The sequence below is a fragment of the Microbispora amethystogenes genome (genome assembly GCF_016863015.1).
In the GTDB taxonomy this organism is placed as follows: Bacteria; Actinomycetota; Actinomycetes; order Streptosporangiales; family Streptosporangiaceae; genus Microbispora; species Microbispora amethystogenes.
In genome coordinates, this window is the sequence record NZ_BOOB01000001.1 from 1 (window position 1) to 115,343 (window position 115,343).

The 115,343-nt window shown below is 70.8% G+C and carries 101 protein-coding genes, 1 tRNA gene and 2 pseudogenes (1 of these 104 running past the window's edge); 47 read left to right on the forward strand and 57 right to left on the reverse strand.

Annotated elements, in window-relative coordinates:
* Positions 1-258 precede the first annotated feature (258 nt).
* A complete protein-coding gene (locus Mam01_RS00005) occupies positions 259-1,179 on the forward strand; it encodes a Gfo/Idh/MocA family protein (protein ID WP_204283145.1) in 921 nt (306 codons plus the stop codon).
* A gap of 10 nt (positions 1,180-1,189) precedes the next feature.
* Positions 1,190-2,776, forward strand: coding sequence for an alkaline phosphatase D family protein (locus Mam01_RS00010; protein WP_204283147.1), 1,587 nt, complete (start codon positions 1,190-1,192; stop codon positions 2,774-2,776).
* Here Mam01_RS00010 and rocD read toward each other — a convergent pair.
* The 4 genes from rocD to Mam01_RS00030 all read right to left on the reverse strand — a co-directional run bounded on the left by rocD (position 2,745) and on the right by Mam01_RS00030 (position 6,558).
* Positions 2,745-3,950, reverse strand: coding sequence for an ornithine--oxo-acid transaminase (gene rocD / locus Mam01_RS00015; RefSeq protein ID WP_204283149.1), 1,206 nt, complete (start codon positions 3,948-3,950; stop codon positions 2,745-2,747). The two genes, Mam01_RS00010 and rocD, sit on opposite strands and share 32 nt — an antisense overlap.
* Positions 3,947-4,831: a dimethylargininase gene (ddaH, locus tag Mam01_RS00020; protein WP_239100901.1), complete on the reverse strand. Its 885-nt coding sequence runs from the start codon at positions 4,829-4,831 to the stop codon at positions 3,947-3,949. Before ddaH ends, rocD begins: the two co-directional genes overlap by 4 nt.
* A gap of 106 nt (positions 4,832-4,937) precedes the next feature.
* Positions 4,938-5,387: an Lrp/AsnC family transcriptional regulator gene (locus tag Mam01_RS00025; protein WP_204283151.1), complete on the reverse strand. Its 450-nt coding sequence runs from the start codon at positions 5,385-5,387 to the stop codon at positions 4,938-4,940.
* A gap of 133 nt (positions 5,388-5,520) precedes the next feature.
* Complete coding sequence (locus Mam01_RS00030; protein WP_204283152.1) at positions 5,521-6,558, reverse strand: DMT family transporter; 1,038 nt, start codon at positions 6,556-6,558, stop codon at positions 5,521-5,523.
* A gap of 116 nt (positions 6,559-6,674) precedes the next feature.
* Here Mam01_RS00030 and Mam01_RS00035 point away from each other — a divergent pair, with 116 nt between their 5' ends.
* Entirely contained in the window at positions 6,675-7,355 is a 681-nt protein-coding gene (locus tag Mam01_RS00035; RefSeq protein WP_204283154.1) for a TetR/AcrR family transcriptional regulator, read from the forward strand.
* Here the strand turns inward: Mam01_RS00035 and Mam01_RS00040 are convergent.
* Positions 7,309-8,001: a TetR/AcrR family transcriptional regulator gene (locus Mam01_RS00040; protein ID WP_204283155.1), complete on the reverse strand. Its 693-nt coding sequence runs from the start codon at positions 7,999-8,001 to the stop codon at positions 7,309-7,311. The two genes, Mam01_RS00035 and Mam01_RS00040, sit on opposite strands and share 47 nt — an antisense overlap.
* Positions 8,002-8,065: 64 nt before the next feature.
* Between Mam01_RS00040 and Mam01_RS00045 the strand changes: the two genes are divergently transcribed.
* The 3 genes from Mam01_RS00045 (at position 8,066) to Mam01_RS00055 (ending at position 10,537) form a co-directional block, all read left to right on the forward strand.
* Positions 8,066-8,809: an ABC transporter ATP-binding protein gene (locus tag Mam01_RS00045; RefSeq protein ID WP_204283156.1), complete on the forward strand. Its 744-nt coding sequence runs from the start codon at positions 8,066-8,068 to the stop codon at positions 8,807-8,809.
* Positions 8,806-9,534 (forward strand): ABC transporter permease, encoded by a 729-nt coding sequence (locus tag Mam01_RS00050; RefSeq protein WP_150939014.1) that lies wholly within the window; start codon positions 8,806-8,808, stop codon positions 9,532-9,534. The genes Mam01_RS00045 and Mam01_RS00050 overlap by 4 nt, the downstream gene beginning before the upstream one ends.
* A gap of 70 nt (positions 9,535-9,604) precedes the next feature.
* Positions 9,605-10,537 carry a LysR substrate-binding domain-containing protein gene (locus Mam01_RS00055; RefSeq protein WP_150939019.1) on the forward strand — a complete coding sequence of 311 codons (933 nt, stop codon included), beginning with the start codon at positions 9,605-9,607 and terminating at the stop codon, positions 10,535-10,537.
* A 31-nt stretch (positions 10,538-10,568) separates the two neighbouring features.
* Here Mam01_RS00055 and Mam01_RS00060 read toward each other — a convergent pair whose 3' ends face one another.
* Positions 10,569-11,468, reverse strand: coding sequence for a Sco1979 family transcriptional regulator (locus Mam01_RS00060; protein ID WP_204283158.1), 900 nt, complete (start codon positions 11,466-11,468; stop codon positions 10,569-10,571).
* Between the two features lie 260 nt (positions 11,469-11,728).
* Here Mam01_RS00060 and Mam01_RS00065 point away from each other — a divergent pair, with 260 nt between their 5' ends.
* The gene (locus tag Mam01_RS00065) at positions 11,729-12,223 is read left to right on the forward strand and encodes an ATP-binding protein (protein ID WP_191910415.1); all 495 of its coding nucleotides are present in this window, start codon (positions 11,729-11,731) and stop codon (positions 12,221-12,223) included.
* A gap of 28 nt (positions 12,224-12,251) precedes the next feature.
* Here Mam01_RS00065 and Mam01_RS37180 read toward each other — a convergent pair whose 3' ends face one another.
* A complete protein-coding gene (locus Mam01_RS37180) occupies positions 12,252-12,962 on the reverse strand; it encodes a DUF5941 domain-containing protein (protein ID WP_204283159.1) in 711 nt (236 codons plus the stop codon).
* A complete protein-coding gene (locus tag Mam01_RS37185; protein WP_150939024.1) occupies positions 12,959-14,554 on the reverse strand; it encodes a CDP-alcohol phosphatidyltransferase family protein in 1,596 nt (531 codons plus the stop codon). The genes Mam01_RS37180 and Mam01_RS37185 overlap by 4 nt, the downstream gene beginning before the upstream one ends.
* A gap of 275 nt (positions 14,555-14,829) precedes the next feature.
* Between Mam01_RS37185 and recO the strand changes: the two are divergent.
* Together recO and Mam01_RS00085 are read left to right on the forward strand one after the other, a co-directional pair.
* Positions 14,830-15,552: pseudogene (gene recO / locus Mam01_RS00080) on the forward strand (DNA repair protein RecO); the annotation flags it as partial.
* A gap of 172 nt (positions 15,553-15,724) precedes the next feature.
* Positions 15,725-16,519: an isoprenyl transferase gene (locus tag Mam01_RS00085; RefSeq protein WP_204283161.1), complete on the forward strand. Its 795-nt coding sequence runs from the start codon at positions 15,725-15,727 to the stop codon at positions 16,517-16,519.
* Between the two features lie 27 nt (positions 16,520-16,546).
* Here the strand turns inward: Mam01_RS00085 and Mam01_RS00090 are convergent, their stop codons facing one another.
* The 3 genes from Mam01_RS00090 to Mam01_RS00100 all read right to left on the reverse strand — a co-directional run bounded on the left by Mam01_RS00090 (position 16,547) and on the right by Mam01_RS00100 (position 18,195).
* Positions 16,547-17,101, reverse strand: coding sequence for a CGNR zinc finger domain-containing protein (locus tag Mam01_RS00090; RefSeq protein ID WP_239100902.1), 555 nt, complete (start codon positions 17,099-17,101; stop codon positions 16,547-16,549).
* 75 nt (positions 17,102-17,176) lie between these two features.
* Entirely contained in the window at positions 17,177-17,614 is a 438-nt protein-coding gene (locus Mam01_RS00095; protein ID WP_150939027.1) for a Fur family transcriptional regulator, read from the reverse strand.
* Between the two features lie 125 nt (positions 17,615-17,739).
* The gene (locus Mam01_RS00100; RefSeq protein ID WP_239100903.1) at positions 17,740-18,195 is read right to left on the reverse strand and encodes a DUF6703 family protein; all 456 of its coding nucleotides are present in this window, start codon (positions 18,193-18,195) and stop codon (positions 17,740-17,742) included.
* Between the two features lie 104 nt (positions 18,196-18,299).
* Between Mam01_RS00100 and Mam01_RS00105 the strand changes: the two genes are divergently transcribed.
* Complete coding sequence (locus Mam01_RS00105; RefSeq protein ID WP_204283162.1) at positions 18,300-18,647, forward strand: antibiotic biosynthesis monooxygenase family protein; 348 nt, start codon at positions 18,300-18,302, stop codon at positions 18,645-18,647.
* Between the two features lie 204 nt (positions 18,648-18,851).
* Positions 18,852-20,237 (forward strand): glycine--tRNA ligase, encoded by a 1,386-nt coding sequence (locus Mam01_RS00110; protein WP_204283163.1) that lies wholly within the window; start codon positions 18,852-18,854, stop codon positions 20,235-20,237.
* A gap of 81 nt (positions 20,238-20,318) precedes the next feature.
* Here Mam01_RS00110 and Mam01_RS00115 read toward each other — a convergent pair whose 3' ends face one another.
* Positions 20,319-21,779, reverse strand: coding sequence for an alpha/beta hydrolase (locus Mam01_RS00115; RefSeq protein WP_239100904.1), 1,461 nt, complete (start codon positions 21,777-21,779; stop codon positions 20,319-20,321).
* A gap of 391 nt (positions 21,780-22,170) precedes the next feature.
* On the opposite strand from Mam01_RS00115, the gene ppdK reads away from it, so the two are divergent.
* Positions 22,171-24,810 (forward strand): pyruvate, phosphate dikinase, encoded by a 2,640-nt coding sequence (gene ppdK / locus Mam01_RS00120; protein ID WP_204283167.1) that lies wholly within the window; start codon positions 22,171-22,173, stop codon positions 24,808-24,810.
* Positions 24,811-24,960: 150 nt separating this feature from the next.
* Positions 24,961-26,856, forward strand: coding sequence for a M14 family metallopeptidase (locus Mam01_RS00125; protein ID WP_239100905.1), 1,896 nt, complete (start codon positions 24,961-24,963; stop codon positions 26,854-26,856).
* On the opposite strand, the gene Mam01_RS00130 is transcribed toward Mam01_RS00125, so the two are convergent.
* A complete protein-coding gene (locus Mam01_RS00130) occupies positions 26,853-27,650 on the reverse strand; it encodes a hypothetical protein (protein WP_204283169.1) in 798 nt (265 codons plus the stop codon). The two genes, Mam01_RS00125 and Mam01_RS00130, sit on opposite strands and share 4 nt — an antisense overlap.
* 204 nt (positions 27,651-27,854) lie before the next feature.
* Here Mam01_RS00130 and Mam01_RS00135 point away from each other — a divergent pair, with 204 nt between their 5' ends.
* Positions 27,855-29,153: a deoxyguanosinetriphosphate triphosphohydrolase gene (locus Mam01_RS00135; RefSeq protein ID WP_204283171.1), complete on the forward strand. Its 1,299-nt coding sequence runs from the start codon at positions 27,855-27,857 to the stop codon at positions 29,151-29,153.
* Positions 29,154-29,176: 23 nt separating this feature from the next.
* Here Mam01_RS00135 and Mam01_RS00140 read toward each other — a convergent pair whose 3' ends face one another.
* Positions 29,177-30,013 carry a M23 family metallopeptidase gene (locus tag Mam01_RS00140; RefSeq protein WP_204283173.1) on the reverse strand — a complete coding sequence of 279 codons (837 nt, stop codon included), beginning with the start codon at positions 30,011-30,013 and terminating at the stop codon, positions 29,177-29,179.
* 147 nt (positions 30,014-30,160) lie between these two features.
* Here Mam01_RS00140 and dnaG point away from each other — a divergent pair, with 147 nt between their 5' ends.
* The 3 genes from dnaG (at position 30,161) to Mam01_RS00155 (ending at position 34,078) form a co-directional block, all read left to right on the forward strand.
* Positions 30,161-32,128 carry a DNA primase gene (gene dnaG / locus Mam01_RS00145; protein WP_239100906.1) on the forward strand — a complete coding sequence of 656 codons (1,968 nt, stop codon included), beginning with the start codon at positions 30,161-30,163 and terminating at the stop codon, positions 32,126-32,128.
* Between the two features lie 146 nt (positions 32,129-32,274).
* Positions 32,275-33,414, forward strand: a complete 1,140-nt coding sequence (gene rpoD, locus Mam01_RS00150; RefSeq protein ID WP_204283337.1) for an RNA polymerase sigma factor RpoD — start codon at positions 32,275-32,277, stop codon at positions 33,412-33,414.
* Positions 33,415-33,574: 160 nt separating this feature from the next.
* Positions 33,575-34,078, forward strand: a complete 504-nt coding sequence (locus Mam01_RS00155; RefSeq protein ID WP_239100907.1) for a hypothetical protein — start codon at positions 33,575-33,577, stop codon at positions 34,076-34,078.
* 195 nt (positions 34,079-34,273) lie between these two features.
* Here the strand turns inward: Mam01_RS00155 and Mam01_RS00160 are convergent, their stop codons facing one another.
* Positions 34,274-34,576, reverse strand: a complete 303-nt coding sequence (locus Mam01_RS00160; protein WP_150939040.1) for a YtxH domain-containing protein — start codon at positions 34,574-34,576, stop codon at positions 34,274-34,276.
* 266 nt (positions 34,577-34,842) lie between these two features.
* Here Mam01_RS00160 and Mam01_RS00165 point away from each other — a divergent pair.
* Positions 34,843-34,915, forward strand: a tRNA-Asn gene (locus tag Mam01_RS00165).
* A 58-nt stretch (positions 34,916-34,973) separates the two neighbouring features.
* Here the strand turns inward: Mam01_RS00165 and Mam01_RS00170 are convergent.
* Positions 34,974-35,429, reverse strand: coding sequence for a cupin domain-containing protein (locus tag Mam01_RS00170; RefSeq protein ID WP_204283177.1), 456 nt, complete (start codon positions 35,427-35,429; stop codon positions 34,974-34,976).
* Positions 35,426-35,839 carry a VOC family protein gene (locus Mam01_RS00175; RefSeq protein ID WP_204283179.1) on the reverse strand — a complete coding sequence of 138 codons (414 nt, stop codon included), beginning with the start codon at positions 35,837-35,839 and terminating at the stop codon, positions 35,426-35,428. Before Mam01_RS00175 ends, Mam01_RS00170 begins: the two co-directional genes overlap by 4 nt.
* 59 nt (positions 35,840-35,898) lie before the next feature.
* Between Mam01_RS00175 and Mam01_RS00180 the strand changes: the two genes are divergently transcribed.
* Positions 35,899-36,525 (forward strand): TetR/AcrR family transcriptional regulator, encoded by a 627-nt coding sequence (locus Mam01_RS00180; protein WP_204283181.1) that lies wholly within the window; start codon positions 35,899-35,901, stop codon positions 36,523-36,525.
* Positions 36,526-36,570: 45 nt separating this feature from the next.
* Here the strand turns inward: Mam01_RS00180 and Mam01_RS00185 are convergent, their stop codons facing one another.
* The 4 genes from Mam01_RS00185 to Mam01_RS00200 all read right to left on the reverse strand — a co-directional run bounded on the left by Mam01_RS00185 (position 36,571) and on the right by Mam01_RS00200 (position 41,017).
* Entirely contained in the window at positions 36,571-37,827 is a 1,257-nt protein-coding gene (locus Mam01_RS00185) for a vWA domain-containing protein (protein WP_204283183.1), read from the reverse strand.
* Positions 37,828-37,917: 90 nt separating this feature from the next.
* On the reverse strand, positions 37,918-38,214 hold the full coding sequence (locus Mam01_RS00190) for a hypothetical protein (protein WP_204283184.1): 297 nt from the start codon (positions 38,212-38,214) through the stop codon (positions 37,918-37,920).
* A 113-nt stretch (positions 38,215-38,327) separates the two neighbouring features.
* Positions 38,328-39,392 carry a hypothetical protein gene (locus Mam01_RS00195; protein ID WP_204283186.1) on the reverse strand — a complete coding sequence of 355 codons (1,065 nt, stop codon included), beginning with the start codon at positions 39,390-39,392 and terminating at the stop codon, positions 38,328-38,330.
* Between the two features lie 404 nt (positions 39,393-39,796).
* Complete coding sequence (locus Mam01_RS00200) at positions 39,797-41,017, reverse strand: NsdA family TPR-like regulatory protein (RefSeq protein ID WP_204283187.1); 1,221 nt, start codon at positions 41,015-41,017, stop codon at positions 39,797-39,799.
* A gap of 371 nt (positions 41,018-41,388) precedes the next feature.
* On the opposite strand from Mam01_RS00200, the gene Mam01_RS00205 reads away from it, so the two are divergent.
* The 4 genes from Mam01_RS00205 (at position 41,389) to Mam01_RS00220 (ending at position 42,944) form a co-directional block, all read left to right on the forward strand.
* The gene (locus Mam01_RS00205; RefSeq protein ID WP_239100908.1) at positions 41,389-41,589 is read left to right on the forward strand and encodes a hypothetical protein; all 201 of its coding nucleotides are present in this window, start codon (positions 41,389-41,391) and stop codon (positions 41,587-41,589) included.
* Positions 41,590-41,621: 32 nt separating this feature from the next.
* Positions 41,622-41,900 (forward strand): hypothetical protein, encoded by a 279-nt coding sequence (locus tag Mam01_RS00210; protein ID WP_204283191.1) that lies wholly within the window; start codon positions 41,622-41,624, stop codon positions 41,898-41,900.
* 238 nt (positions 41,901-42,138) lie between these two features.
* A complete protein-coding gene (locus Mam01_RS00215) occupies positions 42,139-42,474 on the forward strand; it encodes an ArsR/SmtB family transcription factor (protein WP_204283193.1) in 336 nt (111 codons plus the stop codon).
* Positions 42,471-42,944 (forward strand): SRPBCC family protein, encoded by a 474-nt coding sequence (locus Mam01_RS00220; RefSeq protein WP_204283195.1) that lies wholly within the window; start codon positions 42,471-42,473, stop codon positions 42,942-42,944. The genes Mam01_RS00215 and Mam01_RS00220 overlap by 4 nt, the downstream gene beginning before the upstream one ends.
* A gap of 17 nt (positions 42,945-42,961) precedes the next feature.
* On the opposite strand, the gene Mam01_RS00225 is transcribed toward Mam01_RS00220, so the two are convergent.
* A complete protein-coding gene (locus tag Mam01_RS00225; RefSeq protein WP_204283197.1) occupies positions 42,962-43,840 on the reverse strand; it encodes a LysR family transcriptional regulator in 879 nt (292 codons plus the stop codon).
* Positions 43,841-43,923: 83 nt separating this feature from the next.
* On the opposite strand from Mam01_RS00225, the gene Mam01_RS00230 reads away from it, so the two are divergent.
* The gene (locus Mam01_RS00230) at positions 43,924-44,649 is read left to right on the forward strand and encodes an SDR family oxidoreductase (protein ID WP_204283199.1); all 726 of its coding nucleotides are present in this window, start codon (positions 43,924-43,926) and stop codon (positions 44,647-44,649) included.
* A 355-nt stretch (positions 44,650-45,004) separates the two neighbouring features.
* Here Mam01_RS00230 and Mam01_RS00235 read toward each other — a convergent pair whose 3' ends face one another.
* The 5 genes from Mam01_RS00235 to Mam01_RS00255 form a co-directional block, all read right to left on the reverse strand.
* Positions 45,005-45,619 (reverse strand): dihydrofolate reductase family protein, encoded by a 615-nt coding sequence (locus Mam01_RS00235; RefSeq protein ID WP_204283201.1) that lies wholly within the window; start codon positions 45,617-45,619, stop codon positions 45,005-45,007.
* A gap of 290 nt (positions 45,620-45,909) precedes the next feature.
* Positions 45,910-46,326, reverse strand: a complete 417-nt coding sequence (locus tag Mam01_RS00240) for a hypothetical protein (protein WP_204283203.1) — start codon at positions 46,324-46,326, stop codon at positions 45,910-45,912.
* A 22-nt stretch (positions 46,327-46,348) separates the two neighbouring features.
* On the reverse strand, positions 46,349-51,493 hold the full coding sequence (locus Mam01_RS00245) for a LamG-like jellyroll fold domain-containing protein (RefSeq protein ID WP_204283205.1): 5,145 nt from the start codon (positions 51,491-51,493) through the stop codon (positions 46,349-46,351).
* Between the two features lie 437 nt (positions 51,494-51,930).
* Entirely contained in the window at positions 51,931-52,716 is a 786-nt protein-coding gene (locus Mam01_RS00250) for a transposase family protein (RefSeq protein ID WP_204283339.1), read from the reverse strand.
* A gap of 1 nt (position 52,717) precedes the next feature.
* Positions 52,718-53,806, reverse strand: coding sequence for an IS110 family RNA-guided transposase (locus Mam01_RS00255; RefSeq protein WP_204283340.1), 1,089 nt, complete (start codon positions 53,804-53,806; stop codon positions 52,718-52,720).
* 162 nt (positions 53,807-53,968) lie between these two features.
* Between Mam01_RS00255 and Mam01_RS00260 the strand changes: the two genes are divergently transcribed.
* The 4 genes from Mam01_RS00260 to Mam01_RS00275 all read left to right on the forward strand — a co-directional run bounded on the left by Mam01_RS00260 (position 53,969) and on the right by Mam01_RS00275 (position 62,032).
* A complete protein-coding gene (locus tag Mam01_RS00260; RefSeq protein WP_204283207.1) occupies positions 53,969-55,531 on the forward strand; it encodes an ISL3 family transposase in 1,563 nt (520 codons plus the stop codon).
* Positions 55,532-56,436: 905 nt separating this feature from the next.
* Entirely contained in the window at positions 56,437-59,694 is a 3,258-nt protein-coding gene (locus tag Mam01_RS00265; protein WP_204283208.1) for a type I restriction endonuclease subunit R, read from the forward strand.
* A gap of 18 nt (positions 59,695-59,712) precedes the next feature.
* Complete coding sequence (locus Mam01_RS00270) at positions 59,713-60,420, forward strand: M48 family metallopeptidase (protein WP_204283210.1); 708 nt, start codon at positions 59,713-59,715, stop codon at positions 60,418-60,420.
* A gap of 67 nt (positions 60,421-60,487) precedes the next feature.
* Positions 60,488-62,032 (forward strand): serine/threonine-protein kinase, encoded by a 1,545-nt coding sequence (locus Mam01_RS00275; protein ID WP_204283212.1) that lies wholly within the window; start codon positions 60,488-60,490, stop codon positions 62,030-62,032.
* Positions 62,033-62,046: 14 nt separating this feature from the next.
* On the opposite strand, the gene galK is transcribed toward Mam01_RS00275, so the two are convergent.
* The 10 genes from galK to Mam01_RS00325 form a co-directional block, all read right to left on the reverse strand.
* Positions 62,047-63,168 (reverse strand): galactokinase, encoded by a 1,122-nt coding sequence (gene galK / locus Mam01_RS00280; protein WP_204283214.1) that lies wholly within the window; start codon positions 63,166-63,168, stop codon positions 62,047-62,049.
* A 112-nt stretch (positions 63,169-63,280) separates the two neighbouring features.
* A complete protein-coding gene (locus Mam01_RS00285) occupies positions 63,281-64,942 on the reverse strand; it encodes a catalase (RefSeq protein ID WP_204283216.1) in 1,662 nt (553 codons plus the stop codon).
* Positions 64,943-65,080: 138 nt separating this feature from the next.
* Positions 65,081-65,494 (reverse strand): VOC family protein, encoded by a 414-nt coding sequence (locus Mam01_RS00290; protein WP_204283218.1) that lies wholly within the window; start codon positions 65,492-65,494, stop codon positions 65,081-65,083.
* Positions 65,491-66,408, reverse strand: a complete 918-nt coding sequence (locus Mam01_RS00295; protein WP_204283219.1) for a helix-turn-helix domain-containing protein — start codon at positions 66,406-66,408, stop codon at positions 65,491-65,493. Before Mam01_RS00295 ends, Mam01_RS00290 begins: the two co-directional genes overlap by 4 nt.
* Positions 66,409-66,625: 217 nt before the next feature.
* Positions 66,626-67,666: a zinc-dependent dehydrogenase gene (locus Mam01_RS00300; protein ID WP_204283221.1), complete on the reverse strand. Its 1,041-nt coding sequence runs from the start codon at positions 67,664-67,666 to the stop codon at positions 66,626-66,628.
* Positions 67,663-68,127 (reverse strand): PTS mannitol transporter subunit IIA, encoded by a 465-nt coding sequence (locus tag Mam01_RS00305; protein WP_204283223.1) that lies wholly within the window; start codon positions 68,125-68,127, stop codon positions 67,663-67,665. The genes Mam01_RS00300 and Mam01_RS00305 overlap by 4 nt, the downstream gene beginning before the upstream one ends.
* A complete protein-coding gene (locus tag Mam01_RS00310) occupies positions 68,120-68,428 on the reverse strand; it encodes a PTS sugar transporter subunit IIBC family protein (RefSeq protein WP_204283225.1) in 309 nt (102 codons plus the stop codon). The genes Mam01_RS00305 and Mam01_RS00310 overlap by 8 nt, the downstream gene beginning before the upstream one ends.
* A 3-nt stretch (positions 68,429-68,431) precedes the next feature.
* A complete protein-coding gene (gene mtlA, locus Mam01_RS00315; protein ID WP_204283227.1) occupies positions 68,432-69,580 on the reverse strand; it encodes a mannitol-specific PTS transporter subunit IIC in 1,149 nt (382 codons plus the stop codon).
* 179 nt (positions 69,581-69,759) lie between these two features.
* Positions 69,760-70,701 (reverse strand): 1-phosphofructokinase, encoded by a 942-nt coding sequence (pfkB, locus tag Mam01_RS00320; RefSeq protein ID WP_204283229.1) that lies wholly within the window; start codon positions 70,699-70,701, stop codon positions 69,760-69,762.
* Positions 70,698-71,459: a DeoR/GlpR family DNA-binding transcription regulator gene (locus tag Mam01_RS00325; protein WP_204283231.1), complete on the reverse strand. Its 762-nt coding sequence runs from the start codon at positions 71,457-71,459 to the stop codon at positions 70,698-70,700. The genes pfkB and Mam01_RS00325 overlap by 4 nt, the downstream gene beginning before the upstream one ends.
* A 213-nt stretch (positions 71,460-71,672) precedes the next feature.
* Between Mam01_RS00325 and sigJ the strand changes: the two genes are divergently transcribed.
* From sigJ to qcrB, 3 genes are read left to right on the forward strand one after another with little or no spacing between them, the layout of a single operon-like run.
* Positions 71,673-72,656 (forward strand): RNA polymerase sigma factor SigJ, encoded by a 984-nt coding sequence (gene sigJ, locus Mam01_RS00330; protein ID WP_204283233.1) that lies wholly within the window; start codon positions 71,673-71,675, stop codon positions 72,654-72,656.
* Positions 72,657-72,683: 27 nt separating this feature from the next.
* Positions 72,684-73,898 carry a cytochrome bc1 complex Rieske iron-sulfur subunit gene (qcrA, locus tag Mam01_RS00335; protein ID WP_204283234.1) on the forward strand — a complete coding sequence of 405 codons (1,215 nt, stop codon included), beginning with the start codon at positions 72,684-72,686 and terminating at the stop codon, positions 73,896-73,898.
* Positions 73,895-75,556, forward strand: a complete 1,662-nt coding sequence (gene qcrB / locus Mam01_RS00340; protein WP_204283236.1) for a cytochrome bc1 complex cytochrome b subunit — start codon at positions 73,895-73,897, stop codon at positions 75,554-75,556. Before qcrA ends, qcrB begins: the two co-directional genes overlap by 4 nt.
* A gap of 83 nt (positions 75,557-75,639) precedes the next feature.
* Here qcrB and Mam01_RS00345 read toward each other — a convergent pair whose 3' ends face one another.
* Positions 75,640-76,185, reverse strand: a complete 546-nt coding sequence (locus tag Mam01_RS00345; protein WP_204283237.1) for a hypothetical protein — start codon at positions 76,183-76,185, stop codon at positions 75,640-75,642.
* 458 nt (positions 76,186-76,643) lie between these two features.
* Here Mam01_RS00345 and Mam01_RS00350 point away from each other — a divergent pair, with 458 nt between their 5' ends.
* Positions 76,644-77,171 carry a sigma factor-like helix-turn-helix DNA-binding protein gene (locus Mam01_RS00350; protein ID WP_150939077.1) on the forward strand — a complete coding sequence of 176 codons (528 nt, stop codon included), beginning with the start codon at positions 76,644-76,646 and terminating at the stop codon, positions 77,169-77,171.
* A 122-nt stretch (positions 77,172-77,293) separates the two neighbouring features.
* Here the strand turns inward: Mam01_RS00350 and Mam01_RS00355 are convergent, their stop codons facing one another.
* Positions 77,294-77,689: a VOC family protein gene (locus Mam01_RS00355; RefSeq protein ID WP_191910417.1), complete on the reverse strand. Its 396-nt coding sequence runs from the start codon at positions 77,687-77,689 to the stop codon at positions 77,294-77,296.
* Between the two features lie 25 nt (positions 77,690-77,714).
* On the reverse strand, positions 77,715-78,659 hold the full coding sequence (locus Mam01_RS00360; RefSeq protein WP_204283238.1) for a sigma-70 family RNA polymerase sigma factor: 945 nt from the start codon (positions 78,657-78,659) through the stop codon (positions 77,715-77,717).
* A 610-nt stretch (positions 78,660-79,269) separates the two neighbouring features.
* Here Mam01_RS00360 and Mam01_RS00365 point away from each other — a divergent pair.
* The 10 genes from Mam01_RS00365 (at position 79,270) to Mam01_RS00410 (ending at position 90,048) form a co-directional block, all read left to right on the forward strand.
* Positions 79,270-80,367 carry a ParB/RepB/Spo0J family partition protein gene (locus tag Mam01_RS00365; protein ID WP_204283239.1) on the forward strand — a complete coding sequence of 366 codons (1,098 nt, stop codon included), beginning with the start codon at positions 79,270-79,272 and terminating at the stop codon, positions 80,365-80,367.
* Positions 80,368-80,449: 82 nt separating this feature from the next.
* Positions 80,450-80,938 (forward strand): PhzA/PhzB family protein, encoded by a 489-nt coding sequence (locus tag Mam01_RS00370; protein WP_204283240.1) that lies wholly within the window; start codon positions 80,450-80,452, stop codon positions 80,936-80,938.
* 121 nt (positions 80,939-81,059) lie between these two features.
* Entirely contained in the window at positions 81,060-82,232 is a 1,173-nt protein-coding gene (locus Mam01_RS00375; RefSeq protein WP_204283241.1) for a 3-deoxy-7-phosphoheptulonate synthase, read from the forward strand.
* A gap of 26 nt (positions 82,233-82,258) precedes the next feature.
* Entirely contained in the window at positions 82,259-82,882 is a 624-nt protein-coding gene (locus tag Mam01_RS00380; RefSeq protein WP_204283242.1) for an isochorismatase family protein, read from the forward strand.
* On the forward strand, positions 82,879-84,780 hold the full coding sequence (locus Mam01_RS00385) for an anthranilate synthase family protein (protein ID WP_239100909.1): 1,902 nt from the start codon (positions 82,879-82,881) through the stop codon (positions 84,778-84,780). Before Mam01_RS00380 ends, Mam01_RS00385 begins: the two co-directional genes overlap by 4 nt.
* Positions 84,777-85,646 (forward strand): PhzF family phenazine biosynthesis protein, encoded by an 870-nt coding sequence (locus Mam01_RS00390; protein ID WP_275408871.1) that lies wholly within the window; start codon positions 84,777-84,779, stop codon positions 85,644-85,646. The genes Mam01_RS00385 and Mam01_RS00390 overlap by 4 nt, the downstream gene beginning before the upstream one ends.
* Positions 85,647-85,752: 106 nt before the next feature.
* Entirely contained in the window at positions 85,753-86,388 is a 636-nt protein-coding gene (gene phzG / locus Mam01_RS00395) for a phenazine biosynthesis FMN-dependent oxidase PhzG (protein WP_204283243.1), read from the forward strand.
* Positions 86,389-86,429: 41 nt separating this feature from the next.
* On the forward strand, positions 86,430-88,100 hold the full coding sequence (locus Mam01_RS00400) for a flavin-containing monooxygenase (RefSeq protein WP_239100910.1): 1,671 nt from the start codon (positions 86,430-86,432) through the stop codon (positions 88,098-88,100).
* A gap of 205 nt (positions 88,101-88,305) precedes the next feature.
* Positions 88,306-88,632, forward strand: a complete 327-nt coding sequence (locus Mam01_RS00405; RefSeq protein WP_204283245.1) for an antibiotic biosynthesis monooxygenase family protein — start codon at positions 88,306-88,308, stop codon at positions 88,630-88,632.
* 198 nt (positions 88,633-88,830) lie between these two features.
* Positions 88,831-90,048 carry an FAD-dependent monooxygenase gene (locus Mam01_RS00410; RefSeq protein ID WP_204283247.1) on the forward strand — a complete coding sequence of 406 codons (1,218 nt, stop codon included), beginning with the start codon at positions 88,831-88,833 and terminating at the stop codon, positions 90,046-90,048.
* A 425-nt stretch (positions 90,049-90,473) separates the two neighbouring features.
* On the opposite strand, the gene Mam01_RS00415 is transcribed toward Mam01_RS00410, so the two are convergent.
* Positions 90,474-91,187, reverse strand: coding sequence for an FMN-dependent NADH-azoreductase (locus tag Mam01_RS00415; RefSeq protein ID WP_204283249.1), 714 nt, complete (start codon positions 91,185-91,187; stop codon positions 90,474-90,476).
* A 116-nt stretch (positions 91,188-91,303) separates the two neighbouring features.
* Positions 91,304-92,551 (reverse strand): hypothetical protein, encoded by a 1,248-nt coding sequence (locus tag Mam01_RS00420; protein ID WP_204283251.1) that lies wholly within the window; start codon positions 92,549-92,551, stop codon positions 91,304-91,306.
* A 261-nt stretch (positions 92,552-92,812) separates the two neighbouring features.
* Here Mam01_RS00420 and Mam01_RS00425 point away from each other — a divergent pair, with 261 nt between their 5' ends.
* Complete coding sequence (locus Mam01_RS00425; protein ID WP_204283253.1) at positions 92,813-93,700, forward strand: hypothetical protein; 888 nt, start codon at positions 92,813-92,815, stop codon at positions 93,698-93,700.
* 153 nt (positions 93,701-93,853) lie between these two features.
* On the opposite strand, the gene Mam01_RS00430 is transcribed toward Mam01_RS00425, so the two are convergent.
* Positions 93,854-94,363, reverse strand: a complete 510-nt coding sequence (locus tag Mam01_RS00430) for a hypothetical protein (protein WP_204283255.1) — start codon at positions 94,361-94,363, stop codon at positions 93,854-93,856.
* A gap of 620 nt (positions 94,364-94,983) precedes the next feature.
* On the opposite strand from Mam01_RS00430, the gene Mam01_RS00435 reads away from it, so the two are divergent.
* A complete protein-coding gene (locus Mam01_RS00435; RefSeq protein WP_204283257.1) occupies positions 94,984-95,724 on the forward strand; it encodes a trypsin-like serine protease in 741 nt (246 codons plus the stop codon).
* Positions 95,725-95,805: 81 nt separating this feature from the next.
* Here the strand turns inward: Mam01_RS00435 and Mam01_RS00440 are convergent, their stop codons facing one another.
* Both Mam01_RS00440 and Mam01_RS00445 read right to left on the reverse strand, forming a co-directional pair.
* The gene (locus tag Mam01_RS00440) at positions 95,806-96,654 is read right to left on the reverse strand and encodes a hypothetical protein (protein ID WP_204283258.1); all 849 of its coding nucleotides are present in this window, start codon (positions 96,652-96,654) and stop codon (positions 95,806-95,808) included.
* 23 nt (positions 96,655-96,677) lie between these two features.
* The gene (locus Mam01_RS00445) at positions 96,678-97,199 is read right to left on the reverse strand and encodes a SigE family RNA polymerase sigma factor (protein ID WP_204283260.1); all 522 of its coding nucleotides are present in this window, start codon (positions 97,197-97,199) and stop codon (positions 96,678-96,680) included.
* A 397-nt stretch (positions 97,200-97,596) separates the two neighbouring features.
* On the opposite strand from Mam01_RS00445, the gene xynC reads away from it, so the two are divergent.
* Positions 97,597-99,324 carry a glucuronoarabinoxylan endo-1,4-beta-xylanase XynC gene (gene xynC / locus Mam01_RS00450; RefSeq protein ID WP_275408872.1) on the forward strand — a complete coding sequence of 576 codons (1,728 nt, stop codon included), beginning with the start codon at positions 97,597-97,599 and terminating at the stop codon, positions 99,322-99,324.
* 63 nt (positions 99,325-99,387) lie between these two features.
* Here xynC and Mam01_RS00455 read toward each other — a convergent pair whose 3' ends face one another.
* From Mam01_RS00455 to Mam01_RS00510, 12 genes are all read right to left on the reverse strand, one after another.
* Entirely contained in the window at positions 99,388-101,355 is a 1,968-nt protein-coding gene (locus Mam01_RS00455) for a hypothetical protein (RefSeq protein WP_204283261.1), read from the reverse strand.
* Complete coding sequence (locus Mam01_RS00460; RefSeq protein ID WP_204283262.1) at positions 101,352-102,587, reverse strand: glycosyltransferase; 1,236 nt, start codon at positions 102,585-102,587, stop codon at positions 101,352-101,354. The genes Mam01_RS00455 and Mam01_RS00460 overlap by 4 nt, the downstream gene beginning before the upstream one ends.
* On the reverse strand, positions 102,580-103,608 hold the full coding sequence (locus tag Mam01_RS00465) for an ABC transporter substrate-binding protein (RefSeq protein WP_204283263.1): 1,029 nt from the start codon (positions 103,606-103,608) through the stop codon (positions 102,580-102,582). The genes Mam01_RS00460 and Mam01_RS00465 overlap by 8 nt, the downstream gene beginning before the upstream one ends.
* A 29-nt stretch (positions 103,609-103,637) precedes the next feature.
* A complete protein-coding gene (locus Mam01_RS00470; protein WP_204283264.1) occupies positions 103,638-104,399 on the reverse strand; it encodes an ABC transporter permease in 762 nt (253 codons plus the stop codon).
* Entirely contained in the window at positions 104,396-105,160 is a 765-nt protein-coding gene (locus Mam01_RS00475) for an ABC transporter permease (RefSeq protein WP_204283265.1), read from the reverse strand. The genes Mam01_RS00470 and Mam01_RS00475 overlap by 4 nt, the downstream gene beginning before the upstream one ends.
* A complete protein-coding gene (locus Mam01_RS00480; protein ID WP_204283266.1) occupies positions 105,153-105,938 on the reverse strand; it encodes an ABC transporter ATP-binding protein in 786 nt (261 codons plus the stop codon). Before Mam01_RS00480 ends, Mam01_RS00475 begins: the two co-directional genes overlap by 8 nt.
* Positions 105,935-107,002, reverse strand: a complete 1,068-nt coding sequence (locus Mam01_RS00485; RefSeq protein WP_204283268.1) for a Rieske 2Fe-2S domain-containing protein — start codon at positions 107,000-107,002, stop codon at positions 105,935-105,937. The genes Mam01_RS00480 and Mam01_RS00485 overlap by 4 nt, the downstream gene beginning before the upstream one ends.
* A gap of 19 nt (positions 107,003-107,021) precedes the next feature.
* A complete protein-coding gene (locus Mam01_RS00490; RefSeq protein WP_204283270.1) occupies positions 107,022-107,855 on the reverse strand; it encodes a TauD/TfdA family dioxygenase in 834 nt (277 codons plus the stop codon).
* Positions 107,848-108,963 (reverse strand): hypothetical protein, encoded by a 1,116-nt coding sequence (locus tag Mam01_RS00495; protein WP_204283272.1) that lies wholly within the window; start codon positions 108,961-108,963, stop codon positions 107,848-107,850. Before Mam01_RS00495 ends, Mam01_RS00490 begins: the two co-directional genes overlap by 8 nt.
* 39 nt (positions 108,964-109,002) lie before the next feature.
* On the reverse strand, positions 109,003-110,142 hold the full coding sequence (locus Mam01_RS00500; RefSeq protein WP_204283274.1) for an amidohydrolase family protein: 1,140 nt from the start codon (positions 110,140-110,142) through the stop codon (positions 109,003-109,005).
* A 33-nt stretch (positions 110,143-110,175) separates the two neighbouring features.
* Complete coding sequence (locus tag Mam01_RS00505; RefSeq protein WP_204283275.1) at positions 110,176-111,213, reverse strand: TauD/TfdA family dioxygenase; 1,038 nt, start codon at positions 111,211-111,213, stop codon at positions 110,176-110,178.
* 264 nt (positions 111,214-111,477) lie between these two features.
* Positions 111,478-114,219, reverse strand: a complete 2,742-nt coding sequence (locus Mam01_RS00510) for a helix-turn-helix transcriptional regulator (RefSeq protein ID WP_204283277.1) — start codon at positions 114,217-114,219, stop codon at positions 111,478-111,480.
* A gap of 334 nt (positions 114,220-114,553) precedes the next feature.
* Between Mam01_RS00510 and Mam01_RS37840 the strand changes: the two are divergent.
* Positions 114,554-114,994, forward strand: a pseudogene (locus tag Mam01_RS37840) (ABC transporter ATP-binding protein); the annotation flags it as partial.
* Between the two features lie 39 nt (positions 114,995-115,033).
* Positions 115,034-115,343: the beginning of an ABC transporter permease gene (locus Mam01_RS00515; protein ID WP_425563086.1), read on the forward strand. The gene runs 977 nt beyond the window's last position; 310 of the gene's 1,287 nt are visible here — the first part of the coding sequence; the start codon lies at positions 115,034-115,036; the stop codon falls past the right edge of the window.

The following is a 115,343-nucleotide window of genomic DNA, read 5'->3' on the forward strand; positions in this document are numbered from 1 at the left end:
GGTTTCAACGGTGGTGACGAACTGCTGATCTGGCGGAGTACGAGCACGGCGACGGCTTTCGGCTTCGCCCCCTACAAGAGCCTGGGCACCGGCTGGGGCATCTTCGGCAACAAGCTCCTCACCTCCGCCCCCACCGACTGACCATCACCCCGGGACGTCGCACCTGCGGACCCGTGGCCCCGGCCGGCCTCCGACCTCGCCCCGGCCGGGGCCCCATCCGGCGGAGAGCGGAGACGGCGCGCCGATAGTCTCCCCGGCATGAGAGTCGGGATCGTTGGCCTGGGAGACATCGCGCGGAAGGCCTACCTGCCGGTGCTGGCGGCCACACCGGGGATCGAGCCGCTGCTGTGCACCCGCGACCGGGCGGTCCTCGACCGGCTCGGCGACGCGTACCGGATCGGCGCGAGGTTCGCCGCGCTGGACGGGCTGATCGGGGCGGGGATCGACGCGGCGTTCGTGCACGCGGCGACCGAGGCGCACGTCCCCGTCGTGACGGCCCTGCTGGAGGCGGGCGTGCACGTCTACGTGGACAAGCCGCTCGCGTACGACGCCGAGGCGAGCGCCGGGCTCGTACGGCTGGCCCGCCAGCGGGGCAGGTCGCTGATGGTGGGGTTCAACCGCAGGTTCGCCCCCGGCTACGCCGCCCTCCGCGAGCTGCCGCGCGACGTGATCGTGATGCAGAAGAACCGCCGCGACCTGGCCGGCGACCCTCGTACGGTGATCTTCGACGACTTCGTCCACGTGGCCGACACGCTGCGCTTCCTCGCGCCGGGGGAGATCATCGACACCTCGGTCAGGACCCGCGTGCGGGACGGCCTGCTGGAACACGTGGTGCTGACCCTCGGCGGCGACGGCTTCACCGCGATCGGCGTGATGAGCCGCACCAGCGGCGCGGCCGAGGAGACCTGCGAGGTGATGGGCGGCGGCGCGAAACGGCGGGTCGTGAACCTCGGCGACGTGGTGGACCTCGACGGCGGCGAGACCCTCGCGCGGCGGGCGGACTGGGTCCCGGTGGCCCGGCAGCGGGGGATCGAGCAGGCCGCCGGAGAGTTCGTCGACGCGGTCCGCGGCGGACGGGTCCTCACGGCCGACGACGCCCAGGTCACGCACGAGTTGTGCGAGGAGATCGTACGGCGGACGAATGAGCACGAGTCGCGCTTTACCACCCTTTTGCAGTAGGAAGGTACTCGTGTCAGAACTTGTGCTGGGCCCGCTGCTGCGCCACGTGGACGGGTCCGCCGCGACCGTGTGGGTGGAGACCTCCGAGCCCTGCACGGTCCGCGTGCGGGCCGGAGACGCCTCCTCGGAGGAGTCCACCTTCACCGTGCACGGCCACCACTACGCCCTGGTGGACGTCGCCATCGACGGTCCGGTGGCCTACGAGGTGGACCTCGACGACCGCCGGGTGTGGCCCGGGAGCGACGGCATGCCGCCGAGCGTCATCCACCCCGTCACCGGCCTCAACCGGCTGATCTTCGGCTCCTGCCGGACGAGCGTGCCGCACGAGGAGCCGTACGTGCGCACCCACGGCCCGGACGTCCTGCGGGCGTACGGCCTGCGCCTGATGGAGTCGCCGGACGACCGGCCCGACCTCATCCTGCTCCTCGGCGACCAGGTGTACGCCGACGAGCTCACCCCGGACATGAAGGACTTCATCGCCGGGCGCAGGAGTGAGGGCCCGCAGGAGGTCGTCGACTTCGAGGAGTACGCCGAGCTGTACCGCCAGGCGTGGTCCGATCCGGCGGTCCGCTGGCTGCTGTCCACGGTCCCGACCTTAATGATCTTCGATGACCACGACGTCAGGGACGACTGGAACACCTCGTCGGCCTGGCGCGAGCAGATGGCGCAGGTGCCGTGGTGGCACCGGCGCATCGTCTCCGCCTTGGGGTCGTACTACGTCTACCAGCACCTGGGCAACATCCCGCCGGCCGAGCGGGAGGCCGATCCCGTGCTCGCCGCGCTGCGGGCGGGCGCCGGCGAGGAGACGCTCGACGAGTTCGCCCGGCGGGCCGACGAGGACCCCGACTCGGTCCGCTGGAGCTACCACCGGGACCTCGGCGACACCCGCCTCGTCATGCTGGACAGCCGCAGCGCCCGGACGCTCGAACCGGGACGCCGGCGGATGATCGACGCGGAGGAGTGGGGCTGGTTCGAGAAGCTCGCGACCGGCGACCTCGGCCACCTCGTCATCGGGTCCTCGCTGCCGGTCCTGCTGCCGTCCGGGATCCACCACGTGGAGGGCTGGAATGAGGCGGTCTGCGACGGCATCTGGGGCCGCCGGGCGGCGCGGTGGGGCGAACGGGTCCGGCAGTTCCTCGACCTGGAGCACTGGGGGGCCTTCCGCCGCTCGTTCGAGGACCTCGCGCGGGTGCTGGTCGAGGTCGCCTCGGGCGAGCGGGGACGGCCCCCTGCGACCGTCCTGCTGCTGTCGGGCGACGTCCACTACTCCTACATGGCCTCCGTACGGCGGAAGGGCGGGGGACGCATCCACCAGATCGTCTGCTCGCCGATCCGCAACCCGCTGAGCCGCTCGCTGCGCTTCGCCAACATCGTGGCGTCGTTCGGGCTGGCGGGCCTGCTCGGCGGGCTGCTGGCCCGGGCCGGCGGCCTGCCCCGGCCGTCGCTGCGCTGGCGCATCAGCAAGGGACCCTGGTTCCCCAACATGATGACCGCCGTCGACTTCGCGCCCGGGGAGGCCGTGGTCACGTGGTTCACCGACACCGGCGACCTCGACACGGTGACGGTCAGGCCCGAGCCTCCCGCAGCACCGCGCTGAGCTGGTCGGCCGCCCAGGCCAGCTCGTCCCGCGAGACGACGAGCGGCGGCGCGAGGCGGATCGTCGAGCCGTGGGTGTCCTTGGCGAGCACGCCGCGGCGCATGAGCGCCTCGCTGATCTCCCGTCCGGTGCCGAGCGACGGGTCGATGTCGACGCCCGCCCACAGCCCGCGCCCGCGTACGGCGGCCACCCCCGGGCCGAGGTCCGCGAGGCGCTCGTGCAGGAACGCGCCGAGGTCGCGCGCCCTGGCCTGGTACTCGCCGGTGCGCAGCAGTCCGACGACCGCGTCGCCGACGGCGCAGGCCAGCGGGTTGCCTCCGAACGTGGAGCCGTGCTGGCCCGGCCGGATCACGCCCAGCACGTCCTCGTTCCCGACGACCGCGCTCACCGGGACCACGCCGCCGCCGAGCGCCTTGCCGAGGACGTACAGGTCGGGCACGACGCCCTCGTGGTCGCAGGCGAACGTCTCGCCGGTGCGGCCGAGGCCCGACTGGATCTCGTCGGCGACGAACAGCACGTTCGCCTCGTCGCAGATCTCCCTGACGGCGGCCAGATAGCCGTCCGGCGGGACCAGCACGCCGGCCTCGCCCTGGATCGGCTCCAGCAGCACCGCCACCGTGTTCTCGTCGATCGCCTCCCTGACCGCCTCCGCCGAGCCGTACTTCACGATCCGGAAGCCGGGCGCGAACGGGCCGAAGCCGCCGCGGGCGTCGGGGTCGGTGGAGAAGCCCACGATGGTCGTGGTGCGGCCGTGGAAGTTGTCCTCCATCACGACGATGTTGGCCTGGTCGGGGGCGACGCCCTTGACCTCGTAGCCCCACTTGCGGGACACCTTGATCGCGGTCTCGACGGCCTCGGCGCCGGTGTTCATCGGCAGGACCATGTCCTTGCCGCACAGCTCGGCCAGGCCGGTGACGAAACCGGCGAACCGGTCGTGGAAGAACGCGCGGCTGGTCAGCGTCAGCCGGTCGAGCTGCTCGCGGGCGGCCGCGAGGACGACCGGGTTGCCGTGGCCGAAGTTCAGCGAGGAGTAGCCCGCCAGGCAGTCGAGATAGCGCCTGCCCTCGACGTCGACGACCCACGCGCCCTCCGCCGACCGGATCACCACGGGCAGCGGGTGGTAGTTGTGCGCGCTGTGGCTCTCGCCGAGCCTGATGTGGTCCTCGCTTCTCATCGAGTCTGCCCGTCCGTCCTGATCTCGCTCGTCCTGATCTTTCCCGTCCTGATTTCCAGTGTGCAGCACTTGGGGCCGCCGCCGGCCTTGCGCAGCTCGCTCAGGTCGACCGGGACGACCTCGAAGCCGCGGCGCTTGAGCTCCAGGACCAGCCCGGTCGCCTCGGCGTTGACGACGACGTTGTGGCCGTCGCTCACCGCGTTGAGGCCCAGCACCTCCGCGTCCGCGGACGTCGCGACCACGGCGTCGGGGAACAGCCGCCGCAGCACCCTCCTGCTGCCCTCGCTGAACGCCTCCGGATAGTACGCCACGTTGTGGCCGTCCAGCGGGAACAGGGCGGTGTCGAGGTGGTAGTACCTCGGGTCGACCAGGCGCAGCGTGACGACCGGGCGGCCGAGGAACTCCTGGGCCTCCATGTGCGCCGCCACGTCGGTGCGGAAGCCCGTCCCGGCCAGGATCATCTCGTCGAGCGTCAGGTAGTCGCCCTCACCCTCGTTGGTGAAGGACGCCTCCAGTGTCTCGTATCCCTTTTCGACGAACCATCGCAGGTAGGCGGGGCCCTCGGCGGCCCGCTCCGGGTGGGCGAACCTCGCGCCGTAGACCCGCCCGTCCACGACGAGGGCGCCGTTGGCGGCGAACACCATGTCGGGCAGGCCCTCCACCGGGTCGATCAGGCTGACGCGGTGGCCCAGGCTCTCGTACGCCTGCCGAAGGCCCTCCCACTGCCGCAGCGCCGTAGCCGTGTCGGCGCCCTCCTCGGGCCGCATCCAGGGGTTGATGGAATACGAGACCGTGAAGAACTCGGGCCGGCACATCAGGAAGTGCCTGACCGTGCCCGTACGGCCACTTTCCGTGGCCGCGGACTCTGGCGCGATTGTCATCGACGACTCCAAGCGGGAAACCGGTGAACGGGACTTCAGCGTAGGAATCGGCGGTCGGCAATCCAATCCGCCCACGTTGCGATCACCCGGGGATCGGTTGCGTCCTTCAGCCCGTTTGCGGCGATCCGTTAATCAGCCGGGAGAGCACGATGGAGCTCTTGGTCCGCACCACGAACGGCTCGGCCGCCAGGCGCTCGATGACCCGCTCGACGTGCCGCACGTCGGTCGCGCGGATGTGCAGCAGGGCGTCGGCCTCGCCGGTGACCGTGCAGGCCGAGACGACCTCCGGGTGCCGGGAGACGGCGAGCCCGATCTCGGTGGGGGACGTCTTGCCCCGGCAGTAGAGCTCGACGTACGCCTCGGTCGTCCAGCCCAGGGCCGACGGCTCGACCCGGGCGCTGAAACCGGTGATCGCGCCGGTGGCGACCAGCCGGTCGACCCGCCGCTTCACGGCCGGGGCCGACAACCCCACTTGAGCGCCTATTTCGGCGTATGTCGCCCGGGCATCCTCGACGAGGGCCCGGATGATGGCGCGATCGAGCTCGTCCAACCTCACGTGGACCTGTATACAGCCGCCGCCTCACACCTGAGGCGTCCTGGGCGCGGGCGCCCCCGCAGGGCCCGCGCCCCTCCTCGCCTTCCGCGGATCAGGCGGCGCCGCGCCTGTCCCTCTCCCGCGGCCCGTCCGCTCAGGCGAGCTGGACGAGCACCGAACCGGCGATGAGCAGGGCGAGGCCGGTCAGGCGCGGCGCGGTGAGCGGGCGCCGGGGCAACCGCAGCAGGCCGTGGTGGTCGATCACGGCGGAGGCGAGTTGCTGGCCGGTCACCGTGAGCGCGACGGTGGCCGCGGCGCCGATCGCGGGGATGAGCGTGAAGGTCGCGGTGACGTACACCGCGGCGCAGCCGCCGCCCAGCCACCCCCACCAGGGCATCGTGCGCAGCCCGCCGAGCCGCGGCCGGGGCGTGCGGCCGAGCGCGAGCAGTGCGACCAGGACGACGGCGATGGTGACCGTGGCCACCACGAAGCTGATCATCGCGGTGGCCAGCGGCTGGTGGATCTCCCCGCGCAGAATGGCGTTGACCGCCCCCTGCACGGGAAGGACGGCGCCGGCGACGACGCCGAGCAGGACCCAGCCGCTCCGGCCGCGGACGCCCGGCCGAGGGGCCGCCTCCGCTGTCGCCGCCGGGGCGCTGGCGCCGGTGCTCCGGCCACGCCCGGTGATGCCGCCGGTGACGATGCCGGAGGGCGCCCGCACCGGTGTATCGGCCGGTGCCCGGATCGGGCTCTGGCCGCGGATGACGACGGTGATGCCGGCCAGGACGGCGAGCGCGCCCAGCGCGATGCCGGCGTTGAGCGGCTTGGGCGCGATGCCGAGCAGGCCGAACAGGTCCAGTCCCAGCGACGCGAGCATCTGCCCGGTCACGAACAGCCCCGCCGCCGCCAGGGCGCCCAGGCGAGGGAAGAGCAGGATCCCGCTGGTGATGTAGAGCGGGCTGGCCAGGCCACCCAGCAGGTGCCAGAACGGGACGCCGGGCGCCAGGCGGACCGCGCCGATCGCGCCGACGGTGATCGCGAGCAGCGCCAGCACGGCCGCGGCCACGCTCAGTTGCAGCGTGGAGGCGCCGTAAGGGGTGCCTACGGCCTTATTGAGCTGGAGGTTCACCGACGCCTGCACCGCAAGCAGGCAGCCGGTCAGCAGGGCCGAGGCGAGGAGCAGGGGGTGCATCGCCATCCTCTCCGGTGAAAGCGCACACCAAATAAGTGGACATCATGTCCACATGAGTCTAGAAGAAAAACGGACGCGATGTCCACATAGCTTGGCCCCCGGTCTACGATGTCCTCATGACCGACGGGGTGAGTGCGTCCGGAGCGAACCGGACGAACGGCCGCGTACCCCCGCGAGACGCGGCGGATACCGGCCGCGAACCTCCCGTGCTCGCTCTCCAGCCGGCCCGGCCGGCTCCGGTGCGGGAACGGGCGGACGCCGCGCGCAACCGCGTGCGCGTGCTCACGGCGGCCGAGCGGCTCTTCGCCTCCGGGGACGCCCGGAACGTCACCATGGACGAGATCGCCAAGGAGGCGGGAGTGGGGCGGGCGACGCTGTACCGCCGCTACCCGGACATCGCGGCGATCGCCACGGCGCTGCTGGACGAGCACGAGCGGCGGTTGCAGGAGCACATCCTGAGCGGGCCGCCGCCTCTCGGCCCAGGGGCCTCACCGGCCGAGCGGCTCGCCGCTTTCTGTGTCGCCATGGTCGACCTGCTGGAGCGTCATCTGCACCTCGTCCTGGGGGCCGAGACCGGCAGCGCCAGGTTCGGCACCGGCGCGTACGGCTTCTGGCGCGCCCACGTCCGGATGCTGCTGACCGAGTCGGGGGCGCCGGATCCGGACGGCATGGCGGACGGCGTGCTGGCGCCGTTCGCGCCCGAGGTGTATCTCTTCCAGCGGCGCACCCTGGGTCTTTCGCAGAGCCGCGTCACCGAGGCGCTGGTGTGGTCCGCTCACCGGCTGGCGGGAGGCTGACGGCCCGGGGCTCGGGGCGCGCGCAGTAGTCGCCGATCCCGCGCTCCAGCAGGTCGAAGGCGCGCTCGGCGTGCGCGCGGAGGTCCGCGACGATGCCCGCGCCCTCCTCGCCGGCGATCCGCCGCACCGCGAAGTGCCGGGTGAGCGCCTTGACCACCGCGCAGATCTGGGCCGCCACCAGGGACGCGGTCATGTCGTCGGGATCCGCCTCGGTCTCGTCGGCGAGCACGGCGGCGAGCCGCTCCTCGCGGTGCCGGCTCATCATCTCCACCCGGGCCTGCAGCGCCGGGCTCTCCCGGATCCGCTGGACGAAGACGTCCGCGCCCTCGTTGATCCCGTAGCGCCAGTCGCCGGAGTCCAGGGCCGCGAGGAAGTCGCGCCGCACCGCCTCGACCGCCGTCTCGCCGGGGCGGCGCTCACGGACCACGCGCGCCAGCACGTCCATGCTCTCCTCGCCGCGGTCGAGGAACAGGTCCTCCTTCGTGCGGAAGTAGTTGAACACGGTGTTGACCGACACGTCGGCCGCCCGCGCGACCTCGGCCACCGTGACGTTGTCGAACCCCCGCACCAGGAACAGTCCCGTCGCGATGTCGGAGATCCGCTGCCGGGTCTCCCGCTTCTTCCGCTCCCGCAGGCCCTCTTCCATGCGTCGATTCTAAGGACGGCCACAAACTTTAAGTGACTCCAAATTTGGTGTTACTCTACCGACCATGATTCACGTCAGAGGGCTCACCAAGACGTTCGGGACGGTCGAGGCCGTCCGGGGGATCGACGTCGACGTCTCCGCGGGAGAGATCGTCGGCTTCCTCGGGCCGAACGGCGCGGGCAAGACCACCACGCTGCGCATGCTGACCACGCTGCTGCGCCCGACGTCCGGCGCCGCCACGGTCGCGGGCGCCGACCTGTTCGCCGACCCGGTGGCCGTACGCCGGCGCATCGGCTACGTCGCCCAGGGCGGCGCGTTCGGGCCGTTCACCCCGGTCGGGAACGAACTCGTGCTCCAGGCCCGCCTGTACGGCCTGAGCCGGGCCGAGGCCCGCGCCCGCGTGACCTCCCTGCTCACCGCCCTGGACCTCGCCGGGGCCGAGGAGCGGACGACGGTCACCCTGTCGGGCGGCCAGAAGCGCAGGCTCGACATCGCGATGGGCCTGCTCCACCGGCCCACGCTGCTCTTCCTCGACGAGCCCACCACCGGGCTCGACCCGCAGAGCCGCGCCAATCTGTGGGACCACATCCGGCGGCTACGCGAACGGGACGGCGTGACGGTCTTCCTCACCACCCACTACCTGGAGGAGGCCGACGCGCTCTGCGACCGGGTCCTGATCATCGACCACGGCCGGATCGTCGCGGAGGGCGACCCGGAGCGGCTGAAGGCCGAGCACGGCGCGCGCACGCTCGACGAGGTCTTCCTCGCGGTCACCGGCCGCGAGCTGCGCGAGGGAGCCGCCGCGTGACCGCCCTCGCCGTCCTGACCGGCCACTATCTGCGCGCCTCCTTCGGCAGCAAGGTCAGCCTCGCCTTCGGCGCCGTGCAGCCGTTCCTCTTCCTCGTGTTGTTCGGCCCGCTGTTCGCCCGCAGCGGCGTCGGGTCGTGGGCCGTCCTCGTGCCCGGCCTGCTGGTGCAGCTCGCGCTGACCAGCGCCGGGATGGCCGGCTTCGGCATCGTCTTCGACCAGCGGTTCGGCGTGCTCGAACGGCTCCGGGTCGCCCCGGTGAGCCCGGTCACGCTGCTGCTCGGCCGGGTGCTCAGAGACAGCCTGGTGCTGCTGGTGCAGGCGGCCACGATCATCGTGGCGGGCTACGCGCTCGGGCTGCGGGCGCCGCTCGCGGGGGTGCTCGCGGCCCTGCTCCTGATGACCGTGCTGTCGGTCGGCATGGCGTCGCTGTCGTACGCGGCGGCGCTCACGATGCGGCAGGAACTGTTCGCGCCCGTGATGTCCACCGTGGTGGTCCCGCTGATGCTGCTGTCGGGCGCGCTGCTGCCGATGTCGCTCGCTCCCGCATGGCTCGACGTGGTCTCGCGGCTCACGCCGTTCCGGTACGCGGTCGAGGGGCTGCGGGCGTTGTTCTCCGGTTCCTACGGCTCGTCGGCCGTTTTGTGGGGGACGGTCGTGTCCCTGGCCCTCGCGATCGGGGGCCTCGCCCTGGGCGCGAATCGTTTCCGGTGGGAAAAGGCCTGATCAGGGGCCGGAAAAGGCATTCGAAGTTGATACCGGATCGCGGGCGCCAGAGGGGCCGGAGACGGTCACAATGGGTGGCGTGGCGGACGCCAACTTCACCCTCGTCCAGCTGCGTTACTTCGTAACCGCGGCCGAGCTCGGCAGTATGACCGCGGCCAGCAGAGAGCTCATGGTCGCGCAGTCGGCGATCTCGGCCGCGATCGCGCAGGTCGAGCGGGAGCTCGGGGTCCAGCTGCTGATCCGCCACCACGCCCGCGGCCTGTCGCTGACCCGCGCGGGCGAGCGCTTCCTCGTCGAGGCGCGGGAGTTCCTCGCCCACGCGGCGGCCCTCGCCCAGTCGGCGCGCGGCCTCGCGGGCTCGCTCACCGGCGAGCTCGCGGTGGGCTGCCTGACCACCCTCGCGCCGTTCTACCTCTCGCGCCTGCTGCGTGATTTCGCGGGGCGTTACCCGGGGGTGCGGGTCAGCGTCGCCGAGGGCGAGCTGTCGGCGATGGAGGCGGCGCTGCTCGACGGCAGATGCGAGGTCGCCCTGGTGTACGCCATCGACCTCGCCCTCGATCTCGACATACGGCCGCTCACCCAGGCCCGGCCGTACGCGCTGCTTCCCCTGGGGCATCGGCTGGCGGAGGCGGAGGCGGTGTCGCTCGCGGACCTGGCCACCGAGCCGATGATCCTGCTCGACCTGCCGCGCAGCCGCGACTACTTCCGGGCGATCTATCCGACGGAGCCGCGCGTGCGCTTCCGGACGTCGAGCTACGAGACCGCCCGCTCGCTCGTGGCCGGCGGGCACGGCTACTCGATACTGAACCAGCGGGCCGACAGCGACCAGACCTACGACGGGGGGCGGGTGGCCTGCGTGCCGATCAGCGACGACGTCCCGGCGCTCGACGTCGTGCTCGCCTCGGTGCGCGGCGTGCGGCCCACCGCCCGGGCGGTCGCGTTCGCCGAGACGTGTCAGGCGTTCTTCTCCGGCCGGCGGCCCGGTCAGGCCTCCGGCGGGTGAGCCACGACCGTCCCGGGCGCCGTACGGCGGGTCACCGGTAGTCGGCCAGCAGTTCCTTCAGGAACGCGGTCGTCCGCTCGGCCGAGTACGCCTCCACGCAGATCGCGTTCAGCACCTGCGTGTACGCCTCGGTGTCCTCCGCCTTGTCCAGGTAGATGGCGCTGGTGAGCTGCTCCGTGTAGACGACGTCGGGCAGTTCGGGCGCGTCGAAGCGCAGGATCGTGAACGGCCCGCCCACGGTGAACTTCCCGCCGCGGTCGAACGGCACGACCTGCAACGTCACCTTCGACCGCCTGGTCACATCGAGCAGATGCTCCAGCTGGGCCCGCATCACCGCCGGCCCGCCGACCGGGCGGCGCAGCACCCCCTCGTCCACCACGGCCCACAGCGTCGCCGAGTCCGGCCCGGTCAGCCGTTTCTGCCGGCGCAGCCGCAGGTCCACGTGCCGGTCGATCTCGTCGGCGGGTCGTGCCGCGTTGGCCACCTGCACGGTGGCCCGTGCGTACTCGGGGGTCTGCAGCAGGCTGGGGACGAACTGAAGCTCGTAGCAGCGGATGATGCACGCCGCCTCTTCCAGCCCGACGTAGAACTCGAACCAGCCCGGCAGCACGTCGCTGTACTTGTGCCACCAGCCGGGCACGTTGGCCTGCCGGGCCAGGTCCAGCAGCACCGTCCGTTCGTCCGGGTCGGTGAGGCCGTACAACGTCAGCAGGTCGGCGACGTCCCGTTCCTTGAAGCCGACCCGGCCGAGCTCCAGCCGGCTGATCTTCGCGTGTGACGCGCGGATGGTGTGCACGGCCGTCTCCGGAGTGATGCCGCTCTCCCGGCGCAGCCGCCTGAGCTGAGCGCCGAGCACCAGCCGCAGGGCCGTCGGGCCGCTCCGGGCGAGCCCTAACGGTAACGAGGCGGCGTTGTCCGCCTGCGCGTTCACGTGGTCTCCATTGGCGACGCTCCGGGTGATTGCCTCGTGAACCGGGAGTCCGAGGGGGTGAAACAGGTCGGACGGAGGACTATTCGGTTGATCATCCTACCGGATGGGTTCAGAGGCGGGGTTTTCTGGGGACTTCCACGAAAAGTCGCGGGCATCCGACATTTGCACGTGCACGCGCGCTTGCAGCCGCAAGGCACAGGGCAAGATACACGACGGCAGGGAAATTCACTCATGTAATGGTGAGACCTGAGGGACCCGCGATGACAGCAGACCTGGCAGGCCCGGGGGCCGCGACCGCGCCTTCGTGGCTGACCGCGATGTTCGACGAGGACGACGTCGCCGGGCTGTCCCTGCCCGCGTCGGCGACGTGTGACATTCACGGGCGCACCACCTCGCCCGCCGTCGCCAGGGATTTCACCGCCCGGACCCTGTGCGGCTGGGATGCCGACGATTTGGTGCCTGACGCGCAGATCGTCGTGTCGGAACTGGTGACCAACGCGCTCCGCCATGCGCCCGCCGAGCCTGCCGGTGCCCCGCCGATCCGGCTGAGGCTGGTGAGGCACCGTTTTCATATCGGCTGTGGCGTGAGCGACGCCAGTGCGCGGGTGCCCGCGCTGTCTCCCTGGAGCGATCTATCGGAGTCCGGCCGCGGGCTGCACCTGGTCGACGCGCTGTGCGCGGCCTGGGGATGGATCCTCACCCGGGGCGGCGGGAAGGTGGTCTGGGCGCTGTTCGACGCGCGTTCCTCCTACTGACCACCCGCCGCCCGCCGCGCCGCGTGCTTCAGCCCTGGTCGGCGTCGCCGGTGGCCTGCTCGGCGGCGTCCTCGGGCGACTGCTCCAGGTCCTGGTCGGCCTGGGCCAGCGCGGACGCCTTGTCCAGCCGCACCCAGCTGGTGATGCTCTCGATCGCGAACAGCACGAGGAGGTATGCCGTGAGGACGGCGGCGACGGGGGTCAGCCACCCGGCCGCGGCGCCCACTCCGAGGATCAGCAGGCGGACCTCCCAGCCGAGCCCCGCCCGGTACAGCCACGCCGGCGGCCAGATGCCCTGCCGGGTGCGGTAGACGGTGTCGTACGTGTGGTAGCCGATCACGTAGATGAGCACGAACAGCAGCCACTTGGGCGTGCTCTCCGCCAGCCCGAGCAGGATGATCGTCAGGAACTCGGCCGCCCGCAGCAGCGGGGGAGTGAGCCAGTCGAAGCGGCCCAGGTGGTCGCGGCCGGCGGTCGGCAGCACCAGCACGAGCAGCACGGCCACCGGGAGGAGCAGGACCGGGCCGTCGGTGAGGAGCCCGGCGACGGCCGCCGCCACGATGGCGAGCAGCGCCACCACCGTCGCGGGCACCGGCGGCAGCAGCCGGCCCAGGGTGCCCTTCAGCGCGGTGGCGAGCGGGCCGTCGTCGCGGTAGGCGAGCAGGCGCGCGGTCTGGACGCGGCGGCGCTCCTCGTCCGGGTCGGGGAGCGGGATGATGGCCTGCGGCTGGGTGATCATGCGAGTGACCTCAGGAGACGTCCGGTGAGGGTGTAGGTGGCCGCGACGCCGCCCCAGATGATCAGCGTGAGGAACGTGACCCGGGGGTCGAAGAACGCGGCGGTGATCGCGATGGCGGCGAAGCGCTCGCCGATGGGGAACACGATCATCTTGCGGGCCCAGTGGACCGGGCGGAACTTGCCGGCCTTCGTCCAGAGCCGCAGCAGCCCGCGCACGCCGGTGCTCCGGCTCGCCCTGCGCTCCTCCAGCGCCTCCCGCAGCGGGCGGTCGTCGGCGACCGTGAGGTCGAGCGTGGGCAGCGGCACCGGCGCCCTGCGCCGGTTGGCCGCGCCGAACGAGAAGTCGAGCAGGTGCTTGACCGACTGGAGGGCCAGCGCGACCAGCGCCAGCGTCCAGACGCCCTCGCCGTCGCCGAACTGCCCGGACACCGTCGCGCCGACCGCCAGGCCGACGAAGACGGCGTACTCCTTGAACCGGTCGAACGTGGCGTCCAGCCACGCGCCGAGCACGCCGAACTTGCGGGCGTACCGCGCGACCTGGCCGTCGACGCAGTCGAAGACGAACGCGAAGTAGATGAGCACCCCGCCCGCGACGCCCCCCCAGCGGGTGCCGGTGGCGAACGCGCCGGCCGCCAGCAGGCCGAGGGCGATCGAGATCAGCGTCACCTGGTTGGGGGTGAGGCCCCGGCGGGCCGCCCAGCGGGCGATGAAGCGCGAGTAGGTGCTGACGAAGAACGTGGTGAAGAAGCCGTCGGCGCCCTTCACCGCGTTGTCGAGCCGGGCCCGGTCCTCGTCGTAGCCGGCCATCTCCGCCAGCGCCTCGTCGGCCTCGGCCTGGCTGCGGACGCGGCGGAAGAACAGGTCGCGGCGGCCCCGCCGGCCGACCGACACGCCGCGCCGGACCAGGCCGAGCACGAGAAGCTCGGTCACGTCGTCCTCGGGGCCGAACAGGTGGGCCATCTCCGCCAGGTCGCGGGCCGCCTCGGCGAGGGTCGCCAGGTGCCGCTGGTGCAGGTGGAGCGGTCCGAGCAGCGCCGCGTTCGGCCGGGTCACCGCGTGGTAGGCGGTGCCGACCGAGATGATCCGGCCACGGCCCGCGCGGGTGCGCACGGGCAGTCCCTCGAGGAACTCCGAGCCGATCTCGGGCACCGCCTCCTCGATCGGCACCTCTTCGACCGGCGCGTTCTCGTCCCGCTCCGGCCGGGCGATCAGCGCGAGGGCGGCCCGCTTGGCCTTGGTGATCTGGTAGATCAGCTCGTCGTGCACCAGCGAGTCGGCCGGCAGGATCAGCAGGTTGTCCCCGGCGGCCTCGGTGGCCTCCGCCACGTCGGCGAGCGCGCGCAGGTCGCCGGCGACGTCCCGGCTCTCCACCACCCGGCCGTACGGCCGGTGGTAGGCCGCCGCGTCGCCGGGCCGGGCGATCGTCGTCGGCTCGGGGTCCAGCGCGGCGGCCTGCGCGAGCAGCCGGTCGTACGCGGTGGGCGCCCCGGGAAGCGAGGTCAGCGTGACGGCCGCGGGCAGGGCGGGCCGGCCGCCGGGCGGCGGGAAAGCGATCGGGCCGGGCGGTGCGCCCAGCAGGACCACGCGGGTCATGGCAACCTTTCACGCAACGGGGGAGTCAGGCCCTCGGGGCTTGACCGGCGCGGGGAAGTCCGCCGGAGGCCAAAGCTTAGTGACCTTTCCGCTCGGACGTGGCACCCCAGGTTTACCGTACGGCCGCTGTATGTACAGCTTCGCCCGGTTTTGCCATCCGGCATCGTCGCCGGATCATTACCGAATTTTCACCATTCATGCGCTGGAGTGGGAGGAAAGCCCTCGTACGGGGCCCGAGGGGGCGCCGGCCGCCGGGCGGACCCTACGATGACGGAGTGAGCCTCTACCGCGACGAGGGCGTCGTGCTGCGCACCCAGAAGCTGGGCGAGGCCGACCGCATCATCACCCTCCTCACCCGGCGCACCGGCAAGGTCCGGGGAGTGGCCAAGGGCGTACGCAGGACCAAGTCGCGGTTCGGCGCCCGGCTGGAGCCGTTCTCACACGTGGACCTGCAGCTGCACGGCGGCAGGTCGCTCGACGTGATCACCCAGGTCGAGACCCTGCACCCGTACGGCGGGGCGATCGTCGCCGACTACCCGAGATACACGGCGGGCACGGCGATGCTGGAGACGGCCGACCGGCTGACCGTCGGGGAGAAGGAGCCGGCGCTGCGCCAGTTCCTGCTGCTGGTCGGTGGCCTGCGCACGCTCGCCGAGGGCGGCCACGAGGCCCGCCTGGTGCTCGACGCCTTCTTCCTGCGCTCACTGGCGGTGGCGGGCTACGCCCCCGCGCTGGCGGAGTGCGCGCGGTGCGGCGCCGAGGCGGCCCGCGCGTTCGCGATCGTGGCGGGTGGGGTGGTCTGCGGCGCGTGCCGCCCGCCCGGCGCGGCCGTCCCGGCGGCCGAGACGATCGCCCTGATGATCGCGCTGCTGCGGGGCGACTGGGCCGCCGCGGACGCCTCCGAACCGCGGCACCGCACCGAGTGCAGCGGCCTGGTGGCGGCCTACCTGCAGTGGCATCTGGAGCACGGCATCCGCTCGCTGCGCCACGTCGAGCGGGAGTGGCCCGGCGCCCCGGAGGCCCGGGCGCCGGGGGCGTTTCCCTGGAGCGGTCGTTCCCACGACGCCGGGCCGGGGGCGGCCGGTGGCCGTCCCGGGGATGCCGAACCTGCACCGGATCCGCACGTCTTCCGCACCTGAGGACCGGTCCGGACGCAATACGCTCGGGTGCATGGTTCGTCCTCCCACTCCGCATCCGTCCGGGGCCACCCCGCCCGACATTCCGCGCGACCTGCTGCCGCGTCACGTGGCGATCGTCATGGACGGCAACGGCCGCTGGGCCAAGGCCCGCGGGCTGCCGAGGACCGAAGGGCACAAGATGGGCGAGGCGTCGCTGTTCGACGTCATCGAGGGCGCCATCGAGATCGGCATCCCCTACCTGTCCGCGTACGCCTTCTCGACCGAGAACTGGAAGCGCTCACCCGACGAGGTGCGCTTCCTCATGGGCTTCAACCGCGACGTCATCCGGCGCAGGCGCGACGAGCTCGACGCGATGGGCGTGCGGGTCCGCTGGGCCGGGCGTCCCGGCCGGCTCTGGCGAAGCGTGATCAAGGAGCTGGAGGACGCCGAGCGCAGGACGGTCGGCAACAGCACGCTGACCCTGCAGTTCTGCGTGAACTACGGCGGCCGCGCGGAGATCGTGGACGCGGCCGTGCGGCTCGCCCGCGACATCGCCGACGGCCGGGTCAAGCCCGGCAAGGTCTCGGAGAAGGTCTTCGCGCGCTACCTCGACGAGCCGGAGATCCCGGACGTCGACCTGTTCCTGCGGTCCTCGGGCGAGCAGCGCACCTCCAACTTCCTGCTCTGGCAGTCCGCGTACGCCGAGATGGTGTTCCTCAACCAACTGTGGCCCGACTTCGACCGCCGCGACCTGTGGCAGGCGTGCGAGATCTACGCCAAGCGCGACCGCAGGTACGGCGGCGCGCTCCCGAACGAGGTCGCCCCCGCCGCCCACGCGCCGCGGTAGTCGGCTCGCCCGGGGCCGTACGGGGGGTCAGGAGGCGTCGCGGCGGCGGGCGCGGGCCCGGTAGGCGGCCACGTGCATGCGGTTGCCGCAGGTGCGGCTGTCGCAGTAGACCCGGGAACGGTTCCGCGACTCGTCCACGAAGACGTGTGAGCAGTCGGGCGCGGCGCAGGTGCGCAGACGCTCCCGTTCGTTCTCCACGAGCACGTGGGCGAGCGCGACGCCGCAGTCGGCGGCCAGGTGCTCGGCGACCGACGCGTCGGGCGCGAAGTAGTGGACGTGGAGCGGATGGCCGTCGTGCTCGGTGAGGCTCGGCGTGATGCGGGTGCGGCCCAGCAGCGTGTTGAGCACCCTGACCGCCGTCGTCTGGTCGGGCGCGGTGAACACGGCGTGGAACGCCTCGCGCAGGGCGCGCACCTCGGCGAGGTCCCGCCGGGTCAGCGTCCGCACCCCGCTGACCTCCCGCCTGCCGACGAACTCCGCCAGGTCGGCGAGCTCGGCCAGCCCGTCGCGCTCGCCGGCGCCGGTGTTGACGAGGTCCACCACCGTCGCCAGCGAGTACACCATGTCATGGCTGAACGGCACGCCATCTCCTTTTGTCGCGGCGGGCTTGGCGCGGCGCAGGAAGCGTACTCCCCACGAGGCGCGCGCGGGGCGGGGTCAGCCCTTTCCGGCGGCCTTTCCCGCCGCGCCGGAGGGCGTCGCCGACGGGGTCTCACCGCGTGACGCGGCGCACGAGGAGCAGGTGCCGAAGACCTCGACGGTGTGGGTGACGTCGATGAAGCCGTGCTCGGCCCCGACGACCTCGGCCCACCGCTCCACGTCCGGCCCGGCCACCTCGACCGTGCGCCCGCACACCCGGCACACGAGGTGGTGGTGGTGCGTGTCGCTCTGGCAGGCCCGGTAGACCGACTCGCCCTCGTCGGTGCGCAGCACGTCGACGCGGCCCGCGTCCGACAGCGACTGGAGCGCCCGGTAGACGGTCGTGAGGCCGATCTTCGAGCCGTCCGCGCGCATCTCGGCGAACACGTCCTGCGCGCTGCGGAACCCGCCGCTCTGGCGGAGGATCTCGTGAACGGCGTCGCGGCTCTTGGTCATGAGGGACTCCCGGGTACGGCGGCGCGCTACGCACTTGCGCCCTACGAAGTACAGGTTAGGTCGTGTCCGGCGGGTCGAGCGGTCCCGTCCAACCGGCGGGTGCGGAGACCTCCGGACGGCCCGCGTCAGAAGAGCCCGAAGCGGGTCGCGACGAGGAGAACCAGGAACGTCCCGACCGCAATGCGGAGCAACCGGCCGAGCGGCCGCAGCGACGGCCACGACAGGTAGGCCAGCCAGGCGATGAACGCCAGCACCGGGAGCACGGCCACGCCGCCGCGCCAGTCCGGCACGACCAGCCCGGCGATGAGCAGCGCCACCAGGACCACCGGGGCCAGCCAGCGGGGCATCTGGAACAGGAAGACCAGCAGCGGGGCGCTCTTCGTCTCGACCGTCCGGCGCGCCCCGGTGGCGCCCGGCGTGAAGAAGTGCTCGCCGGTGGGCAGCGGACGCACCGGGCGCGGCGACCGCCCCTGCGCTCCTCCCGCCCGTGCTCCCCGCGCCTGCGTCTCCCCGGCGGGTTTGCTGCGCGCCAGGGGATGCGCGGGGACCTGGCGGCGCGGCGGTTCCGTTTCGCTTCCCACGCTTGAGAGCCTAATGCCGTCCCCGCCTCCTGCGCCCCGCCCCCCGTGCCCCTTCGCCCGCCCCTCGCGGCGGCCGTTCCGGAGAGGGTGGCATGCTGGGCGGCATGCTCGCCGTGATCCGCTACTCGGTGCCGGGCGCCCGCACCGAGGAGTTCGCCACCCAGGCCCGCGCCATCCTGGACCTGCTGGCCGCCCAGCCGGGCTACCTGCGCGGACGGCTCGGCAGGGCGGTGGACGAGCCCGCCCTGTGGGCGCTGGTCAGCGAGTGGGAGGGGGCGGGCCACTACCGGCGCGCCCTGTCGGCGGCACGGATGGAGATGTATCCGCTGATGACCCTCATGATCAACGAGCCGGGGGCATTCGAGGAGGTCTACACGCCTCCGGGCGCCGGCGTGAACGCGGGGACCACGGGCAGCGGCACCATGGGCAGGGGCACCACGGGCAAGGCGTGAGCGCGGGGGCGCCGGATTCCCCTAAGCTTGGGCACAGATCCGGGCAGGTGGCCAGACATCACCGCCGCCGCAGGCAGGCGATCGGCCCGGCCCGCCCGCTTCGGGCACGGCCGGCGCACCGCTGACCTCGTTCGACCTCGAACTGGCCTCGATCTGAACCGACCCGATCTCAACGCCGACACCCAGCCGGATGGAGTTCCACTGATGGCACGTCGCACCGACGTCTTGGAAACGATCGTCAGCCTCGCCAAGCGCCGCGGGCTCGTCTTCCCGTCGAGCGAGATCTACGGAGGCCTGCGGGCGTCCTGGGACTACGGACCCCTGGGTGTCGAGCTCAAGAACAACGTCAAGCGCGAGTGGTGGAAGGCCATGGTGCAGGGCCGCGACGACGTCGTCGGCCTCGACTCCTGCGTCATCCTCGCCCGCGAGGTCTGGCAGGCCAGCGGTCACGTCGAGACGTTCACCGACCCGCTCACCGAGTGCCAGTCGTGCCACAAGCGGTACCGCGCCGACCATCTGCTCGAGGCGTACGAGGCCAAGCACGGTGGCGAGCCCGCGGGCGGCCTGGCCGACGTCACCTGCCCCAACTGCGGCAACAAGGGTGCCTTCACCCAGCCCCGGCAGTTCAGCGGACTGCTGAAGACGTTCCTCGGCCCGGTCGAGGACGAGTCGGGCCTGGCGTACCTGCGTCCGGAGACCGCCCAGGGCATCTTCATCAACTACCTGAACGTGCAGCAGTCGGCCCGCAGGAAGATCCCGTTCGGCATCGGCCAGGTCGGCAAGTCGTTCCGCAACGAGATCACCCCCGGCAACTTCATCTTCCGCACCCGCGAGTTCGAGCAGATGGAGATGGAGTTCTTCGTCAAGCCCGGCACCGACGAGGAGTGGCACCAGTACTGGATCGACGAGCGCCTGCGCTGGTACGTCGACCTCGGCATCAACAAGGACAACCTGCGGCTCTACGAGCACCCGAAGGAGAAGCTGTCCCACTACTCCAAGCGGACGGTGGACATCGAGTATCGCTTCAACTTCGCCGGCGGTGAGTGGGGTGAGCTGGAGGGCATCGCCAACCGCACCGACTTCGACCTCACCGCGCACGGGAAGGCGTCGGGCACCGACCTGTCGTTCTTCGAGCAGGAGTCGGGCGAGCGCTATGTGCCGTACGTCATCGAGCCGGCTGCCGGTGTGGACCGCGCGACGCTGACCTTCCTCCTCGACGCCTACACGGTCGACGAGGCGCCCAACGCCAAGGGCGTGATGGAGGAGCGGACCGTGATGCGCCTCGACCACCGCCTGGCCCCGGTCAAGGTCGCCGTGCTGCCGCTCTCGCGCAACGCCGACCTGTCGCCGAAGGCCCGCGACCTGGCCGCGCAGCTGCGCCGCCGGTGGAACGTGGACTTCGACGACGCGGGCGCGATCGGCCGCCGCTACCGCCGTCAGGACGAGATCGGCACGCCGTTCGCGATCACGGTCGACTTCGACACCCTGGAGGACCAGGCCGTGACGATCCGCGAGCGCGACACGATGGCCCAGCAGCGGGTCGCGCTCGACCAGGTCGAGCCCTACCTGCGTCAGCACCTGAACGACTGATCGGCGCGCCGGAGGCCCCGCCCGGGACATCTCCCGGGCGGGGCCTTCCTGTGTGAACGGCCGAGAGGGTTACGCGGGGGATCAGGCGCAGCGCGTGTCCTTCGGGGGCACCCGCCCCTCCAGCAGGTAGGCGTTGACGCGGTCGTCGATGCAGTGGCTCTGGCCGTACGCGCCGTGGCCCTCGCCGGACAGGGTCAGCAGCACCCCGGTGCGGAGCTGTCCGGCGAGCCGCGGCGCCCACTGGTACGGCGTGGCGGGGTCGTTGGTCACGCCGACCACCAGGATGGGCGCCGAGCCGCTCGCGTCGACCCGTCTGGCGCCGTCGTCTCCCGGCACCGGCCACACGCTGCAGGACCCGGCGCTGGCCGCGGTCGGCGCGAAGACCGGCGTCCGCGCCCTGAGCCTCCGGGCCAGCTTCTCGGCCTCCTCCACCGACGGCCGGTCGGTGGTGTCGGCGCACAGGATCGCGGGCAGCGAGAACTGCAGGGTCGAGTAGCCGCCGTCGGGCCGCCGCCCGGCGTACTGGTCGGCCAGCGTGAGCAGGCCGCTGTAGTCGCCCTTCCTGCCCTCGTTCAGCGCCTCGGTGAGCAGCGGCCAGGTGAGCTTGCTGTAGAGGGCCTGCGTGATGCCGGCCCTGGCGACGTTCTCGGTGACCTCGCGGCCGCCCTGCTTCTGCGGCCTGCGGTTCAGGGAGTCGAGCAGCTTCAGCACGCCGGCCTTCACGGCGGCGGGGTCGGCGCCGAGCGGGCAGCTCGTCCGCGTCTTGGCGCAGTCGGCCACGTAGTCGTCGTAGGCCTTCTGGAAACCCAGCGACTGGGTCTTGGCCATGTCGAGCAGGGTCACCGAGGGGTCGACGGCCGAGTCGAGCACCATCCGGCCCACCTTCCCGGGGAACTGGGTGGCGTAGACCGCGCCGAGGTGGGTGCCGTAGGAGAACCCGAGGTAGTTGAGACGGGAGTCGCCGAGCGCCGCCCGCAACGCCTCCATGTCGCGCGCCGCGTTGACCGTGCCGACGTACGGCAGGATCCAGCCCGCTTCGCGCTTGCACCCCTGGGTGAACTCGGCGACGAGGCTCTTCTCCATCCGGGTGTCGTCGCTGGGCTCGTGGGCGAGGTAGTAGTCCATCTGCGGGCCGCTGAGGCACCGGATGCCGCTGCTGCGCTCGACCCCGCGCGGGTCGAAGCTGACGAGGTCGTAACGGCCGCCCAGGGCGGAGAACGCGTGCGCCGCCTGCATGAGCGTCGTGACGCCCGAGCCGCCGGGGCCGCCGAAGTTGAAGACGAGTGAGCCGATCCGCCGGCCGGGCTCGGTGGCGCGCAGCCGGACCAGGGCGAGGCCGATCTTCCTGCCGTCCGGCGCGGCGTAGTCGAGCGGCACCCGCAGCGTCGCGCACTCGAAGCCGGACGACGACGCGGTCTCCGCGCACGGCTTCCAGCCCAGGCCCGGCGTGCCCGAGACGGTCTGATCCGGGGTGACCCGCGCGCCCTCGCAACCGCTGGCCGCCGCCAGCGCGGCCAGCCCGGTGACCAGCCCCGCCGTCACCAGCCTCCGCGCCGGCACCATTCGCGACCCCGCTCGCGACACCGCTCGCGACACAGGAAACCCTCCCCTTCGGCTGTGGTCGGAGGGTGGCTCGTTTATATCGCACGTGGACGGCTCCGTACGGCCGACTCACCGGTACGCGGCCTTACCGGCCGGATGGTCTAAACCATTTCCGCGGTTTCGAACGCTCGTCACAGTCGCCAGGGTGGCGAATTGGTATGAACCACTTCTGAGGTCTCGTAAAAATCAATTGGAATAGACCTCTGCGGCATCGTCTAACTGGGTAAACAGCGGATGAGGCAGAGGGTGACGCTTGAAGGTGATTTTCCCCGGTACAGTCCGGTCGCAGGCCGCGGTGCGGTTTTTGTGGAAGTCCAGAAGGGAGCGTCGGATGCCGAAGTATGTTTACGGCTTCACCGAGGGCAACAAGGACCTCAAGGATCTGCTCGGTGGCAAGGGCGCCAATCTGGCGGAAATGACCAACATCGGCCTGCCCGTGCCTCCCGGCTTCACGATCACCACCGAGGCGTGCCGCCACTACCTGCGGCACGGCGACATGCCCGGCGGGCTGGAGGAGGAGGCCGGCGAGCACCTCGCCGCCCTGGAGGCGCGCATGGGCAAGCGTCTCGGCCAGGCGGACGACCCGCTGCTCGTCAGCGTCAGGTCGGGAGCGAAGTTCTCGATGCCCGGCATGATGGAGACGGTCCTCAACATCGGCCTGAACGACGACTCGGTCCTCGGGCTGGCCAAGCAGTCGGGCAACGACCGCTTCGCCTGGGACTCCTACCGCCGGCTGATCCAGATGTTCGGCAGGACCGTGCTGGGCGTCGACGGCGAGTTGTTCGAGGACGCGCTGGACGACCTCAAGGGCGACCGGGACGACACCGACCTGGGGACCGCCGAACTGCAACGGCTGGTCGAGACCTTCAAGGGCATCGTCCGCGCCCAGGCCGGCCGGGACTTCCCCGCCGACCCCCGCGAGCAGATGGACCTCGCCGTACGCGCGGTGTTCGAATCGTGGAACGCGCCCCGCGCGATCCTCTACCGCCGTCAGGAGCGCATTCCCGCCGGCCTCGGCACGGCCGTCAACGTCGTCGCCATGGTGTTCGGCAACATGGGTCCCGACTCGGGCACCGGGGTCGCCTTCACCCGCGACCCGGGTTCGGGGCGCCGGGGGGTCTACGGCGACTACCTGCGCGACGCCCAGGGCGAGGACGTCGTCGCCGGCATCCGCAACACCGTTCCCCTGCAGGAGCTGGAGACGATCAACCCGGAGGCGTACCAGGAGCTTCTCGGCATCATGGCGACGCTGGAGCGGCACTACCGCGACCTGTGCGACATCGAGTTCACGATCGAGCGCGGCAGGCTGTGGATGCTGCAGACCCGGGTCGGCAAGCGCACGGCCGAGGCGGCGTTCCGCATCGCCACCCAGCTCGTCGACGAGGGCCTGATCGACATGGACGAGGCGGTCACCCGGGTCACCGGAGACCAGCTCGCCCATCTGATGTTCCCCCGGTTCTCCGCCACGGGAAGCAGCCACCGGCTGACCACCGGCATGAACGCCTCGCCCGGCGCCGCCGCGGGCCGGGCCGTCTTCAGCTCCGAGCGGGCCGTCGAGCTGGCCGGGCGGGGCGAGGCGGTCATCCTCGTGCGGCGCGAGACCAACCCCGACGACCTGGCCGGGATGATCGCGGCGCACGGCGTGCTCACCTCCCGGGGCGGCAAGACCTCGCACGCCGCCGTGGTCGCCCGCGGCATGGGCACGACCTGCGTGTGCGGGGCCGAGGAGCTGGAGGTCGATCCGCACGCCCGCCGTTTCACCGCGCCCGGGGGAGTCGTCGTGAACGAGGGCGACCTGATCTCGATCGACGGGAGCACCGGCGCCGTCTACCTGGGCGAGGTGCCGGTGACCGCCTCGCCGGTGGCGCGCTACTTCGAGGGCGGGCCGGTCGAGGACGAACTGGTCCGGGCCGTCGACCGCGTCATGACCCACGCCGACGCCGTACGCCGCCTGGAGGTGCGGGCCAACGCCGACACCCCCGAGGACGCCGCCCGCGCCCGCCGCTTCGGCGCGCTCGGCGTCGGGCTCTGCCGTACGGAGCACATGTTCCTGGGGGAGCGGCGGCGGCTCGTGGAGGACCTGATCCTCGCGCCGGGCGGCGGCAAGGAGCGGCAGGTCGCGCTGGACGCGCTCGAACCGCTCCAGACGGCCGACTTCGCCGGCATCTTCGAGGCCATGCGCGGCCTTCCGGTGACGATCCGGCTGATCGACCCGCCGCTGCACGAGTTCCTGCCCGACCTCACCGACCTCGCCGTACGGGTCGCCGTGGCGGGCGAGCGGGCCGGTGAGCGCGACCGCAGGCTGCTGGAGGCGGTCCGGCGCCTGCACGAGCAGAACCCGATGCTGGGCCTGCGCGGCGTCCGGCTCGGCCTGGCGATCCCCGGCCTGTTCGCCATGCAGGTGCGGGCCATCGCGGCCGCGGCCCGGCAGGTCGAGGGCGCGCGGGCCGAGATCATGATCCCGCTGGTCGGCGCCGTGCAGGAGCTGGAGATCGTACGGGAGGAGGCGGCACGAATCCTCGCCGAGGCGGGTGTGGAGGCGGCGATCGGCACGATGATCGAGGTGCCCCGGGCGGCGCTGACGGCCGGGCAGATCGCCGGGGCCGCCGAGTTCTTCTCGTTCGGCACCAACGACCTCACCCAGATGACCTGGGGGTTCTCCCGCGACGACGTGGAGAGCGCCTTCTTCGGCAGATACCTCGACCTCGGCGTCTTCGGCGTCTCGCCGTTCGAGTCGATCGACCGGGACGGCGTCGGCCGGCTGATGCGGATCGCGGCCGAGGAGGGCAGGCGGGCCCGGCCCGGCCTGAAGCTCGGCATCTGCGGCGAGCACGGCGGGGACCCCGACTCGGTGCACTTCTGTCACGAGATCGGGCTCGACTACGTCTCCTGCTCGCCGTTCCGTGTCCCGGTGGCCCGGCTGGAGGCGGGCCGCGCCGCGCTGGCCCGCCCGGGCTCCGACAGCCGGTGACTTGAAATTCCACAGAACATCCAGACTGGTTGTGGAACATCCAGTTCATGATGCGGGTGGTTCACCGGGCCGCGTGACACGGCCCGGTGAACGTTGATCCCGGCTGCCTGACTGATCACTCTACGTACCTACCGCAAGGGAGGGCGTGGAGTGAGAAGACGTCTGTACCCGCCGGCGCTGGGGATCGCGGCCGTGCTGCTCGGCGTGGTCCCCGCCGTGCTCGGCGCCGCCGCTCCGCCGGACGCCTCGGCGGCCGGTCCGGCCGGATCGGCGAGGGTCGCCCCGGCGGTGCGGGCCGTCGATCCGGCGCCGTCGAGGCAGTATCAGGTGGACGGCCCCGCCGACGTCGCCCAGCGCAGCGCGGTCGCCCGCACGGGAGCCGCGATCGACGAGGTCCACGGCCGGAGCCTGGTCGTCACCGCGACGCCCCGGGAGGTCGCGGCCATCCGGGCGCTCGGGTTCCGGGTCACCGAGCTTTCCCCGCCCGCCGACGAGAGCGGGCCGCAGACCTTCGACTTCCCCACGGGCGACTCCGGCTACCACAACTACGCCGAGCTCAGCACTCTGGTGGACCAGGTCGTCGCCGCCCATCCCACGATCGCCGGCAGGTTCAGCTACGGCCGGTCGTACGAGGGCCGCGACCTGATCGGCGTCAAGATCAGCGACAACGTGGCCACCGACGAGAACGAGCCGGAGGTGCTGTTCACCGCCCACCAGCACGCGCGCGAGCACCTCACCGTCGAGATGGCCATCTATCTGCTGCGCATGTTCACCGACGGGTACGGCACCGACGCCCAGATCACCGACCTGGTGAACACGCGGGAGATCTGGATCCTGCCCGACCTCAACCCCGACGGCGGGGAGTACGACATCGCCACCGGCTCCTACCGGTCGTGGCGCAAGAACCGCCAGCCCAACTCCGGCACCTCCAGCGTCGGCACCGACCTCAACCGCAACTGGGCCTACCGGTGGGGCTGCTGCGGCGGCTCCTCCGGCACCGCGTCCAGCGAGACCTACCGCGGCGCGGCGGCCGAGTCGGCGCCGGAGGTCAAGGCCGCCGCCGACTTCGTGCGCGGCCGGGTCGTCGGCGGCGTCCAGCAGATCAGGGCGGCCATCGACTGGCACACCTACAGCGAGCTCGTCCTGTGGCCGTACGGGTACACGACGGCCGACACCGGCCCCGGCATGACGCAGGACGACCGGGACACGCACGCCGCGCTCGGCCGCGGCATGGCGGCCACCAACGGCTACACCCCCGAGCAGGCCAGCGACCTCTACATCACCGACGGCTCCATCGACGACTGGATGTGGGGCACCTACAAGATCTTCACGTACACCTTCGAGATGTATCCGACCGGGAGCAACCCCGGCTTCTATCCGCCCGACGAGGTCATCGACCGGGAGACCTCGCGCAACCGGGCCGCGGCGCTGCTGCTGACGCAGAACGCCGACTGCGTCTACCGGGTCATCGGCAAGGAGTCCGCGTACTGCGGCACCGGCACCCCGTCCACGACCGTCTACTCCGACGACTTCGAGACCGCGACCGGCTGGACGGTGAACGCGGCGGGCACCGACACCGCGACCTCCGGCGCCTGGGAGCGGGGCCGTCCCGCCGCGACGTCGTCGAGCGGGGCCAAGCAGCTCGGCACGCCGGTCAGCGGGAGCTACGACCTGGTCACCGGCGCGGCGGCGGGCGCGAGCGCCGGCGACTACGACGTCGACGGTGGAGTGACGACGATCAGGTCGCCCGCGATCACGCTGCCGTCGTCGGGGACGCTCACGCTGTCGCTCTCCTGGTATCTCGCCCACGGGTCGAACGCCTCGTCGGCCGACTACTTCCGGGTGCGGGTGATCGGCGGCACGACGAGCACGGTCGTCGAGCAGCTCGGCGCGGCCGCGAACCGGAACGGCTCGTGGAGCGTCGCCACCGCGTCGCTCACCGCCTTCGCCGGCCAGACCGTACGGATCCAGATCGAGGCGGCCGACCTGTCGTCGGCCAGCCTGGTGGAGGCCGCTGTCGACGACGTGAAGATCACGAAGAGTTAGTACCACTCCCAGCGGAGGCCGCGGACGCCCGGCCGGGCGGCGGTGTCCACGACGTGGGCGGTCCCGAACGCGTCGACGCGCAGCTCACCGGCGTCCCCGGGCGGCGCCGACGCGTCCGGGGACCAGGTGTGGAAGCACCGCACCGGCAGCCGCCCGCCCGCGAACCGCACCTGCGTCAGGAACTGCTCGACCGGGTCCCGCAGGTGCAGCTCGTAGCGGTCGGCCGTCGCGGGGAACGCGGTGACGTACTCGACGACGCGGGTCTCGCCGGTGGTCAGGGGATGCGGGAAGATCAGCTCCGTCAGCGTGCCGGGCCCGGCGTCGGCGCTGCGGCCGGGGCGGCAGGACTCGGCCCGCAGCAGCCGGGCGCCGGGGGGATGGGCGACCAGGTACCGGTCCACGCCCGGCGCCGCCGCCCGCAGCACGACCCGGGCGCTGGCCCGGTGCCGGCGCCGGTCGGCGCCGACGACGACCTGTTCGTGGTGGCTGAGCACGGCGACCGTCTCCGGCCGGCGGCCCCGGGGACGGGGCGGCCCGAGCAGGCCGATCAGCGCGTACTCGGGCAGGGACAGGATGATCTCCAGCTCCCGCACCGCCGCCAGGGAGGCGGCGCGCTCCGGCCTGGACCGCCCGCGCTGCCAGTAGCTGAGGCTGGACAGGCTGATGGCGACGCCGCGCTCGCGCAGCCGTGAGTGCAGGCGGTCGAGACTCAACCCCCGGGCGCGGATCGCCGTGCGCAGGGCCCGCTCGAAAGGTCCCGATCGGAGGACCTCCGCGAGCTCGTTGTCCACCACCTGGGCTCCTCCTCGGCAGCGAAGCCGAGTATCACCCGGCGCCGCGAACCAGGGCAAGGGCGGCAATCTTCCTTCGTACTACCGGATCTGTCGTGAAACCCGACCTTCGGGGGTACGCTCCATCTCCCGCCGAGTGGGGGCCGGACGCGGCCGGGACACGACCGGACGCGGCGGTCGGGCGAGGGCGACAGGGAAGGAGGACGCATGGCCCGCTACGACGAGCACGACCAGGCACGATGGGTGCCTGAGCCGCCGGGGAACCCCGAGCGGAGCCCGTTCGAGCGCGACCGGGCACGCGTGCTCCACAGCGCCTCGCTGCGCAGGCTCGCCGCCAAGACGCAGGTGGTGGGCCCCGCCGACTACAGCGGCCTGCACAGTCCCCGTACGCGCCTGACCCATTCGCTGGAGTGCGCGCAGATCGGCCGGGAGATGGGCAGGGTCCTCGGCTGCGACCCCGACCTGGTGGAGACCGCCTGCCTCGCCCACGACCTCGGGCATCCTCCCTTCGGTCACAACGGGGAGGCCGCGCTCGACGAGCTGGCCGCGCCGTGCGGGGGGTTCCAGGGCAACGCCCAGAACCTGCGCCTGCTGACGCGGCTGGAGGCCAAGGTCATCACCGAGGACGGCCGCAGCGCCGGGCTCAACCTCACCCGGGCCGCGCTCGACTCGGTCTGCAAGTATCCCTGGGCGGGGTCGGCCTGCCGCGTTCCCGGCGTCCCGCTCGCCGGCGAGGGCGGGCCGTACTGCGTCTACCCCGACGACCTCGCGGTCTTCCGGTGGGTGCGCGAGGGGGCGCCCGACTACGCGGTCCGCTTCGAGGCGCAGGTCATGGACTGGGCCGACGACGTGGCCTACTCGGTGCACGACCTGGAGGACGCGCTGGCCTGCGGCCACGTCACGACGGCGGAGCTGCGCGACCCGGAGGAGCGGCTGGAGGTGTGCCGCCTGACCCGGGAGTGGTACGCCCCCGACGCGGGCGTGGACGAGCTGGCCGAGACCTTCGCGCGGCTGCTCGCCGAGCCGCTGTGGCCGGCCGACTTCGACGCCGGACTCGCCGACCTCGCCGCGCTCAAACGGCTCACCAGCACGCTCATCGGCCGCCTGTGCCGCTCGGCCCAGGACGCCACCCGCGAGGCGTACGGCTGCCGCCCCGAACCCGGCGGGAGAGGGGCGTGCCGGCGCTACGACGCGAACCTGAAGGTGCCGCGGACCACCCGGCTGGAGTGCGCGCTGCTCAAGGGCGTGACGGCCCGCTACGTGATGTCGCGGGAGGCGCACCACGCCGTGCAGGCCCGGCAGCGCGAGCTGATCGCCGAGCTGGGCGACCTCGTCATGCGGGGCGCCCCCGCGACGCTGGAGCCGGCCCTGCGCCCGCAGTTCGAGCAGGCGGCCGACGACGCGGGGCGGCTGCGCGCGGTGGTCGACCAGATCGCCTCGCTCACCGACGCGTCGGCGATGGGCTGGCACCGCCGCCTGTCGGCCTCCCGCCCCCTCGTCGGCTAATCCCCGTCGGGGGGACGAGTGCCTCAGAGGGGGACGACCACCCTGGTGTCCTCGTCGCTGTCCTTCTTCTTGGGCGGCCGGGACTCCTCCGGGGGCGGCGAGGACTGCTGCTGCTTCGCGGCGCACAGCTGGGTGCAGGGCGGCGTCGCGCCCAGCCTCTTGCGCAGCGTCAGCATGGCCTTGCGCGGGGAGACCGTGCGGTTGCCGTCGTCCCAGGCGTCGAGGAAGGGCCACGGCGGCACGATGCCCCGGCGGATCCACCAGTTCTGCGGCGCGGTCGGCCAGGAGATGGCGAAGTAGAGGTTGCTCGCGGTGTCGCGGGCGTTGCCGGAGTTGCCCACCCGGCCGAGGAGCTGCCCGGCCTTGACCTTGGCGCCCGGCGCGAGGTCCTCCACGACCGAGTCGAGGTGACCGCCGAGGTAGAGCACGCCGTCCTCGCCCTTGACGGTGACGTAGCGGCCCTCCCGGTCGGTGCCGCGGTCGGTCGAGGGGGTCCACTGGTTCTTGACGTTGACCGCCTCGATCACCCCGTCGACCGGCGAGACGAACGCGCACCCCTTCTCCGCCCAGACGATGGTCTTGGGGAGCACGAGCAGCTTGCGGGAGTACGACACCTTGCATCCCTTGACCGGGAAGGCGTAGGTGTAGGGGGACACCTTCGGGGGCGGCATCCACACGGGCTCGTCGCCCGGCGGGGGGACGGCCTGTCCGGGGTCGGCGGGAGCGGTCGCGGCCGTGATCCCGTTCACCGGCGGCGTCGCCGGCGGCAGCGTGCTCACCCCGGCGACACCCCCGGGCGCGCCGCAGGACGCCGCGAGGAACGCGGTGCCGGTGAGGGCGGCCAGTCTCCCCGATCGCATGATCTCCACCTGGTCGACGTTACCGAACCTTTCCTTTCTAACGGACCAAGCCGGATATCACGACCGGTTCCGGAAAGTCGTGACATGTCCGCACGCCCGGATGAGGGGCGACCCGGCCTGTCGGAGGGCGGCATTAGACTCGCCAGCGTGGCAGGGCGAAGCGGGCGGATCAGTGACGAGGACATCGCGCTCGTACGGGAGCGCTCACCGATCGCCGACGTCGTCGGCGAGCACATCCAGCTCCGCAACGCGGGCGGGGGCAACCTGAAGGGGCTGTGCCCGTTCCACGACGAGAAGTCGCCCTCCTTCAACGTGACCCCGGCCCGGGGCTACTACTACTGCTTCGGCTGCGCCGAGGGCGGCGACGTCATCACGTTCATCCGCAAGATCGACAATCTCACGTTCTCCGAGGCGGTCGAGCGGCTCGCGCAGCGCGCCGGCATCCAGCTGCGCTACGAGCAGGGCGGCTACGTGCCGGGCCGCGAGCAGGGCGAGCGGGTGCGGCTGATCGAGGCGCACCGCGCCGCCGCCGAGTTCTACGCCGAGCGGCTGTCCGGCCCGGAGGCGGGCCCCGGGCGGCGCTTCCTGTCCGAGCGCGGCTTCGAACGGGCCGACGCCGAGCACTTCGGGGTCGGCTACGCGCCGAACGAGTGGGAGGCGCTGTCGCGGCACCTGATGGGCCGCGGGTTCACGTCCCAGGAGCTGATCAAGGGCGGGCTCGCCCGCGAGGGCAGGCGCGGGCCGGTCGACCGGTTCCGCGGCCGCCTCGTCTGGCCGATCCGCGACATCACCGGCGACGTCATCGGCTTCGGGGCGCGCAAGCTTCTCGACTCCGACGACGGCCCCAAATACCTGAACACCCCCGAGAGCCCGATCTACCACAAGAGCTCGGTGCTGTACGGCGTCGACCTGGCCAAGCGGGAGATCGCGCGGCGGTCCCAGGCCGTGATCGTGGAGGGGTACACCGACGTCATGGCCTGCCACCTGGCCGGCGTGCCGACAGCGGTGGCCACCTGCGGCACCTCCTTCGGCGAGGAGCACATCAAGGTCCTGCGCCGCCTGCTGCTCGACCAGGCCGAGTTCCGCGGCGAGGTCGTCTTCACCTTCGACGGCGACTCCGCCGGGCAGAAGGCCGCCCTGCGCGCCTTCCAGGATGAGCAGAAGTTCGTCACGCAGACCTTCGTCGCGGTGCAGCCCGACGGCCTCGACCCCTGCGATTTGCGCGTCAAGCACGGCGACGCCGCCGTGCGCGACCTGATCGCGGGCCGTGAGCCGCTGTTCGCCTTCGCGGTGCGCAGCGTCCTGTCCCGCTACGACCTCGACACCAACGAGGGCCGCCTGGCCGCGCTCGACGCCGCCGCGCCCATCGTGGCCTCCATCAAGGACCCGGGGCTGCGCAAGGCGTACACGGTCGACCTCGACCGCTGGCTCGGCTTCATGGACGAGGGCTTCGTCATCCGGCGCGTGCAGCAGACGGCCGGCCGGGCGCAGGAGAGCGGGCGCGGCCCGGGGGGACGTGCCCAGGGCGGCCAGAGCGGTCCGGGCGGGCGTGTCGCGGCCGGGCAGCAGGCGGGCCGCGGACCGGCCACGAGACCGGACCCGGCGGGCCCCGATCCGGCGGACCCCGCCGTACGGCTGGAGGCCGAGGCGCTCAAGCTCGCCGTGCAGCGGCCCGCCCTGCTCGGGCCCGAGTTCGACGCGCTGGGGCCCGAGACGTTCACGCTGCCCGAGCACGTCGCGTTGTTCGGCGTCGTCGCGGCGGCCGGCGGGACCGCCGCCGGTGGCCCGGGCGGGCGCGAGTGGGTGGACCGGCTGCTGGAGCAGACGGAACCCGGGGCCGCGGGCGCGGTGCCCGGTGTCGACCTGAGGTCGCTCGTCACCCGGTTCGCGGTCGAGGCCGTGCGCGCGGACGTGAGCGTCGAGGAGCGGTACGGCGCGGCCGTCCTGGCCAAGATCCAGGAGACCGCGGTCGGCCGGGCGGTCGCACGGCTGAAGTCGCGGTTGCAGCGGCTCAACCCGGTCGACGAGCAGCAGGAGTACAACCGGCTCTTCGGCGAACTGGTGGCGCTGGAACAGCAGCGACGCGTGTTGCGGGAACGCGCGAGTGGGGCCTGAATAAGCCTCCCTTTCCAGACCGCACAGTCGCCAAACATATACTTTGATCTCGATTCGGTATTGACTTTGGCCTTACCTTGGGTGACAAAAATAGGCCTGCCGTTTAGTGGCGCCTTTCCTGCACACTGTGTTGCGTGGGTGCATCGGTGCTGCCAAGCAGGCCGCCATCGGTAGATCAGGTGGCGGACCTCGTCGCGAAGGGAAGGGAACGCGGGAGCGTCACGGTTGACGACGTGGCCGCCGCGCTCGACCGATCCGAGTTGCCGGCCGACGCGCTGGAGCGCGTCGTGCGGATGCTCGCCGAGAACGGGGTTGAGGTCCTCGAACCGCAAGGGGACGAGGAGCCCAGCAAGCCGGACGAGGAGGACGTCGGCAAACGGGCTCCGACGAGTGACCTGGTCAGGATCTACCTGCGGGAGATCGGCAGGGTCCCCCTGCTCACCGCCGAGGAGGAGGTGGAACTGGCCAAGGCCATCGAGGCCGGGCTGTTCGCCGAGGACAAGCTCTGCGAGAGCCTCGCCGCGAGGTTCGCCCGGCCGGAGCTCGAAGACCTCGTCTGGGAGGGCGTGCGGGCCAAGCAGCGGCTCATCGAGGCCAACCTCAGGCTCGTGGTCTCGATCGCCAAGCGTTACGTGGGCCGCGGAATGCTGTTCCTGGATCTCATCCAGGAAGGCAATCTCGGATTGATCCGCGCCGTGGAGAAATTCGATTACACGAAGGGCTACAAGTTCTCCACGTACGCGACATGGTGGATTCGCCAGGCGATCACCCGGGCGATCGCGGACCAGGCGAGAACGATCCGCATTCCCGTCCACATGGTGGAGACGATCAACAAACTGGTCCGCGTGCAGCGTCAGCTTCACCAGGACCTCGGCCGGGAGCCGGCCCCCGAGGAGATCGCCGCCGAGATGGACCTGCCCATCGACCGGGTGGTGGAGATCCAGCGCATCGCGCAGGAGCCGGTCTCGCTCCAGGCGCCCATCGGCGAGGAGGACTCCGACCTCGGCGACTTCATCGAGGACGCCGACGCCGTGGTGCCGATGGAGGCCGCCGCCTTCATCATGCTGCAGGACCAGCTCGACGACATCCTGGCCACGCTGTCGGAGCGCGAGCAGCGGATCATCCAGCTCCGGTTCGGCCTCGCCGACGGCCACCCCCGCACGCTGGAGGAGGTCGGCCGCGAGTTCGGCGTGACCCGTGAGCGCATCCGCCAGATCGAGTCGAAGACGCTGGCCAAGCTGCGTCACCCCACCCGGGCGCAGATGCTCAAGGACTACCTCGACTGACGCCGTCGTCACGCGGACGAGCGCCCTTCGGTCCCAGCGGGACGGCGCTCGTCCGCGTCTTGACCCTTGTATGGATTGCTCCCGGCCCTGCGACCGGGACGGGTCCGGCCGCCGGATAGCCTGCGGGTGGTAACGGTCGTCGTCCGCTGGCGGTGTTCCCTTGACTGCATCCAGGCCCTCCCTGTCCCGCCTGTTCGGCTCCCGACTGCCCCGTGAGGTCCGTACGGGACTCGCGCTCGAAGGCGGCGAGCGCCCGATCAGCCACGCGCGTACGGCGGAGGGCGGGCACGTGGTCGCCACCACCCGGGCGCTGCACCTGCCCGGCGGGCCGCGCCTGCCCTGGCACCTGATGGACAAGGCCGTGTGGGACGAGGAGGGCGTCACGGTCACGATGACCGACGGAGCCGTCCACCGGGTCGTCCTGCCCGAGCCCGGGCGGCTGCCGGAGGCGATCCGCGAGCGGGTCACCTCGACGGTCGTCGCGAGCCGCTACGTGACCATCGACGGGCGTGGGGGAGTGCGCCTGGTCGCCCGCCGCGTCCCCGGCTACGACACCCCGCGCTGGGAGTTCATCTTCGACCCGGGGCTCGACGCGACCGATCCGGGCCTGCGCGCCCACGCCGAGCAGGCGCTCGAAGAGATGCGGCGCAGCCTCGGCGTCTGAGGCCGTCGTTCGTGGCCTTTGTCTGCCTTGTCTGGTGGCCCTAGGCCGAGGCTGCCGTCTGAGGCTGCTGTGCGAGGACTGTGCGGGACGAGAAAGCGGTGGCCTCCCGGCAGGGTTGCCGGGAGGCCACCGCTCGCGTCCGATACCGCCGGGCCGGTGGCCCGGAGACCGGTTGGGGATCGCCCGGAGGAATCCTCAGTGGAGTTGGTCGGTGCCGGGCCCCGGCCAGCCGGTGGCCGCGCCCACCCTGTCGGTCCTGTCGGACTCCCAGGTGTCCGTCCTCTTCAGGAACGGCACCTTGTCACCCGCCAGATCCTTGGCCTTGCCCGCGACCTTCGAGGCCTGCGCGCCGACCAGTCCCGCCGCCTCCTGCACCGTGGGGCTGTCCGCGAACCGCTGCGTGAAACGCTTGATCTGCTCGTAGCGTTCGCGCCCGGCCCGCGTGCCGAGGACGTAGCCGACGGCCAGCCCGGTGGCGAACATCGCCTTGTATCGCATCTTCCACCTCCGCGCTCGTGTTCCACGCCCCTCTACCCCGAGGGCCTGTCTCTATCCAACAGCAGAGCTCCCGGCCCCGCTCGGCGGACCCTGCGGCCCGCCCGCGGCCCGCCTGAGGTTCGGCCCCGCACTCTTTGCCGTACGGCGATCAGGAGCGGGGGAGCCGTGGACGTATTCGATGTGACACGCACCCCCCAGAGTGCGCTAATCTAGTTCCGCGCCGCAAGGAAAGCCGGAAGGCCGGAACGAGCGGAGCAGAGTTTCGATCCCGTGTAGCTCAATCGGCAGAGCAGCCGGCTGTTAACCGGCAGGTTATAGGTTCGAGTCCTATCGCGGGAGCAACTCAACCCCGGGCCGGTGGTCAACACCACCGCCCGGGGTTTTCGCATGTGGCGCTCTAATGGGGCGGGGGGCCGACGATCTCGTAGCCGTGGCCGGCCGCGATCTCGGTCAGCACCGCCGGGTTGGGAGGGCCGGAGGGGAAGGCCGCGGCCACGTCGGCGGCGAAGTGCTCGAATCCGCCCGGCCAGGTGAGCTGGAGCAGGCGCAGCGGCTCGTCTCCGCGGTTGACGAACGCGTGTGGCAGCGCGCGCGGCAGCAGGACGAAGCCCCCGGGCCCGTCGTGCCACACCTCGTCGCCGCAGTGCACCTCGATGCTGCCCGAGAGTACGTAGAACGCCTCGTCGTCCTTGTGGTGCACGTGGCGAGGGGTCGCGAATCCGGGCGGGCACACCTGCTCGATGAGGCTGAGGGCGGTGGTGCCGGTCTGCGGCTCGCCGGCCTTGACCGTCATCGTCGATCCGAGGAAGAGGTGGGTGGTGCCCGCGCCGGGGGGCAGGTGGAGAGCGGTCACGCCGGTGCTCCTGACGAAGAGGGCGTCTTCTCGATGGTGTAGAGGCGGATCTCGATGCCGTCGGGGTCGGTGAGGCCCGCGATCAGCCAGCCGATGCTGCCTTCGGCGATGCCGGAGTGGGCCTGGCCTTCCGCGTCCAGGTGGGCGGCCCACTCCCGCAGCGCGTCGAGGGTCGGCACCGCCAGCGCCACCGGGTCGAACCCCGCCAGCTGGGCGGCCCGCTCGGGCTCCTCCCGCAGCGCGAGCATGAGGCTCCCGGCCGGGTCGCGCAGCGCCACACCGCGTAGCACCCCGGCTTCGGCGAACTCGATGGCCACGTCGAGGCGGAGCACCCGCCCGTACCACTCGATGCTCTTGCGTACGTCGGACACGGGCAGCTTGACGTGGTGGAAGCCGCCTAACGCGACCATCGGCCACCCCCGGCGGCCCGAGAATTTGTAGTCACACTTTAAAGTGTTACTTTAAATCCGTGCCGGAGGTCAAGAGCAGGAACCGCAGATCGGCGGAGACCAGGAGGCGGATCGTCGAGGCGGCCCATGCGCTGTTCGTCGCCAGGGGATACGCCGGGACGACCTTCCAGGAGGTCGCCGACGCCGCGGGGGTGTCCGTGCAGAGCGTCTACTTCCACTACGGCAGCAAGAGCGGGCTCCTCAAGCACGTCATCGACGTCGCCTCCGCCGGAGACGACGAACCGGTCGCCCTGCTCGACCGGGACTGGTTCACCCGGCTGAGGGAAGCCGGCGACCCGATGGAGGTCGTCCGGGGCTGGGTCGGCGCGAGCGCCGCCATCCTCGAACGGGTCGCCCCCGTCCTCGCCGTGGTCAACGCCGCCAGGGGAGACGCGGAGATGGAGGCGCAGTGGGCGAGCAACAGCGAGCAGCGGCGCACCGCTCACGGGACCTTCGTCGGCATCCTGGCCGAGTCGCACGCCCTGCGGCCGGGTCTGACCGCGGAGACGGCCACCGACATCACCGTCGGGCTCCTGTCGCCCGAGCTGTTCCTCGTACTGACCCGGGAGTGCGGCTGGAACACCGGGCAATGGGAGACCTGGGCCGCCGACCAGATCGCCTGCAACCTCCTGGCCCGACACTGCTGACAGCCGGTCGCCACGCCGCAGTCGCGTCCGCAGACGGGCGGACGGTCACTCGCCGGGGCGGCCGCGCTTGCGGTTGCGAAGGTGCGAGCTCGAACGCATCGTCTTCGACGTCCGGTTGGCGTCGCGCCTGACGCGGCTCTTGTAGATGTCGAGCTCCTGGGCCTCCTGGGCCAGCTCGTCCGGGTCCGGCACCCAGGACAGTGCGTCCTTGACGGTGCTCGCGGTCGAGTCGAGCAGTTCGATCGCCCGCTCGACGTCGCCCTCGATCAGGGCGTCGGACGCCCGCCGCTTCGCGTCCTGCACGTCCTGGAAGAGCCGTTCAGCGCGCACCACCGGGTCGGGAACCCGCCCCGCAGCCTCGTCTCCGGGGACCACGTTCACTGTGACGGGCACGTCCGCGGTGTACGTGGTCAGGGTCTGCGTGGCGAAGCAGGTCAGCCGGATGTCGGCGATCGTTGCGAGGCCGAGCGTGGCGATTCCCGGTACGGCGAGGCTCAGCAGCAGCTTCCGGCACTCGCCGCCGTAGAAGTCGCCGAGCTCCACGAGGACCGATCCGTCCGGCAACGCGGACGCGGGCAGTCCGCCGTACAGGGAGACAGAGGTCACCGGAGGACGCGGGACGATGGTGAGTGAGGCGGCCTGCACGACCTTGGCCAGCAGGTGCTCGACCTCGGTGGCGATGAGCCGGCCGGCCGTGTCGGGGTCCTCGGCGTGCAGCGCGCTGCCCGCGCCGCCGTCCGCGACGGCGGCCATCAGCCGTTCGTCGTAGCCGAGCCCGTAGCCGAGCGCGGTCGTGGAGACGCGGTGGCGCAGGGCGTCGGAGGCGATGCCGGCCAGCGCGGTGTCATCGACGATCCCGAGGTTGGCGTGGCCGTCGGAGATCAGGAGCAGGGTGGCGCCCGACTCGCCGACCACCCGCCGGGCCTCCTGGACGCCCCGGAGTAGCCCGCTGGACAGGTCGGTCGACCCGCCCGGATTGAGGGCGGCGATCGCTCTTCTGGCCGCGGCCTTGTCGGCGAGCGGCCCGGCGGGGATCTCCACCCGGGCGGTGTCGTCGAAGCTGACCAGGCCGAAGTTGTCGGCGGGGTCGAGCCGGTCGACCAGCCCGAGCAGGGCCCTCTGGGCGCCGGCCAGCGGTGGTCCGGACATGGAGCCGCTGCGGTCGAGGACGACTTCCAGCGTGGCGGGCGGGCGATCGCCCCTGTCGTCCGGCGGCGGAGCGGTGAGCTCCACCAGGACGTCGATCTCGTCCTCGGTTTCCAGCGGGACGACGGAGAAACCGAGGTGTGCGTCGATATGCATCAGGACCTCTGCGAGGGGAGAAGAGAGAGCCGAATTCCACGGCGCCATACATTGACCACAGCATATCGACCGTGAATCAGGTACACAATTTTATAGTGGTGCGGGTAGTGCCAGAGTGGGCATCTGAGGATGCCGCAGGTGTTGCCCGCTGGGGGTCACGCGCAGCCGGAAGAAGCCGGGACCGGCGTCGTCTGACGCGTCGTAGGCGCTGATGACAGCCTCGATCCGCTCCCAGAGTTTCACGGGACCACGCTCGCGTACCTCCCAGCCGCCGTCGCGAGGGGTGATCGTCGCGACCGAGCCGCTCGCGACGTCGACCAGTTGCACGACCTCTCCGAGGCCGGTCATCTGCGCGTCCCGCACGGCGCACTGGGCGAGGAAGTCCATGTTGTTCACATTCCTCGGCACTACCAGTTGACTCGAGACATCGCTGAGCTTCTGATCAGGTCAGCATCGCTGGAAAATCACCGCCGTGATCTCTGAGCGAACCTGCTGTCGTACTAGGATGACGACTCAACGCGTTCTGCTATCGAAGCCCTGAACAGCGGCCATTCCGCCCCCAGGGCCCGTTGAGCATACGTAAGGGCAGAGAAGTTATCGGCATTCCGACTGGCTTCGAGCAACGCCTGCCTTACAGCTACACAGGCAGCCGTACGTATTCTATCGAAGCTAGAGGTGCCTTCTTTCTCGAGCAGTGGCCGCCATCCCTCATCGAGCTCCATCTGGAAATCCAGGAGCTCTTCTCGTTGCTGCCACTCCAGCGATACGCCGTGCCCCACCGCTTCGATGGATGCAGCGATATGCTCGCTGGTCAAACTATAGCGATCACTGAGTTCCCTGGCCACCAGAAGGAGCACTTCATGCCGTACGGCCTCTGGGGCGCTGCGCAGCCGGCTGTCGAGATTCGGGTCGAGATGACCGAATCCAAGCGGTTCCAGTGGATAAGCGATAGGAGGATCAATCAAAATCGCGGGGTGGGGGTGGCTGACCCACTCGCTGTCCAGTCGAGCCCCTGTGGACTGTTCGATGATAGCCATGGCCGTAGCTCTGCGCAGCAACGCCTCGGCGGGTGTTGTTGCTGGAGTATCGATACGAACGGCTTCGTTCAGTGGCTCAATCTCATAGCTTATGACATGTGGAGCTGGTCCGAATATCAGCTGGGGGTCCAGTCGAGGAACTTGCGCTAATATTTCTCCATTCGCTGCATATATCAGGTGCTCGCCACCGTTGACGTGCCAACTGATGTTCCAGACGCGAGCCCCCTCGCTCAACCAGATCAGAACTTCTGGGGTGCGCGCGTAAAGACCGTTCCTCTCCAATAGAGCGACTGACATATCTGATTTGCCAACAAAGAGTGCATCCATTGGATATAGATCAGTTTCCCGGATTTGCATCTCATCGGCTATCTCCGGTCTTCCTCCTCCAGTCAGGTTGGATGCGACCACCTGTATGGATGGAACCGAATGATCTGGAGTAGCAACGACCGTCCATGATAGGGCGCTCGTGAGCCACTCATGCGACTGAAAGAACTGCTGATAGTGTGTAACAATGTTAGACTGTGCCATTATATGTCCCTTTTCGAGAATTCGAGCTCTGCGGGAGTGGTCCCCGCAGCAGCTCAGCTTGAATTTTGCGCCTACTTCGCATATTCACTGCTGGGATTGGGCGGATTGCACAGGGTGTCCCGCGATGGCGATAGGGGGCGGGGTGCGAATAGCGGGGTCTTGAATCGTATGAATAACGGATCTTCGACGAGGCTTAAAAGCCATGCCGTTGCCGCTCTCGTCTTTGGAGGTGCAGCGGGCGTTGCTTGCAGTTCTGGAGTCTCATAGGACGAGGATTGCAACAGAGATTGCAAGGCGAGATCAGTTGCAGCTTCTCAAGCAGGGGCTCATGGAGGACTTGCTGACCGGGCGAGTGCGGGTGGCGGAGGCGGAGGCTGTAGTAGAGGGGCTATGAAATCCGCTGTTCAGGGGGTGCAGAGTGCTTGATATGCCTCGCGCAATTCGGCGGCATCAGGCATGTGTCGTGCTTCCACGGCGCTGATCACCTCGGCCGCGCGCCAATAGTTCGAGGGCACCAGGAGCCCGCTCGTGATCGCGGTGAGAGTCGCGTGCCCGGCCTCTTCGGGTTGGTCGGCGGCGAGGAGCGCGAGCGCGAGGTCGAGCCGTGCCGATGCGGCTCTGCGGGGTCGCGGTGGGCCGTCGCTTGTGGACTGTAGTCGCGCGAGCACGCCACGGGCGTATGGCTCGGCCGCCGGGTCTCCGAGCCATGACAAGGTCGTCGCGGTGAAGGCGTCTGACTTGGCGGGGTCGTATCGGTAGTGGTGTTCCGGTCGGTCGGGTACCGGGAGCGGTTCAACCAGTTGCGCGACCCGGCTCAGGGCCGCGTGGGTTTCCTTGGCGGCACCCAATCGTGCCCACGCCCGGCCCTCTTGGGCAGTCGCCTGAATGTAGGCCGAGCCGCTCCGTGGCGCCACCCGTTGAGCCGCCTGGGAAAGGTCCAGCGCTCGCCGGTAGTCACCAGTCGTGAGAGCCTGCCATGCCTCTGTCTCCAGGCACCATGCCGCGATCTCCCGGTGCTCGGTGTCCTTGGCGAACTGGGCGGCGGTGCGCAGTCGCGCCGCCGCCGCCGGGAACCGACGTAGGTCGATGAGACAGGTCGCGGCCAAGAGTGACAGCCAGCCGCCGGCCATGAGAAGCCGTCGATGCTCAGCGAGGGTCTTCTTGCCGTCCATGAGCTGGGAGACGTAAGCGAGGTGCCGACGTACGCGCATCAGTAGCTCGCGTGGCGGCGTCCCGCAATAGGTGATGGCGAGATCATCGACAGCCGACTCCAGCTGTTCGAGCGTCGCGCCCCCGATATCGCTGGCGGCGGCCCGGCGAGCCAGCTCCAGAGCCTCCAACTCGTCGTCGCCATCGGCCGCGCCACTGTGGACGTCGTCACCGAACAGCTCTTTCTCATCGATGCCGAGAGCGCGTGCGAGCAGCAGGGGATAGGGGTCACGAGGTCGGCGCCTCCCGCTTTCCCACATCCGCAGCATCCTCAACAGCGACTCACGGGCCGGTAGGTGAGCTTTTACGTGCTCGTCCGCTGCTTCGACCAGTCTCCGCACCATGTCCTTGGACGACCAGCATCGTTCACGCCGTTCCTCGCGGAGCCGTACGGCCCAGGGCGGGATGTCTGTCACGCGTACCTCGTCGGCAATCCGGGGGACGTCGGGGGAGTCGCCTTGCGTCCTCCATCGTCGTTCACCAGCGTGACTACGTACAGCACTTTCATGGGTCCGCTCCGTGAGAAACCGAACCCGCTCATGAGCGCACCGCGCAGTTGGCTGCCGCGCCGGGATACAGGCGGACGCAGAGGGAGTCCGCTCCCGTCCGCCATCGTCCCCTGTCGAGATCGCTACGCACGGCGCTGAAATGAACTCGTAGCGTGAACAGGCGGAACCGTCGCGGTGGTTGCGCACCGGACGGGTCCTGGATCAGGAGGGTTGGTCCTGAACCAATGAGCAACCATGGAGCGGTTTCCTCCGGATCGGGGTACGCCGGGTGGAGGATCATGCACAGCGACGTCGGACGGCTGTGGGCCAGCCGGGAGCGGCCGTTTCCCGGCGCCGCCGAGGACGCGGGGGCATGCCGTACGGTCGACGGCGATGACCTGCCTGAGCTGTGCCGGGCCATCGCGGAGCAGGAGGCCATCGCCGAGCAGCCGGAGAGCCCGTCGGCGAGGGACGGCACGGCACAGCCGGCCTGTCCGTGAGCGGTCGGCGATCGGACCCGGATGAGCTTCTGTTGTCGTGTCCGGGTCTGCATCTGCCGCCGGAGCAGCCTGACTGCGTACGGCTGCGGTGGCTGCCGGAGGCCCGCCGTACCGCGAGTGTGCGGGTCATCCGGCACACGTGCGACGACTGTCGGGACGTGTCCTATGAGCTGTGCGCGGCCGGGGGACTGATGTTCATCCGCCGGACCGATCGCACGAAGGGCACGCCGAAGGTGCGCGAGACCGAGCGGTTGGTCACCTGCCGCGTCCACGAGATGTGGCAGGCGCTGCTGCTCGGGTCCGCCCGCTGAGCCGCCCTGCCGGGTGCGGGTGGCCACGACCGGCGGGGCTGGGCGGCCTCCCCAGCCTGAGGGGGCTTCAAGGGGGAGGCCGCCCGTCTGATCGGCCCGCCTGCCGCGCTTCCCCCGTTGGCGGCAGGCGGGCCAAGCGTCGGCCCCGAGGTCCGAGGCGCGCGCCTCGGGGCCGCCGTACGTCGGAGCGGGCGGAAGGTTATTGCACCAAGTGGTTCAGTGAACTATGGTGAACCATATGGTTCAGCATGAAGTCCTCGATCGTACGTTCGCGGCCATCGCGGACGCGACACGACGGCAGATCCTCGTACGGCTCGGGCAGGGCCCCGCCTCGATCGGCGAGCTGGCCGAACCGTTCGGCATGTCGCTCACCGGTATGAAGAAGCACGTACACGTCCTGGAGAACGCCGGGCTGGTCGTCACGGAGAAGGTCGGACGCGCACGGCAGTGCCGCCTGGGAACCGAGCGCCTGGAGGACGCGATGTCCTGGATTCGGTTCTACCAGCGGCTCTGGGAGCGCCGGCTCGACGGCCTCGACGCCTACTTCACCCTCAACAAGGAGACCGAGCAGTGACCCACGACATCGATACCGCTCAGCTGCGCGTGGCCCGCGTGATCCCGGCGAGCCCGGCGGAGGTCTTCGACGCCTACACGGATGCCGAGAAGCAGAAGATCTGGTTCAGCATCCTCGACGAGAAGCCCGGCATCGTCGAGATCGAGGTCGACCTGCGCGTCGGCGGCCGGCAGACCGCGGTGTGGGGGCCGGATCCCGACACCCTGTTCCGGGAGACGCAGACCTTCCTGGTCATCGACCGCCCGCACCGCCTGGTCACCGAATCCACCGGGACCAGCCCGGACGGCATGACCATGACGACCACGATCGAGGTCACGTTCGAGGAGCGCGACGGCGGAACGCTCCTGACGGTGGTGCAGAGCGGGTTCCCGGCGCCCGAGATGCGGGACTTCTTCGTGCAGGAGGTCTGGGCCGGGGCGCTCGACCGGATCGAGGCGTACGTGCGCCGCGAAGCGGAGAAGACCACGTGAACACCCCGGAGCCGGACTCAGGCGGACTGTCCGGCCGGCGCGGTGTCGCGGAGCCGGGCCGCGCAGCGGACGAGTGACGCGACCGCCGGTGAGCGACTGTTCGGCGGCCATCCGATCACCGTGGTGACGTCCGGCGCGTCGACGACGGGCACCGCGACGTGTTCGGGCCACTGCCAGGCACGGCTGGAGGCCGGGATGACGAGCAGCGTCCTGCCGAGCGCCACGAGCTGGGCGAGTTGCGACTGGGTGTGCACCTCCGGGCCGGGCCCGTCCGGGTAGGACCCGTCCAGCCGTGGCCACCGGGCGATCGGCAGGTCCGGCACGTCGTGGACGTCCGCCAGAGTGAGCCGATCGCGGGACGCGAGCGGATGCGCCGCGGGAAGGATCGCGACCTGGCCCTCGACGTGGAGGTCCTCGGTGTCGAACCCGGCGAGGTCGTCGTACGGCCGGTGCATGAGTGCCACGTCGGCGCGTCCGTCGCGGAGCAGGCCCGCCTGCTCGCCGACCTCGCACAGGAGGACCTCGACCGGTGCCGCGCCGGGCTCTCTCGCGTACGCGTCGAGGAGCCGTTGCAGCAACTCGTGGGACGCCCCGGCCTTCGACGCGAGCACCAGCGGCCGCTTCGGATCACCGGCCCGCCGTGTCCGGCGCGCGGCGGCCGCCACCGTGTCGAGGGCCGTGCCGGCCTCGCGGAGCAGCACCCGGCCGGCGTCGGTGAGCGCCACTCCACGACGGTTCCGATCGAGAAGCCGGACGCCGAGCCGCCGTTCCAGCTGGCCGATCGCGCGCGAGAGCGGCGGCTGTGCGATCCCGAGCCGGTCGGCGGCACGCCCGAAGTGCAGTTCCTCGGCGACGGCGACGAAATACCGGAGTTCGCGGGTCTCGAGGTTGTCCACGGGCGGAGCCTACCGGCTGATACCTGCCGAGTATCACAGCCCACTCAGACGGTGTTGGACGACACGCGTGCGGGCTCGCGAGCATGGATCGGGTGAACGACAGGAAGACCGCGCTGGTGACCGGCGCGAACAAGGGAATCGGCTTCGCCATCGCCCAGGGTCTCGGGGCGATCGGCTTCACGGTGGCGGTGGGGGCGCGCGACGACGTCAGGCGCAAGGAGGCCGTCGAGCGGCTGCGTGCCGAGGGCGTCGACGCGTTCGGGGTCGCCCTCGACGTCACCTCCGACGACAGCGTCACCGCGGCGGCGGAGACGATCGAGCGGACGGCGGGCCGGCTCGACGTGCTCGTCAACAACGCGGGCATCTCCGGCCGGATGGACGGTGGCGCGCAGGATCCGACGACGCTCGACCTCGATGTCGTCCGCACCGTCCTCGACACGAACGTCTTCGGGGTCGTGCGGGTGACGAACGCGATGCTCCCGCTGCTCCGCCGCGCGGACGCGCCGCGCATCGTCAACATGTCGAGCACGATGGGCTCGCTGACGCTGCAGACCGGCCCGATCCTGGCCGCGTACGCGCCGTCGAAGACGATGCTCAACGGCATCACGACCCAGTACGCCCGCCAGCTCGCCGACACGAAGGTCATTGTGAACGCCTGCTGCCCCGGCTATGTGGCGACCGACTTCACCGGCTTCAACGCGCCGCGGACGCCCGAGCAGGGTGCCGCGATCGCGATCCGGCTCGCCACCCTGCCCGACGACGGGCCACGCGGCGGCTTCTTCAACGACGAGGGCGTCGTCCCCTGGTGATTCCCGGAGGTCCGCGGAAACCGCGCCGGGCGGCACGGCAAATGAGCGTCCGGCACCGGATCGACGCTCTGTGCAGCGAGCTCGCCGGGCGCATCGTCGTCTTCCCCTGGAGGCCTGGGCTAGAACCCGGCCACAAGGCGGTGCTCACCGTAGGACGGAACGGCGTCGCGATCGGACGGTTCTCCCCGGCGCGGGGCGAGTTACATGATGCTGTGGGACCAACGCCTACCCGGCGGGGAGTGTTCGGGCTGACCGTCACCCCGGAAGGCCAACACGTCTGGCTCGACCGGCCGGACAACGTCATCCGGTGAGCAGCGGCCGGTGGACGATCCCCCGATCCTCCCCGCGCAGGCCGCTATTTTCCTTCAGGTACCTGGTCCTTGATCTCGTCGTAGCCGACCTTGGCAGGTGCCGCGGTCGGCGAGTAGATCACACGGATCACGCCCGTCGGAAACACCTCCGTCGCCGTCACCTTCAGGTGGTACGGCGCGTCGCCGTCGTCGAACAGCCTGCGGCCCTTACGCGCCGCCACCGGATGCACCAGCAGGCGCACCTCGTCGACCAGGCCCGCGGCGAGCAGTTGCTGCACGACGGAGATGGACCCCGGGATGAGGATGCCTCTGATGCCGGCGTCGGCCTTGAGTGCGGCGGCGGCGTCGAGGAGATCGCCCTTGACCAGCTCGGAGTTGCGCCAGGAGAACTCCAGCGGCTGGCGCGAGACGACCACCTTGCGCATGTCCCCGAGTTGCTTGGCGAACGATGCGTCGTCCCCGCCCGCGGCCTCGCGGCCGGGCCAGGCGCCGGCGAAGCTGTCATAGGTCTCGCGCCCGATGAGCAGCACGTCGGCGGTGTCGTAGTCCTCACCGACGGAACGGCCCATGTTCTCGTCGAAGTACGGGAAGTGCCAGGCGGGGTCGATCTCGGCCACCCCGTCGGCCGAGATGAACAGCGTAGAGATGATCTTCGCCATGATGACGATCCCTTCAGGTCAGGTGGCGCCGGTAGACAGACCGGCGCGGCATCCCGAACCTATCGGCCGGGACCGACAATACGTCTGGCTCGACTGACCGCAGCCTGGTACGAGCGACCATTTCGCTGACCGTTGCCTGTCGCCTTGGCGATGATCTCGACCCGGCCCGCCTTCTCGACCGGGAACTGGTCTTAAACATGCCATCGCCGCCGTGATCGGTGGCGAAAGGCGGCGCATGACACATCCCGAATGGCCGTGACCCCCGAGGGGATCACGGCCGTCGGTCTCGGTCAGCCGCTCCCGAACCCGGTCACGAGCCACCGGTCCTTCACATACCGCACTCCGAAGCTCTGAGCGAAGTCACCGTCGGGGTACGACCCGCTATTGACCTCGCACAGCCCCATGGTGACATTCATCCTCCGGCACTTCTCGCCCGCCGGGCAGGGGTCAGAGTACGACTCGTCGATCGTGATGTCACTCGCCGAAATCCAGTTCCGGAACGCACCGATTGGATTGTTGAACTCGTTGTCGAAATCCGTTTCCGGCACCATGACGGCGCGAACGGTCTCCGCGTCTTTGCCGAGCAGGGCATCGATGTAGGCGCGCACCACCTCCTCCGGCCTGGCCGAGGCGGGCGGAACCGGCACCTCCCGCCTGACCACCTGCCCGCACCAGCAGCCGGCCAGCACTGGAATCAGGACGAGCACCAGCAGCGCCCGGCGAATGCCACTACCATGCGACACGGCCGAACACCAATCCGCTGAACTCTTTGACCTTGAACCGCTCCCCGAGATTCATGAAGGGACCAGAACCCGTGCCCTGATCTCCGCCGTGCTGCGCGAAGTACACCTGCTTGATGTTGATCGGAGGGGGTCCTTTCACGTCAGTGACTATTCCCATATGGGTGTACTCGCCGGTCTTTCTGTTCAGGAAGTAGATCGTGTCACCGATCTTGACGTTGGAAAGCCGCGAGTCCGTTGGCGTGTATGTGGCCGAGACGGTGGCCCGAGTTTCCTCGTCCCGCCCGAAGCGTTGCCACAAGAAGTGCTCGTAATTCTTGTGCGCCGCTGAGAAGGTGAAGGAGTCATCTGTCCAGCCGCGTTCCCACCAGGAGGCTTCGCTTCGCCGGTCGAGCCAGCCAAACCACTTAGCGATGTGGATTTGGCGGAACTTGCCGCCCCGGGCCAGTGCCTTGGACACGAAGTTGGCGCAGTCGTTGGCATACTCCCAGCCCCTGTTGGTGGCCGGGCCGACACTTAGCACGGCCCAGAGGGAGGCTTGCTCCCGCCGGGTCAGCACCCTCGCAGCCAGAGTCCGGGCGAGGGCTGGGGGATCCGCGGTACTATCGTCCACTGGCGGCATTTCGGTAACCGGATCCGGCGCCACGCCACCGGCCCAGGCATTGATCTGTGACGAGTTGCCCGCCACCATAGCGTCTACAGCGGACGCGCTCTTCTCGCCGCTCAACTTGAGCTGGCCGTTGCCGTTCGCGTCTGCGGCGAAGACGAAGTCCTCCGCGGTGGTCCACTCGTTCTCGACCGGATCACCCTGGCCGTCGTACACGGTGGTCCCGGTCACGGCCGAGCGCACCACGACGGTGTTGTTATCCAGCTTTGACACCAGGGTGTCGGCGAGTCCCACGCCGTCGGTGGCACGGTCCTCAACTCCCGTGGCGCTCAGGTCCTGCTGTCGCGCGTACAACATGGGCTCGATCTTGGCCGCTTGAGTGGCATCCTCGACAGCTTCCCCAGTGTTCTCTGTCCGCTTGTCGAGCAGGCTCTGCCGAGCCTCGGCGTACTCGCCGACCGCGTCCTGGTAGGCGGCCGGGCCGCCGGGAACGGCCTGCGGGACGGTGTTGGCCGACACCTTCCACGGGCCGACGCCGAACGGCGTGCGGGTGCGGACCTGGAATCGGTAGGTGGCGCCGTTGGTGAGCCCGCCGACGATGACCGTGGCTTCGCTGACAGTCAAGGATCGGACGACCGTGTTCCCTGCGTCCAACACCTCCAGGTCGAAGTTCTGAATGTCGGTGTCCGCGCCGAGGTCGTCCGGGCGCGCCCACCGGAGCAGTGCTCCGCCGTCGCCCTGCCGGACGTCGATCCTGGGGATGATCCCGGGTGGCCCTGCCGGGCGGTAGGTCACCCGTAGTGAGGTGGGGCGGCTCGCCCCGCTCCCGCCGAGCTCGACCGGAGGGACATTCTCGTCGGAGAGCACTGCCACACCGGGGTCGATGAAGGTCTCGTCCGGCGCCTCGTGCCGCCAGCCATTCGCGTTCGCGGTGACGTCGATCTCCGGGGTGCCGACCTGCACTTGCTGCTGCGACTGCTGGACCAGATCCGCCACGAGCGCGGACCCGGTCGGGTTCTCCTCCAGTTCGTTCTTCTTGAAGTGGGCCGCAATCACCTGGCTGTTGGGGCATGGTCCGTCGCAGGTCGCGCCGCCGAGGTCCAGCACCGCGGAGGTGATCAAGGCTCCCGGCGGAAGTGAGCTCATGTCGGCCTTGATCAGCGACACCTTGCGGGCCGCTCCCGCACCGCCCACCTGGGTGGCGGACGGAGTGAGCGGGCAGGGCGCGCCCCCGCAGGCGGTTGCCGAGGCCGAGGCCGAGCGGATGGTCAGCGCGTTACCGGACAGGGTGACCTGCTGGGTCGGCGGTGACTCCGGTTCGGGGACCGGTGCGCCGAAGGGTACGGGCGCGGTCTTCGGTGTGCAGATCTCCGCCAGGCAGGCGTCCATCTGCCAGTAGTAGGAGCCGTCCTCGGCGATCAAGCCGTCCGGTACCCGCGCGGTCAGCCGCTCACCGCCGGAGACCTCGCCCTCCGCCAGAGGGACGGGGCCGAGCGGTGTGCCGTCCGCCTGGTACAGATAGAAACGGCCCTTCACCGGGCCGCCCGACGGGCGGGAGACGATGCCGGACAAGGTCGGGTTGAGCGGTTCCTCCGTGCCAGTGGCCAGGTCGGCCGGGAGATGAGGGGCGTCGGAGGTGATCCGGTAGAAGGGCGTCTCATTGCAGATCCGCGGCGTGACCCCGGTCAGGCAGACCTTGATCTTGAACTTGAAGCTGTCCGGGCTGCCGAGTTTGAACTCGCTTCTGATCACCTGCCCCGACAGTGTGCTGGAGATCGGTGGGAAGAGCTGTGCGGAGGTCAAGGCCGCGACCTCGTTGGACGCCGGGCCGGTCTGGCCGGCGCTGTCCACCGCAATGACCCTGTAGTAGTAGCGGCCCTGGACCATACCGCTGTCGCTGTAGGTGAGTCCGCTTACTTTGGCGATGCGGGTGGCCGCCGTCGGGGTGAAGCCGGCCGTCGTCGAGCGGTGCACCTGGTAGGTGACGGCGCCGTGGTCATCGGTCGCCGCTCCCCATGCCAGGTCCACGGTGTCGGGTCCGGAGACGGCAGCCAGGGTTCCGGGGGCCGAAGGTGGGTTGTCCACCGCCGGTGTCGTACCGACTGCCGTGGTCATGTCGGACTGGATCTGTCCCTGGGTGAGGGCGACGTTGTAGATCCTGACCTCGTCGATCAACCCGCTGAAGTATTCACCGAAGATGCTGTTGCCTCCGATACGCAGAGGCGCGGTGCTTGATGCGAGGTTGCCGCTGACATTGCTCTGGGCGACCACCGCGCCGTTGACGTAGGTCTTGATGACCGTTCCGTCGTAGGTGCTGGCGATATGGCTCCAGGTATTCGTCGACAGGGTGGTCGGACCGGTGACGCTGGCGATGCTTCCGCCGATCTGCAGGTAGCTCGTGGGTCCGGACATCCCCATTCCAGGGAAGAAGCCACCGTTGATGCTGGAGTAAAGGGCGTAGGCCGCATCGTCCGACGCCTCCTTCATGATGACCGTGCGGTATCCGCTGACGCTGGAAGGCTTGACCCACGCCTCGATGGTCATCTTGTTGGTGAGCTGCAGCGAGGCGGAGTTGTTCACGGTCACCCTGCTGGAGGTGCCGTTGAACGACAGTGCCTGGCCGAACTTGCCGCCAGCCCAGGCCGTACCGCTCGCCGTGCCCACGTTGCCCGTGCCGGACTGGTCAGCCACCGCCGTTCCGGTGCCCTCGTTCATCCCGTACGCCGCGACCAGGCCGGGCACGGCCGTGCTCGTCGGGGACGGGGACGGGGACGGAGAGGGAGACGGGCTGGGGCTCGGTGACGCAGCGGTGGTCGGAACCGGGATCGGCGTCGTCGGGTCGGAGATCGACACCAGGTAGTCGAGCTTCTTCCCGTCGATGGAGGTCGAGGAGTAGTTGATTTTGATGTCGCTGGTACGGGAGATGGCATCGTTCCCGACAATCGAGTCGATCGACTCTCCCGTCACCGTCGGAATCTCCGGCGGCAGGAGATAGGTCACGCTCAGCCGAGGAGGGCTCTGCCCGGACTCGACAGAGTCGAACGACCAGTACTTGGCGGTGACTGGATTGGGGTCATCCGGCCAGGTGCTGCGGGGATCCTCGTTCGACTTCAGCTCCACGCCGTAATTGGGGGTGCCGCCTGCCCATGCCTTCGCCATCTGAGTGACGTCGATGGTGTTGGTGATGATCCCCGAATCGCAGGAGGGCTGCGTCGTGACCGTGCCCGCCGAGGTGACCGGCGGGAGAGAGCCCCACGACAGTCCGCTCGTGTTCCACGCGGAGGTGATCGCGGATGCGGTGAGCACCGCGTTCGAGCAGGCGCCGGTGTAGTAGCCGACCAGTTGGATGTTGGCGGAGTCGATGTATTTGCCGAGGTAGGCGCTGCTGTCCTCGAACTTCACGTAACTCCGCAGGAAGTTCGGATAGATTTTATTGGTGTACGTGCAGACGCTGCCGGAGCATTTCCGCTCGGACTGCCAATACGTGCCCGTTCCGACGTTCAGCTCCGCGCCGGTGGAATCCGCGACCCCTGTTCTTGACTGCACCCACGCGTCGCTGGTCGCGGTCAGAGACACGGTTGGGTCCACCGTCAGGGGATAAGTGGTGTCCTTGTCCGCGAGGAACTTCGCATCCGGAGTGATTACCAGCGTCTGAGCGCCGGCTTTGCCGATCACCTGCGCGTCCACATCGCCACGCATGTTCGGGGCTGTCCTGGCATCGGCGCTCGGGCCTTCGGTCATGAACGGCTTGGCCGCGGCGGCCACCGTCTTCCCCTTGCCGTCGGTGAGCTGGAGCCCGCCCGACTTCGTCCCGGTCAGGGACAGTCCGGTCGTACGGATCGGGAGCCGGAACTTCACGGGCACCGTCGGACGCTCGCGTAGGACCACATCATGCCGGAATCCAGAGGCTAAGGCGGTCACCACCAGATCGGCCTTCATTCCCGGCCGGGAGATGTCGTAAATCGCCTTGTTGCCCTCGATCCGGGGCTGGGGAAGTGTGTCCGGCCACTCGATAGCGAACGACTGCTTCTTGTCGGCACGTTCCAGAGCAGCGAGGTGGGTGTCGCCACCCGCGCTTACCCGTACGTCAGCCCGCGCCACCTTCGGCTGAAGAGCTCCGTCGCGTTCTTCGAGGGTGGTGTCGATCCAGCGGAACGTTCCGTCCGGCTGCTTGACCCTTCGCGGGCCCGCCCACGACTGGGTCGTCAGACGGCCGTCCGGGTACGCCCACGTCCAACTCGTCTCGCTGTCAACCGCCGTCACCTGAACGGGTTTGCCCTGCTTCTTCGCTTCCGCGAGAGCTTCCCTCAGCGGCGCATTGGGATCAGCGGGCTTCGGGAAAGTAGTCAAGGGAGGAGACGCGGTCTCTGGAGTTGCGCTCTGAGTTGCCTGTCCGTCTTCCGCCGCAGCGGGCACAACGCCGTCGGCCAGGAGCGACATGGCCGCGACCAGGGCGAGGAGCCTTGTTTTTGGTATCGCTTGCCATTGGCTGTTAACCGCCCAATGGAAGTTGCCTTGCTTTCTCACATGTACCTCAGTGGTGGTCGTGTGAATGCCAAACGATCTTCTATCATCAACGCTTTATTTGTGGCAAGATGTGATAGTGGGAGACATTTCGGAGATGCAGGCCGGCATGGCTCCACGCATGCAGCGAGTGACGTAGCGTTACCATTTTTTAAGTCAAACCCGATCGCCACCGCACGGCCACCCAGTACGATCGGACATTTCGATACACATGGCACAACGATCGTCAAGCGTAATCATCGACTATGAAATACATCACACAATTACTGCCATGATATGAGGGTTGGTTTGACGGCTGGCCTCGGTTCGGTGCGAGCTGGGAAATGCCGTCGCGGCTCTACCGTGGGATACTGTCTCCAGATGGCTGTGGCCTGACCACCGAGCAGCGATTACGCCGCGAGCGGGTGGGGATGCAGCCAGTCACTACATCTGAGCCTTTTTCATCCTGAGTAGCGGTCGCCTTCGATGGCTTGCAGGACGAGGATGGCCTGCACGATCGTGGTGGCGCGGTGAGGGCAGCAGCGGAGCTTCGACAGCAGCTTCCACGCTTTCAGGGTCGCGATGGCGCGTTCGCCGAGGGCTCGGATGCGGGCGTGGGCGCGGTTGACCGCCTTCTGCCCGCGCGACAGCCGGGGGCGGTGCCGGTGACGCTTGAACGGGGTGCGAACCGTGCCGCCCGTGCCTTGGTAGCCCTTGTCGGCGAAGGTCATGACGCCGTTGGCGGTCAGCGCATCGATCAGGCCAACGATGCGGGCTGCGGTCAGGTCGTGCACGGCCCCGGGCAGAGCAGGCGAGGCCCACACCAGGCGGCTGGCGGGATCGGCGAGGACCTGGACATTCATCCCGTGGCGCTTGTGCTTGCCCGAGTAGTACGGCTTCTGGTCGGCGACGCGGTCGGTCGGGATGAGCGTGCCGTCGAGAATGGCGTAGGCCAGCCGGGCGGCCCGGAGTGCGGCGGCCTGCACATCGTCGGCCAGGGCGGCCAGCAGGTCGACCGACTCACGCACGTACCTCCAGGCGGTGGTGGTTCCGATCGCGAAGCCGGCCGCCGGGCGAGCGTAGGTGTCCCCGTTCCGCAGGTGAGCCAGCACCAGCAACGCCTGCTGCCCGGGCTGCAGGCGCCGCCACCGGCTGCGGCGTTCGGCGCGGCGGGCACGGATGAGCTCGGCCAGGCGGACAAGGGTTCGGTTCGACAGGGGAATCGTGGCAGGGATGCTCCTATGGATGTCAAGCCGCCGTTTGAAGATCGCTTGAGGTGGTAGCGGGCGGTATCAGAACGCGATAGACCTCCCGAGCGATATACCGCTTGAGGCACCGCATGATCTCTGGCTTTGATAGGCCATCCTTCGTGCGACGGGCGACGTAGTCGCGGGTGCGCCCGTCCCAGCGCATCCGGCACAGCACGATGCGGTGCAGAGCGCAGTTGGCCTGGCGGTCGCCACCTCGATTGAGGCGGTGGCGGTCGGTGCGGCCGGAGGAGGCCGGCAGCGGAGTCACCCCGCAGAGCATGGCGAAGGCAGCTTCTGAGCGCAGCCGCCCGGCATTCTCGCCGGCGGTGACCAGCAACTGCCCGGCCACGTCAGGGCCGACACCGGTCAATTTCAGCAGGGCGGGATTGATCTGCTCGATGAGCGGGGCGATCAGCTCGTCGAGTTCGGTGATCTCGGCGGTGAGCCGCTGATGGCGGAAGGCCAGAACGCGCAGCGCGATCCTGCCCGCGGTGGCGGGGTCACCGGTGTGGACCCGCTCGCAGCGCCAGGCGGCGCAGGTGACGATCAGTTGCCGGACGGTCAGGCCGCGCAGCTGATCGCGCAGCGGCTCGGGGGCGGTGACGATCAGGGCTTTGATTTGCCGTTGGGTATCAGCGCGCTGGTCGACGGCCGAGCGACGGGCCACGCGCAGGTTGCGCAGGGCCTCCACGTGGCCGTCGCGCTGCTTGGGGATGCCGGTGCGGTGCTGGGCGAGTGCGGCCCGGGCGGCGGCCACGGCGTCGACGGGGTCGGATTTGCCCTGCCGGCGGCGGGTCTTGCGGTCGGGCCGGTCGACCTCCACCATCGCCACGCCCTGGCGGTGCAGGTAGCGGGCTAGGCCGGCACCGTAGGCGCCGGTGCCTTCGATACCGACCAGCATCAGGGTGCCGAAGGTACCCAACCAGGTCAGTAGGGCGACATATCCGGTGGCGGTAGCGGGGAACTGCTCGGTGGCCAGGACCCGTCCGGCGCTGTCGAGCGCAGCGGCGGTATGGGTGTCTCGGTGGGTGTCGACGCCGCCGACGATCTCGCCGGGACCGGTGACCTGAGGTGTAATGGAAGCCATCGCCGTCCTGTTCTCATCCTCTGGGGGAAGGGTGACGGCGGCCATGGAAAGCGGTTCTGATCCAATTGTTGTGAGGCAGTCACACAGCGTCGCTTGATCCGGAAAGATCTTGGCGCGTGTGACTGTGAGGCGTTCTCTCCCCTCTCCGGCCACTTTGAGTCCGTGGCTGTCGAGCAGGTCACGGCGGACGGGCTGGCCGTGACCATCTCTGCCCGGACGACCACGGCCGAGGCCAGGTGTCCGGCTTGCGGGGCCGTGTCCAGGCTCCGGCATGGGCGGTATCGCCGCAGGCTGGACGACGTGACGCTGACCGGACGGCGGACGGTGATCGACCTGGAGGTGCAGCGTTTCCGCTGCCGGGTGGACGCGTGCTCGCGGCGAACGTTCACCGAGCAGATCGACGGGCTGACCGAGCGGTTCGCGCGCCGGACCCCGCGGCTCCGGCGTGTCTTCGAGCGGTTCATGCAGGTACTGGCCGGTCGCCCGGCCGCGCGGCTCAGCAGTTACCTGGCGATCCCGGTCAGTTCCAACACACTGCTGCGGCTGCTGCGCCGCCGGCCTGAACAGCCGCGGATAAGGGCGCCGCGCGTGCTTGGCGTGGACGACTTCGCGATCAGGAAGGGGCATGTCTATGCGACGATCTTGCTGGACATGGAGACCGGCGAGCGGGTGGACGTGCTGGCCGACCGGACTGCCGACACTCTGTCCGCGTGGCTGCGAGAGCATCCCGGGGTCGAGATCGTGTGCCGCGACCGTGGTGGAGCGTATGCGGAGGCCGTGCGGACCGCCGCGCCAGGCGCCGTCCAGGTGGCGGATCGCTTTCATGTCTGGAAGAACTTGTGTGACGCCGTGGACAAGTGCGTCGTACTACACCGCGCCTGCCTGCCCGAGCCTGCCGCCGAGGGCGAACCGGCGCAGGCGACGTCTACCGCGCCGAAGGTGGCCGTCTCCACGACCGTTTTCACCGAGTGGGAAGGCGTGCGGGTCAGCAAGCGGCGGGAGAGGCATGCGGCCGTGCACGAGCTGCTGGCCAAGGGCGTCGGGATCTGCGCGATCGCCGAAGCGCTCGGCCTGGACCGCAAGACTGTGCGCCGCTACGCCCACGCCGCCACCCCCGAGGACCTGGCGCCCTCCCGGGGAGGCCGACGCGGCTCGCGCGTCGACCCGTTCCTGCCCTACCTGCATGAACGGTGGAACCAAGGCTGCAGTGATGCCGCCCGCCTTTTCGAGGAGATCCGCGAACGCGGCTACGCCGGAAGCCAGCGCACGGTGCGTCGTCACCTGCAGGGTGTCCGCGCCGGCGGGAGACCCGCCCCCAAGGTCGCCAAGCAGCTCAGCGTCCGCCGCGCCACCCACTTGATCACCAGCCACCCCGACCACCTGGACGAGAACGCCACGCTTCGGTTGAAGCAACTGCTGGCCCGCTGTCCCGAACTGGAGGGTGTCGCCGCCTGCGTGGAGTCCTTCGCGAAGATGATGGTCGACCTGGACGGACACCGGCTGCCCGACTGGCTCAAACAGGCCGAAGCTACCGGCTTCCCGTCCTTGAAAAGCCTGGTCAACGGGATTCGCCAAGACTTCGACGCGGTGACGGCGGGATTGAGCACGCAGTGGAACTCCGGCCGCGTGGAAGGCAACGTAAATCGGATCAAACGGATCAAAAGGGACGGCTATGGTCGCGCATCGTTCGACCTCCTCCGCCTCCAGATCCTTCACGCGGACTGAACACATGCAACGCTCTGTGACGCCTCACAACAATTGGATCAGAACCGAACCAAATGGCCGTTGACAAAGGGCGGCACGCACCAGCCGGGCGGGCGGACAAGACAGTGATGGGGCCTCTGGCCAGGCTCCTATGAGGTCACCCCGTCGCGTCGGTGAGTGCAGGTGAACGCCTCCCGAGTGAGGCCGACAGATCCCGTTGAGGACCCGAGGTCAGTAAGACAGTGGGTCAGACCTCGCCGGGAGGCGTTCATCTACATCGTCACTGTAAGACAGCATCGAGGCTTCCGATTGGGCATCGGATCTTGGTCGACTGCTGTCTTACCGGAAGCCTCACCTCACCCCCAACTCCTCCGGCCCGCCCGCCCCCTACGCCCACCCTGACCAGCATGATCAGGATGAAAATGGCTCTCTGTAGATCGGTTCGGGCGTTTGGAGGGCGCCGAGGTGCCGGATCCGAGCATGGTCTGCGGGTGTTGTTACCCCTCTCCCACGATCTGGTTATGTCCCAGGGCTCCGGCAAAGTCGGTTCAGCAGGTCTGATCATGTGATGCCAAGGAGCGCGTGGGAACGGGTGGCGTCTCGGCGGCCCGGGGCGGGGGGTGAGTGGGTCGGCTATCCCGGTGGCCCGGGAAGAAGTCCCCTGGACCTCTTGTCACCGACCGGTATCACTACATGCCACGGAGTCGCGGCCGTCAAGCGCTTTCGGTGTGGAAGGGTAGATCACCTCGGCTCGGTAGTCGCTTGACGTGGGTCCTCCTCGGCGGCTGGAGGGAACGGCTTACACCTCCAGGTCTCACTTGTCTAACGCTGTGAATTCGGCTCACGTCAAATATTGTCGTGGTTGGGTAGATCGGTTAGCTTCGGCGTCGAAGATTCGCGCAACGAGCGGGCGGCGAGGGGTTCGTGTGGCTGATCTGGAGTACGCGTTAGTCGAGCGACCGCTGATCGAGCAGCTCAAGGGGATGGGGTGGCGGCACCTCGAAGGCGCTCCGCCGGAGGCGGTCGTTCCCACCCTGCCGTACCGGTCGGGCCGTGCCTCCTTCAGCGAGGTGATCCTCGAAGACGTGCTCCGGACCGCCATCGCGGAGATCAACCTCGACGCCGAGGGGCAGCCCTGGCTCGACGAGGCGCGGATCTCCAGCGCGGTCAACCAGCTCACCCGCCTCCCGGCGAGCAGCCTGCTGGAAGCCAACGAGAAGGCGACCGAGCTGCTGATCAACGGCCACATCGTGGAGGGCGTGCCCGGCTGGGAGGGCGGCAAGGGCCGCCGCGTGCACTACATCGACTGGGAGCACCCCGAGAAGAACGACTTCACGGTCGTCAACCAGTTCCGGGTCGACATCCCCGGATCGCAGGGCAACTCGGTCGTGCCCGACCTGGTGCTGTTCGTGAACGGCATCCCGCTGGTCGTCGTCGAGTGCAAGCAGCCCAAGGTCATCGACCTGACCGGCGCGGTGAACCAGATCCGCGACTACGCCGAGCAGCGCCGCACCGACATCCGCACCGGAAACCAGAAGCTGTTCCACACCGTGCAGCTCACCGTCGTCACCAGTGGCGAGGAGGCGAAGCTCGGCACGTTCACCGCGACGGAGCAGCACTACGTGCCGTGGCGTGATCCGTACCCGCTCACGGCCAGGCAGCTCGCGGCGGGTCTGGGCAAGCCGGAGGACACGCTGAGCCGTCAGGAGATCCTGGCCGGAGCGGTGCTCGACAAGGCCAGGCTGCTCGACATCGTGCACAACTTCGTGACCTTCATGACCACGGAGCGGGGCGCGAAGATCAAGGCGGCGCCGCGCTACCAGCAGTACCGCGCGGTCGCCAAGACCGTCGAGCGGCTGCTGACCGGCAAGACGCGGCTGCGGCACGGCCGGCAGGACCAGCGCGGCGGGATCATCTGGCACACCCAGGGCTCCGGCAAGAGCCTCACCATGACCTTCCTGGTACGCAGACTGCGCGCGACTCCGGCCCTCGCGGACGCCAAGGTGGTGGTGGTCACCGACCGCACCCAGCTCCAGGGGCAGCTCAGCGAGATCATGGAGCTCGCCGGTGAGCACCTGGACGTGGCGACGAGCGGTGCCAAGGCGCAGGCGGCCCTGCGCAAGCACGGTCCCGGCGTGGTCTTCGTGATGATCCAGAAGAACCAGGACACCGGCAGCGGCGGCACCGGCATGGCCGCGGGCACCCCGCTCGGCGAACTGAACACCGATGAGTCGATCGTCGTCCTGATCGACGAGGCGCACCGCTCGCACAGCGCCACGCTGGGCGCGAACCTGCGGGAGGCGCTGCCCAACGCCGCCCGCATCGGGTTCACCGGGACCCCCATCATGACCAGGAACAGCCAGCGCAAGACCAGCGTGGATCTGTTCGGCCCGTTCATCGACAAATATCGGCTCAAGGACGCCGAGGACGACGGCGTGATCGTGCCGATCGTCTACGAGGTGCGGACGGTTCGCGGCGCCGTCCGCGACGGCCGGGAGCTCGACGACATCTTCGAAGAGGACTTCGAAGGCCTGACCGACGAGGAGCGCGAGCAGCTCCAGCGGCGCTACGCCACCAAGGGGAAGGTCTCGGCCGCCGAGCAGATGATCGCGGCCAAGGCCAAGAACATCCTGCGGCACTACGTCGAGAAGATCCTGCCCGAGCGCTTCAAGGCGCAGGTCGTCGCCGAGGACCGGGAGGCGACCGTGCGCTACCGGGAGGCGTTGCTCGCCGCGCGGGACGAGCTGGTGGGGGAGATCGAACGGCTGCCGCCGAAGGTGCTGGCGACGCCGCCGGACGAGGTAGACGGGTTGCGCAGGCGCGAGGCCTACCTGGTCAGAGCCTCGCGCCAGCTCGACCTGCTCAAGCGGATCGACTTCGTGCCCGTCATCTCCGAGGGCAACTCCGAGCGCGAGCAGCAGCTGGCCGAGTGGACGGACCCGGTGAAGCGGAAAGCCCGCATCGCCGGCTTCACCCAGCCCTACGATGAGTCGGAGATCGGGTTCGTCATCGTGCAGGCGATGCTGCTGACGGGGTTCGACGCGCCGATCGAGCAGGTCCTGTATCTGGACCGGGGGCTGAAGGAGGCCGAGCTCCTGCAGGCGGTCGCCCGCGTGAACCGGACGTCCGACGGCAAGGACTTCGGTTACGTCGTCGACTATCACGGCGTCGCGGAGAACCTGCTGCAGGCGTTGCGCCTCTACGCCCGGGAGGACTACGACAGCGACGACGCGGCCGACGTCGAGAACGCCATGCGTGACCCGCAGGACGAGATCCACAAGCTGGAGCCGCGGCGGACCCGGCTGCGCATGCTGTTCTCCGAGCGGGGCGTGGACGCCGACGACGTCGAGAGCTGCGTCCAGCTTCTCGCCGACGACGAGCTGCGCGACAAGTTCGCCGTCGAGCTGGCACGGTTCCTCAAGACCGTCAACGCGGTGCTGCCCGACCCCGCGGCCAAGCCCTTCCTGCCCGATGCCAAGCACTTCACGGTGGTCAAGGTGACCGCCGTACGCCGCTACCGGGTGGATGGCGGCGAGTTCAACCCCTCGGCGTACGGCGAGAAGATCCGCGAGCTGATCGACGACCACGTGGTGTCGCTCGGCATCGAGCAGACGCTGCCTCCGGTCGCGCTCACCGCGCCCGACTTCGCGGAGAAGGTCGACAAGCTGCCCGGCCCGCGCGCGAAGGCGTCCGAGATGGAGCACGCCATCCGCCACCACATCTCCGTGCACGCCGGCGAGGACCCGCACCGCTACCAACTGCTCAGCGAGCGGCTGAAGAAGATCCTGGAGGAGCTCGCCGACGACATCGAGGCGCAGGTGCGCGCGTTGCAGGGGCTGCTCACCGAGATCGTCGAGGAGCGGCCGGAGAACCCGCACGGGCTCGGCGACGTGGAGACCGCCCTCTACGGCGTGCTGCTCGGCGAGACCGCCACCTCCGCCGACGACGCGCAGGACACCGCCCTGGTGGACGTGACCAGGAAGGTGTACGCGCTGGCGGTCGAGACCGTCCACCGCACCGACTTCTGGAAGCAGGCCAAGCGCACCGACCAGGAGAAGTTGCGGCGGCGCATCTCGGGGCTGTTGTTCGAGGCCGAGGGCTGCGATGAGGACGACCTCAAGAAGATCTCGTCCCAGCTGCTCGACGTGATCAGGCACAACCAGCGGCGGATCGCCAAGCCCTGACCTGGCATGCTGATGCCCGTGAGTGACTTCCCCGGCGTCCTGCGGGTCGGCGACCTCGACATCGCCGTGTCGGTGAGCCCGCGACGCAGGACCGTACGGCTCACCGTCGAGCGGGACGCCTCGGTCACCGCGGTCGTCTCCCCGCAGGTGTCCAGGGCCGAGCTGGTCAAGGTGGTCGAGGCCAAACGGTCCTGGTTGTACGGCAAGCTTGCCGAGCGGCGCGAACTGGGCGAGGCCCGCCCGGCCCGGCAGTATGTCGACGGCGAGGGATTCCCGTACCTCGGGCGGTCGTACCGGCTGCGGATCGTCGAGCCGGGCCGCGAGGTGCGGCTGATCCGCGGGCGGCTGGAGCTGGGCCGGGGCGGGGGAGCCCGGGAGCTGGTCCGCTGGTATCAGCGGGCCGGCGAGCCGTGGCTCAGGCGGCGCGTCCGGCCCTGGGCCGAGCGGACGGGCGTCGAGGTGATCGGGCTGCGGGTGCTGCCGCTGGGCTACCGGTGGGGGTCGTGCTCACCGGACGGCAAGGTCAACATCCACTGGGCGACGATGCAACTGCCGCCGACGCTCATCGACTACGTGCTCGTCCACGAGCTGGCCCACCTGGTGCGGCACGACCACGGCGCGGAGTTCTGGCGGCTGGTCGAGCGGGTGCTGCCCGGCTACGAGGGCTGCCGCGAGCGCCTGCACCGGCTCGGCCCCGACCTGTGGCTGCCTCCGGAAGGTCGGTGACGACACGAGCGGCCGGCAGGCGGAGTAGATTCCTGGCGTCGATCTTTCCGTCGCACTCGGAGGCGTCGTGCCTGACCGTACGGTGATCCTCGGCCGGTACGAGCTGGACCCCGTGCATCTCGGCAGGGGCGCCATGGGCACGGTGTGGGGCGGCCAGGACAAGGTCCTGGACCGCCGTGTGGCGATCAAGCTGATTCGCTTCCCCGACGACCGGCCCGACCCCGAGATGGAGCGCCGGTTCGGCCGCGAGGCCCAGGTCATGGCGCGGCTGAACCACCCGGGCGCACCCGCCGTCCACGACCTCGGGGCGTTCGAGGACCCGGCGGCCGGGCGCAGGCTGTTCCTCGTGATGGAGTTCGTCGAGGGCGTCACGCTCGACGACGTCGTCGCGGAGCACGGGCCGCTGCCCGTCGGGTGGGCCGCCGCGGTCGGCGCCCAGATCGCCGCGGTGCTCGGCGCGGCCCACGAACAGGGGATCCTGCATCGGGATCTGAAGCCGGCCAACCTGATGGTCCGGCGCGACGGCACGGTGAAGGTTCTCGACTTCGGCCTCGCCATGCTGCACGACCCCGGCGCGTCGAAGCTCACGCAGACCGGCCAGGTGCTCGGCACCGTGTCGTACAGCCCGCCGGAGCAGATCCGCGCGGGCACGGTGACACCGCGGAGCGACCTCTACGCGCTCGGGTGCGTCCTGTACGAGCTCCTCACCGGTAAGCCGCTGTTCGCGGGACTTACCGAGTTCGAGGTGCAGGAGCAGCACGTCAACGTCGCGCCTCCCGCCGTGCGGTCTTGCCGCCCGGACGTGCCGCGCGAGCTCGACGAGATCATCGCGTCACTGGTGGCGAAACGCGCCGAGGACCGGCCGGAGAGCGCCGCCCTGGTGCACGATCGGCTGATGGCCTACGTGACGGGGGTGGGCCACCTGCCCGGGATCACGACCGCCGGGCCGAGCGCCACGCGCATGTACGCCCACGCCGTCAGCCGGGTTCTCCTGTCTCCCGGTGTGGCCGCCGCACCGGAGGTGGTCCCGAGCGTCCCCGCGGACGACGGCGGGCCGAGCCGGGAGGAGCTGGAGCGGGTCCGCCGCGAGGCGATGTCCCTGCTTCGCCATTCGCGGTACGAGGAGGCGGCCACGATGCTGGCGTCGGTGACGGAACCGGCGAGCCGGGCGTACGGCGCCGACGACCCCGAGGTGCTGGATCTGCGCACCCAGCTGGCGAACGCCCTCTTCGAAGGCGGCGATCACCGGCGGGCCGCCGCCGCCTTCAACGGGCTCGCCCTCGACCTGGCCCGCCGTCACGGACCCGACGACGAGCGGACGTTCCAGTGCCGCCTGCAGGAGGCCGCCTGCCACGAGCGGAACGACGACGGCGACCTGGCGCTCCGCCTTCTGCACGACCTTCTCGCGGACCAACGGCGTGTTCGTCCGGCCGGCGACCAGCGGACGCTGGAGTTGCGCAGGCAGATAGGCGAACTGCAGAAGAAGACCGGGGACCTCGCCGCCGCCCGCCACACGTTCGCCGAGCTGTACGACGACCTGTGCTTCCGCTACGGGAACGACCACCCGGCGACCGTACGGGTGCGTGACGGGCTGGCGGCCCTGGAGGTCTGAGGCGGCCGGTGCGCTCAGTGGACGCGGTGGGCGCCGGGGGAGGGGGTGGCGGGCAGGAACGTGGGCGGGGCCCAGCCGCGTTCGGCGTAGGCGCGTTCGACCGTCGTGCGCACCCGGTCCACCCGGTCGTCGGCGACGAGCGCGATGGCCGAGCCGCCGAAGCCGCCGCCGGTCATCCGCGCCCCCCGTGCGCCGCCCCGGACCGCGCTCTCGACCGCCACGTCCAGCTCGGGGCAGGAGACCTGGTACTGGTCCCGCAGCGACAGGTGTGAGGCGTTCAGCAGCGCGCCGATCTCCTGTACGGCTCCCGCGCGCAGCAGCCCGATGACGGCCTCCACCCGGTGGTTCTCGGTGACGACGTGCTGGGTGCGGGCCCGTTCGTCGCCGCTCAGCCGGGACAGCGCCCCGGCGAGGTCGGTCACGTCCCGCAGCGACGCGACGCCGAGGTGCTTGGCCGCGTTCTCGCAGTCCTGGCGCCGCTTCGCGTACTGCCCGTCGGCCAGTTCGTGGTGGACGCCGGTGTCGATGATGAGGATCTGCAGGCCGTACGCCGACAGGTCGAACGGAACGGCGCGGCTCGCCAGCGAGCGGCAGTCGAGGAACAGCGCGTGCCCTTCCCGGCCGAGCGCGGAGGCCGCCTGGTCCATGATCCCGCAGGGCATGCCGACGAAGTCGTTCTCGGCCTTCTGGCACAGCTTGGCCAGCTCCATCGGCTCCAGGCCCAGGCCGTACAGATCGCTCAGGGCGAGCCCGACCGACACCTCCAGCGCGGCGCTGGACGACAGCCCGGCGCCCGTGGGCACGTCGCCGTCGATCATGATGTCCGCGCCGCGGACCGGCAGGCCGGCGCCGCGCATCACCTGGACCACCCCGGCGGGGTAGCGCGCCCAGCCCGCGGCCCGGTCGAGGTCGTCCAGCGCCTGCTCCTCGCCGGGCATCTGGAGGGAGGCGATCCGGACCGTGAGGTCCTCGCGGGGACGCACGGCCGCGGTGACGCCCCACGGCACCGCGAACGGCAGCACGAAGCCGTCGTTGTAGTCGGTGTGCTCGCCGATCAGGTTCACCCTGCCGGGCGCGTGCCAGATTCCGGCGGGTTGCTCGCCGTACGCCTGGAAAAAAGCACCAGCAACGCCCACGATCGCACACTCCTCGACATTCTCGGCCTCCCCGTAGGGTAGCGACCTTCGAGGTCGCCGACATGCCGGGGCCCGGCTCGGGATGCCGAGCCGGGCCCCCACCTCACGGGTGTCACATCGCGGGCACCTCGGCCCGCTCGTCCGGGACGCAGTGCGTCATCTTCAGACCGGAGACGTCGCGCGGGCCGTTCTTGCCGAGGGCGGACAGGCGCTGCCTGTCCTCGTCGGTCAGGTCCTGGCTCGCCAGCGGCTCCAGGTGCTGGACGTCGTCCGGCGTGATGCCGAGGCCCTCGCCGACGCGCAGCCCGAGGTCGTCCTCGACCAGCAGGAAGTGCCAGACCATGCGCTCCTGGATGGGGCGCACGCACTGCGACAGCTGCCCGACGAGGTTCTCCACCAGGTCGTCGCGCTCCCACTGCTCCATGAGCAGGTAGCGCTCGCCCGCCTGCTTGTAGTCGTTGGTCCGCGGGATGCGCTTGCGGGTGAGCCTGCCGGCGATCTCCGGGCCCTGCTCGTCGTGCGTCGGGAACCGCGCCTCGCGCAGCCCGCCGGTGATCGAGGGCTCGTAGTTGACGTGCGGGTTCTCGCCCGCCTGGTCCTGCTGATAGGTCATGAGGCCGTCGCGCTGGTTCGTCCGCACGTTGGCGTTCTTGGCCTGGTTGACCGGCAGCTGCAGGTAGTTCGGCCCGACGCGGTAGCGCTGGGTGTCGCTGTAGGAGAACGTGCGGCCCACGAGCATCTTGTCGTCGGAGAAGTCCAGCCCGTCGACCAGGACGCCGGTGCCGAAGGAGATCTGCTCGTTCTCCGCGAAGTTGTTGCTCACGTTGCGGTCGAGGACCATGCGGCCGACGGGCTTGGCCGGGAAGAGCTCCTCCGGCCAGACCTTGGTGTCGTCCAGCGGGTCGAAGTCCAGCTCGGGGTGCTCCTCGTCGCTCATCATCTGGACGAGCAGCTCCCACTCCGGGTGGTCGCCGCAGTCGATCGCCTCGCGGAGGTCCTTGGTCGCGTGTCCCAGCTCGTGGGCCTGGACGCGGGCGGCGTCCTCGGCCGTCATGCTCCGGACCCCCTGCTTGGGCATCCAGTGATACTTCACGAGGTGGGTCTCGCCGTCGGCGTTCACCCACTTGTACGTGTTGACCCCGAATCCCTGCATGTGCCGGTAGTCCGACGGGATGCCCCGCGGGCTGAACAGGTTGACCAGCATGTGCATGGCCTCGGGCGTCTGCGACATGAAGTCGAAGATGCGGTTCGGCTCCTGCCGGAACGTCACCGGGTCGGGCTTGAGTGCGTGGATCACGTCGGGGAACTTGATGGCGTCGCGGATGAAGAACACCGCGAGGTTGTTGCCGACGAGGTCCCAGTTGCCGTCCTCGGTGTAGAACTTTACCGCGAACCCGCGCGGGTCGCGGGCGGCCTCCGACGAGTCCCGCCCCCCGATCACCGTCGAGAACCGCACGGCCACGTCGGTGCGCTTGCCGGCCTCCTGGAACAGCTTCGCCCTCGTGAACCGGGCGATCGGCTCGTCGCCCCACATGCCGTACGCCTCGAAGAAGCCGTACGACGTGGCGCCGCGCGCGTGCACCACCCGCTCCGGGATGCGCTCCCGGTCGAAGTGGCTGATCTTCTCCAGGAACTGGTAGTTCTCGAGGGTGGCCGGGCCGCGTGCGCCGACCGTCCGCTGGTTCTGGTTGTCGTAGACCGGGTGCCCTTGACGGTTGGTCAGCACCGGGCGCTCGTCTCCGGGCTCCGGTCCCTTGCTCGACACGTCCGTCATGGGACGGCTCCTCTCAGATCACGTTTGAACTGTTAGTCCTTGTCAATGCCTCCCTATCCGGTTTTCGGCGGGGTATTCACGGGGATGGAGATCGGTCCGGCCCCGCCGGGCGCTGCCCGGCGGGGCGGCGGAGGGTGGTCAGCCCTTCACGCGCGGCTCGCCGCGGTAGGTGCCGAACGACCAGAGGTTGTCCTCCGGGTCGCGGACCGTGAACTCGCGGGACCCGTAGTCGGTGTCGGACGGCTCCCGGACGACGCGCGCCCCCGCGGCGGTCGCCCGCGCGTACAGCCCGTCGACGTCGTCGGTCACGACGTACGCGCCGAACGTGCCGGGGGTGAGGGTCCACTTGTCGTCCGGTGTCTCGCGGACGCTGCCCAGCATGATCCCCCCGCCGGGCGGCCAGGAGAGCTGGGCGTGGCCGACGTGGTCGCCCTCGCCGTACACGGCGGTCTCCTCGAAGCCGAAGGCCTCGACGAGGAAGGCGATCAGCGCGCGGGCGTCCCTGGCCCGCAGCGTGGGCCATACCTGAGGTGCTGGTGTGGTGTCGTTCATGCCGCCGAGTCTGGCCGTCCGTCCTCGTCCGGGGCTTGGACGTATCGGAACGGCGCCCCCTCTTCGGCCAGCCACCGGCTCGGGGAGCATCCGGCGAGGCTCCGGAACTCGCGGGCGAGGTGCGCCTGGTCGTAGAACCCGCACTCGGCCGCCGCGTCGGCCAGCGCGAGCCGCCGTCCGGACGCCGCCGCGTTCTGCAGCAGGCGGCGGACCCGGTCGAACCGGACGACCCGCGCCGCCTCCTTGGGGGACAGGCCGATCTCCTCCCGGAACCGGCTGTTGAGGTGCCGGGCGCTCCAGCCCGCCTCGCGGGCGAGATCGGACACGGTGACCCGGCCGCCGGCGGCCAGCATCCGCCGCCACGCCAGGGTCACCTCCGGCGGCCGCTCCCGGGTGGGGCGGGTGTGCCGGGACAGGACCGCGTCGAGGGCCGCGAAGCGGTCGTCCCAGCCGGGCGCCCCCAGCAGGCGCTCGCGCAGTTCGCCCGCCAGGGCGCCGAGGACGTCGGCGCCGTCCAGGTCGAGCCCGGACAGCTCCCCGGCCGGCACCCCGAGCAGGGCCCGCGCGCCGAGCGGCGTGAGCGCGAGCTGGACCCCCGACTGCCGCCCGTCGTGCGTGACGATCGCCGGAGCGGTGTGCAACCCGCCCACCAGCGTGTCGTACGTCCCCGCCGGGGTGCGGGGATCGGGATGCGCTGCGACGACGAGCGGGTCGTCCAGTGTGACGATCATGGTCAGGTACGGCGAGGGCAGGCCGCGATGCGTCCCGGGCGGGACGCCCGCGTCGCGGTAGCCGCTGTACCACGCGACCAGCGGGCGCAGCGGGGGAGCCGGTCGCCGCCGGACGTACCGGGCCTCCTCCCGCTCGCCCGCGTGCCTGCCGGGGTCCGCTGTCCGCCCTCTCGATGCCGCCATCCGCCGCTCCTCCCTCCGCGTCCCCAGTCTCCCCGAAGGGGAGCACGTCGGTCACCGGCGCCTGCGAGGACCTCCCGGCGGGGCGGGCGTGCGGGCCGGAGGGGAGGAGAAACCACCAGGTGTCACGCCGCACGGCGTGGGTCGACGTCATGCGCCCCGTGCGGGCCCCGCGTGTCGTCACCGTCCTCTCCTGCGTCGCGGTCTTCCAGGGCTCGCCTCAGGGTTCGATCGTGACCTTGATGGCGGCGCCGCGGGCGACGACGTCGATGGCGTCCATGACCTCGTCGAGGCCGAGGCGACGGGTGATCAGGTCGGCGACCGGCACCGCGCCCTCGGCGATGAGCCGCAGGGCGCGGGCGTTGTGCGCCGGGCTCGACCCGTTCGCGCCGACGATGGTCAGCTCCCGGTAGTGCACGAGGTTGGAGTCGCAGGCGATGATCGGATCGTCCTTCGGCAGCCCGCCGAAGAAGCTGATCCGGCCCTGCCGCGCGGCCATCTGCAGCGCCTGCTGCTGGGCCGCCCCGGAGGCCGCCGCGGTGATCACCACGTCGGCGCCCCGGCCTCCGGTCAGCTTGAGCACCTCGTCCACGACGTCGGTCTCTCCCGAGCAGATCGCCGCGTCCGGCCGTACGAGGCCGGCGGCCATGGCGAGGCGCTCGGCGTTCAGGTCGGCGAGGAACACCCGGGCCGCGCCGCGGGCGCGGGCGAGCCGCACGTGCAGGCAGCCGATCGGACCCGAGCCGACGACTACCACGTCGTCGCCCTCGCCGACGCGGGCCAGTTCCTGCCCGTTGAGCACGCAGGCGAGCGGCTCGGCGAGGGACGCCTCGGCGAACCCCACCCCGTCGGGGACGCGGTTGAGCCCGTCCACGGCGAGCACCTTGGCCGGCACGACCATGAACTGCGCGAAGCCGCCGTCGTAGTGGTAGCCCATCGACTCCTGGTTGGGGCAGACCGTGAGGTGGCCCCGGCGGCACTCCTCGCACTCGCCGCAGGGGATGGCGGCGATCACCTGCACCCGGTCGCCCGGGCTCCAGCCGGTGACGCCCTCGCCGAGCTCCGCGATCTCTCCGGCGATCTCGTGGCCCATCACCCGGGGCGGCCTGATGTGGTGGTGCCCGAACCGGTGGATCTTCACGTCCGTGCCGCACGTCGAGCAGGCGCGCACGCGGATCTTGATCTCGCCGGGGCGGGCGACGGGCTCGGGCACCTCCTCCAGCCGGATGTCTCCGGGCGCGTGGAATCGGGCGACTTTCACTCCGGGTCCTCCTCTTCGTCGGGCCGCAGCAGGCCGATGACCTCGTCGACCTCGGTGGCCGCGCGCAGGGCCGCGGCGCGGTCCGGGTCGAGCAGGATCCGGGCGAGTGACGACAGCAGCCGCATGTGGCCGCCCCCGTGTGCGGCGATGCCGACGCACACCGTCACGCGCTCGCCGTGCCAGTCGACGCCCTCCGGGAAGCGCAGCACGCAGAGGGCGTCGTGGCGGACCGCCTCCTTCGACTCCAGCGTGCCGTGGGGGATGGCGACGCCCTCGCCGACGTACGTCGAGATCGACCGCTCGCGTTCGAGCATGGCCTCGGCGTAGGTCCCGTCCACCGCGCCGACCTCCTGGAGCACCGCTCCGCACTGCCGGATGGCGTCCTCGAGGTCCGTGGCGGCCGCGGCCGTCCGTACGGCGCGGGGGTCGAGGGGGAGCGGGGCCGTGGCCCGGTCAGCCATCGATCGTGCCCCCGCTCTTGATGGCGTCGACGACCCGCGTCACGGCCGGGTCGCCGATGAAGACCTGGAACGGCACGAGCGCGACCCCGGGGGCGCTCGCCCTGGCCCGGTCGGCCAGCCCGGCGTGGCAGACGATCACGTCGGCGTCCCCGGGGATCGAGTTGACCGGGGTGTGCTCCACGGTGACCTCGGTGCCCTTGAGCTGCCTGCGCAGGGTGCTCGCCAGCATGACGCTGCTGCCCATGCCCGCGTCGCACGCCACGACGAGCTTGCGGACGTCCTTGCCCTGGATGCTGGACACGTTCTACGCCTCCTTGGTGGCGGGCACGCTCTCGGCCGCCGTCTCGCTGCTGCTTGGGTCGTGCTTCTCGGTGCTCGTGCCGTCGATGTCGTCCGCCTGGTCGCCGTTGGCGCGGCCGAAGCCCAGCAGGGCGGCGGCCACGGCGAAGGAGACGGCCGTCGCGATCACGATCCCGGCGATCACCCCGAACCAGCCGCCCTTCGGGGTCACCGCCATGTAGGCGAAGATGCTGCCCGGCGACGGTGTCGCGACCAGGCCCGCCCCGGTGACCAGGAAGGTGAGCACACCCGAGGCGCCACCGGCGATCACCGCGAGGATCAGGCGCGGCTTCATCAGCACGTACGGGAAGTAGATCTCGTGGATGCCGCCGAAGAAGTGGATGATCATGGCGGCCGGGGTGCTCGGACGCAGGGACCTCGGGCCGAACAGCAGGTAGGCGATCAGCAGGCCAAGGCCCGGGCCGGGGTTGGACTCCAGCATGAACAGGATCGACTTGCCGTGCTTGACCGACTCCGCGACGCCCAGCGGCCCGAGCACGCCGTGGTTGATCGCGTTGTTGAGGAACAGCACCTTGGCCGGCTCGATGATGACCGACGCGATCGGCAGGAGCGAGTGGGAGACGAGCCACGACACGCCGTCACCCGCGACCTCGGTGACCTTCTCCACGACCGGGCCGATGGCGAGCACGCCGGCGATCGCCATGACCGCGCCGACGATGCCGGCGGTGAAGTTGTCGACCAGCATCTCGAAGCCGGCCCGGGTCCGCTCGGCGGTGAACCGGTCGGCGTACTTGAGGACCAGCGCGGCCAGGGGGCCGATGACCATCGCGCCGAGGAACATCGGGACGTCCGCCCCGACGACGACGCCCATCGTCGCGACGGCGCCGACGACCGCGCCGCGCTGGGCGTGGACCATCCGCCCGCCGGTGTAGCCGATGAGCACGGGGAGGAGGGTGCCGATGATCGGGCCGACCAGCTCGGCGAGGGTCTTGTTCGGTATCCACCCGGTCGGGATGAACAGGGCGGTGATGAGGCCCCAGGCGATGAAGGCGCCGATGTTCGGCATGATCATCCCGGCGAGATGGCCGCCGAAACGCTGGATCGTGGCCCGCACACCGGTGCCGTGGACGGTGGGGGTATAAGGCGTGGCCATGGAAAGGCTCCTTCCGGGCGACCGGCCTGGCGGGCCGGCTGGGGGTTCTCGGGTCGCCGCCGTCCCCGGGCAGGCGGGCGAAGAGAGTGGATCAGCAGGGGGAGAGCGAGCGGAGCGGGCGGGTCGGCAGGGTCGATTCAGCGGGCCGATTCAGTAGGCGCGGGGTTCGGTGGGCGCGGTCAGTAGGGGGAGAGCGGCCGGGCCGGGTCGGGTGGGCCGATCCGGACGTGGGTGCGATCGATGTCGGCCGGGCCGGGCATCCGGCTGCCGGGCAGGCCCACGGCCGCCCCGGCCCAGGCGAGGCCCTCGGCGAGGGCCGTCCCGCCGCGGGCCCCGGCGGCGAGGAAGCCCGCCAGCAGCGCGTCGCCCGCGCCCACGCTGCTGCGCGGCTCCTCGACCGCGCATTCGCCGTACCAGACCCGGTCGTCGTCCTCGACCAGCAGCGCGCCGTCGGCGCCGAGGCTGGTCAGGACGGATCGCGCGCCCATCGCGCGCAGCTTGCCGACGGCGTCGAGCACGTCGCCGACATGGGCGATCGACGTGCCGGTGGCCTCGGCGAGCTCGTCGCGGTTGGGCTTGACCAGGGCCGGGCCGGCGTTCACGGCGGACACGAGGGCGGGACCGCTGGTGTCGACCGCGAGGTTGATACCGGCGTCGGCGAAGCGGCGGCCCAGCCCGGCGTACACGTCGACCGGGACGCCCGGCGGGAGGCTGCCCGAGGCGACCACCCAGTCGGCCGACCGGGCGGCGTCGAGCACCGCGCCCGCCAGCGTGTCCAGCTCGGCGGGGGTCAGCGCGGTGCCCGGCTCGTTCACCTTGGTGACGGTGCCGTCCGGCTCGGCGATGGCGACGTTCGACCTGGTGGGGCCTTCGACCGGCACGGGGACCATGTCGATGCCCTCCTCGGAGAGCAGGTCGAGGAGTCGGCGCCCCTCGCTGCCGCCGTACGGGATGACCGCGCACGACCGCACGTCGTTGGCCAGCAGGGCGCGGGAGACGTTGACGCCCTTGCCGCCGGGGTCGAGGTGGGTGGCGGCGGCGCGGATGACCGCGCCGCGGGTGAGCGCGCCGACCTCGATCGTGCGGTCGAGGCTGGGGTTCAGGGTCAGCGTGAGGATCACGCGCGCACCACCTCCGGCCCGGCGGCGGCCAGCGCGGCGGCGAGGTCGGGGTCGATCCCGGCGTCGGTGATGACGACGTCGATCTCGCGGAGCGTCGCGAAGCGCGCCAGGTAGGTGGCGGAGAACTTCGTGTGGTCGGCCAGCAGGACGGCGCGGTCGGCGCAGGCGATCATCGCTCGTTTGATCGCCGCCTCGGCCGGGTCGGGGGTCGTCAGGCCCTTGGCCACCGAGCAGCCGTTGGTCGCCATGAAGGCGACGTCCACGTTGAGCTGCGCCAACTGCTGGATGGCCCAGTCCTCCACGGTCGCCAGCGTCCGGCCGCGCACCCGGCCGCCCAGCATGAGCACGGTCAGGTTGGGGCGGCTCGCCAGCATCGTGGCCAGTGGGGGCGAGTTCACGACGACGGTGAGCTCGCGGTCCGGCGGCAGCGCCTGCACGAGCCGGCTCGTCGTGGAGCCCGCGTCGAGGACCACGGCGCCGTCCTGCGGAAGCTCGGCCAGGGCGGCTTTGGCGATGCGTTCCTTCTCGGCCGTCATCACCTCGTCCCTGGCGGCCAGGGCGGGCTCGAACCCCAGGCGCTCGACCGGGATGGCGCCGCCGTGCACGCGCCGCAGGACGCCCGCGCGCTCCAGGGCGGTCAGGTCGCGGCGGATCGTCTCCGTGGTGACGCCGAACCGCTCGGCCAGCGTCACCACGTCGACCCGGCCGGCGTCCCGGGCCGCCCGCAGGATGTCCTGCTGCCGCTCCTCGGCGTACATCGTGTTGGTTCACCGCCGTTTCGATGTTGTTTCGTATGTGTTTATACCTGGCTGTGTTGGAAGGTCAAGAGTGGCGCAGATCACGAAAAGGGCAATACGCGGGAAGTCCCCCTGCGTGGCGGCCTCTCCGGCGGTCTCGCGCCCCGTGCCGCCCGTGTCACGTCTCGTGCCTCCGGCGCGTCTCTATAGGGGAGGCGGAGACAAGGAGGCCAGATGCCCGCGGTGACCGAGGGGCAGCCCGCACCGGTCGCCAGTTTCGAGAGCAGCCGTGAGCTGCTCTTCGGGGTGGCGTACCGGGTGCTGGGCAGCGTGAGCGACGCCGAGGACGTCGTCCAGGAGGCGTGGCTGCGGTGGGACCGCGTCGACCACGCCAGGATCGCCGACCCCCGGTCCTTCCTCGTCCAGGTCACGACGAGGCTCGCCCTCGACCGGCTGCGGTGGGCGAAGGCCCGCAGGGAGGCGTACGTCGGGCAGTGGCTGCCCGAGCCGCTGCCGACCGCGCCCGCGATCGAGGACGGCGCGGAGATCGCCGACTCGGTCTCCGTGGCCATGCTCGTGGTGATGGAGACTCTCTCCCCGCTGGAGCGGGTCGTGTTCGTGCTCCGCGAGGCGTTCGAGTTCTCCTTCGCCGACATCGCGGTGATGGTCGGCCGGTCCGAGGCCGCGGTCCGGCAGCTCGCCCGTCGCGCCCGCTCGCACGTGCGGGAGCGGCGGCCCCGGTTCCGGCAGGACCGCGACGTCCGCAGGCGGGTGACGGAGCGCTTCCTGGCCGCCTGCCTGGGCGGCGACCTGCGGGCGCTGCTCGACCTGCTCGCCCCCGAGGTCACCTTGTGCATCGACGGGAACGGCCGCCGCGGCGTGGCCAGGAACCGGGTCGAGGGCGCGGAGAAGGTCGGTCGCCTGCTCGTCCGCGGCCTGCGCAGGGTCCTGCGCCCGGACGGCGCCGCGGTCGCCGCCACCGGCGACGCCCGTGACGACATCGGGGACGACATCGGGAGCGGATCCGTCGTGGACGTCAACGGCGGGCCCGCGGCGCTCATCACCGCGGGGGACGAGCCGATCGCGGTGATCGTGGTCGACGTCGACCTCGCCGCCGACCGCGTCACGCGCATCTGGATCATCGCCAACCAGGACAAGCTCGGGGGCGTCGAGGGCCGGCGACCCGGAAGACCCAGGCCCGTCCGCGCCGCGGGCTGACGGGCCGCGAGAGAAGCGACTTTCGTCATGACGGACAACGAGCACGAGACCGGACGCCCGGACGGGCGGCCTGAGGGGCGCCCGGAGCGGCGGACGCCCGCCCGTGTCATCGGCACCCCCTCGACCGAGGCTCCTTTATCCGGCACACCCTTGTCCGGCACGCCCATGTCCGGGCGTCCGGGCGCGGCGGACGAGGGCCCGGACTTCAAGGGGCCGGTCTTCGAGGACCCGGACTTTCCCGCCGTCCCCGGCGTCGCGGGCGTCGTTCCGCAGGACGAACGGACGGCCCGCAGGGCGGAGCGGATCGCGGCGCTGTGCTTCCTGCTCGCGTTCGCCGCGCTCGTGGCCTTCCTCGTGACCTACGTCCGGCTCCAGACCGGCGGGCTGAGCGCGACGGGCGCCTCGCACGTCGCCCTCGGCGGGACGCTGACGCTGGCGCTGCTGGCGCTGGCCTCGGGGATCGTGATCTGGGTGCGCCAGATCATGCCGAAGTACGAACTGGTCCAGCGGCGCCACCCCATGGCCTCACCCGAGGACGTGCGGGCCGAGGTCGCGGCCACGTTCGTGCGCGGCGCCGGGGAGAGCGGCATCGGCAGGCACCGGCTGCTGCGCCGCACGCTGCTGCTCGCGGCGGCGCCGCTGGGCCTGGCGCCGCTGGTGCTGCTGCGCGACCTCGACACCACCGGCGTGCCCGCCGCACAGCTCCACCGGAAGCTGCGGCACACGGTCTGGGGGGAGCGGACCAGGGACGGCAAGCCGCTGCGCCTCGTCGTCGAGGGCACCGGCCAGCCGATCCGCGCGGCCGACTTCAACTCGCCCGGAGGCATCCTGTCGGTCGTCCCCCAGGGCTACGAGCACGACCTGAACGTCCTCGCCAAGGCGACGGTGATCCTCGTCAAGTTCCGTCCGGAGGAGCTGAAAGCCGGCACTAACCGGAACTGGACCCACGACGGGATCGTCGCCTACTCCAAGATCTGCACGCACGTGGGCTGCCCCGCGGCGCTGTACGAGCAGACCACCCACCACATCCTGTGCCCGTGTCACCAGTCCACCTTCGACGCCGCCGACGGGGCCAGGGTCGTGTTCGGCCCCGCCGCCCGGCCGCTGCCGCAGTTGCCGGTCGGCGTCGACGAGGAGGGCTACCTCGTCGCACGCGGCGACTTCGCCGCCCCGGTCGGTCCCAGCTACTGGGAGCGCGGCGACGCGGAGGCGCGGGCCAGGGAGAACGGAGGCCACCTTTGAGTGAACTGAGAACCGTGCCCGAACGCATCGCCGGGCCGGCCACCTTCCTGGACGACCGCCTGGGCGCGGGCGGCTTCGCGAGACGCAACCTGCGCAAGATCTTCCCCGACCACTGGTCGTTCCTTCTCGGCGAGATCGCGCTGTACTCGTTCGTCATCCTGCTGCTTACGGGCACCTTCCTGACGTTCTGGTTCAAGCCGAGCATGGGGGAGATCGTCTACGACGGCACGTACGCCCCGCTCAAGGGGGTGACGATGTCCGAGGCGTACGCGTCCTCCCTGAAGATCAGCTTCGAGGTCCGGGGCGGCCTGCTCATCCGGCAGATCCATCACTGGGCCGCCCTGATCTTCATCGGCGGCATGATGGCGCACGCCCTGCGGGTCTTCTTCACCGGCGCCTACCGCAAGCCGCGCGAGCTCAACTGGATCATCGGAGTGGTGATCCTCTCCGTCGCGCTGTTCGAGGGCCTGACCGGCTACTCCCTGCCCGACGACCTGCTGTCCGGCGCCGGCCTCCGGGTCACCCAGGGGGTGGTCATCGGCCTGCCGGTGGTCGGCACCTACCTCAACTTCTTCCTGTTCGGGAGCGAGTATCCGGGCGAGGACGTCATCTCCCGCTTCTACTCGATCCACATCCTGCTCCTGCCCGGCCTGATCCTGGCGCTGGTCACCGCGCACCTGATCCTGATGTGGGTGCAGAAGCACACGCAGTTCCCCGGCAAGGGACGCACCAACCGCAACGTGGTCGGCGCGCCCTTCTACCCGGCCTTCATGGCGAAGTCGGGGGCGTTCTTCCTGTTCACGTTCGCCGTGATCGCCGGTCTCGGCACGTTCGCGCAGATCAACCCCGTCTGGTTGTACGGGCCGTACAGCCCCGCCGACATCTCGGCCGGCTCGCAGCCCGACTTCTACCTGGCCTTCCTCGAAGGGGCGCTGCGCATCATGCCCGCCTGGGAGCTCAACATCTTCGGCACCTCCCAGGCCGGCACGATCCCGCTCAGCGTGGTCATCCCCGCGCTGGTGCCGCTGGGGATCATCGTCGTCGGGATGGCGCTCTACCCGTTCCTGGAACGATGGATCACCGGTGACCACCGCGAGCACCACCTCGCGGACCGGCCGCGCGACAACCCGCACCGCACCTCGATCGGCATGGCGGCCATCGCGTTCTACGGCGTGCTGTGGCTGTTCGGCGGCAACGACATCATCTCCGCGAACTTCCGCGTCAGCCTCTACACGACGACCTGGGCCGGACGGATCCTCGTGTTCGTCGCGCCCGTGCTGGCGTACGCGATCACCTACCGCATCTGCCTGGGGCTGCAGCGCTCCGACGTCGCGGTGCTCACGCACGGCGTGGAGTCGGGGGTGATCAAACGGCTGCCGGACGGCAGGTACGTCGAGGTCCACTCGCGGCCGGCGGAGGACATCGAGGCGCACCTGCGCGGCCGGGAGCCGGTGCCGGTGCTGCCGTACGACGAGGCCGTGCCTCCCAAGGGCATGCGCGGGCCGATCGGCAGGCTGCGCCTGCGGATGTCCAGGGCGTACGGAGGGGAGAAGATCCCGATCGCGAACGGCGGCCCGCACGGCGAGAACGGTCAGGCCGCGCTCCCGGCGGGCGCGTCCCCGGACGCTCTTCCGGAGGACCGTGCGCTGACGCGCTGACCTGTCGTGAGCGCCGATGTGGTCCGGGCCGATTCGGCCCGGACCACATCCGGCTGCTCAGTGGCCCTGTTCGATGGTCCTGTTCAGCGATCCCGCTGCTCCGGCACCGGCCACCGCGACTCCGGCGGGTCGGCCGGGCGGATCTCGGTGAACAGCTTGAGCGTCACCGGCCGCAGCCGCTGCCACGCCTCGGCCGGCCAGCGCAGGCTCACCGAGGGGAACACGGTCTCCAGCACGATCTTGAGGTAGGAGCGGCCGGTGCCGGCGACCGGGACCTCCGTGCACAGGGCGGACACGGTCGCGGAGGTCTCCCGCCTGCCGAGCCGAAGCCGGGCGTTCCCCATGACCTCGTTGGGGGCGTGGCCGGTCTCGAGGTCCACCGACTCCCAGAAGAGCACGGGGGCCTCGTCCTCCTGCAGCCACGACGGATAGACCGGCAACGGCAGCTGCAGCGTGAAGCCCGCCAGCAGCCCGGGAGGGCTCAGATAGAAGGAACCGTGGAAACAGGGCAGTTCGTGCAGGAGCCGAGGCCCCTTCGACGTCGTCATCGACAGCGTTCCCTCGCTGGCGTCCATGGCGATCCGCCATGCGCTCGGATCGGCGTGGGACGCGTCCGGGACGAAGACCATCAGTTGTTCACCTCGCTGTGCGGCAGGGAGGCGGCACGGTGGCGAGCGGAGGGGTTCCGCCGATTCGTGCCGCCAAAAGAATGACGTATCCCGGGGGCCGGAACGTGACATCCGCATTGCGGCGGCAATTCGCCGCGCGTTCGCGTGTCACATTCCGCGAGTCGCGTTCGTCTTAATGAGAAAGAGGCGGTCCGGCGTGCCCGCGGGCACCGCCGGGGCCGTCGGCAAAGGGGCGCCGGCGAAGAGAAGCCGAGCAAAGGAGAGGGGAGGAATTCTGGGCGTGGCGGTTCCGCCGGTGTAAATTGCGGGCGATGAGGAAAATCGTCGAATCGGGCGTCGCCGGGGCTTGCGGCGCCGCGCGTACTGGTGTCCGGCAGGGCGGGCGACGGGCGGCGACGTACGGCTGGCGGCCCGGTGGGCGGCGTCCGGAGATCGGACCACGACTACGAGGAGAGCGCATGGAGCGTCATCCGGATGGGCCGGCCGGAGCGGACCACGCGTTCCAGGCGTTCGAGGAACACGCCGCTCTGCTCCACGCGGTGGCGCGCAGCGTGCTCGGCGACGGCGGGGAGGCCGCGCGCGTGGTCGAGGAGACCCGGACCCGCTGGCTGGCCCGTCAGGGCGACCGGCCGGCGGGATTCCCGAACGCGCTCATCGGACTGGTCACCGTGCTGGCGCTGACGCGCCTGCGCGTCGCGCAGGCCAACGGCGAGGAGCACATCGGCCCCTGGCTGCCGGAGCCGCTGCGGGGCGAGCCCGATCTGCAACTGGCCGAGTCGGTCTCGGCGGCCCTGGCGGCCGTCCTCGGCATGCTGGACCAGGACGAGCGGACGGTGTTCCTGCTGCACCACGGCTTCGGGCTCGCGCACACCGACATCGCCGCCGTCACCGGGCTCACGGAGGAGGCGGTGGACGTGATCGACGCCAGGGCCAGAGCGCGGGTGCGCTGCGAGGTGCGCCCTGTCCGGCGGAACGACGGTGGCTGATCCGCACAGCGGAGGGGGCGGGGTGTGCAACTGAGGAAAACCCGCAGTTACCACCCGCGCCCGTACCATTCCGCACCTGGTATCACCACCTGGTACCACGCCGCACCTGGTACCGCCCGCGGTCAGTGGCCTCGCTGCGTCAGCCCGTACAGGTTGCCGTCGTGGCCGCGGATCTGCGCCCACCGGCCCCCCTCCCGCCACGGGGTGGCCTGCGGCGCCACGACGATCTCCACGCCCCGCCCCCGCAGGTCCCGGCAGGTGGCGTCGACGTCGTCGCAGTCGAACCAGCCGTGGGTCATCCGTCCGGCGCGGGCCTCCAGCGCCTCCAGGATCTCGGGCTCGACGGCGGCGAGGGCCACACAGGTCTGCGCGCCCGGCGGGCGCACCTCCACCCAGCGGCGCCCCTCGCCCTGGGGGACGTCCGCCGCGAGCTCGAAGCCCAGCGTCCCGGTGAGGAACTCCAGGGTCCTGCTCTGGTCGCTGACGTAGAGCACGGCGAGCCGTGGATTCACGATCACGATGCCTCCCGGCGGTCGTCGGGCGTCACGCGCTCTGCACCGAGAACTGGCGCCGTACGGACGGTTCGGCCACCGCCGCCGCGCAGTCGGCGAGCCCGAGCCGGACCTCCTTGAGGCGCGCGGGGTCACCGATGACGTCGATGGACGCGATGCGGTCACCGGAGAAGGCGAACTCGATGACGAGCTGGAGGCGTCCGTGCGGAGCGACCACCGCCCCCACGGCGCCGTTGACGAGAGCGGGCCAGGCGAAGCGCGCCCTGCGGATGTTGGTGCGCGTCTCCTCGGCGACCGCGCGTGCGCCCCGCATCTCCGCCTGCGCCCTGACCTGCCCGCGCAGGGCGACGGCGTCGGCCCGGCGTACGACGTCGGGGGCCAGCACCGCGAGCAGGGCGTCGATGTCGCCGGCCCGGGAGGCGGCCAGGAAGGCGTCCACCACCACACGCTGCCTGACCAGGTCGGAGGAGGGGACGTCGGCCGTGTCGTGCACCCGGCGGCGGGCGCGGCTGGCCAGCTTCTTCGCGGCCGCCGGCGTGCGTTCCACGATCACGGCGATCTCGTCGAACGGCACGGCGAACAGGTCGTGCAGCACGAAGGCGGCGCGCTCGGCCGGGCCGAGCGTGTCGAGGACCACGAGCAGCGCGAGACCGACGGAGTCGGCGAGCACCGCCTCGTCCGCCGGGTCGGCGGTCTCCTCGTGGGGGGCCAGCATGTCGAGCTCGGTCAGGTCGGCGAAGTCCTCACGCCGGCGGCTGCGCGAGCGCAGCATGTCGAGACAGACCCGCCCGGTGATCGTCGTGAGCCAGGCGGTCAGGTTGTCGACGGAGGCGGAGTCGGCACGGCAGGCGCGCAGCCAGGTCTCCTGCACCGCGTCGTCGGCCTCGTCCGCGCTGCCCAGCATGCGGAACGCGACTCCGCGCAGATGCCCGCGGGATCGGTCGAAGTGCTCGGCCAATTGGGCCTGGTCGTTCATCGGTCACCTTTCACCGTCGCGGTTCGTCGTATAGGTGGGGAGATGGAGAACGCACGTTTGACAAGGAGACGTCGGTGCCCGTACTGATTATTGTTGCCGGTTCGCCTGAACCAACGTGACGGGGAGGGGCACCCAGGGTGACCTCTCCGGCTGTGAAGCGCACCGGCCGGTTGCCGCCCGAGGTGCATCCTATCCTCGCATCGACCGCTCATACTTTCGCGCCATGCCGAAAATCGAGAACGATGTCCGAAATCGGTGGCCGGTGAGTCGCTTAAAGCTGTGCACCAGGGGCCGGCCGGGTTGCCCGGGGCCCCGTGCCCGGTTCTCCGGGCGCCTATCGAAACGGTCGTCCCTTAAGGCAGGTACGGTTCCGTGACGCTGGTCATGCCGTGCTGTGCATTTCGTTATATGTCGTGATTGTGATACCTCGACGAATTTCCATGGTCCCGTCGCCGTGGGCGGGCAGACCGATATCCAAATTATGGATGACTTGTCATGAATGTGCCCGTTCTGCTCTGGTATGGCAATCATCCGAACCATAAGCTGAGCGCAGTTGAGCTCCTGTGAAGAATTCGCCCCTGCCCCTGTTCCTTCATAGGAAGGCCCCGCAGTGACACTTCACACCGCAGCCGACACCGATCGCGAACTTGGCACTCGCCTCCCCGACCTGGCGGATCTGCGCCACCTGCCGTGGGAGATCGTGTCCGTCCGCGATCTCGCGTCCTCGCTGTCGCCGCGGAAGCAACGTGAGGACCCGGCGCACGTCCGGATGCTCGCGGAGATGGATCGCGCGCTCGATCCCCTCCTCGTGCACCGGCCGACGATGCGGGTCATCGACGGCATGCACCGGTTGCGCGCCGCCGTGCTGAAGGGCAGGAACGAGATCGCCGTCCGGTTCTTCGACGGAAGCGAGGCCGACGCGTTCGTCCTGTCGGTCCGGCTGAACGTCGGCCACGGACTGCCGCTGACGCTCGACGAACGGAAGGAGGCGGCCGGGCGGATCATCGCCTCCCATCCGCACTGGTCCGACCGGATGGTGGCCGAGAACGCGGGACTGAGCGCCAAGACCGTCGGCGGCCTGCGCCGGCGGCTCGGCGGGCAGGTCCAGTTCAGCCGCGTCGGCAGGGACGGGAAATCCCGGCCGATCAGCAGCGTCGAGGGGCGTCGCAGCGCGGCCGCCCTGCTGGCGGCCAACTCGGAGATCTCCCTCCGCGAGCTGTCCAGGAAGACCGGGCTCTCGCTGGGGACCGTCCGGGACGTACGCGAGCGACTCGACCGCGGGCAGGATCCGATCCCGGACCGGTTGCGCGCGCGGGAGGAGACCGGCGGCGGGGCGGCGCAGGCCCAGGACGGGACGCCGTCGCCGCGCACCGGGGTCGTCCGGCGAGCGGCGCAGTCCTCCCGTCGCCCCCACGTGGAGAGCCGGCGCAGGGGCGAGCCGAGGCCGCCGGGATGCCCGGCGGGGGAGGCGGTCGAAACGGCGTCCGTGCTGCGCAAGCTCGCGCGGGACCCGTCTCTGCGGGCGACCGAGTCCGGGCGGCTGCTGCTGCGGATGCTCCTGGCGACGGAGGTGGGCCCGGCCCAGTGGAAGGAGATCGCCGAGGCGGTCCCGCCCCATTGCATGCCGCTCGTCCGCGCCGTCGTGCTCAGGAGATCCGAGGAATGGGAACGCCTGGCGAACCTGGTGCGGGGCGGTTTTCCGGGGTGACCGGAAATCGACGGAGGTGCTTCTGCGGATAAGGCACAGGGTGAAATATCACCATTAATCGTCATTCGTTGGAGGGTTCATCGTGTCAGAGACGACTCACTTTCCGGGAAGCGACGCGGAGACCGAACTCCGGAAAATCAACCGGGCGACGGTCGAGCAGTACATGAACACCAGAGGCGAGGATCGGCTGCGGCGGCACCTGCTGTTCACCGAGGACGGCGTCGGCGGCCTCTGGACCAACGACACCGGGGAGCCGATCGCGATCCGCGGGCGTGACCGCCTCGGCGAGCACGCCGTCTGGTCGCTGAAGTGCTTCCCCGACTGGGTCTGGTTCAACATCCAGATCTTCGAGACGGACGACCCGAACTTCTTCTGGGTGGAGTGCGACGGCGAGGGCGCCATCCGCTTCCCCGGCTACCCCGAAGGCCACTACCGGAACCACTTCCTGCACTCCTTCCAGCTGGAGAACGGGAAGATCAAGCTGCAGCGCGAGTTCATGAACCCGTTCGAGCAGCTGCGCGCGCTGAACATCCCCGTGCCCGAGATCAGGCGTGAGGGAATCCCCACCTAGGTCACATCCGCCGCTTGATCGTCAGCGGCCGCAAGGCAACCCCCCAGCCGTCCCCGGCCGGGCGACGACGACGGCGCCGAGAGCGCCTCGCCCCCCCAGTCTCAACCCCCCATGGAGAACCGTGGATGACGTGATGCCCGCCATCCGGCTGAGCGCCGCGCTGCAGCAGCCGGAGTGGAGCGATGTCTCGCAGGTCCAGCGCGTCAAGGAAGTGCTCGCCTCCCGCCCCTCGCTCGTCAGGCCGGCGGACGTACGCGCCCTGCGTGCCCTCCTGGCGGAGGTCGCCGCAGGAAACTCCCTGGTCGTGCAGTCCGGCGACTGTGCGGAGAACCCCGAGGAGTGCACGCCCGAGCACGTGAGCCGCAAGTCCGCGGCCCTCGACGTGCTGGCCGGCGCGCTCAAGATGATCACGCACAAACCCGTGCTGAGGGCTGGCCGCATCGGCGGCCAGTTCTGCAAGCCGCGCTCGAGCTCCACCGAGAAGATCGGCGACCTCACCCTCCCGGCGTACCGGGGGCACATGGTCAACGGCCCCGAGCCGACCGCCGAGAGCAGGCAGCCCGACCCGCTGCGGATCCTCACCGGATACATGGCGGCCAGCGACATCATGGAGCACCTCGGCTGGCGCGGACCGTCCGCCCGGTCCCCGATAGACCCGCCCGTGTGGACCAGCCACGAGGCGCTCCTGCTCGACTACGAGGTTCCCATGCTCCGCAGGGACGCGTCAGGGAGGCTGATCCTCGGCTCCACGCACTGGCCCTGGATCGGCGAGCGGACGCGGCAGGTGGACGGCGCGCACGTCGCCCTGCTGGCGGAGGTCGCCAACCCGGTCGCCTGCAAGGTGGGCCCGAAGATGAGCAAGGACGAACTGCTCGGCCTGTGCGAGCGGCTCGACCCCGAACGCGAGCCCGGCAGGCTCACCCTCATCTCCCGGATGGGTGCCGACCAGGTCGCCTACGCCCTGCCGCCGCTCGTCGAGACCGTGAGATCCGCCGGACACCCCGTCATCTGGCTCTGCGACCCCATGCACGGCAACACCCGGGTCACCCCGTCGGGTCACAAGACCCGTCTGGTGCCGGCCCTGCAGCAGGAGGTCCGCGACTTCGTCACCGCGGTCGAGAGCGCGGACGGCGTCCCCGGCGGCCTCCATCTGGAGACCACACCCGACGACGTGACCGAATGCGTCGCCGACGAGAGCGGCTTCGCCCAGGTGGGCGACCGCTACACCAGCTTCTGTGACCCCCGGCTGACCCTCTGGCAGGCGGTCTCGGTCATCTCCGCCTGGGGCGGTTGACGCGAGAGCTACCAGAAAGGACTTCCATGTCCGGCATACCCGCAATCCCGGCCTACCCCTTTCCGGCGGCGGGCGACCTGCCTCCCAACGCCGCCGGATGGACGCCCGACCCCGCTCGTGCCGTGCTCCTGATCCACGACATGCAGCGCTACTTCGTCCGGCCGTTCGCCGACTCGACCAGGCACGAACTCGTACGGAACGTCGCGCTGCTGCGGGACCGGAGCGCGGCGCTCGGCGTTCCCGTCGGCTACACCGCGCAGCCCGGCGACATGAGCGAGGAGCAGCGCGGACTGCTCAAGGACTTCTGGGGGCCCGGCATGCGCCGCGCCCCCGAGGACCGGCTCGTCGTCGACGAGCTCGCCCCCGCCCCCGGCGACTGGATGTTCACCAAGCTGCGCTACAGCGCGTTCTTCCGGTCCGACCTGCTGGAGCGCATGCGGCGGGCCGGCCGCGACCAGCTCGTGGTCTGCGGGGTGTACGCCCACGTCGGGGTGTTGATGACGGCGGTCGACGCCTTCACCAACGACCTGCAGACCTTCCTGGTCGCCGACGCCGTCGCCGACTTCACCGCCGACTACCACCGCATGGCCGTCGAGTACGCGGCCGAGAGGTGCGCGGTCGTCCTGACGGCCAAGGAGGTCTTCTCGTGAGCGGCCCGCGGAGTGACACCGGCACCGGGGGAGGCGGCCTGCTCGACGCCGTGCTGGACCTCCGGGCGCCGGCCTTCGCGCTGCTGCACCGGCCCGAGGCGAACGGGCCGGGCCTGCTGGACGTCCTCGTCGGCGAGGTCGCCCACCTGAGCGAACTCGGGGACATCCCGCTGCCCGGACAGGAGGAGCCGGAGGCGGCAAACCGCCACCACGCGCTCGTCGTCGTTCCCTACCGGCAGGTCCGCGAGCGGGGCTTCGCCTGCGCCGACGACGGCGCCCCGCTCATCGCGATGACGGTGACCCGGCAGGGCGTCCTGCCGGTAGGCGAGGCCTTGGAACAGATCCCCGACCTGCCCTTCGCGGTCTCCGGCGGGCACTTCGACGTGGACGACGACGACTACGCCGAGATCGTCCGCAGGGTCGTCAAGGAGGCGATCGGCGAGGGGGAGGGCGCGAACTTCGTCATCAAGCGGTCCTTCGTCGCCGACATCGGGAACTACACGCCCCGCTCCGCCCTCGCGTTCTTCCGGCGCCTGCTGGAGGTCGAGTCGGGCGCGTACTGGACCTTCGTGGTCCACACCGGCGAGCGGACGTTCGTGGGCGCCACCCCGGAACGGCACGTGACGCTGCGGGACGGCGTCGCGACCATGAACCCGATCAGCGGCACGTACCGGTATCCGGCGTCCGGCCCCTCCCTGGACGGGGTGATGGACTTCCTCGCCGACCGCAAGGAGTCCGACGAGCTCTACATGGTCCTCGACGAGGAACTCAAGATGATGACGCGGATCTGCGAGCCGGGCGTCCGCGTGACGGGCCCGCGGCTCAAGGAGATGGCGCGGCTCGCGCACACCGAGTACTTCATCGAGGGCGACACCGGCTGGGACGTGCGCGACATCCTCCGCGAGACCATGTTCGCCCCGACCGTGACCGGCAGCCCGGTGGAGAACGCCTGCCGGGTGATCGACCGGCACGAGCCGCACGGCCGGGGCTACTACAGCGGAGTCGTCGCCCTGATCGGGCGCGACGAGGCGGGCCGGCAGACCCTCGACTCCTCCATCCTCATCCGGACCGCCGACATCGACCACACCGGCCGGGCGCGCATCGGCGTCGGCGCCACGCTCGTACGCCATTCGGACCCGATGTCGGAGGTGGCGGAGACCCGGGCGAAGACCGCCGGGCTGCTCGCGGCGCTCGACACCGGCGACAGCGGCCGGCTCAGGACCCGCCCGGAGGTCCGCGAGGCGCTGGAGCGGCGCAACGCGAACATCGCCGGCTTCTGGCTGGGCAGGCGCGGCGGCGGCACGGCCGCCCTGCCGCGGCTGGCCGGGGTGCGGGCACTGGTGATCGACGCCGAGGACACCTTCACCTCGATGCTGGACCACCAGATGCGCAGCCTGGGCATGGCGGTCACCGTGCGCCGCCACGACGAGACGCCGTCGCTGGACGGGTACGACCTCGTGGTGCTGGGGCCCGGCCCCGGCGACCCCCGCGACGCCGCCCACCCCAAGATCGCTTACCTGGGGGCCGCCGCGGACGCGCTCCTGTCCGGGCGGCGCCCGTTCCTCGCCGTCTGCCTGAGCCACCAGGTCCTCTCCACCCGGCTCGGGTTCCCGTTGCAGCGCCGCGACGTGCCCAACCAGGGGCTGCAGAAGGAGATCAGCCTCTTCGGCGCGCGGGAGCGCGTCGGGTTCTACAACACGTTCGCCGCGCGCGCCGAGGCGGACCACGCCGAGATCGACGGCCTCGGCACGGTGGAGATCTGCCGTGATCCGGTGACCGGCGAGGTGCACGCGCTGCGCGGCCCCCGTTTCGCCTCGATCCAGTTCCACGCCGAGTCGGTGCTCACCGAGAACGGCCCCCGCATCCTGGGCTCTCTGATGGAAGGCCTGCTGTCATGACGATGACCGGCCACTCCGTGCTGGAAGGCGCGCGTCCGTACGTGGTCGTCGACGCGTTCACCGACACGCCGCTGCAGGGCAACCCGGTCGCGGTCTTCTTCGAGGCCGAGGACCTCTCCGGCGAGCGCATGCAGCGCATCGCCAGGGAGATGAACCTCTCGGAGGTGACCTTCGTCCTCCCGCCCCGGCAGGGGGGCGACGCCCGCATCCGCATCTTCACGCCGGTGAACGAGCTGCCCTTCGCCGGGCATCCGCTCCTCGGCACCGCCATCGCGCTGGGCGAGGGACGCAGGGAGGACCGGCTCCGGCTGGAGACGGCGATGGGAGTCATCGCCTTCGACCTGGAGCGGGTGGACGGGAGGGTCGTCGCCGCGGAGATGGGGCAGCCCGTCCCGACCTGGACGGAGTTCGACCGTGCCGGAGAACTCCTCGCCGCGCTCGGCCTGACCTCCTCCACGCTGCCCGTCGTGATCTACCACAACGGTCCCCGGCACGTCTTCGTCGGGCTGGAGAGCATCGCCGCGCTGTCCCGGGTCGACCCCGACCAGCGCGCGCTGGCCGCCTTCCCCGACATGGCGACCAACTGCTTCGCCGGTTCCGGCCCGACCTGGCGGAGCCGGATGTTCTCGCCCGCCTACGGCGTGGCCGAGGACGCCGCCACGGGGTCGGCGGCCGGCCCGCTGGCCGTCCACCTCGCCCGGCACGGGCGGATCGGGTTCGGGCGGTGGATCGACATCCACCAGGGCGTCGAGATGGGCCGTCCCTCGCTGATGCGGGCCCGCGCCGACGGCGCCCCGGAAGCCGTCACGTCCGTACGGGTCGGCGGTTCGGCCGTGACCGTCGCCCGCGGCGTGATCTACGCCTGAACGGCGAGCACCCACCGGCGGACCGGCCGGCCCGGCCGGCCGGTCCGCACCCCGTCATCGCACGCGGCCAGGGCCGCCCGTACCCCCACACCGCCCGGAGGCGACAGTGAGCAGCAGGTTCGAGAGTCTGACCGGCGCCATCGACCCGGCGTTCCCCGAGTACGACATGCCCCCGGCCGAGCCGATGGACCTGGCGCGGCAGTGGATCGCCTCGGCGGTCGAGGAGGGGGTGCGCGAGCCGCTCGCCCTCTCCCTCGCGACCGCCGACCGCGGCGGCCGCGCCTCCTCCCGCATGGTCGCCGTCATCGACGTCTCCGACCGGGGCCTGGTCTTCACCAGCCACAGCACCAGCCGGAAGGGCCGGGAGATCGCCGAGACCGGCTGGGGGTCGGGCCTGCTCTACTGGCGCGAGACCGCGCAGCAGCTGATCTTCTCCGGTCCCGTGGTCATGCTGCCCGAGCCCGAGGCGGAACGGCTGTGGAACGCGCGGCCGGTGCCGCTGCACGCGATGTCGGCGGTCTCGCGGCAGAGCGAACCGCTGGAGGACGTCGCCGGGCTGAGGGCGGAGGCCGAGCGCCTCGCGTCGTACGCGACCCCCCTGCCCCGCCCGGCGCGGTTCGCCGGATACCGCCTGGAGCCCGCCGCCGTGGAGTTCTGGTCGGCGGACGCCGACCGGCTGCACCGGCGGCTGCGTTACGACCGGGATCCCTCCGGTTGGCACATCTCACGGCTGCAGCCGTGACCCCCTCCCCACAGGGACAGGAAACACGAAGGAGTGCGACCTTGACCGACTCGATAACGACCGGCCCTCTGGCGACCGGTGCGAGTACGACCGATCCGAGCACGACCGACTTCGACGCGATCGTCGTCGGCGCCGGCTTCGCCGGCATCTACACGCTGCACAAGCTCCGCAACGAGCTCGGCCTGCGGGCGCGGGCCTTCGACCGCGCCGGGGGCGTGGGCGGCACGTGGTACTGGAACCGCTACCCCGGCGCCATGTCGGACGTCGAGGGCTTCGTCTACCGCTACTCCTTCGACAAGGAGATGCTCCAGGAGTGGAACTGGACCACCAAGTACACCCCGCAGCGTGAGCTCCTCGCCTACCTGGAGGCGGTCGTCGCCAAGCACGGGCTGGGCGAGCACATCCAGCTCAACACCGGCGTCGAGAGCGCGGTGTTCGACGAGTCCCGCGGTGTCTGGACGATCGGCACCGACACCGGCGAGACCTTCACCACGCGGTACGTCGTCACCGCGCTCGGCCCGCTGTCGACGGCGAACATCCCCGACATCGAGGGCCGCGAGCGCTTCCAGGGCAGGATCGTCCACACCGGCGCCTGGCCCGACGACCTGACCATCGACGGCAAGCGCGTCGGCGTCGTCGGCACGGGCTCCACCGGCACCCAGTTCGTCTGCGCCGCCGCCAAGGTGGCCGAGCATCTGACGGTGTTCCAGCGTTCGGCGCAGTACTGCGTCCCGTCCGGCCACGGCCCGGTCACCGAGGAGTACGTCGCGGAGGTGCGGGCGGACTACGACCGCATCTGGGACCAGGTGCGCGGCTCCCGCGTCGCCTGCGGGTTCGAGGAGAGCGACGTCCCCGCGATGAGCGTCTCCGAGGAGGAGCGCCGGCGCGTGTTCCAGGAGTACTGGGACAAGGGGAACGGCTTCCGCTTCATGTTCGGCACGTTCTCCGACATCGCGACCGATCCGGCGGCCAACGAGGCCGCCGCGGAGTTCATCCGGTCGAAGATCCGGGAGATCGTGAAGGACCCGGAGACGGCGCGCAAGCTGACGCCGACCGACCTCTACGCCAAGCGCCCCATCTGCAACCCCGACTACTACGAGAACTTCAACCGCCCCAACGTCACGCTGGTCAGCGTCAAGGAGAACCCGATCAGGGAGATCACCCCCAGGGGGGTGCGCACCGAGGACGGCGTGGAGCACGAACTCGACGTCCTGGTCTTCGCGACGGGCTTCGACGCCGTGGACGGCAGCTACAAGCGGATGGACATCCGCGGCCGGGGCGGCGTGACGATCCGGGAGCACTGGGAGGACGGCCCCACCGGCTACCTCGGTGTCGCCACCAACGGCTTCCCCAACCTGTTCATGGTCCTCGGGCCGAACAGCGCCTTCAGCAACCTCCCGCCGGGCATCGAGACCCAGGTCGAGTGGATCGCCGGCCTGATCCGCACGGCGGAGGAGAACGGCACGACCGTGGTCGAGGCCACCGCGAGCGCCGAGGACGCCTGGACCGAGACCTGCCGGGAACTCGCGGCGTACACGCTCTTCCCCAAGGTCGCCTCGTGGATCTTCGGCGCCAACATCCCCGGCAAGAAGAACACGGTCATGTTCTACTTCGCGGGCCTGGGGTCGTACCGGGCCAAGCTGAGCGAGGTGGCGGAGGCGGGATACGAGGGATTCGACCTGCAGGCCAGTCCCTCGCTGACGCCGGCCTGAGCCCGCGCGGGGGCGTGCCCCGCGCCCACATCTGAGCGTCCGGACGGCCGGGAGGGCCGTCCGGACCTTCCGCGTCCGCTTGAGATAAGCGGCATTTCCTGCTCCGCGGACGACATATTCGGTGAGGCGTTCTCGTGTTCGAGGCCCGCGATTGTTTAACAAAGACGCTTGACTCTAATGGTTCTTAGTCGGATACGATGAAGTCATGACTGAGACCGTGATTCGCGTCGACGACCAAGTCGCCACCTTCATCAACGTCTTCGATGTCGACCCCTCGAAGCAGCAGGAACTAATCGCCATTCTGAACGAGGGCACCGAGAAGGTCATGCAGCACCGGCCCGGCTTCATCTCGGTGAACATTCTCGCCAGCGCGGACGGCAGCCGCGTCGTGAACCTCGCCCAGTGGCGCAGTGTCGACGACATCAAGGCGACCATGGGCGACCCCGAGGCGCAGGCCATCGCGAAGCGGACGGCGGAGATCGCCAAGGCTGCTCCGCAGCCCTACAAGGTCATCTCCGTCCATCACGCCTGACCTGACCAGCCAGTCCGCGGCAACCCACAAGCGGGTCCGGGCCCCGATGCGACACACTCCGTCCGCCTCTCGGCATCGGCGGACGGACGTCGCCCGCGCATCCCCCAGAGCGGGCCGTGTCCGGGGCCCGGCCCAGACCGCACCGCCCACCCGAAGGTGACGAAGAGTAGCCACCCCCGGCCAAGGGAGCGCGACGCCATGACGACCGCCAACACCGCCGACATCGTGATCGCTGGCGCGGGGATAGGAGGGCTGGCCGCCGCGCTCGCCCTGCACGCCAAGGGGATCGACGCGGTCGTGCTCGAGGCCGCGCCCGAACTCGCGCCGCTCGGAGTGGGAATCAACATCCAGCCGGCCGCGATCGGCATCCTGACCGAGCTCGGGCTCGGCGAGACGCTGGCGGCCACCGGCATCCGCACCCGGGAGCACCGCTACCTCGACCACAAGGGCGCCACCCTGTGGACCGAGCCCCGGGGCGTCGACGCCGGCCACGAGCACCCCCAGTACTCCATCCACCGCGGCGAGCTGCAGATGCTGCTGCTCGCGGCCGTACGGGACCGGCTCGGCCCCGGAGCGGTGCGTACCGGGCTCCGCGTCATCTGCTTCCACCAGACCCCCTCGGGCGTCCGCGTCCTCGCGCACGACGAGAGCGGGGGAGCGGTCGAGATCGAGGCCGCCGCGCTGGTCGGCGCCGACGGGCTGCGCTCCGCGGTGAGGGCCCAGCTTCATCCCGACCGCGTCCCGCTGTCCCCCGCGGGGGTCGACATGTGGCGTGGCCTGTCCGAGATGGACGACTTCCTCGACGGGCGGACGATGATCCTGGCCAACGACGAGCAGGCCACCCGGCTGATCGCCTATCCGGTCTCCCGGCGCCACGCGGAGCGCGGCAAGGCGCTGGTGAACTGGGTCTGCCTGGTCGCGGCCCCGTCGAAGAGCCTGTCCGGCGACGCGGGCTGGAGCCGTCCGGTCCGGATCGAGGAGGTGCTGCCCCACCTCGCCGACTGGGACTTCGACGGGCTCCACCTGCCCGAGATGCTCGCCCGCAGCCCCCGCATCCTGCGCTACCCGATGGTCGACCGCGACCCCCTCCCGCACTGGGGAGAGGGCCGGGTGACGCTGCTCGGCGACGCCGCCCACCTGATGTATCCGATCGGCGCCAACGGCGCCTCGCAGGCCGTCATCGACGCCGCCACGCTCGCCGCCGAGCTCGCGGAGGGCGACGACGTGGCCACCGCCCTGCTGCGGTACGAAGCCGCCAGGCGCCCCGCCACGACCGCCATCATCCTCGCCAACCGGAACATGGACGGCGCGGAGCGCGGCATCGCCGGTCGCCCCGGCCACGACAAGACCGCCGAACTCGCGACCATCACGCACCGTTACCGGGTGGCGGTGGAGCGGCGACAGCCGCTCACCTGAGCGGATGGACCGCCCGGCCGGTAGCCGCACTTATCGCCGGGCGGTCCATCCTGAATCACCGCCGGAAAACGCGACAGAAGAATTGCCGGGCTCATGCCGGCGAACCGCGCGACGGCGGCATGACAAATTGAAATACCCGGCCCGGGGGCGTAATTGTCCGTTCGCCGGGCGCGGAAAAGTGAGACATCCTGACAATGTGTTTACAGGATGCCGGATCTTCCTCCTCCGGCCCGGCTCGGCCGGCGACGGACGCGGCAGGGACGCCGGACGACAATGGTGAAAACGGCCTCCAGCCGGGTCGTGGTCACACTCCTCGTCCCTAAGACGAACCGCACCGCGGAAAGGTGACACGCGCGGCCCTGCGGGCGGTGTCCGCGGGTGGGCGGACACCGCCTCTCACGACAGGCCGCCGCGCGGCCGGCGCCTCACCGCGTACGGGCCGCCGCCCCGCTGCGGGCCGCCCGGCCCGCGAGGCCGGACACGGCGCTCCGCGCCGCGGCCAGCGAATCGGCCGCCAGGGGCTTGAAGCGGGCCAGGGCGGGCACGTCGGAGGCCCGGGTCATCTCCGCGCTGACGAAGCACAGGTTCTCCGGGGCCACCCCCAGATCGGTGAAGTAGGCCCTCAGGTAGGGCGTCTGGAAGTCGAAGTCCTCCCGTGGCGTGCCCGGGGCGTAGCTCCCGCCGCGGGCGGTGACCACCACCACGTTCGTCCTGCGGAGAAGGTGGTCTCCCGTGCGGGGGTCGAGGAACGCCCCCGGGAAGGTCACCCGGTCGATCCAGGCCTTGAGGGACGCGGGCACCGAGTAGTTGTACATCGGGACGCCGACCAGCACCGTCTCCGCGGCGCGCATCTCCGCGATCAGCGGCAGGGTCAGCGCCCACTCGCGCTCCTCGGCCGGGCCCTCGGTCAGCTCCGCCACCTCCGGCAGCGCGACCGTGCCCCGTCTCTCCACCCGGATGCCGAGGGAGACGAAGGCCGGGGACACCAGCGGGACCGGTTCGGCGGCGAGGTCGCGGTACCGGTAACCCGCGCTCCCGTGCAGACACCGCCAGGTGTCGGCGTAGAGCGCCGTCAACTGCCTGGTGACCGAGTCGCCGTGGTCGCTGGCGCTGGAGTCCAGGTGAAGCAGGGACGTCACAGGCTCACCTCCTGTCGCTGCGCGTGCATCGCGCACTCCTTTCCCGATACTTTCCGTCACACACCTATGACGTTCGGTAGTCGCGAGAGGTGACAGGGTCGTACCGGAAGCGGGAGTCAGTAGCCGTAGCGGCTCTTCAGGTGGCGCCAGAGGTCACGGAGCATCCACGCGTCGAACTCGGTGATGGAGGTGGCGGTGCCCGCCTTCATGAGGAAGCAGCACTGGCCGGTGGGCGTCCAGTCGTAGAAGTCGTCGAGGCCGAAACCGTGCCCGATCTCGTGGAGCAGGATGTGGATGTCGTCGCTGCCGAGGTTGTCCACGAGATACTCGCTGCCGATGCGCTGGCCCCAGTCGCCTCCCGCACCGCCGTCCATGCCCGCCGTGAGCCACAGGGACATGTCGTAGTGGTGGGAGGCGCCGCCGGGACAGCCGGGATAGGCGCCCGACTGGTTGAAGAAGCGGCCGCACGGCTCCGCGCACTGCGGCGCGTTCTCCCGCATGTCGCCGACGTACACGTCGACCGAGTCGTCGTCCCACTGCAGGGTGGCGCGGTCGCGGACCGCCCAGCCGACCACCTTGACCGGCACCTCGGCGTACGGCCAGCCGTCGTGACCGGCCATCACGTTCATCCACTTGCCGAACGACCTGGCCAGCGCGGCGTGGACGCGGTCGCGCAACTCCGCCGACACGGGGGCGGGGGAGTCCCAGCGGACGCAGTAGTTGATCGATCCGCCGTTGGCCATGATCTGGTCCCAGCCGAAGTTGCGGAAGCCGTACGGGTCGCGGTCGCCGGACTCGGTGTGCCGCCAGACCTCGTCGAGCGGGGTGACCAGGGCGGCGGGCGGGTTCCAGCCGCTCGGCGCGGCGGCGGTGTCGGCGAACGCCTTGACCTCCAGGAGCCCGACCGCGGCCCGTCCGCTCTCCAGCACGATCCGCAGCCGGGTGGTGGTGACGGCCGGGAACGAGGCGGTGACGTAGCCGTCCACGGCGACGGGGTAGGCGGCGGGGATGTCGGCGTAGGCGGCGCCGTCCCAGCTCTGCAGCCTCCAGGAGACCGGCTCCCGGACGCCGCCTCCGTCGTCGAAGAAGTAGACCTGCGCCGAGGAGATCGTCTGGGCGGAGGGCCAGGTCAGCAGGGCCCACTGTTCGCCCGCCTGCGGCCAGGTGCCCCAGCGGCGGTTCCGGAGGTCGTTCGAGCGCGGCGGGTCGATGCCGTCGTTGATCGCGGCGACGCTCTCCCAGGGGGAGGTGTAGGAGGCGGTCGCGGTGGCCCAGGGCGCCACGTTGCCGAGGGCGGCGTCCGAAGACGCGGGCACCAGCAGGAAGCCGGCGAGCAACGCGACAACGGCGAACAGACGCCTCATGCGGGCTCCTTCGCGGCGTCGTGGTGGTCCACGCGCCGCTGTGGGGGGTGGGGCACGGTCTCCGAGTTTTTTCGGTCCGTTTTGTGGTGTCAAGGGGTGAATTACGGTCATGTGCCGTTTGATGGGCCGAGGGCGGGTGAGATCGTCCCCCGGTGCCTGTCTCCGTGACCCGTCCTGCCAGCCGTTACGCCGCGGGCCGGCTGGGGGAGCGCCCGGCGAACCGGCGGTGAACCGGCGGAGGCATCGTTTCGTCTATCCGGCATGAGCCGCTTCCTGCCAAGCGCCGCGCGTGGCCTCCTGGCCGTCCTCCTCGTCGTCCCGCTCGCCGCCTCCGGCTGCGGGTCGCCGCCGGACGTCGCGGCTCCCGCCGCCGACACCCGCTACACGGCGACGGGGACCGTGCTGCAGAACGGGAAGCACGGGCCGCAGCTGTGCGCCTCGGTCCAGGAGTCCTATCCTCCCCAGTGCGGCGGAGCGGACATCGTGGGCTGGGACTGGAAGGCGGTCAGAGCCGAGTCGTCCGGTGGCGTCACCTGGGGGGACTACCGGGTCGTCGGCACCTGGGACGGCTCCCGGCTCACACTCACCGAACCACCCCGCGAAGCCCGTACGTCGGGAGACGGCGTATCGGGGACCGATATGACCAGTCCGTGTCCGGAACCCGCGGGCGGCTGGCGGCCGGTGGACCGGGCGAAGGCGACCGAGGAGGCCATGCGGGCGGCGATGGACCGCGCGGCGTCCGCCGACGAGTTCGCCGGCGGGTGGCTCGACCAGCACTACATGGACGGAGTCGACTCCCATGACGTCCGGACCATCGAGAAGATCGGCAACGACCCCACGCGGTATGTGCTGAACCTCATGTTCACGGGGGATCTCGCGGGGCGCGAGCGCTGGATCCGCGAGGTCTGGGGCGGCGCGCTGTGCGTGAGCGGCGCCGAGCGGACCGAGTCGGACCTCCGCGCGATCCAGCGTGAGCTGGAGGGAGAGATGGAGAGCAGGCGGTTCCTGACCCTGTCCGTGGACACCATCGGCAACCACGTCAGCGTGGGGGTATACGTCGCCACGCCGGAGCTGGGACGGGAACTCGACGACCGCTACGGGAAGGGCGCGGTGGCTCTGGAGGGCTTCCTGAAGCCGGTCGGGAGCTGAGCGCCGCCCGGCCCGGAGAACGGGAGAGCCCCGCGAGGCGGCTGCCTCGAGGGGCCGTGGGTCCGGCGGGTTCGATGGGCGTGGGCTATCCGGTCCTTGCGGATGTCGCTTTCTGTCTCTCCCTGCTCTTGTGGCTGTTACCGCGAGCCGTCGTCACCGTCCGAACTCCTCCCGGCCCCGCTCGCGCTCGCGGGTGCGCTCGCGCTCCGCGCCGCGGCCGCGTGTCTCCTCCCGGAAGCGTTCGCGTCCGCGTTCCTCCCGCATGCGTTCGCCGCCGCGGATCTCCTGGCGCATGCGCTCGCGTCCGCGCTCTTCCCGGATCGGGATCCGTTCGCGTCCGCGTGTCTCCTCCCGGAAGCGCTCGCGTCCGCGCTCTTCCCGGACCGGAATCCGCTCGCGGCCACGAATCTCCTGCCGCATCCGCTCGCGTCCGCGCGTCTCCTCCCGCATACGTTCCCGCTCCCGGACCTGCCCGGTACGGCCGTACTGGCCGTATCGGTGGCGCTCCCGTCCACGGCACCTGCCTCCGGGGCAGGGCTGCGCCGGAGCCCGCACGGACTTGGCGGTGATGCCGGCGGCGTTGGCGGACTGCGCCTGCAGCGCCACCGGGGCGGCGAGAGCCGACACGGCGAGCGTGGCGGCGGCCAGTGCTTCTCTGAGCATAGGTATCACTCCGTCGACTCCGTGATGTCACCGGGAACCCCGGCCGCACGGAGCGCGATTCGATCCATCGAACCCTGGATCCAGACCCTGGTTCTCACGCTAGGGGTAACAAACGGCACAGTCACCCATCAAGCCGCAAACAACGCCTTTCCGCATCAGAAAACGCACCTTCCCCTGGTGTGTGGCCCTGCCGTTCCTCAGGGCTCACGACCGCTTTGCGCGACGGGCGAAACCGTCACGGGGAATTGCGCGGGGTTGGTGGTGATCACACCTGCCGGAGCCGGCGCGTGCTCCGTTCCCGTCCCGGCCGTTACCGCGGATCGCCGTCCGAAGCCGCGCCGATTCCGGAGGTTGCCGTGACCGCCGTCTTCGCCGCCTGCCTGGGCGTACGCGACCACCCGCCTCGTGCGGGTCGCCGGCGCGGACACCGCCGCCGCGTCGACGAGGCAGGTCCGGGCGGCCCGCCGATGGGGACGGCCGAGCGGACTTTTCCCCGCCTTCGCCTACGCGCCCGTCCGGACACACGGCCGGTAGATCTTTCTCCAGGTTCCCGGGCAAAGCGCATAACCGGGGTACATTTGCCTATGCGTTTCGTCCCATTTGTCATGATTCTTGTTGGCATGATCGCCGGAGTCGCCTCCCCCGCGTCGGCCATCACCAATGGCTCGGTGGATCGCAACGATCACCCGCAGGTGGGAGCCCTCATCGGCGACGCGCCGGAGAGCGACGGCACGTGGGCGTACTGCTCCGGCACGCTGATCTCCCCGACCGTCTTCCTCACCGCCGCCCACTGCGGCGGTTCGGGGCAGCGGACGGCGCGGGTCTCCTTCGCCGACCGCTACGAGCCCGGGGTCAAGGTCTTCACCGGCCGCTTCGTCCGCGACCCGAGGTACACGCGCGGGCACCATCTCCATGACATGGCGGTCGTCGTCTTCCCCGCCGCGGTCCCCGGGATCAAGCCGGCCAGACTGCCCGCCCCGGGCCTGCTCGACCGGATGCGGGACGACGGCACGTTGCGGTCGACCCGGTTCACCCCGGTCGGCTACGGCGCGCTGACCCCCACCAGGAAGAAGCACGGATGGCGGTTCACCTACAACGACACGCGTAACCGGACGTCCATCTCGTTCGAGCGCCTCGGCGCCGACCTGCTCAAGCTGACGCCGGACTCGGAGCGCGGGGACGGCGGGACCTGCTTCGGCGACTCCGGCGGCCCGAACTTCCTCGGCGCCGCCGACTCCGATCTGCTCGTGGCCACGACGATCAGCGGAGTGGACGACGCCTGCAGGTCGACGAACATCGACTACCGTCTCGACACCTCCTCCGCCAGGGAGTTTCTGAGGTGGTTCGTCACCCTTCCCTGACGAGTGGCGGAGGCCGTCGCGGTCACGCCGCCTCGCGGGCCCGGGCCGGGGCGGCGCCGCCCCGGCCCGGGAACCGCCTGATCAGGACTTCGCTGCGGCCGGCTTCGCGTCCCGACCCTTGAGATCAGGGGCGGGCTCACTCTTGGCCCCGCCGGAGGCGTCCACCGGCCCGGGCACCACCTCGCCGGCGGGTGGGGCGGTGACGCTCACCGGGGTGCCGAAGCCGGCGATGTCCATGACGAGCCGGTGGCCGCCCTCCGGGAAGTCGAACTCCAGCCGGCGCACCCTGCCCTCGTCGTCCACGTCCACCCGGCCGGAAAGCGCCGAAGACCGGAACTTCGCCTCGCCTGAGCCGGATTCGTCCGTCAGCGTGAAGACGAACCGCCGCCCGCTCCACCCGGGGCCGGACGCCGCGCCGTCCTCGCGTACGTCGGTGGCCGCACGCAGCCGCTCGAGGGCCGCCTGCGGGTCCTGCGGGGCGAGCTTGACCAGGGCGGCCGTCGGCGGCGCGTTCCGCAGTCTCTCGTCGACGCGCGGCAGCGCCTCCCACTTCGCGGCGCCGGCCGGCTTCTGGTACATCAGGTCGCCGACGAAGCGGGTCTCGGACGGATCTCCGGCCTCCGCGATGACCCCGGTCCGCCGGACGGGATCGAAGGCGCCGTCCCATCTCCTGCCGTCCGACTCGACGTGGACGCGGAAGCTCTCACCACTGGTGGTGCGGAGAGCCGCGGCAACCTGGGCCTGCGCCGAGACCTGACCCGCGGGCAGCGCCGTGACGATCACGGTCACCAGTGCGGCGGCCCCCAGCGCGACGAGTGACGGCACCAGGATCCGCCTCGGCCGGGGGGCGATCGCCGGCATGAGGTCGATGCCCGCGGGCCGATCCTCGGTGGCTCTGACAAGCAACGTGCGTAGGTCTCTCTCGTTCATTTCCGGCTCCTCGTGTCGGTGTCTCACCGGAGACCACTCCCTTCCGCCTCGGCGTGGTTGACCACCAGACCGGGCGATATCAGCCGCCGCATCGCCTGCAGCCCCCGGTGGGTGTGCGACTTGACGGTCCCCACCGAGCAGCCCATGAGGTCGGCGACCTCCGCCTCGGGCAGGTCGGCGAAGAACCGCAGCACCAGAGCGGTGCGCTGCCGCGCGGGTATCCTGGCCAGCGCGTTCCTGACGTCCTCGGCCACCGCCCGCGTCTCACCCAGGTCTTCCGCGCTCGGCAGACCGGGGTGCTCGGCGCGCGGGATCTCCCGCCGCCATCGGGCCCGCCACCAGGAACGGTGGGTGTTGACCAGGATGCGCCGCAGGTAGGCGTCGGGCTCGCTGCCGGTGTCCAGCCGATGCCAGACCTTGTACAGCTTGCCGAGGCCGGTCTGCACCAGATCCTCGGCGGCGTGCCAGTCTCCCGTCAGCAGCACCGCCGTTCGCAGATGATGGTCGCCCCGGCGCCGTACGAACTCCTCGAAATCCGCGTCCACCCGGTCTCCTCTCGTCGGCGGATGCCACCCCGACACGCCCTGAGGCCCGATCCGGGTTGACGAGAAGCGGGGAATTCGCACGAATCCGGGCCGCCCCGGTTCGGACCTCGGCTGAACCGGTGCAGAGAGCGCATTCCCTACCTGTAAGTTTCACGGTCCGGCGAGACGTTCGCACACTTCACGGGCGTACGGGACACACCCCGTGCTTGACCCCCGCCGGGGGCGGAACCACACTCCGCTGGAGTGTTACCCCCTCCGCGCACCACCTTGAGCGGTCCGCATCCCCGGCATCTCCCGTGCCGGTCCCTGCGAGGGAATGTTAACGCCAACATCCGGGAGCCGATCCGAACCGGAGCGTGCGGGCGCGGACCGGCACCGGAGACCATGAGGAGGAGACATGACGCACGACCAGAATGGGCCGGTGAGCGGTGAGCGAAGGGCGCTCAGCCGGCGGTCCGTCCTGACGACGATAGGAGCCGTGCCGGTCATCACGGCCACGTCGGCGGTCCTGGGAGCCACCGAGGCCTCGGCGGCCACCGCGACCGTCAATCCGTCGGCGCAGCGGCAGACGATCAAGGGCTTCGGCGGTATGACCCACGCGGCCTGGGCCGGCGACCTGACGGCCGCCCAGCGGGACACGGCGTTCCAGACCGGCGAGGGCAAGCTGGGGTTCTCGATCCTGCGGATCCCCGTCGGCGAGAGCTCGGCCGACTTCGGCCGTGACCTGGCGACGGCGAAGCGCGCGGTCGAGCTCGGGGTGACCGTCTTCGCGTCGCCGTGGAATCCCCCCGCCAGCATGATCGAGACGTTCAACCGCAGCGGCCAGACCAACGCCAAACGCCTCCGGTACGACCAGTACGCCGCGTACGCGACGCATCTGAACTCCTTCAGCACGTACATGAAGAACAACGGCGTGAACCTGTACGCCATCTCCGTGCAGAACGAGCCCGACTACGCGCACGACTGGACGTGGTGGACCACCACCGAGATGGTGAAGTTCCTGCGGGAGAACGCCGGCTCGATCAACACCAGGGTCATGGCGCCCGAGTCCTTCCAGTACGTGAAGAGCATGTCGGACCCGATCCTCAACGACGCCACGGCGCTCGCCAACACGGACATCATCGGGGCCCACCTCTACGGCACGTCCTACTCGAACTTCCCCTACCCCCTCTTCAAGCAGAAGGGCGCGGGCAAGGAACTCTGGATGACCGAGGTGTACTACCCCAACAGCACCGACTCGGCGGACACCTGGCCCCAGGCGCTCGACGTGGGCGAGCACATGCACCGCGCCATGGTGGAGGCCGAGTTCCAGGCGTACGTCTGGTGGTACATCCGGCGCAGCTACGGCCCCATGCGCGAGGACGGCCAGCTCAGCAAGCGCGGCGCCATCATGGCGCAGTTCGCCAGGTTCGTCCGCCCCGGGTACGTGCGGATCGACGCGACGGCGAACCCGGCGACGAACGTCTACGTCTCGGCGTACCGGAGCGGCGACACCGTCGTCATCGTCGCCATCAACAAGAACACCTCCCCGGTGAGCCAGCAGTTCAGCGTGGCGGGCGCCGGCTCGGCCGGTGTCTCGTCGTGGGTGACCGACGGGAGCAGGAACGTCGCGCCCCAGTCGGCGACCACCATGTCGAACGGCTCCCTCACCGTCACGCTTCCCGCGCGCAGCATGACGACCTACGTGACCAGCCTCAGCGGCTCCTCGCCCTCCGCGACGCCCACGGTCACCCCCACCGTGACGCCCTCCCAGTCGCCGAGCCAGTCGCCCTCCCAGTCGCCCAGTCAGTCGCCCACCGGCGGCACCGGCGCGGCACGGGTCGCCTACACGATGAACACCTGGAGCAACGGCTTCACCGCCAGCATCAGCATCACCAACACCGGGTCGTCGACGATCAACGGCTGGACGCTGGCGTTCACCCTGCCCTCCGGACAGACCATCACCTCGGGCTGGAACGCCACCTACTCGCCCTCCAGCGGCCAGGTGAGCGCCCGCAACGTCGACTACAACGGCACGCTCGCCCCCGGGGCCACCGTCGACATCGGCTTCCAGGCGAGCCACACCGGCAACACGTCCAAGCCGACCTCCTTCACCCTCAACGGCGTTCCCTGCACCGTGGTCTGACCGGCACCCTCGTCTGACCGGCACCGCGGCCCCTCTCCCAGGAGAGGGGCCGCACCCGCCGGGTCACCAGGGGCGTACGAGCCGGGCGGGATCGAACCGGCCGTTCACCCGGGGGCCGGGCGGGTAGTTCAGAGTGATCTCGGTCAGTCTCCGCCCGGCCAGGTCGTCGCGGACCGCGCGGTAGCGCTCCGCGGCCCCGGACGCCCGGGAGTGCGGAGCGAGCGGGTGCCCGCCCAGGGCCCGCCCGTACCGGCTCACCTCCTCGACCCAGGCGGCGGGCTCCAGCAGGCCCGCGGCGGGCCGGGCCGCCCACCGGTGGACACCGGTGGACACGGGAAGGACCATGACAGCCGGAGCCGTGGAGGGGGAGAGGCGGCCGGCGAAGAACTCGTCGGCCCATCGTTCCGCCGCGTCCACCGCCGTCAGAGCGGGCAGCGGATCAGGCGCGTCCGGCGCGAGCCCCTGATCCAGCAGGAAGGCCGACCGGGTCACGAACTCCCCCGAGAGCCGCGGCAGCCGCTCCCGCACGTCGGCGACGAGGGTGAGCCCGTGCACGGGGAACCGCTCGCATCCGGTCATCCGCAGCCACGGCGTGCCGTCGCGGGGTCCCGCGCCCGGCCGCACCACCCGCAGCGCGCAGAACTCCACCGTCCTGAGGTACGCCGCGGCCTCCTCGGGCCCCGCCCCGCAGCCGGGGCAGGTGACGACCTCGACGGTGAGCGGGGGAGGGAAACGCGCCGTGCGGAGGAATCCCTCGGCCTCCCGGGTGGCGAGCCGGCGGAGGATCTCACCGGCCGATAGATCGCCGGAGGCGGCCGTTCGCCTCCGGTCCGCGGTCAGGCCGCGCGTCAGGCCCGCGACGCCCAGATCGGCCAGGGCCGCCCGAGCGTCACCGGTCAGCAACGCCCTGTCGGCGGCGGGCAACCCCGAGTCGATCCAGCTCGTCACCGCCGCCCGCCGCAGCGGACCGGCGAGATCCGCACGCGCGCCGGTTGCAGGCCCCGTTCCGCGCCCGTTCTCAGGGCCGGTTCCGGCGCCGCTCGCGACATCGGCTCCCAGCAGGAACGCCGCCGCCCACAGTTCCGCCGCGGTGCCCGGCGCCGTTCCGGCCTCCGCCAGGGCCCGCGCCCGGTCGCGGCCGCCGGAGGACGCGAGGTATTCCTCCAGACCTCCCAGGACGTCCGCCTGGTCGAGACCGAGCACGCCGCACCAGTCGCTCCATCGCCCGAAGGGATGCCGGACGAACTCCTCGCTCGTCGGCCGCAGAAAGCCGAGGAAGCAGGTGCCGAAGGCGTAGGTCACGGAGAAGTCCCAGGTGGAGGCGCCCTCCGCGCGCATCACCGCGCCCTTGTCGAAGCGCGGCGGCTCCCGCCAGCGGTCCGGGAGGAGGTCCGCGCTGGGCAGCAGGACCGTGGCGCGCCGCACGCCGTGATCGGTGTTGCCGGCGACGCTCGCGACCTCGTCGTGGTCGAGCAGGTGGGGCACGGCCGCCAGGACGAGGTGGTCACGCTCACGGAGGAAGAGATCGATCACCGTGTCGTCGTCGCGGATGTGGTCGGGAACTCCCGCCAGGTAGTCGCCGAGCTCCTTGGCCAGGCCGACCGGCAGGACGAGCCCCTGCGTGGGGACCCACTCGCCGGGGACCAGCCGCGCCCACGAGGCGCCGCCGGCCGCCGCCTGGCGGATCGCGTAGGAGTTGTAGGGCGAGTTCCAGTGGGCGTAGAGGGCGAGCGCGTCGTCCGGGCGGGCCGCGACCGCGGCCCGCAGATGGGCGGAGAACCCGTCCACGAGGAGCACGTCGTCCTGGAGGACGAGATGGTGGGTCGCGTCCGGGCTCCAGGCCGTCCACGCGCGCTTCGCCGTACGCAGCGGGCTGGGAAACGAGCCGGGGTCGGGGTCGGGGACCGGCACGAGCCGCAGCGGAGCGCACGCCTCGGCGATCCGGGGAATCCTGTCCCCTCTGGCCGGGTGGTACATGACGGCGACGCTGATGCGCGGGAACCCGGAGGAACCGTCGAGCCGATCCGTCATCGCTCCTCACTTTGGGTGGTCTCCGCCGAGGGCAGCCACCGGACGCGCCGGCCGATCCGGGCCGCCTCGCTCTCCAGGAGGTCCACCGCCCACCGGGGATAGGCGCGCAGGGAGGGGGCGAGCAGGCAGAGATCGAAGGTGGCGGGCTCCAGCAGCGTGCGGAAACCGTGCAGCGGCAGCACCTCGATGCCGGGGAAGTTCCGGCGCGCCTCCTGCGCGAGTCCGGGATCCGGCTCGACACAGAGGTCGCCGCCGTTCACGGCGTACAGGCAGTCGGCCCCGAACAGGGCCGTGGCGGGGCCGGGATCGACCGGCGGGCCGGACGGCCGGAGCCGGGCCAGGCCGATCCGGTTCCGGTACGCGGCCCGCAACTCGGCGAGCCGCGGATGGAGCTCGTGCGCCCAGCAGACCGTGGAGACCTCGACGACCGGATCGGGGTGCTTCCGCAGCAGGAGCGCGGCGTGCTTCTCGTAGCTGGGGCGCAGCGCGGCGAGGTCGCGGGTGTGCGGGATCTCGACGCAGGCCGCCCGGCGGGCCAGGGTGAACCTCAGCCCCTTCTCGTACAGGCGCCGGCCCAGCTCGACGTCCTCACCGCTCCAGCCCACGAAGTCGTCGTCGAAGCCCCCGGCCAGGTGGAAGTCCGCGGCGCCGACGGACACGTTGCCGGTCCAGTAGAAGATCCACGGAGCGGCGTACCGGTCGATGTCCTCTCCGAGGCTCCGGTAGCACGGCTCCCGCATGTCCCGGTGCCGCCCGCTCCGGGTGAACCGGTCGATCAGCTCGTCGGGGGGCTCGTCGAGATCGCCGGTGGAGACCCGGTTCGCCGGGTCGTGGTCGTAGCCGAAGATGTAACCGATCACGGCCCGGCCGCCGCCCTCGTGCGCGGCCAGGTGCCCGCTCAGCAGGTGGCGGGAGGCGAGCATCCCGCTGTCGAGGAACACGAGGATCCGCCCCTCGGCCCGCGCCGCGCCGAGGTTGCGTGCCTGCCCGGCCCGGAAGCCGAGGTCCCGCTGGTAGACGTATCCGATCCGGAGGGTCCCGGCATGGCCCTCGGCCACGAGCCGGGTGTCGTCACTCGACCCGTCGTCGGCGACGATCACCTCGTACCGGTCGCGGGGCATGTCCTGGTCGGCCAGGGAGCGCAGCGTGCGGTCCAGCTCCCGCGCCCGGTTGTAGGTGGGGATGACGACCGACACCTCCGGTGCGCCGTGCCCGGCCGGCCGCTCAGCCAACGAGGGCCTCCTTCGCCAGGCTGGTGTCCAGCACCGAGGAGACGGGAGGCAGCGAGCTCATGCCCCGGGCCCGCAGACCGGCGTAGACGGGACCCGCCAGCCGGTCGGGGTCGATCGAGCCCAGGCCGCGATCACCGGCGGAGCCGCGGATGAGCGCGCCCTGCACCTCGTTCTCCCGCCGGGCCGCCGCCGGGTCGAGCCCGAGGTCCTTGCCGTACTTCTCCACGGCCAGCCTGGTCCCGAGCGCCGGGTCCTTCAGGTTCTGCCGGTATCCGCGGATCACCGCGCGCAGGTAGCCGACGAAACGCGCCCGGTCGGCGGCGAGGTCGGCGCGCCTGACCGCCATGACGAGCGCGTAGTCGGGCATGCCCAGCTGTCCCTGGGTCACGCTGACCACGCGTACGCCCTGCTGCTCCAGCGCGATCGGCTGGGCGGTGACGTAGCAGGCCATGACGTCGCAGTCCCCCTTGGTGAGCGCCGTGGTGCCGGCGCCGACCGGAACCCGTTCGTACCGGACGGGCAGTTTGTTGACCTTCAGGATCGCCTCCACCATCACCTCCGCGCCGGGGGACAGGCCGATGCGCCGGCCCACGAGATCCTTGGCGGTGCGCACCGGGTTGGACGCGAGGCTGACGAAGCCGCCCGGGCTCTCCTGGAAGACGGCGCCGATCGCGACCAGGTCGGCCTCGCTCTCCCGGGCCTTGACGAGGGCGCCGAAGTCGACCAGTGCGACGTCCGCGCCTCCCGCGGTGACGACGCTGACGGCGTCGGGGATGTTCGGCCCGCCGGCGAGAAGCGGCGCCGACAGTCCTTCCTCCTTGAAGTACCCCTGTTCCTCGGCGATGTAGAAGCCGGCGAACGTCACGGTCTTCAGCCAGGATAACTGGGTACGCACCACCTTCCCGCCGTCCGCGGACCCGCCGCCCGGCGACGGAGAACACGCCGTGAGCAGCCCCGCGGCGCTCATTCCGCCGAGGGCCACGGTGGTGCGCAGGAACCCGCGCCGGGAGAACTGGTCCACTATGAGTCCGTCCTTTTCTTGGTGCTGTTTCAGTGCTTGTGCAGGGAGAGGCGGGCGCGGGTCCTCCGCTCGGCGAGGTCCATGACCTCGTACGCGAGCAGGGAACTGGCCAGCGAGGTCAGCAGGATCGCCCACACCGTGGGCGTGTCCAGGAGCCCCTGGGAGCGCGCCAGCAGAGCGCCGAGCCCGTCGTTGGCGGTGAGGAACTCCGCGGTGAGCGTGGCGAGCACCCCGACACAGGAGGTGAGCTTGGCCGCCTGCACCAGTTCCGGCAGGGCGACGGGAAGCGAGACGTGCCACAGGAGCCTGCCCCGGCCGCCCCCGGTGACCCGGACGACGTCGGCGAGGGCGGGCGGGATCCGCCACAGCGCGGCGCCGACCAGGGCGAAGGAGGGAAAGAAGCTGAGGATCGCCGCGGTGGCCACCGCGGCCGGCCCGCCGTAGCCGAAGAACGTGGCGATCAGCGGGCTCAGGGCGAGCACCGGCACGCACCGCATGATCATTCCGGCGGCGCGGGTGAGCGGCTCCACCATCGGGAGGAGGTGCGAGACGATCGCGAGCGCCGTGCCGGACGCCAGTCCCAGCGCGGTGCCGGCGACGGCACGCGACACGGTGAGCGCCAGCGCGCCCGGGTCCGCGACCTTGGCGGCCAGGCTCTCCGCCACCCTCGCCGGATCGGGCACCAGCAGCGCCGGCACGGCGCCGCTCGCGCGCACCAGGACCCAGGCAACGGGGAGGACGACCAGGACGACGCCGTATCCGAGCAGCCGGTGCGCACCTGCGCGGCTCATGCGGCGCTCCCGGTGGTTCCGCGGCGGCGGTGGACCGTCCGGGCCAGCCGGGCGAACACCGCGTAGACGATCGAGGACATCCCGACGACGAGCACGCTGACCGTCGCCACCAGGTCGTCCTGCCCGTCCCGCAGCCCCGAGACCAGCAGGACGCCGAGCCCGCGCTCGGCGCCGAACCACTCGCCGATGAGCGCTCCGAGAAGGGCTCCGGGCACGGCGAACTTGATCCCTTCGACCACGTACGGGAGAGCGCCCGCCGCCTCGACCAGGCGCAGGCGGCGCCACCGCCCCGCGCCGTGCACGGCGAGCAGGTCGCGCAGCCCCCGGGGGACGGCCTTCAGCCCGGCCTCGGCCGCGGAGAAGACCGGCAGGGCCACGCTGATCGCGGCGGCGATCACCGGTATGGCCTCGCGTTGCACGGACGAGGTCAGCAGCGGCCCGAGCGCGACCAGCGGAAGGGCGTAGCAGATCAGCATGAGGAGCTGGAGCGGCCCGCGCGCTCCGGCCGCGGCGCCGGCCGACCAGGCCGCCACGACCGCGAGTGCGGTGCCGGCGACCAGGCCGTACGCGGCCTCCAGCAGGGTGACGCCGGCCGCCTCGGTCAGCAGCTCCCGGCGGCCGGTCAGCACGGGCCAGATCGACGCCGGGCCGGCGGCGCCGAACCGGTCCCACACCAGCAGGGCGGCGGACACCAGCAGCACCCCGCCCAGGAGGGCCGTGGCCGTCCGGTGAGCGCGGCCGCGGAGAGCTGGACTAGGCATCGAGCGCCTCGACACACTCCTGTACGGCGTGCCGGAACGTCTCGTCCGGGACCTCGGGCCGGGGGCGTGCCATCGGCACCGTGATCTCCCTGACGATGGTGGACGGGCGACCCGACATGACCACGACGCGGTCGGCCAGCAGCACCGCCTCCTCGACCGCGTGGGTGATCAGAACGGTGGTCGGGCGGACGACGGTCCAGACGCGTTCCAGCTCACGGTTCAACCGGCGCCGGGTGATGGCGTCGAGTGCCCCGAAGGGCTCGTCCAGGAGCAGCAGCGACGGCTCCATGACCAGCGCCCGCGCCAGCGCGACCCGCTGGCGCATCCCGCCGGACGCCTCGTGGGGGCGCAGGTGGGCGAGGCTCGCCAGGCCGACGAGCTCCAGGATCTCGTCGACGCGCTCCCGGTCCGGCCGCCGTCCCGCGACGCGGTAGGCGAACTCCACGTTGCGCCGCAGCGAGGCCCAGGGGAGGAGCGCCGGGTCCTGGAAGGCCATGCCGATGCGGTGTTCCCGCGCCAGCCGGTCCGGTGGACCGCCGCAGCAGGTGATCGTGCCGTCGGTGGGCGTCTCCAGCCCGGCGATCATCCGGAGCAGCGTCGTCTTCCCGCAGCCCGACGGGCCGATGATCGCGAGGAACTCCGAGGTGCGGACCTTCAGGCTGACGTCGTGCACGGCCCGCACGGCCCGCCGGCCGGAACCGTAGCTCTTGGACAGCGCCTGGCCGTGGATCGCCACATCGCTCCCGGCCGTCGAGGCTCCGTCGTCGTGTGCGCTCACCGAGCGGCCCCGTGCGCGAGGCGGACGCCCGGCCATCGGTCGCCGGGAGGGCCGGCCTCCTCCACGTAGGACTGCCACCTCGACCGCAGCAGCCGTTCGGCCGCCGCGGCGACCGGGTTGAGCTCGCAGCGCGGTTCGTCCGGCCGGGTCTCCCAGGCGATCTGCTCGCGCACCCCGATCCAGGCGTCCTGTTCCTGGATCCGGGCGAGCACCAGACGGCGGAAGAACGGCTCGGCGAACTGGCGCAGGCGCCTGGTGCCCCGCCGGGCCTTGATGTACAGCGTGATGTAGACGGCGACCCGGTCCCGGCTCTCCGGCCGGAAGAAGGCCCACACCACCATCCCGTCCCCGAGACGCGCGTGGTGGTGGGGATAGTCGTAGTACACCTCCAGCGGGTAGGTCACCGTGGAGGCGTCACGGTCGGAGCCGAGCAGCATCCGGAGCGTACGCTCCGCCCGGCTCTGCCCGCTGGTCACCTCGTACGCCCCGAAGACGCGGCGCTCGTCGCTCTCGAGGTCGCGCAGGCGCAGCCGTGACCAGGGCTGATACTTCCGGTGCAGGTGGAAGTGGGTGTAGTCCATCCCGTTGACCAGGCCGACGCCGTAGTGGTTCGGAAAGACCCGGTCCTGCCGGAACGAGAACCACTCGCCGCCGTCCCACTGCGAGGTGTCCGGCGGCTGCGGAGGCAGCGGGTCGGCGGGCTCGGGGACGAACCAGACGAGGCCGCTGCGCTCGACGACGGGAAAGCTCCGCACCCGCAGGCGGGGAAGCGGCGCCTCCTCCTCCCAGTAGGGGATCCGGGCGAGCGCGCCGTCCGGGCCGTACTCCCATCCGTGGTAGGGGCAGACGATGCGGCAGTCACGCACCTCGCCCTCGTGGAGCGCGACGCGGCGGTGCGCGCAGGCGTTGTCGAGACAGTGGACCGCACCGTGAACGTCACGGAAGACGACGAAGGAACGGCCGAGGAAACGGACCTCCCTGGCCTGTTCCGGACCCAGTTCGTCGCTGCGGCAGGCCGGATACCAGCAGCGGGGGTCCACACCGATGTCGCAGAGGTTGCTCAATCTTTCTCCTGTTGTGCGTTCACGCGGCGGCACGGATCAGGCAGCGCTGCAGCCAGCGGTCCGTGCCGTCGTAGCGCGGTCGGTAGGCGGTGCGGCCGTGAACGAGGTGGGTGTTGTCGATGAGCAACAGGTCCCCGGTCCGAAGGGTGACCGTGACGGTCCGCTCCTCGATCCCCGCGCGCAGCGCCCGCAGCGGCCGCTCGTACTCCTCACCGGCCGCGCACAGCGCCTCGGCGTAGTTGAAGCGGAGCCGGCCTCGCCACTGCGACGCCACCGGTTTGGGTTCGGTGAGCGTGCCGCCGGGCAGGCGGAAGGCGAAGGCCGGCTCGGCCAGCGCCCGGCGGGTGCCGGGGTCGAGCCCCGCCCACACGTCGAGCAGGTCGCAGACCAGCGTGCCGACCCTCTCGTCCGCACGCAGGCAGAGCAGGACGAGGGCGTCCGGGGTGTTCGGACGGAACGCCGTCTCGGTGTGCATCTCCAGGTACACGGCGTTGCTGGCGTTCTGCCGGGACGCCTCCCCGCGGAGCGGGTACAGGTTCTGCACCCGCGCGCCCGCGTGCCAGTCCGCGAAGGAGATCACCTCGCCGACCAGGGACGCGAGCGCGAGCAGCGGCGACTCGGTCCCGATGGGGTGCCCCAGCTCGGCGTAGGGGCGGTCGGGCGTCGGCGGAAGGACCGGCGGCACCCGGACCCCGGTGACGTGCAGGAGGCCGGCCTCGCCCAGGGTCCGGCCGAACCGCGTCGCGGCCCGCGCCAGCTCGGGCCCGAGGCCGTACGATCGCTCATCGCCGCCTACGGCGGTGTCCGCGGGCAGGGTCAGCAGCGCCCGGCGGTGCGGGCCGGGCTCAGGCAAGGCTGAATACCCCCGAGAAGACGGGGAGCCGGTGGTGCTCGATGATCTCGTTGAACCTCACGTGCACGCGGATGAGCTCGTCGAGGTCGTAGACGAAGGGAATCCGCTGCTGCTTGACCACGAACGCGGTGAAGACCGTGGGAGAGGGCACGACCCCGAGTTCGGCGATCGTCTCCAGTCCACGCAGGGTCTCCTCGGGCGGCTCGATCCCCGCGAGCAGGCAGCTGCCGACGTTTCCGGCGCCGAACACCTCCACGGCGTCGGTGAAGATGTCCACGTAGTCCGCGAAGGTGATGTCGGCCTTGTATCCGTGGATGAGGCGCCGCCGGTAGTCCGCGTTCACCACCTCGATCCCGCTGTTGAAGCGGGAGACGCCCGCGTCGCGCAGGGTGGTGAGGTAGTCGATCCGGCGGGCCCGGTTCCCGATGAGGCTCGGCGGGATGACCTGCGAGACGTAGATCCCCTCCGTGTAGCCGGCGTCGCGCAGCGCCGTGGCCATCCGGCAGTGGCGCTCCAGCTCCAGCGCCTCGTTCGTGATGCTGCCGGTGCACAGCCAGACGATGTCGTACTTGGTGCGGAAGTCCTCCGCGTGGTCGTCGACGTAGCGGAGGCACTCGTCGAAGTTGGCCTTGTAGCTCCCGGTCTTCGTCTGCTGGATGGCGAGCACCTCCCACTCGCTCTCCTTGAAGCAGAAGTCGCAGGAGTACGCGCAGTAGGTGTGGTAGTCGAAGACGAAGCTGCGGGTGCCGTTCTCGCGGAGCAGCCCGAAGTTGTACATGCCGGTGGGCGCCCGGTCGTCGTCGACGAACTGCTCGCAGGCCACCTCGCGCTCCTCGTCGTTGATCAGCGCGCTGAGCCGGGTGCCGTCGAAGCAGAAGGGGGAGGCCTGGTTCACCCGTACGGTGATCTTCTTGCGGAAGCCGGGGCCGCTGATCACGATCTCGATCCGCGGCAGCACCTGGCCGAGGATCGGCAGCCGGATGTCCGTGGTGGCGAAACGCACTCCGTCCCGGAGGGCGCCGAGCCGGAACACCTCCTCGATCCGCACGAGATCGAGATTCTTCAACGTCAGCGGGATGTGGGAGTCACGAGCGGCCGCACGTCTCATGAGAGTCCTTCGGGAAGGGGAACTACCGGGCCGTGGGAGTCATTTGTCCAGGATGCGGAGGGCGTTCTCGCCGAGCAGGGCGCGGCGCAGGTCCTCGGGCAGGGACGCCAGAACCGGCTCCCACTCCTCCCGCGGCCGGAAGGGCGTGCCGGGGTGGGGGAAGTCGGTGGCGAGGAGCACCCGGGAGCGGAGTTCTCCGGGGAGCCGGTCGAGACGCTCGCCGAGGCCGGTCGAGAAGAAGAAGGCGTCGCGGTCGTACAGGTAGTGCCGGGGCGGGTGATCGGGGGTGTCGCGCCCGGTCTCCCGCAGCGTCTCGAACGACTCCTGCGCGCGCTCCAGCCAGGCGGGCAGCCAGCCGATGTTGCACTCGTGGAAGGCGAACCGCAGGTCCGGGAAGCGGTCGGGGACCCGCGCGTCGAGCAGCCCCGCCAGGAAGAGCTGACCGGGCAGGATCTCGTTGACGTGGTTGAAGAACGCGCCGGCGCCGGGCGCGCGCACGCTGGTCGGGAGGGGCAGCGGCAGCAGGTGCGGCACGGCGACCTTGTGCAGGTGGATCACCAGGCCGTGGTCCTGCGCGGCCGCCCAGAACGGGTCGAGCCGGGCGTCGAGGACCGTCACCCCGTGGGGAAGCATCACGTGCCGGAAACCCGCCCCGGCGAGCGCGGCCACCTCCTGCGGAAACGGCGCCTCGGGGGACAGCGCCAGCTGGCCCACCGGGACGAGCCTGCCGGGGGCCGCCGAGGCGAAGTCCGTCATCCAGCGGTTGTAGGCGCGCAGGTGGGCGACCGCGTAGGGAGAGGCGCAGTCCACCTCTCTGGGCCAGATCAGCCCGAGGGACGGGAAGAGCAGCGTGGCCTCGACGCCCTCGGCGTCCAGCCACCGCACCCGTGCCTCACCGTCGTAGGACGCCGGTGGGCACGACTCCATGAAGGGGGCGTACTCCGCGCGTTCCAGGGTGTTCCATTCCACGATGGGCTGGGCCGGGTCGTAGGGGACGCCGCCGAGCCGGCGGATGAGCCGGGAGGGACTCCCGTCGATCAGGAGGCGGTCGCCGTCGGACGGATCACGCTCCACCCGCAGGCAGGTCTCCCGGAACGCGGGGTCGACGTACTCCTCCCACAGTGTCCCGGGTTCGATGACATGGCCGTCCGCGTCGACGACCGGGTAGCCGTTCCACATGCTTTGCGTCCTCGCGTCGGGGAGCCCGGCCCGCTACGGCTGGGCGGCGGGCCGGCTGAGCGCCTTCTGGTAGTCGTCGGGGTAGTTCGCGTAACGCCGATCGGAGACCAGGCGGCCGGTCTCCCGGTCGCCGTCCAGCAGGCGGGTGGTGACGAGCATGCGTTGCAGCCAGCGATCGGTCCCGTCGTAGCTCGGGACGATGGCGTTGCGCCCGTGGACGACCCGCGAGTTGTCCAGGACGAGCAGGTCTCCCGTGACCAGCGGGACGTCGGCGGCGACGGCCAGGACCCGCCGGGTCAGCTCGTCCAGCGTCCGCTGCGACTCCTCGTCGATCGCGACCAGGTCGCCGACGTACTCGACCACCCGCGTGCCGTCCCGGTAGCTGATGATCGGCTGCGGCTCGGTGAGCCCGCGCCCGTCGATGACGACCACCGGGTTGTCGGTCTCGAACGCGTACCGTGCCTGGGCGAGCACCGCCAGGTCGGCGTCGTCCAGGGCGTCGACCACCCGGGTGATGTCGGCGACCCGCGTCTTGGCCTGACCGGTCGGGTCGCCCCGCAGACAGAGCAGGGCGAGATAGTCGGGGGACACGTCGCGGAAGGGCGTCTCGGTGTGCAGGAGGAACTCCACCGCGTTGGATCCGAACTGCAGATCGCGGTGGGCCCGGATCGGGTACTTGTTGTGGACCAGATGCCCGGAGTCCCACTCCAGGTAGCTGAACGGCTCGCCGAGAAGGTCCACCACGCCGGCGAGCAGCGCCTCGGTGCCCACAGCGGCGAGGTCGGGCAGCGAGGCGAAGGACCGTCCGGGCGTGGGCGGCAGATCGTGGACGATCGGCAGGTTGCGGAGGAGCAGCGCGCCGGGCGCGCGGCGGATCCGGAGGGCCTCCACCGCGGCGCGCACCCGTGCGGGGACCACGTCCCGTCTCCCGCGGACCTGCGCCAGGAAGGTCTCGAACTCGTCGTACGGATTGGCGTCGACGGAGCCGATGCCGGCGCGCAGGGCCTCCCTCTCCGCGTCCGTAAGCTCGACGACGGGGATCTCTGTCAGCGGCTCAGTTGATTCGGACATGGCGGAAATCCCTTCCGTAGCGGAGGGGTGCGCGTGCCGGGGTGGTCATTCCCGCCCGGGCCCTCCGTATATCGGGGTGGAAAACCGGGGCTGAGTCGATCGGTATTTCGAGAGGCGCGGGCCATGCCATCTCCGATGGCACACCTCCTCCGATTGCACACGCAGCCGGCCCGGCGGCCGGTTTCACCGGAGTTGATTAAACAGTTCCCCCTTTGCGGCGTCATTGGGGGAAACCCTGAAACGCCGTGGGCCGGACGCGGATCGTCACCCGGGCGTCCGCCTGCCGGTGCTCACGCGCAGCGCGAGCTCGGTGCGGCTGCGCACCCCGAGTTTCCGGTAGACGCTGGACAGATGGCTCTCCACCGTCTTCACGCCGATCGCCAGCTCCTTGGCGATCTCCTGGTTGGTCCGGCCCTCGGCCGCCAGCGCGACGACCTGCGCCTCCGACACGGTCAGGCGGTCGGGTGCGGAGAGCCGCGGCCGCGGCTCACCCCGCCCTGCCCACCACTCGGCGCCGATCTTGGTGAAGACCCTGGACGCCCGTTCCATGGTGCGCCGCGCGGCCTCCCGGCGGCGCAGGCGGCTCTGTGACCTGCTGAGCGCGAGCAGGGTGCGGCCGAGCTCGAAGGGCATGCCGGCGGCGGAGAACTCGGCCACAGCGGCCTCCAGCTCGGCGGCTCCCCGTTTCGGCGATCCGGTGGCGGTCAGCAGCACGCCGTGCGCCCGGGCGGCGAGGCCCCGGCCCAGCGGCCGGTCGACGACGCGCAGGTGCCGCTGGATCCTCTCGACGCGCTCGGCCGCCTGCTCGTACTGTCCGACCTGCACCAGCGCCTCGACGTGGTCGGCGCCCGCCGTCGGGCAGACCACGTCGGGGACGACGCCGAGAGAGCGGGACGTCTGCTCGACGGCGTCCAGGTGCCGGACGGCCGACATCGGATCGCCGTCGGACAGGTCGACGAAGCCGAGCAGCGCGCGCACCGAGAGCGCGGCCAGCCTGTTGCCCGAGGCCTTGGCGATCCGCAGCCCTTCAGCGGCCAGCAGCCGGGCCCTGCCCAGCTCGCCGTGCATGGCGAGCAGGAGTGCCTCGGCGAACAGGGCGGCGGACGTGGGGACGCCGGTCGCCTCCACCGCGCGTGCGGCCAGGTCCGCGTAGCGCGCCGCCGCGCGCAGATCACCGGCGAGGCACTCCACCTCGGCGGCCCAGGCCATCCCCCAGTCGGCGCAGGCCACGGTGCCGGTCTCGACGGCCGCGGTGCGCAGGGCGGCGAACACGGCCCGCGCCTCGGGCAGGTCCCCCAGGCAACGGCACAGGAAGCCGTACAGGTGCGGGCCCACGAGAGGCCGGCGATCCACGGGGTTGTGACAACGAGGCGCGGGCATGGCCGCCGGGGGCGGGGCGCCGCGCATGAGCTCGATCGCGGACAGCACGGCGACGGCCTCGCCGCGCGCGTCCTCGTTCCCGGCCGCCTCGGTGAGGCGCAGCAGTTCCCTGGCGTGTCCCTGGGCGGCGGCGAGATCGCCTCTGTGCACGCAGTAGTACGTCAGGCCGGCCGTGATCGGGATCAGCAGGTCGGGCCGCCCGGCGGCCTCGGCGCGGCCGCGCTCCAGACGCGTGATCGAGCCCGGGACGTCGCCCGAACCAAAAGCCGCCTGTCCCAGGAGGAGGAGCATCTCCGCCCGGACCGGCCCGGGCGGGCAGCGGCGCAGCGCGTCCTCCAGGACGACCAGGGCCCGCGATCCGTCTCCTCCGGAGATCAGGTGACCGGCGGCGTCGCGCCAGCGGCGCAGGCCGAGCTCGCGCTCCCCGGGAGAGGTGAGCCGGGCGGCGTGCGCCGTCATGTCGCCCGCGGTGAGCGGGTCGCCGCGGGCGGCCGTCAGTGCGGCGGCGGCGGCGAGCGTGTCGGCCACGACCGGGTCGGTACGGCCGGCCGTCGCGGCCAGGTGCCGCGCGCGTTCCTCCACGTCGGTCACCACCCGGGCGAGCCGCTGATGCATCTCCCGGCGTCGCAGCGGCCCCGCGACCTCGAACACCACGTTCCGGAACAGCGGGTCGCGGAAGCCGAGGGACTCGTGTTCGAGCACGACGAGTCGCCGGTTGATCGCCTCCGCCAGCCCCGTCAGCGAGCCGGTCACGGTCCGGACGAGAGCGATCGTGGGCGTCTCGGCACAGGCGACCAGCAGCACCGCCTCCGCCGCCGCCGGAGGCAGCGCGCGGACGCGCCCGCGGAGCAGGTGCCGCAGGCTCTCCGGCAACGGGAGGTCGCCGGACGGATAGGACCGCTCGCTCCAGGCCCGGGCCGTCTCCAGGCCGAACAGGGGATTGCCGCCGCACGCCCGGTGCAGCCAGCGCAGCAGGGGCCGGGGAAAGGCCGTGCCGTAACGGCTCTCCACCACGGCGGCCAGGGCGAGGGGAGCCAGGGGCCCGACCTCCCAGCAGGTGACCCGTTCGGGGGGCAGCACCCGGACCAGCGTGGGCCAGGCGTCGCCCTCCGTCCCCGCGCCGAGCGTGACGAGCAGCTTCACGGGCTCGACGGTCAGGCGCCGGAGCACGAACGTGAGCACGACCTCGGTCGCGGAGTCCAGCCACTGGAGGTCGTCGAGGGCGATCAGCACGGGTCCTTCGGCGGACAGGTTCCTGATCAGGTCCAGCACGGCCAGCGCCACCGCGCGCTGGTGGGGCGGCACCCCGGGGGCCTGCTCCCACCACAGGGTGCCGGCCAGCACGCCGCGCAACGGCTCACGCAGGCCGCGTACGGCCGCGGAGCCCTCCAGGCCGGCGAAGAGGTCGCCGAGGCCGACATAGGACAGGCCGGTCTCGCTCAGGTCGGACCGGCAGGAGAGGACCTGGAACGACCGCTCGTTCGCGGCGGCCAGGGCGGCGGACCAGAGGGTGGACTTGCCGACGCCCACGTCTCCGCCCAGCACTCCCATGCAGGGGCCGGAAACGTCGGCGTCGAGCCACGTCTCGATCGCGCGGGCCTCGTCGACCCTGCCGGGGACGTCCAATGGATCCTCTTGCGGGAAGTTTCCTTACCGGCAGCGGTCGCCGCGGCAGTGAGGAGATTCAACTACCGCGATGATCGTCACGTAACAGTTAATGCGAAACATTCAGGGTTTTCCCTGATGAAACCGCCAAGAATGTCACGTTAACTTCCTTCGGTGGAGCGGCCGCGAGTACCGCGTGCACGGGCGGGCCTACGGACATCCCTCTTACCAAAAGGTACTTCTCCCTTTGAATAGCCATAATTCGGTCGATCCTGAAGTGGCCGATCCCGCGTTCGCCGGTCCTTCCGTCCGGGCGCCGCTGACCATGGCTGTGGAGGGCCATGACCTGTCCCGCCGGCATGGCTCCCATCTCGCCGTGGACGGCGTCTCGCTCGCGATCCCGGCGGGCGAACGCCACGGGCTGGTGGGACCCAACGGCGCCGGCAAGACCACGCTGATGCGCATGCTCAGCGCCACGCTCGCACCCGACCACGGATCGCTCCGGGTGCTCGGGCACGACGTGACACGCCACCCCAGGGCCGCCAAGGCGCGGATCGGCGTGGTGCCCCAGGGGATGACCCACGACAACGAGATCCTGGTGCGGGAGAACCTCACCACCTTCGGCCGCTACCACGGGCTCTCCAGGCGGGGGGCCGCAGCGCGCGCCGACGAACTGCTGGAGACGGTGGGTCTCACCGCGCACGCTCGCGCCATGCCGCAGACACTCTCCGGCGGCATGCAGCGGCGGCTCCTGATCGCCCGGGCGCTGGTGAACGACCCTGACCTGATCCTGCTGGACGAACCGAGCACGGGACTGGACCCGGAGAGCCGGGTGATGCTCTGGGACCTGCTCGACACGCTGTGCGCCACCGGAAAGACGCTGGTCATCACCACGCACTACCTGGAAGAGGTCGAACGCCTCTGCGACAGGGTGACCGTGCTCCGCGCCGGACGGGTGCGGCACTCGTCCCACCCGCGGCGGCTGATCGCCGCGACGCTGCCGAGGTACGCGGTCGAACTCGACCTGCCGGCCCCCGGGGCCGCGGCTCGCGAAGCGACGGTGCCCCGGCTCGCGGGGGAGCGCGAGCGGCTGCGGGTGGGCAACCGCCTGCTGGTGTTCGGGGACTCCGTCGCCGACCTGACCA

Coding starts and splice junctions, on each gene's coding strand:
- Mam01_RS00005 (WP_204283145.1), top strand. CDS start 259: ATGAGAGTCGGGATCGTTGGCCTGGGAGACATCGCGCGGAAGGCCTAC.
- rocD (WP_204283149.1), bottom strand. CDS start 3,950: ATGAGAAGCGAGGACCACATCAGGCTCGGCGAGAGCCACAGCGCGCAC.
- ddaH (WP_239100901.1), bottom strand. CDS start 4,831: ATGACAATCGCGCCAGAGTCCGCGGCCACGGAAAGTGGCCGTACGGGC.
- Mam01_RS00030 (WP_204283152.1), bottom strand. CDS start 6,558: ATGCACCCCCTGCTCCTCGCCTCGGCCCTGCTGACCGGCTGCCTGCTT.
- Mam01_RS00035 (WP_204283154.1), top strand. CDS start 6,675: ATGACCGACGGGGTGAGTGCGTCCGGAGCGAACCGGACGAACGGCCGC.
- Mam01_RS00040 (WP_204283155.1), bottom strand. CDS start 8,001: ATGGAAGAGGGCCTGCGGGAGCGGAAGAAGCGGGAGACCCGGCAGCGG.
- Mam01_RS00045 (WP_204283156.1), top strand. CDS start 8,066: ATGATTCACGTCAGAGGGCTCACCAAGACGTTCGGGACGGTCGAGGCC.
- Mam01_RS00055 (WP_150939019.1), top strand. CDS start 9,605: ATGGGTGGCGTGGCGGACGCCAACTTCACCCTCGTCCAGCTGCGTTAC.
- Mam01_RS00065 (WP_191910415.1), top strand. CDS start 11,729: ATGACAGCAGACCTGGCAGGCCCGGGGGCCGCGACCGCGCCTTCGTGG.
- Mam01_RS37180 (WP_204283159.1), bottom strand. CDS start 12,962: ATGATCACCCAGCCGCAGGCCATCATCCCGCTCCCCGACCCGGACGAG.
- Mam01_RS37185 (WP_150939024.1), bottom strand. CDS start 14,554: ATGACCCGCGTGGTCCTGCTGGGCGCACCGCCCGGCCCGATCGCTTTC.
- Mam01_RS00085 (WP_204283161.1), top strand. CDS start 15,725: ATGGTTCGTCCTCCCACTCCGCATCCGTCCGGGGCCACCCCGCCCGAC.
- Mam01_RS00095 (WP_150939027.1), bottom strand. CDS start 17,614: ATGACCAAGAGCCGCGACGCCGTTCACGAGATCCTCCGCCAGAGCGGC.
- Mam01_RS00105 (WP_204283162.1), top strand. CDS start 18,300: ATGCTCGCCGTGATCCGCTACTCGGTGCCGGGCGCCCGCACCGAGGAG.
- Mam01_RS00110 (WP_204283163.1), top strand. CDS start 18,852: ATGGCACGTCGCACCGACGTCTTGGAAACGATCGTCAGCCTCGCCAAG.
- ppdK (WP_204283167.1), top strand. CDS start 22,171: ATGCCGAAGTATGTTTACGGCTTCACCGAGGGCAACAAGGACCTCAAG.
- Mam01_RS00135 (WP_204283171.1), top strand. CDS start 27,855: ATGGCCCGCTACGACGAGCACGACCAGGCACGATGGGTGCCTGAGCCG.
- Mam01_RS00140 (WP_204283173.1), bottom strand. CDS start 30,013: ATGCGATCGGGGAGACTGGCCGCCCTCACCGGCACCGCGTTCCTCGCG.
- Mam01_RS00160 (WP_150939040.1), bottom strand. CDS start 34,576: ATGCGATACAAGGCGATGTTCGCCACCGGGCTGGCCGTCGGCTACGTC.
- Mam01_RS00175 (WP_204283179.1), bottom strand. CDS start 35,839: ATGGTCGCGTTAGGCGGCTTCCACCACGTCAAGCTGCCCGTGTCCGAC.
- Mam01_RS00185 (WP_204283183.1), bottom strand. CDS start 37,827: ATGCATATCGACGCACACCTCGGTTTCTCCGTCGTCCCGCTGGAAACC.
- Mam01_RS00190 (WP_204283184.1), bottom strand. CDS start 38,214: ATGGACTTCCTCGCCCAGTGCGCCGTGCGGGACGCGCAGATGACCGGC.
- Mam01_RS00195 (WP_204283186.1), bottom strand. CDS start 39,392: ATGGCACAGTCTAACATTGTTACACACTATCAGCAGTTCTTTCAGTCG.
- Mam01_RS00205 (WP_239100908.1), top strand. CDS start 41,389: ATGCACAGCGACGTCGGACGGCTGTGGGCCAGCCGGGAGCGGCCGTTT.
- Mam01_RS00215 (WP_204283193.1), top strand. CDS start 42,139: ATGGTTCAGCATGAAGTCCTCGATCGTACGTTCGCGGCCATCGCGGAC.
- Mam01_RS00230 (WP_204283199.1), top strand. CDS start 43,924: ATGGATCGGGTGAACGACAGGAAGACCGCGCTGGTGACCGGCGCGAAC.
- Mam01_RS00235 (WP_204283201.1), bottom strand. CDS start 45,619: ATGGCGAAGATCATCTCTACGCTGTTCATCTCGGCCGACGGGGTGGCC.
- Mam01_RS00255 (WP_204283340.1), bottom strand. CDS start 53,806: ATGGCTTCCATTACACCTCAGGTCACCGGTCCCGGCGAGATCGTCGGC.
- Mam01_RS00285 (WP_204283216.1), bottom strand. CDS start 64,942: ATGACGGACGTGTCGAGCAAGGGACCGGAGCCCGGAGACGAGCGCCCG.
- Mam01_RS00290 (WP_204283218.1), bottom strand. CDS start 65,494: ATGAACGACACCACACCAGCACCTCAGGTATGGCCCACGCTGCGGGCC.
- Mam01_RS00295 (WP_204283219.1), bottom strand. CDS start 66,408: ATGGCGGCATCGAGAGGGCGGACAGCGGACCCCGGCAGGCACGCGGGC.
- Mam01_RS00305 (WP_204283223.1), bottom strand. CDS start 68,127: ATGGCTGACCGGGCCACGGCCCCGCTCCCCCTCGACCCCCGCGCCGTA.
- mtlA (WP_204283227.1), bottom strand. CDS start 69,580: ATGGCCACGCCTTATACCCCCACCGTCCACGGCACCGGTGTGCGGGCC.
- Mam01_RS00325 (WP_204283231.1), bottom strand. CDS start 71,459: ATGTACGCCGAGGAGCGGCAGCAGGACATCCTGCGGGCGGCCCGGGAC.
- sigJ (WP_204283233.1), top strand. CDS start 71,673: ATGCCCGCGGTGACCGAGGGGCAGCCCGCACCGGTCGCCAGTTTCGAG.
- qcrA (WP_204283234.1), top strand. CDS start 72,684: ATGACGGACAACGAGCACGAGACCGGACGCCCGGACGGGCGGCCTGAG.
- Mam01_RS00345 (WP_204283237.1), bottom strand. CDS start 76,185: ATGGTCTTCGTCCCGGACGCGTCCCACGCCGATCCGAGCGCATGGCGG.
- Mam01_RS00350 (WP_150939077.1), top strand. CDS start 76,644: ATGGAGCGTCATCCGGATGGGCCGGCCGGAGCGGACCACGCGTTCCAG.
- Mam01_RS00360 (WP_204283238.1), bottom strand. CDS start 78,659: ATGAACGACCAGGCCCAATTGGCCGAGCACTTCGACCGATCCCGCGGG.
- Mam01_RS00380 (WP_204283242.1), top strand. CDS start 82,259: ATGTCCGGCATACCCGCAATCCCGGCCTACCCCTTTCCGGCGGCGGGC.
- Mam01_RS00390 (WP_275408871.1), top strand. CDS start 84,777: ATGACGATGACCGGCCACTCCGTGCTGGAAGGCGCGCGTCCGTACGTG.
- Mam01_RS00405 (WP_204283245.1), top strand. CDS start 88,306: ATGACTGAGACCGTGATTCGCGTCGACGACCAAGTCGCCACCTTCATC.
- Mam01_RS00410 (WP_204283247.1), top strand. CDS start 88,831: ATGACGACCGCCAACACCGCCGACATCGTGATCGCTGGCGCGGGGATA.
- Mam01_RS00420 (WP_204283251.1), bottom strand. CDS start 92,551: ATGAGGCGTCTGTTCGCCGTTGTCGCGTTGCTCGCCGGCTTCCTGCTG.
- Mam01_RS00425 (WP_204283253.1), top strand. CDS start 92,813: ATGAGCCGCTTCCTGCCAAGCGCCGCGCGTGGCCTCCTGGCCGTCCTC.
- Mam01_RS00430 (WP_204283255.1), bottom strand. CDS start 94,363: ATGCTCAGAGAAGCACTGGCCGCCGCCACGCTCGCCGTGTCGGCTCTC.
- Mam01_RS00435 (WP_204283257.1), top strand. CDS start 94,984: ATGATCGCCGGAGTCGCCTCCCCCGCGTCGGCCATCACCAATGGCTCG.
- Mam01_RS00440 (WP_204283258.1), bottom strand. CDS start 96,654: ATGAACGAGAGAGACCTACGCACGTTGCTTGTCAGAGCCACCGAGGAT.
- xynC (WP_275408872.1), top strand. CDS start 97,597: ATGACGCACGACCAGAATGGGCCGGTGAGCGGTGAGCGAAGGGCGCTC.
- Mam01_RS00455 (WP_204283261.1), bottom strand. CDS start 101,355: ATGACGGATCGGCTCGACGGTTCCTCCGGGTTCCCGCGCATCAGCGTC.
- Mam01_RS00470 (WP_204283264.1), bottom strand. CDS start 104,399: ATGAGCCGCGCAGGTGCGCACCGGCTGCTCGGATACGGCGTCGTCCTG.
- Mam01_RS00475 (WP_204283265.1), bottom strand. CDS start 105,160: ATGCCTAGTCCAGCTCTCCGCGGCCGCGCTCACCGGACGGCCACGGCC.
- Mam01_RS00495 (WP_204283272.1), bottom strand. CDS start 108,963: ATGAGACGTGCGGCCGCTCGTGACTCCCACATCCCGCTGACGTTGAAG.
- Mam01_RS00500 (WP_204283274.1), bottom strand. CDS start 110,142: ATGTGGAACGGCTACCCGGTCGTCGACGCGGACGGCCATGTCATCGAA.
- Mam01_RS00505 (WP_204283275.1), bottom strand. CDS start 111,213: ATGTCCGAATCAACTGAGCCGCTGACAGAGATCCCCGTCGTCGAGCTT.